Genomic DNA, 109,611 nt, shown 5'->3' on the forward strand with positions numbered 1-109,611 from the left:
CCGCGCTGCAGGTCGTAGCAGCCGCTCTTGAAGCCCTTCATCATGGACTCGTCGTAGGCCACCTTGACCTTGTCGTCCTTGCCGGCGGCGGACGCCTTCATGCGCCGCGCGATCACGCCGACGTAGTTGGCGTGGATGGTGGTGAAGTGGTAACCGTCGATGCCGTTCTCGGCCTGCATCTTCCAGTTGCCGCGGTACTGGTAGGTCGAGTAGCCCTTGATGACCTCCGCGCCCTCGGGCGACATGGCGTCCAGCATGTCCACGAACGGCCCGGCGTCGGCGAGATGCTCCCGCAGCGGCGGCACGTCGGGGTTCAGGCTGCCGAACACGAAGCCCTTGTAGCTTTCGAGCCGCGCGATGTGTTTGAGGTCATGGCTGTCGCGTTCGAACACCGGCGGGTAGGCGCCGGTCGCGCGGTCCTTGATCTCCACGTTGCGGCCGGCCGAGTCGTACACCCAGCCGTGGTAGGGGCAGGTCAGGAACTTGCTGTTGCTCTTGGCCGTGCGGCACAGCGTGGCGCCGCGGTGCGCGCAGGCATTTACGAAGCAGTGCAGCTTGCCGTCGCCATCGCGGCTCACGATCACCGGCTGGCGGCCAATGTGGGTGGCGAAGTGGTCGTGCGGCTTGGCAATCTGGCTTTCGTGGCACAGGTAGATCCAGGTGCCCTCGAAGATGTATTTCATCTCCAGATCGAACAGCTCCTGGTCCGTGAACAGCTTGCGGCTGACCTCGAACAGGCCGTCCTGCGGGCGGTCGATCAGCAGCGAGTTAAGGTCATTCGGGGTCATGGGGTGTCCTCCGACAAGGGGGATGGGCTGCCCGAAGCCGGGCGCACGGCGGGCGCCGATTGTGCCATGACCGCCAATCAGGCTTGACCGAACGGTCACTGCCGCGCCTGCGGCTAGAATCGCCGACCCTTCACGCCGGACCTGCCCGATGACCCTGCTGTGGATCGTGCTTTTCACGCTGCTCGGCGGCGCCACCAGCGCCGCCGCGGCCGGCACGCTGCTGCTGCTGCCGGATCGCCTGCGCGAGCGCCTGCTGCCGTCATTGGTGAGCTACGCCGTCGGCGCCATGCTGGCGGCGGCGTTCCTCGGCCTGCTGCCGGAGGCGTTCGAGTACCCGCAGACCGGCCCCCAGCAAATCACGGGCGTGCTGCTCGGCGGCATCCTGCTGTTCTTTGTGCTCGAAAAATTCGTGCTGTGGCGGCACTGCCACACCGACACCTGCGCCGCCCACGGCAGCCACGCGCCGCTTGCCACGGCGCGGCCGTGGCGCGCCACCGGCGCGCTGGTGCTGGTCGGCGACAGCGTGCACAACCTGATCGACGGCGTGCTGATCGCGGCGGCGTTCCTTACCGACACGCGCCTCGGCGTGCTGACGGCGCTCGCCATCGTGGCGCACGAGATTCCGCAGGAAATCGGCGACGTGGCGGTGCTGGTGCACAGCGGCTACTCGCGCGGAAAGGCGATGCTCTACAACCTGCTGACCAACCTGCCGACACTGCTCGGCGGCGTGGTCGCGTACTTCGCGCTTGAATCGGCGCAGGGCGTGCTGCCGTATGTGCTCACGCTGGCGGCGGCGAGCTTCATCTACATCGCCGTCGCCGACCTGATCCCGGACCTGCACCGCCGCCCCGAGCCCGCCGCCACCGCGGCGCAGGTGGCGCTGATCGGCGCCGGCATCGGCACCATCGTGCTCAGCCACTGGCTGCTCGGCCACGCCGCGCACTGAGGGCGCGGCGGAACGCGTCACTTCAGGCGTCGCGGACGCGGGCCAGCAGCGCCGCGGTTGACGGATCATGCTCGGTGCCGGGCACGGCCTCGCCGTTCAGCTCCCGCTCCAGCGTGCCGGCGAGGCGCTTGCCGAGTTCGACGCCGAACTGATCGAACGGGTTGATGCGCCACGCGACGCCGCTCGTGAACGTGCGGTGCTCGTGGCAGGCGAGCAGCGCACCCAGCAATTGCGGCGTCATGCCGGGCAGCAGGAACAGCGTGCTCGGCCGGTTGCCCGGGCAGCGGGCGTGCGGGTTGGCCGGCACGTCGACGCCGCCCAGCAAGGCCTCGGCCTGCGCCAGGCAGTGCGCGACGAGGCGCTGGCGATGGCCGGGCACTTCCGCCACCGGCGCCGTGCACACCAGAAACTCGGCCGGGATGGTGGCCGGCCCCTGGTGCAGCAGTTGGTAGAACGTGTGCTCGCCGTCGTTGCCGTTGCCGCCCCAGATGACCGGGCAGGTGGCGTAGGCGAGTGGTTGACCATCGCGGTCCACGCCCTTGCCGTCGCTTTCCATGGCGAGCTGCTGCACGTAGGTCGGCAGCAGGCGCAGGCCCTGGTCGTAGGGCAGCAGCGCGCGGCTGCCGAAGCCCCAGAAGCTCGCGTACCAGACGTCCAGCAACCCCAGCAGCAGCGGCAGGTTCTGCGCCGGTGCAGCGTCCTCGAAGTGCCGATCCATGGCCGCCGCGCCGGCCAGCAGCTGCTGGAAGCGCTCGGCGCCAAGGCCGATCGCCGCCGGCAGGCCGATGGCCGACCACAGCGAATAGCGCCCGCCGACCCATTCCGGAAAGGTGACGATGCTGTCCTCGGCAAAGCCGAGCGCGCGCGCCTTGTCGGCGCTGGCGGTGATGGCGATGAAGTGCCGGTCGGCGCCCTCCCCAAGCCGCGCGCGCATGTAGGCCCGCGCCGCGCGGTGGTTGTACAGCGTCTCGGCGGTGCCGAAGCTCTTGGACGACACCAGGAACAGCGTGCGCTCGGGGTCGCAGTGGTTCAGCAGGCGTTTGAGCGGCGCCGGATCGACCGTCGAGACGAAATCGATGCGGATGTCCGGCGCGGCGTAGGCGTGCAGGGCTTCGAGCGCCAGCGCCGGCCCCCAGTACGAACCGCCGATGCCAAGGTTCACGACCTGCGTGAAGCGCTGTCCAGTGGCGCCGGTGCGGGCGCCGCTGCGCACGGCCTCGGCGATGTCGGCGATCTGCCGGTGCATGGCGGCGACGCCGGGCGTCACGTCCTGCCCGTTCACGATGATGGGCGTCTGGCTCGTGTCGCGCAGCGCCGTGTGCAGCGCCGGGCGGTTCTCGGTGTGGTTGATCGGCTCGCCGGCGAACAGCGCGGCCCGCCAGCGCGGCAGCTCGGCGGCGTCGGCCAGCGCCAGCAGCGCGGCTAGCGCCGCATCGTCGAGCAGATGTTTCGAGAGATCCACGTGCAGGCCGGCCACGTCGCGCGTGTAGCGCGCCACGCGCGTCGGGTCGGCGGCGAACAGATCGGTCATGCGGCAGTCGGCAAGACGCGTGCGCTCGGCGGCGACGCGTGCCCAGGCGGCGGTGAAGTCGGTGCTTGTCATGGCGGGTCGGGGGTGTTGGAACACGATTCGGTTGATGGCGAGTGCGGCGCGTCAGGCCACAGCAACATCGATGCCGGCGCTCGCCACGCGCGCCATGAGCGCAATCTCGTCTTCGCTGATGACATACGGCGGCATGAAGTACACAACATTGCCGAGCGGGCGCAGCAGCACGCCTGCGGCGAGCGCGTGCTGGTAGACACGAAGGCCGCGCCGCTCCTGCCACGGGTAGGGCGTGCGGGTGACCTTATCCTGCACGAGCTCGATGGCGAGGATCATGCCCGTCTGTCGGACGTCGGCCACGTGCGGGTGGTCGGCAAGATGCGCCGTCTGCCGCGCCATGGCGGCGGCGAGCGTGCGGTTGCGCTCCAGCACCGGTTCGTCCGCAAAGATGCCGAGCGTCGCCAGCGCCGCCGCGCAGCCGAGCGGGTTGCCGCTGTAGCTGTGCGAGTGCAGGAACGCCCGCTGGCTTGCGTAGTCGGCGTAGAACGCGTCGTACACGGCGTCCGTCGTCAGCACCGCGGCGAGCGGCAGGTAGCCGCCCGTCAGGCCCTTCGACAGGCACAGAAAATCGGCCGCGATGCCGGCCTGCTCGCAGGCGAACAGCGTGCCCGTGCGCCCGAAGCCGACGGCGATCTCGTCCGCGATCAGGTGCACCTGATACCGGTCGCACAGCGCCCGAAGGCCGGTGAGGTAGCTCGGGTGGTGCATGCGCATGCCGCCCGCGCACTGCACCAGCGGCTCCACGATGACGGCGCATACCTCGTCGGCGTGCCGCTCCAGCAGCGCCTGCATGTCTGCAAGACGCCGCGCGGCGACGTCCGCCCAGCTCTCGCCGGGCTCGCGGTCGTAGGCGTCCGGCGAGGGCGCGGTGATCGGCGCGCGCAGCAGCTCGGCGTAGGCGTCGCGGTACAGGCCGACATCACCGACGCCGAGCGCACCGAGCGTCTCGCCGTGATACGCGCCGGTCAGGTTCACCACGCGCGACTTGCCGGTGATGCCGACGTTGCGCCAGTAGTGGTAGCTCATCTTGATGGCCACCTCGACCGCGCTCGACCCGTTGTCGGCCAGAAAACAGCGCGTGAGCGTGGACGGCGTGAGCGCGACCAGCCCCTCGGCCAGCAGCAGCGCGGGCTCGTGGGAGAAGCCGCCGAAGATGACGTGTTCGAGCTCAGCCGCCTGCGCCGCCACGGCGGCCGAGATGCGCGCGTTGGCGTGCCCGAACAGGTTCACCCACCAGGAGCTGACGGCGTCCAGATACCGGCGGCCGTCGAAGTCCTCCAGCCACACGCCGGCGCCGCGGCGGATCGGCACCAGCGGCAGCCACTCGTGGTCCTGCATCTGCGTGCAGGGGTGCCACAGCACGGCCAGATCGCGGGCGACGAAGTCGGCGTTGTTCATGCGCCGATTGTAGGAGCGCGGCGTGAACGCCGTGTTGCGGGCGGCGACTGGCATGGCGTCTGCTGCGGGAACCGGGGCATCCTCGGCGCGGTCTGTGGACAGAGGTGGCCGAACCTGGCCCGAACAAGGAGAACCTCATGCGGATGCGACAGTGGATGACAACTGGCCTGGCGCTGGCCGTGTGCGGCGCGGCGCAGGCCACCGCCACCCCGCCGGACGACGCCTACCTCGCCGGTTACGCCGCGGCAGTGCTGGAGCAGCGCCTCGGCTGGGCCGCCGGCAGCTATGAGCTCACCGTCACTGACGGCCGGGTGCGGCTCGATGCGCGCGAGCACGCCGACACCAGCGCCGCGCAGAACGCGCTTGAGGGCATCGACGGCGTGCGGCGGGTGCATCTCGCACAGCCGACGGACGCCGCCGAACCTGTCGAGGGACGCTGGTTTCCGACACCGGAGCTGTTCCGGCCGTCGCTCGCGGACCCGAAGGAGCCGCGCTTTTTCGTGTCGCCCCGCCACTACGACACGGGCCCCGAAACGCTGTGGCTGGCCGAGGTCGGCTACGGCGCCAACTTTCCCGTTTATGGCGAAATCGACGCCGCCGGCAACGGCTGGAACGTCGGCATTTCAGGCGGCCTGTTCGGCCTGTTCAACCTGGAGGCGGAATCCTTCGACCTGATCAACGCCGACTACACGGTCGGCATTCCGCTCACCTGGCGCGACGGCAACACCAGCGGCCGCCTGCGCCTGTACCACCAGAGCTCGCATCTCGGCGACGAGTTCCTGCTCAGCGCCGCGCCGGAGCGGGTCAACCTCAGCTTCGAGTCGCTGGAGGCGCTGCTGGCCTACGACTTTGCGCCGTTTCGGGTGTACGGCGGCGGTGAGGTGCTGTTGAATCGCGAGCCGGCGGACCTGGACCGGTTGATGGCGCACGCCGGCGTCGAATACTTCGGCGCCCAGCCGGCCACGCTGGCCCCTGGCCTGCGCGGGCGCCCGTTCGTGGGGGTCGATCTGAAGTCCTACCAGGAGCACGACTGGGACCTCGACAGCAGCCTCAAGGCCGGCATGCAGTTCGACGCGCCACGCTCGGACCACTACCTGCGCCTGTCGGTGGAGGGCTTCCACGGCAACTCGCCGCACGGACAGTTCTACGAGGACCGCATCTCCTACATCGGCCTTGGCGTGCTGTTCGGCATCTGACAGGCGGTTGAAGAAGGGCTTGCCTGCCAGGATTAGCGGGACGCGCTGCACAGTACGGCGCTTCCCTTGAAAACCGGCACCCGAACCCTACCTTCATCGGCGAAGCGGGGATTTCCGAAACCCGCAGCAACCGACAGGAGGTATGCGATGAGCATCGCAAGGCAACAGCCGTTTGGATTGTTGAACGACCTGCAGCGCGAGATGGAGCGCCTGATCAGCGCAAGTCCCCTGCGCGAGGATGGCGCGGCCAACCTTGGTGGCGGCGACTGGCTGCCGGCCGTCGACGTGCGCGAGGACGCCGACCGCTACGTGGTGACGGTGGACCTGCCCGGCGTGAAGCCGGACGCGGTCGACATCAACCTCGAACAGGGGGTGCTGACCATCCGCGGCGAGCGGCCGGCCATTCCGGCCGATCAAACCGCCGGCTACCGGCGCGTGGAGCGCGCCCGTGGGCGCTTTGTGCGCCGCTTCAGCGTGCCGGAATCGGTGGACGTGGAGCAGGTGGCGGCACGGGCCGAGGACGGCGTGCTGGAGGTGTCGATCCCCAAGCTCGCCAAGGTGATGGCGCGCCGCATTCCGATCAGCGCGGGCTGATCGAGGCCACTACACTGGGACCGCCCGCCGTCGGCCGATGCGCCAACGGCGGGCGGGTGCTTCAAACGTCCAGACGGCGATGGAATACAAGGACTACTACAAGACCCTCGGGGTGGCCCGCGACGCCAGCGCGGATGACATCAAGCGCGCCTACCGCAAGCTGGCGCGCAAGTACCACCCGGACGTGAGCAAGGAAGCGAACGCCGAGAACCGCTTCAAGGACGTGGCCGAGGCCTACGAGGTTCTCAAGGACGCCGACAAGCGCGCCGCCTACGACCAGCTCGGCAGCAACTGGCAGGCTGGCCAGGGTTTCACGCCGCCGCCGGGCTGGGGCAGCGGCTTCGAGTTTCGCAGTGGTGCCGGCGGCGGCGGTTTCAGCGATTTCTTCGACAGCCTGTTCGGGCGCGGCTTCGGCGATGAGCGCGGCCCACGACGCCCAGCCGGCCGCGAAGACCAACATGCGCAGATTCGCATCACGCTCGAAGACGCCTTCCACGGCAGTACCCGCACCGTGAACCTGAGTCAGGCGGACGGGCGCACGCGCACGCTCGAAGTGCGCATCCCCAAGGGCGTGCGCGCCGGTCAGCGCATACGTCTGGCCGGTCAGGGCGGCCACGGGGCGGATCTATATCTCGAAATCGACTTCGCGCCGCACCGGCTGTATCGCCTGGAGGGTGCCGATCTGTACCTCGACCTGCCGGTGACGCCGTGGGAAGCGGCGCTCGGCGCGACGGTGAAGGTGCCGACCCTGGGTGGCCCGGTGGAACTGACCATCCCCGCCGGATCGCAGAGCGGCGACAGGCTGCGCCTGCGTGGCCGCGGCCTGCCGGCCAAGCCCGCGCCGGGCGATCAGTACGTGGTGCTCAAGCTGGTGACGCCGCCCGCGCGCACCGAGGCGGCGCGCGAGCTGTATCGCCGACTGGCCGCCGAACTGCCGCTCGACCCGCGTCAGGATCTGTTCAAGGTCTGAGCGGGCGCCGTCGCGGCGCCCGCTCAGACGGACTCCCCGATAACCGCTAGCGCCCGAAGCTGCGCCGGAAGTTGGCGGCGAAGGTAAGGCAGTGATGCTCCATGTCGTCGCTGGTGGCGCCCCACATGGTCCCGACCAGGAAATCACCGGTCCAGTTCCGCCACCGGTAGCTCACGCCGGTGTTGACGATCTGCATGTCGCCGCTGACGGTGTAGGTGATGTTCTCGGCTTCTTCCGGAAAACCGCCCGTGGTTTCCTTGTAGTACCCGGCGCGCCAGGTCCACTCCGGGCTCAGGCGGTACTCGACGCCCATGCGGTAGGAGTCGGCTGGAAACCAGCCGGGGTCGTTGTTCACGGACCGCAGCAGCGCGCCTTGGCGGTCGTACTTCACCCGCCCTGGCGGCCAATAGAACTTGGTCCAGTCGACGCGGTTCCAGTCGAAGCTCAGTTGCAGCCGGTCGGTCGGCCGCCAGGCGAGCCCGAGCGCCCACGACGGCGGGAAGCGGAAGCGGTGGTACTGGTCGGACTCCTCGTCGAGATCGTTCAGAGGGTTGCCGTCCGGAAAGTACAGGCTGGCCTGCGTGTTGCCGTCGAGCTTGATCTTGGCGCCGGAGCGGTACACCGCGCCGATGTTCACCCGCGGGTGAACCTTGTACAGCACGCCGAACACGCCCTGCAGCCCGGCGCCGATGGCGTCCGAGTGCACGTCGAGCCGGTAGTCCGGCAGCGTCGGCTCGGCGGAGCCGAGGTAGTCCTTGTCGATTTCGGCGTTGATGTAGCCGACCAGCAGGTCGACCCCAAAACCCAGGTACAGCTGCTCGGTGACGCGGATGCCGATCGAGCTGTTGAAATCCACCAGCCCGAACAGCGAGTAGACGCTGCCCCCGACCGTGGCACCGCTGACCGGGTCAACGCCCTCGCCCTCGTAGTCCGAGTACGCGCCGCCCAGCGTGAAGGCGCCGAAGCCCAGCGTATAGCGGCCGCGGTTCCAGTGGCCGGTGAACTCCGGCGCCGTGGCGGCGCTCGGCCAGAACACCTTCGTGCGGTCGAGGTGGTGCGGCTCGGACGGGTACAGCTTGGCGAACACGTCGCCCATTTCCGGCGCGAAGTCGCTGCCGGCGTTGTGCGCGCCCATGCCGTTGCCGTGCTTCATCCACGTGCTCATCGAGTACAGGCCGAGGTTCACGCCGCGGCCCTCCAGCTGCGCGAGTCCGGCCGGGTTCCAGAACACGGCGGTCGAATCGTCCGCCACGGCGACGAATGCGCCACCCATGCCGAGCGCCCGCGCGCCGATACCCTCGGAGTAGATGCCGGACGCGCGCGTGCCCGGCGCTGCCGCGGCCAGGACCAGGCCTGCCGCGAGCGCTTTGCTCAGAACCTTCACTGAACCCTCCCTGGTGCCGCCGGTGGCGGTTGTCTGGTTATTGCCGCGTGGCCCGGGGGACGCGCCGGCACGTGCCGTCGATGCGGCAGCGGCCGACAGGATACCGTCGCCTGGGCGGTCCGGCTCAGGGCGCTGCGCGGGGTGTCGATGGTCGTCGGCGCTCGCCGAGCGAGGTGGCGGCTACGCTCGCCACAATCATGGCAAGGCCGGTGGCGTTGGCGGGCGTGATCGGCTCACCCAGCGTCAGCGCCGACAGCAGCAGGCCCAGCACCGGCACCGCCAGCAGGCCCATGGCGGCGGTGATGGACGGCAGCGCCCGGCTGATCACCACGTACGCCCACAGGCCAAGCGCGGTCGCCAGCGGCCCGTTATAGGCGACCACGGCGAGCAGTTCGCGATCCCAATCAATGCGCGCGCCGGGCTCGGCCCACAACGCCAGCGGCACCACCACCGCGCTGGCGACCGTGAACTGCCACGGCGCCAGCGCCAGCGGCGAGGCACCCCAGGTACGCCCGCGGATGTGCAGCATCACCAGACCGCCGATGGCGGCGCCGCCGAGAATCAGGCCGTTGCCCAGCAACACCCGCGGGTCGCCCCAATCGAACGAGGCCGGGTTGAACAGCACCAGCAGGCCGCCGATACCGAGCAGAAAGCCGGCCGCCTTCCAGGCGTCGAGGCGTTCGCCGAGCCACAGGATGGCGCCCGGCACCACCCACACCGGCATGGTGTAGGCGAGGATCGACGCGCGCCCGGCCGGCACGTACTGCATGCCGTAGGTCAGCATGGCGATGTAGACGCCCATCTGCAGCACGCCGGCGCTGGCGAGATACGGCCAGTCGCGCCGTGGCGGCCAGCGCAGTTCGCCGAGCGCCCCGGCCACCGCAAACATGGTGACCACGCAGGTGAGCATGCGCAGCGCGGCGAAGGTGAGCGGCGGTGCGTGCTCAAGGCCGAGCTTCATCACCGGCCAGTTGCCGCCCCACAACAGCACCAGCCCGCCCAGCAGCAGCCAGGCCTGGCGCGGCGAAACGGCCCGGCTCACGGCGCCCACCCCCGGCGCGTGGCGATGCGAGGAGTGGATGGTGGCGAGGCGGCAGGCATCCGGCGACTGTACCGCACCGCCGCGGTCCGACCGGGGCGGCGGCGAGCGGTTAAGCTGCGCCGCATCGGGAAGGAGACCGTCATGAGCGACACCGTCACGCCGTTCGAGATCCACATTGACGACACCGTCATCGCCGACCTGCACCGGCGCCTCGACCACACCCGCTGGCCGGAGCGCGAAACCGTCGCCGACTGGTCGCAGGGCGCGCCGCTGGCCTACGTGCAGGAGCTGTGCCGCACCTGGCGTCACGACTACGACTGGCGGGCGCGCGAGCGGCGCCTGAACCGCTTTGCCCAGTTCACGACCGAGTTCGACGGCCTCACGATCCACTTCATCCACCAGCGCTCGCCGCACCCAAAGGCGCAACCGCTGCTGATCACGCACGGCTGGCCGGGTTCGATCGTCGAGTTCCACAAGGTGATCGAGCCGCTGGTGGAACCGGTGGCCCACGGCGGGCGCGCCGAGGACGCGTTTCACGTGGTCTGCCCCGCCCTGCCCGGTTACGGCTTCTCCGGCAAGCCGACCGGCACCGGCTGGGGCGTCGAGAAGATCGCGCAGATCTGGGACCGGCTGATGCTGCGTCTGGGCTACGCGCAGTACTTCGCGCAGGGCGGCGACTGGGGGTCGGCGGTGACCACCGTCATCGGCCAGCAGAACCTCGGCCACTGCCGCGCCATCCACGTGAACATGCCGATCGTGGCGCCGGACCCGGCGACGCTGGACGCCCCGACGCCGCTCGAACAGCGTGCACTCGCCGCCATGCAGCACTACGCCGACCACGACAGCGGCTACTCCAAGCAGCAGAGCACGCGCCCGCAGACGCTCGGCTACGGCCTAACCGACTCGCCGGCCGGGCAGGCGGCGTGGATCGTCGAGAAGTTCCAGGCCTGGATGGACTGCGATGGCCATCCGGAGAACGCCATCGGCCGCGAGGAACTGCTCGACAACATCATGCTGTACTGGGGCACGGCGAGCGCGGCCTCATCAGCGCGCCTGTACTGGGAGAGCTTCAACAGCCTGCCACGCAGCACCGTCGAGTTGCCGACCGGCATCAGCCTGTACCCGAAGGAAATCTTCCTCGCCTCGCGGCGGTGGGCGCAGCGGCAGTACCCGCAGCTCATCCACTGGAACGAGCTCGAACGGGGCGGCCATTTCGCCGCGCTGGAGCAGCCGGTGGTGTTTGTGGACGAGCTGCGGAGCTGCTTTCGGTCCCTGCGCTGAGGCGCCAGTGACTCAGCCGGCAGACCCGTCGCCCGGGCAATCCGTCGGCAGCAGCTCCCAGCGGCCATCGCGGTAGGCGTGCAGCGGTCGGTAGCGGCTCTTGTAGGCCATCTTGTCGGACTCGGCGATCCAGTAGCCGAGGTACAGCCACGGCAGCTTGCGGTCGCGGCATTCCTCGACCTGCCGCAGCACGCCGTAGGTGCCGAGGCTGCGTTTGGCGATCTCCGCGTCGTCCGCCTCGTAGAACGTATACACGGCCGACAGGCCCTGCGGCAGCTGGTCGATCACGCTCACCATCACCAGCCGACCGTCCAGTCGGTATTCGAGGCTGCTGGTATTGATGAAGCGGCTGCGCAGGAATTCGAGCTGCTCGCGCGAGTCGCGCACCCCGCCGCGGCCCTCGTGGCGGGCGATCTGGTAGCGGTGGTAGAGGTCGAGGTGCTCCGGCCCGAAGTCAGTGCGCGCGATGGTGACGGCGAGGTCCTGATTGCGCTGCCAGGTGCGGCGCTGGGCGCGGCTCGGCACGAAATCCGCCACCGGGATGCGCACCGGCACGCAGGCCTGGCAGCCGCGGCAGTGCGGGCGGTAGACGTTGTCGCCGCTGCGGCGAAAGCCGTAGTCGATCAGGCGCGCGTAGGTCTCGGTGTCGATGACCTTGTTCGGGTCGGCGAACAGCATCACCGCCTCGCGATCGGGCAGGTAGCTGCACGCCTGCGGTTCGGTCGAGAAGAAGAACAGCCGCCCGAAGCGGGTGTTAAAGATCATCATCGCCGTGCCAGGGTCCGCGTGGATCGGGTGCTCGGGCGAGCGCGTCCACGCATGTTAAGAACTCGGCGCGCGGCATGTCCACGGCGCCGAGGCTCGCGAGATGGGCTGAGGCGACCTGACAGTCGATCAGCCGGCAGTCCTGACGCAGCAAGACCCGCACCAGATGCGCGAAGGCGACCTTCGACGCGTCCGTGCGCCGCGCGAACATCGACTCGCCGAAAAACACCTGCCCCAGCGCCACGCCGTACAGGCCGCCGACGAGTTCGCCGTCCTGCCAGGCCTCGACGCTGTGCGCGTAGCCGAGGCGGTGCAGCGCGCCGTAGGCGTCCAGCATGGCGGGCGTGATCCAGGTGCCGTTCGCGCCCGGCCGCGGCGCTGCGCAGGCGGCGACCACGGCGTCGAACGCGGTGTCGAAGCGCACTGCGAACTCGCGTCGGCGAAGGCGCTTGGCAAGACTGCGCGAGGGCACGAAATCCTGCGGCCACAGCACGGCGCGCGGCTCGGGGCACCACCACAGGATCGGGTCTTGCGGCCCGAACCACGGGAACAGGCCACGCCGGTAGGCGTCGATCAGCGTCGCGGGTTCGAGATCGCCACCGGCGGCGATGAGACCGTTCGGCTCGTCGAGTGCGAACTCGACCGGCGGCCAGCCGGTGCGCCAGCGGCGCTGCGCCACCCAGAACAGGCGCGGTGCGCTCAAGGCTGCTCGCGGCGAAACGGCGAGTGCTCCGCCAGCAGCTCGCGGTAGCGGTCGACTTCGCCCGTTTCCTGCGTCAGGTAGTCCGCGACGGCATCGGCGAAGCGCGGCTCGGCCAGCCAGTGCAGCGAGTGCGTCTCGACCGGCAGAAAGCCGCGGCTCAGCTTGTGCTCGCCCTGCGCGCCGGCCTCGAAGCGGGCGAATCCTGAGTCGATGCAGTACTCGATGGCGCGGTAGTAGCAGGTCTCGAAGTGCAGGCTGTGGTAGTCCGCGTGGCAGCCCCAGTAGCGGCCGTACAGCGCGTTGCCGCCCTGGAGATTCAGCGCCCCCGCCACGTAGCGCCCGCCGCGCTCGGCGAGCAGCAGCACCACCGCATCCGGCAGTGCCGCGCCCAGGCGCCGGAAGAACGCTTCGGTCAGATACGGAATCGCCCCGTGCCGCGCCACCGTGGCGCGGTAAAAGCCATACATGGCGTTCCACTCCGCCTCGCCGGCGTCGGTGCCCGACACCACGCGCAGCGCGATGCCGGCTTCGGCCACCTGCCGACGCTCGCGACGCACCTTCTTGCGCTTCTCGGCGGTGAGCGCGGCGAGGTAGTCGTCGAAGCTTTGGTAGCCGCGGTTCTCCCAATGGAACTGGTAGCCGCTGCGGCGCAGCCAGTGCGGGCCCTGCAGCGCGGCGGTCTGCCGATCCGGCGTGAACAGCCAGTGCACGGACGACGCGCGCAGTGCCCTGGCGCGCTCGATGAGCGCCCGGCCGGCGAGCGCGATCAGCCCCGCCTCGTCCGCGCCCGGCGCGATGAGCAGGCGCGGCCCGGTCACCGGCGTGAACGGCACCGCCACCACCAGCTTGGGGTAATAACGCAGCCCGGCCCGCTGGTAGGCGTTGGCCCAGGCCCAGTCGAACACGTACTCGCCGTAGGAGTGATCCTTCGCATACACGGGCGCCGCGGCCAGCAGACGGCCATCCTGTTCGATCAGCAGGTGCTGGCTCGCCCAGCCGGAGCGTCCACCGACGCAGCCGGTTTCTTCCAGCGCCAGCAGGAAGGCGTGCCGCAGGAACGGGTTGCCGTGCGCCTCAAGCGCATCCCAGGCCGCAGCCGGCACGGCGCTGAGACGGTCGACGAAGCGGTGGGTCGGGGCGGCGGGCACGGGCTCGGCGGGCGGCGGGCGGGATGGCGCCAAGGTTACCAGCGCGCTCTGAACCATCGGGCACTGGCTCCGCGTGCAGTGGCTGCTAGAATCGCCGCCACCTGAGGAGCGCTGCAACGGGATCAGCCCGCCAGGCTCAGGTCGTCCAACCGCGCTCGTTACCCCGTGACCCACGGCCGGTGCGAGCGTCGCCTTCCCGATACGCACCGGTTGCCCACACTCAAGGAGTGACCGCGTGAACGCCATTCAGCAACCGCACGACTTCCTGGTCGCCGACCTCGCGCTGGCCGACTGGGGCCGCAAGGAAATCGCCATCGCCGAGAGCGAAATGCCCGGCCTGATGGCGATCCGCGCCGAGCACGCCGCGAGCCGCCCGCTGGCCGGCGCGCGCATCGCCGGCTCGCTGCACATGACCATCCAGACCGCGGTGCTGATCGAGACCCTGCAGGCACTCGGCGCGCAGGTGCGCTGGGCGTCCTGCAACATCTTCTCGACCCAGGACCACGCCGCCGCGGCCATCGCCGCCGTCGGCACGCCGGTGTTCGCCGTCAAGGGCGAGACGCTCGCCGAGTACTGGGCCTACACGCACCGCATCTTCGATTTCGCCGACGGCGCCAACATGATTCTCGATGACGGCGGCGACGCGACGCTGCTGCTGATCCTGGGCGCGCGCGCCGAGCAGGACGCGTCCGTCATCGCCAAGCCCGAGAACGAGGAAGAGGTCGCGCTCTACGCGTCCATCCGCGAGCGCCTGGCGGTCGATGCGACCTGGTACAGCCGCCAGCTCGCCGGCATCCGCGGCGTCACGGAAGAGACCACCACCGGCGTCAAGCGCCTGTACCAGATGGCGGCGGAAGGCCGGCTGCCGTTCCCGGCCATCAACGTCAACGACTCGGTCACCAAGAGCAAGTTCGACAACCTGTACGGCTGCCGCGAGTCGCTGGTGGACGGCATCAAGCGCGCCACGGACGTGATGATCGCCGGCAAGATCGCCGTGGTCGCCGGCTACGGCGACGTCGGCAAGGGCTGCGCGCAGTCGCTGCGCGGACTCGGCGCCAGCGTGTGGATCACCGAGATCGACCCGATCTGCGCGCTGCAGGCGGCCATGGAAGGCTACCGCGTGGTGACCATGGACGAGGCGGCGCCGCTGGCCGACATCTTCGTCACCGCCACCGGCAACGTGGACGTGATCACCCACGACCACATGGCGGCCATGAAGACGCAGGCCATCGTGTGCAACATCGGGCACTTCGATTCCGAGATCGACGTTGCCTCGCTGCGGCGCTACACGTGGGAGAACATCAAGCCGCAGGTCGACCACATCATCTTCCCGGACGGCAAGCGCCTGATCCTGCTGGCCGAGGGCCGGCTGGTGAACCTCGGCTGCGCCACCGGCCACCCGAGCTTCGTGATGTCGAACAGCTTCACCAACCAGGTGCTGGCGCAGATCGAGCTGCACGTCCACGGCGAGCGCTACGACCGGCAGGTATACGTGCTGCCGAAGCACCTGGACGAGAAGGTCGCCTCGCTGCACCTGGGCCGCATCGGCGCCAAGGTGACGCGCCTCACGGACAAGCAGTCGGCCTACCTCGGTCTCTCGCAAGACGGGCCGTTCAAGCCCGATCACTACCGCTACTGAGGCCCGCCGTGAGCCGCGCCGGCAGTTTCAGCTTCGAGTTCTTCCCGCCGCGCAGCGACGATGCCGCCGCGCGCTTCGCGGAAGCCCGTGAGGCGCTGCTGGCGCTGCGGCCGGACTACGTGTCGGTCACCTTCGGCGCCGGCGGCAGCACGCGCGATCTCACGCTCGACACCGTCGCCGCCCTGCAACAGGGCGGCGAGGTGCCGGTGGCGCCGCACATCTCGTGCATCGGCGCCACCGCGGCGAGTCTGCGCGAGCTGCTGGAGGCGTACCGGGCGCTCGGCATCCGGCGCCTGGTGGCGCTGCGCGGCGACCTGCCGTCCGGCATGGGCGACACGCCGGGCGAGTTCCGCTACGCGAGCGATCTGGTCGCCTTCATTCGCCGCGAGACCGGCGACTGGTTTCATCTCGAAGTCGCGGCCTATCCCGAGGTGCACCCGCAGGCGCGCGGCGCGCGCGCCGATCTCGACGCCTTCGTGCGCAAGGTGCGCGCCGGGGCGGATGGCGCCATCACGCAGTACTTCTTCAACGCCGACGCGTATTTTCGTTTCTGCGAGGCGGCCACGGCGGCCGGCGTCGCGGTGCCGATCATCCCGGGCGTGATGCCGATCACCAACTACACGCAGCTGGCGCGTTTCTCGGCCGCCTGCGGGGCGGAGATTCCGCGCTGGCTGGCGCGCCGGCTGGAGGATTTCGACGACGACCTCGACGGCCTGCGCGCGTTCGGCGTCGACGTGACGCTCGCGCTGTGCCGGCGCCTGCTCGACGGCGGCGCGCCGGGGCTGCACTTCTACACCCTGAACCGTGCAGAGCCGACCGCCGCGCTGTGGCGGGCGCTCGGGCTCGCCGAGCGCTGAGCGCGGCACGGCGGCCGGCGTGGCGCCGCCCTGCGCACCGAGGGCGCGCCCTTGAGGGTGTATCTTTTAACCGCTACCGTTCACCGCCGAGGCAATGCGCGCCCGGCCAGACACAGCACACCCACCGGCTCTTCGCCTGAATTTCCCTTCCCCTCAGCACGGTCACGGCCTTGAGCATCATCCCCGTCATCCTGTCCGGCGGCGCCGGCACGCGCCTGTGGCCGCTGTCGCGCGAGCTTTATCCCAAACAGTTCCTGCCGCTGGCCGGCGAGCACAGCCTGTTGCAGCAAACCGTGCTGCGGCTGACAGGCCTGCCGGACCTCGCACCGCCGCTGGTGGTGTGCAACGAGGAGCACCGCTTTCTGGTCGCCGAGCAACTGCGCGCCGCCAACGTGCAGGGCGCCGAGATCCTGCTCGAACCTGCCGGCCGCAACACCGCGCCTGCGGTCGCACTGGCGGCGCTGCACGTGCAGGCCCGCCACGGCGACGATGCGCTGCTGCTGGTGTTGCCGTCCGACCACGTGATCGCCGACGACGCGGCCTTCCGCCGCGCGGTGCAGGCGGGCGTCGCGGCCGCGCAGGCCGGCGGACTGGTCACGTTCGGCGTGCAGCCGACACGGCCGGAAACCGGCTACGGCTATATCCGCACTGGCGCGGCGCTCGACGCCGGCGCCGCGCGGCAGGTGGCGGCCTTTGTCGAAAAACCGGACGCCGGGCGCGCCGCGCAGTACCTGGCCAGTGGCGAGTACCTGTGGAACGGCGGCATGTTCCTGCTGGGCGCCGGCAGCTACCTCGGCGAACTCAAGCGCCATGCGCCCGCCATCGCCACGGCCTGCCAGGCCGCTTTCGAAGAGGTGCGTGCGGACCTCGACTTCGTGCGCGTGGGTCGCGAGGCGTTCCTGGCGTCACCGAGCGACTCCATTGACTACGCGGTCATGGAACGCACGGATCGCGCCGCGGTGGTGGCGCTGGATGCCGGCTGGAGCGATATCGGCTCCTGGGACGCGCTGCTCGACGTGCAGCCGAGGGACGCCGCCGGCAATGTGATCTCGGGCGACGTGCTGGTCGACAAGGTCTCCGGCAGCCTCATCCGCAGCGAGGGGCGGCTGGTGGCGGCGCTCGGCGTGAAGGATCTGGTCATCGTCGAGACGGCTGATGCCGTGCTGGTCGCCGACCGTGCCCACGCGCAGGACGTGAAGCGCCTGGTCGAGCGCCTGAAGGCTCAGCGCCGCGACGAGCCGCTGGTGCACCGGCAGGTGTTCCGGCCGTGGGGTTCCTACGAGGGCCTGGTGCAGAGCGGGCGCTTTCAGGTCAAGCGCATCGTGGTGAAGCCGGGCGCGAGCCTGTCGCTGCAGATGCATCACCACCGCGCCGAGCACTGGGTGGTGGTCAAGGGCACGGCGCGCGTCACCTGCGGCGAGGACGTGCGCCTGCTGGCCGAAGACCAGTCGACGTACATCCCGATCGGCACCGCGCACCGCCTGGAGAACCCCGGCCGCATCGATCTTGAGATCATCGAGGTGCAGTCGGGCAGCTATCTCGGCGAGGACGACATCGTCCGCTTTCAGGACCACTACGGCCGCAGCGGGGCTTGATGCCGACCACCGGCGGACCGGTGCGCGTGCTGCACCTGTACCCCAACACGTCGTCTCTGCGCGAACTGTTCGTCCTGTACGCGCGGGCACTCGACGAGCCGCCGTTCGAGAGCCGCGCGGTCTTCCTGTGCGGCGCGCCCGACCCCGATCTGGCGCGGCAACTGGCCGGCCATGCGGTGTTTCTGAACCTGCCACCGAGTTCGCTGGAAGGCCTGCGCCTGCCGGCGCTGTGGCGCCTGTGGCGCTGGTGCCGCACGCAGCCGCGTTTCGACCTTGTGGTGGCACATCGCTTCAAGGCGCTCACGCTGGCGTTGGCACTGCACCGGTTGGGCATGACGCGGCACGTGTTTGGCGTGGTGCATGAGATCGGGCAGTTCGAAGGTCACCGGCGACGGACTATCGAGCGCGCTGTGCGGGCTCCATTGACCCTGATCGGCGTTTCTGATGCGGTCGGTGCCGACCTGTCGCGGCGCTTCCCGGCATTCGCGGGCCGACGCATCGAGGCGCTCCCGAATGCCGTATCCGACCCGCCGCCCGCCGATCGGGCGCAGGCCCTCGCGGCGCTCGATCTTGACCCACAGCGGTTCTGGCTCGGTTCGGTCGGGCGCCTGGTGCGGGTCAAGGGCTACGACGTGTTGCTGCGTGCCTTTGCCCCGTTGGCTCGCGAGATATCGCGCCTCGGCCTGGCGCTGATCGGCAGTGGGCCCGAGGAACAGAGCCTGCGAGCCCTGTCCCGTGAGCTTGGCGTCGAGGCACAGGTTGCGTTCTGCGGCTGGCGCCCGGATGCGCGCGCCATGCTGGTTGCGTTCGATGTTTGCGTGTTCCCGTCGCGAAACGAAGCGTTCGGGCTTGCCATCGCGGAGGCAATGGCTGCTGGCCGGCCGGTGATCGCCTCGGCCGTCGGTGGCATTCCGGAGGTCGTTGGCGACCAGGCGCTGCTGGTGCCGGCGGACGATGTCGGGGCGCTGGGCGACGCGATGCGCCGGATGGTCGAAGACGCCGACCTGCGCCAGACGATGGGGGCCGCGCTGCACGCCCGCTGGCAGTCGCAGTTTTCGGCGCAGCAGTTGGTGCAGCGCCTGCAGGCCCGGGTGCGCGCGGCAACCGGCACGTCGCCATGAACACTGTCGGCCGTTGGGCTGCGCTTCGAGCGCGCGGCCCACAGCAGCTTGCCGTCACCCTGGGGATGTTCCTGGCCGGCTTCTTTCTGATGCCGTCCAGCAAAGCGCTGAACAACGTCTACTACGCGCTGGTGCTGGCGCCGGCGCTGTTCCTGCTGCGCGGCGCCGACTGGCGCTGGCTGGCCGCAAGTCCCGTATGGCGCGCAGCGATGACCCTGCTTTGCTGGCTGACTGTGAGCGGGTTCTGGTCGGCCGATTTCACGCTGCGGGACTGGCTCGGCGAGGCCAAGAGCCTGCCTTATGTTGCCGTGTACCTCGCAGTGCTGGCCTGTGCCAGTGCACGACGGCCCGGGACTTTCGAGAAATGGCTGCGCGCCGCGGTGCTCGCCGCGGTGCTCGCCACCGTGTATTCCGCCGCGATGTTCTATGCGCATGCGCCGTGGCCCGCGCGACTGCAATTCGCCACCGCCGTCTACAACGCCAACGAAGCGGCCACGATGAACGGGACCGCGTTGCTGGCGCTGCTGTTTCACCTGCTGCCGGCCAGCCCGGAGCGCTGGCGGCGAGTCGCCTGGGTGGCGTGCGCCGGGGTGCTGCTCGGCGGCATCGCGCTGACCGGCAGTCGCACGCCCCTGGTTGCCACGCTGGTGTGCATCGGGCTCGGCCTGGTTCTGCGGCGGCAGTGGCGCCTGCTTGCCGTGTTCGGCGTCGGCATGGCTTTGATCGGCGGGCTGCTGGTTGACGGCGACGCCGCCCGTCAGGCGGTGGGCCGGGGTGATTCGTACCGCTTCGCCATCTGGCAAAACTATGCCGTGCGCATCGCCGAGGCCCCATGGCTCGGCGAAGGCCTGCTCACGGACGAGACCACGCGGGTCACGCCGGCGGGGCCGGCGGCGGAGTCGATAACCTTCCTGCACCCCCACAACGTGTATCTGGCCACGGGGCTGTACGGCGGCCTGCCGGCGCTCGCCATGCTGCTGGTGATGAGTGCTCTGGCGCTGCGTCAGGGCTGGCGCGGCGCGGCGCGCGGCGAGCCGGTGTGGCTGCTGGTGTTGCTGTTCGCCCTGCTGTGCATGCTGACCGACGGCGATCGGCTGCTGAACGCCCCGCGGGCGATCTGGTTCTATTTCTGGCTGCCCATCGGCGTGCTGATCGCACAGGAGGCCGCCGCCAGGCTTGGTCCCGCGACAGCGCATCGCACAGAATAGGTTTGCGTCAAGGCGGCATCGGCCGGCACCGGGCAAGGTGGTGCCTGCACTGCGTGACTTTCCCATGACGAGGCCCAGATGCGGGACAAGATCAGGATTGCGATCGTCGGCGTCGGGAATTGCGCCAGCTCCCTGCTGCAGGGCATCCGGTACTACCACGGGCGTGATCCCGAGGACGCCATCGGCCTGATGCACTGGGACATCGGCGGCTACGCGCCCGGCGACATCGAGGTCGTGGCGGCGTTCGACATCGACCGCCGCAAGGTGGGGCTCGACGTCGCCGACGCGATCTTCGCGCCGCCCAATTGCACCACCGTGTTCTGCCCGGACGTGCCGGCCACCGGCGTCAGCGTGCGCATGGGGCGCGTGCTGGACGGCTACGCCGAACACATGGCGGACTACCCGGACGCACGCACCTTCCTGCCGGCCGACGCGCCGCAGCCGGATCAGGCGCAGGTGGTGCGCGTGCTGCGGCAGGCGCGCGCCGAAATGGTTCTGAACTACCTGCCGGTCGGCTCCGAGCAGGCGACGCGTTTCTACGCCGAATGCGCGCTCGAAGCCGGTTGTGGCTTCGTCAACAACATGCCGGTGTTCATCGCGAGCGACCCCGCGTGGGCGCGGCGCTTCGAGGCGGCGGGCCTGCCGCTCATCGGCGACGACATCAAGGCACAGCTTGGCGCCACCATCACGCACCGGACGCTGACCGACCTGTGCCGCAAGCGCGGCGTGACCGTGGACCGCACCTACCAGCTCAACACCGGCGGCAATACCGATTTCCTGAACATGCTGAACAGGGCGCGCCTGAAATCCAAGAAACGCTCCAAGACCGAGGCCGTGCAGTCGGTCGCGGCGCAGCGCATCGCCGACGAGAACATCCACGTCGGCCCGTCCGACTACGTGCCGTGGCAGAACGACAACAAGGTGTGTTTCCTGCGCATCGAGGGGCGCATGTTCGGCGACGTGCCGTTCAACCTGGAGCTGCGGCTGTCGGTGGAGGACTCGCCGAACTCGGCCGGCGTCGCCATCGACATGATCCGCTGCTGCAAGCTGGCGCTGACCCGTGGCGAGGGCGGCGTGCTGTACGCGCCGTCGGCGTTCTTCTGCAAGCACCCGCCGGTGCAGCACACCGACGACGACGCCTGGCGGCTGACCGAGGCTTTCATCGACGGCACCTGCAAGGACAAGCACGCCGAACTGGCCGCCCAGCGCGGCGGCGGCAAGGCCGGGGCGTAGCCGCCGGCCGGCTGCTCAGGCGCCGTCGGCGATGATGGCGTCGGCCTCGATCTCGACCAGGATGTCCGGCTCGAACAGGGCATTCACCCCGATCAGGCTGCTGGCCGGCGGATGCTCGGCAAACGCCTCGCAGTGCGCGCGGGCCACCGCCTCCCACTCGCTCATGTCCACCACGAACACGCGCGTGCGGATCACGTCCGCGAGTCCGCCGCCGAGCGCGGCGAGCGCCGTTTGCAGGTTCTCGATGGCCTGCCGCGTCTGCGCGTACGCGCCGCCCGGCACGATGCGGCCGTCCACGTCACGTCCGGTGCTGCCGGAGACGGCCACGTGCGCACCGCGGCGCACCGCCTGACAGAACCCGAAGGCCTCCTCGCCGGCGCTGCCGATGGCGTAGCGACTCAGTTGCATGGCTTCCTCTTGCAGGTTTTGGTGGTCGGTTACCGGCCGGGCGCGTCATGGTAGCGCCGTCGACTCAGCCGCCCGAGGTGCGTCAGCAGCTCGTAGCCGATGGTGCCGGCGGCCGCCGCGAGTGCGTCCACGTCATACCCGGCGCCCAGCAACTCGACTGTGTCGCCCGGTTGTGGTGTGCCGGCCGGCAGCGCGCTCACGTCCAGCATCAACAGATCCATCGACAGGCGGCCGATCAGCGGCACGCGCTGACCGTCGACGACCGCCGCGGCGTGGTTGCTGGCGGCGCGCGGGTAGCCATCGGCATAACCGCAGGCGACGGTGGCGATACGGCCGGGCGCCGTCATGCGGTAGCTCGCGCCGTAACCGACGCTGGTGTCCTCGCGGATATCGCGCACCTGCAGCACCGGCGCCGTCAGCCGCACCACCGGGCGCAGGGGGTTCGGGCTGTGGGGTTGCGGGTTCAGGCCGTACAGGCCGGCGCCCGGGCGGATCAGGTCGAAGCGCCAGTCCGGGCCGAGCAGCGCGCCCGAGGAGTTGGCAAGACTCGCCCGCGGCCGGCCGAGCGCCTGCCAGGCACCGGCGAAGCGGTCCAGTTGTTGGCGATTGAGCGGGTGGGCGGGATCTTCCGCGCAGGCAAGGTGCGACAGCAGCAGCGCGATGGCGCCCGGCTGGCGCCAGCGCGCGCCGAGTGCCGACAGGTCGCCGATGTCGAGGCCAAGACGCGTCATGCCGCTGTCGATCTGCAGCGCCGCCGGCGCGCCCGGCGGAAAATCGGCCTCGAAGGTGGCCACCTGCGACGGATCGTTCAGCACCGGCACAAGATGCGCGGCGCGCAGGGTGGGCAGCTCCGGTGGCAGGTAGCCGTTAAGAACGTAGATCACGGCCTGCGGCAACACGGCGCGCAGTGCCGCGCCCTCGCCGACACTGGCGACGAAGAACTCGCGACATCCGGCCTGCCACAGCGTGCTCGCCACCGGCGTGAGGCCCAGGCCGTAGGCGTCCGCCTTGACGCAGGCGGCGCAGATCGCACCCTCGGCTGCGCGCACGAACCAGCGGTAATTGGCGGCCACGGCGCCGAGGTCGACATCGAGCGTCGCGGCGCGCAGGAGTGGTTCGGCGGGGAACGTAGAATCCATGGCGCAGGGCCGGCGGGGCGGTGGCGCATTTTGCCACCGCGGCCAGCCGGCCCGACGCCCGCTCACTGCCGATGAACGCCCCCACCGAGCCCGCACTTCGCATCGACTGGCTCACCGCCGACGACGGCGCGCGCCTGCGCCTTGGACACTGGCGGCCGCCGACGCCGCGCGGGCGCGTGCTGCTGCTGCAGGGGCTGTCGGAGTTTCTTGAGAAGTACACCGAAGTCGCCGCCGGCCTTGCCGCGCGCGGGTTCGAGGTGTGGAGCTTCGACTGGCGCGGCCAGGGGCACTCTTCGACCGGTGAAGAAGCCACTGCGGACGTTTTCGAGCGCCACCTCAACGATCTCGACGCGGTGTTCGCCGCCCTGCCGCGCGGCGAGCCACCGCGCCTGCTGGCGCATTCCATGGGCGCGCACCTGGCGCTGCGTTACCTGCACCGGCATCCACGGGCGGCGAACCGGGCGCTGCTGTGCGCGCCGATGATCGGCATCCGCACCGGGCGTTGGCCGTTGTGGCTGGCGCGCCGCCTGGCGCGGCTGATGATTGCCCTGGGTCACGGGCGCCGCTGGCTGCCGGGCCGGCGCCGCTACACGCCACTCACGATCCCGTTCGCCGTCAACCCGCTCACCTCCGACCGCGACCACTATGAGCGCCTGCGCCAGCGTATCGAGCAGGATCCCGGGCTCGCCTTCGGCCGCGTGGACTGGTACTGGCTGGCGGCCGCCTTTCGCTCGCTGGACCGCCTGCTTCTGCCCGGCGTGGCGGAGGCGATCGACACACCGATCCGCGTGCTGCTGGCCGGTCAGGACCGGATCGTGGACAGCCGCGCGGCGGTGGCCTTCGCACGGCGACTGCCGGCCGCAGACGTGAGTTGCATCGCCGGCGCCCGGCACGAGTTGCTGCAGGAGGCGCCCGCCATCCAGGCGCAGGTGTGGGACGCCATCGAGCAGGCATTGATCGGCCCGCGCTGAACGAGCAGCGCGCCGTGGCCGGGCGGGCGCCCGTCACGGGCCGCACAAAGGGGGTGCGATACTCTGCGGCCCTCAGCCGACCGATGGAGGAGCTCGGCATGCTGAAACGACTCGACCACGTCGAACTCATTCCCAGCGATTTCGAGCGCAGCCTCGACTTCTACACCCGCGTGCTCGGCGGAAGCCTCGCCCAGCGCTACGCCGTGGACGTCCCCGGCATCAGCGAAATCGCCTACATCAAGCTCGGCGACTCGGCCGTCGAGCTGATCCGCTCCCCGCAGGCGCAGGCACAGGCCCGCACCGGCGAGCGCATCGGCTACCGCCTGATGGCCTTCGAGGTCGGCGACATGCTGCAGACGCTGGCGGCGCTGTCCGCGCACGGCGTGACGCCAAGCTGGGGGCCGCTCGAAACGCCAGCCTTCATCCGCACCGAGATCAACGACCCGGACGGCAACGCCATCGAACTGCGCGAGTGGAGGCAGAGGCCATGAGCGACATGCCGCAGCTCGCGGTGCTCGGCGTCGGCCTTGGCCGCACCGGCACCGCCAGCCTCAAGCTGGCTCTGGAGCAGCTCGGCTTCGGGCCCTGCCACCACATGCTGGAGCTGTTCTCGCGGCCGGGCGATGCCGAGCGCTGGCAGGCCCGCGCGCGCGGCGAGCCGGTCGGCTGGGACGCGCTGCTGGGCGGCTTTCGGTCCACCGTGGACTGGCCGTCGGTGTGGTTCTGGCGCGAGCTGGTGCGGGATTTTCCGGACGCGAAAGTGATCCTCACCGTGCGCGATCCGGAGCGCTGGTACGACAGCATCAGCAACACCATCTTCAAGGCGCTGGAGCAACCGCTGCCGGAGAACGACCTCGCCGCCCGCGGCCAGCGCATCATGGCCAAGGACATCATCGTCGAGCGGCATTTCGACAACCGGCCGCACGACAAGGCGCACGTGCTCGCGCGCTATGCCGAGCACAATGCCGAGGTGCAGCGCAGCGTGCCGGCCGCCCGCCTGCTGACCTACGACGTGGCGGACGGCTGGGCGCCGCTGTGCGCGTTCCTCGGCGTGCCGGTGCCGGATGCGGCCTTCCCGACCGTCAACCGGCGTGACGATTTCCAGCATGGCCCGGGCCGCCAGCGCGACTGACGCATGACCCTGTACGGCATCCCGAACTGCGACACGGTGAAGAAATCCCGCGCCTGGTTCGCCGCGCGCGGCGTGGACATCGCCTTTCACGACCTGCGCCGCGACGGCGTCGACGCTGAGCGCCTGACCCGCTGGCTGCATGCCCTCGGCGCCGCGCGCTTGCTGAACCGCAGCGGCACCACCTGGCGCAAGCTCGACGCCGACCAGCAGCGCGCGGCGGACGACGAGGCAACGCTGATCCCGCTGCTCCTGGCGCAGCCGACGCTGATCCGCCGCCCGGTGGTGGAGATCGGCGGCGCGGTCACGGCCGGTTTCGTGCCAGACGTGTGGCAAACGCTGCTTGGGGATGCCGCATGAGCGCGGCGCTCGACCTTGCCCGCGCGCTGATCCGCCGGCCCTCGCTCACGCCGGACGACGCCGGCTGCCAGGCGCTGCTCGGCGAGCGACTGGCGGCACTCGGCTTTGCGCTGGAGCCGATGCGGTTTGGCGACGTGGACAACCTGTGGGCGCGGCGCGGCGCGGCCGGGCCGCTGTTCGTGTTCGCCGGGCACACGGACGTGGTGCCGATCGGCGACCGCAACGCCTGGAGCTGCGACCCGTTCGCCGCCGAAGTGCGCGATGGCCTGCTGATCGGCCGCGGCGCGGCGGACATGAAGGGCGCACTCGCCGCCATGGTGGTGGCGGTTGAGCGGTTTCTCGCCGCCTGCCCGGAGCCGGCCGGCTCGATCGGCTTTCTCGTCACCAGCGACGAGGAAGGCGACGCCGTGGACGGGACTGTGAAGGTCATGGATGCGCTCGGCGCGCGTAATGAACGCATCGACTGGTGCCTGGTCGGCGAGCCCTCCAGCGACCAGCGCCTGGGCGACGTGCTGCGCATCGGCCGGCGCGGCTCGCTCACGGCGCGCGTGCGGGTAGTTGGCGTTCAAGGCCATGTCGCCTACCCCGAGCGTGCTCTGAACCCCATCCACGCCTTCGCGCCCACACTCGCCGCGCTGTGTGCGCAGGACTGGGGCGGTGACGGGGCGACCTTCCCGGACGGGGCATTCCCGCCCGTGAGCTTCCAGATCTCCAACATCCACGGCGGCACCGGCGCCGGCAATGTCATTCCCGGCGAGCTCGTCATCGACTGCAACTTCCGCTTTCCGCCGCGGCCGGGTGCGGAGGCGCTGAAAGCGCGCTTCGAGGCCATCCTGGCCGCCGGTGGCGCGCGCTGCGAGGTGCAGTGGACGCTCGGCGCGCAGCCGTTTCTCACCCACGGCGGGCGCCTGGTGGACCAGGTCCGCGGCGCGCTCGGCGCGGTGCTGGGCGTGGAGCCCGCGCTGTCCACGGGCGGCGGCACGTCGGACGGGCGCTTCATCGCACCGACCGGCGCCGAGGTGGTGGAACTCGGCCTTCGCAACGCCAGCATCCACAAGATCGACGAGTGCACGCCGGCGGCCGAGATCGACCAGCTCGCCGACGTGTACGAGGCGCTGCTGCACCGCCTGCTGGGGCGTGGCGCGTGAAGGGGCTCGCCGCCTTCGCCCGTGCGTTCGGTCTTGGGCTGTTGCTGGTCACGCTCGCCGGCTGCGCCGGCTGGGGTCGCGAGCGCCCACGGCTCGCCCCGGCCCCGCCGCCGCCCGAGCCGTTTGCACTCAACACCTTCGAGCTGGGCAACGACACGGACGTGGTCGGCCGCCTGCGCTACACGACCATCCAGGGCGAGGAAACCCTGCTCGACATCGCCCGCGCCTACGACCTCGGCTACGACGAGATCCTGGCGGCCAATCCCGGCGTTGATCCGTGGACGCCGCCGGTCGGCCAGCGCGTGCTGCTGCCGATGGCGCACGTGCTGCCGGATGCACCGCGCGAGGGGCTGGTGATCAATCTCGCGGCAAGACGCCTTTACTACTTTCCACCCGCCGCGAATGACCAACCGCGTACGGTGGTGACGCACCCCATCGGCATCGGCCGCGAGGGCTGGGCGACGCCGCTCGGCGAAACGAAGGTGGCCAGGAAGCACGCCGCCCCGGCGTGGACTGTGCCCGCGTCCATCCGCCGCGAGCACGCCGCCAAGGGCGACCCGCTGCCGGCCGTGGTGCCGCCCGGGCCGGACAATCCGCTCGGCACGCACGCGCTGCGTCTGGGGTGGAGCAGCATCCTCATCCACGGCACCAGCAAGCCCGCCGGCATCGGCATGCGCGTGTCGCACGGCTGCATGCAGCTGTACCCGGAGGACATCGCGCCGCTGTTCGACGCCGTGCCGGTGGGCACGCCGGTGACGGTGGTCGATCAGCCCTACCTGGTGGGGCGCAGCCGCGAGGGACTGGTGCTCGAAGCACACACCGCCGTGAAGCCCCAGCCCGCCGCGCAGCAGGAACGCGCTGTCACCCGCGCCATCGAGGCCGCCATCGCCCGCCATCAATTGCAGGACGCCGCATTGGTCGATCTCGACCGCGCGCAGTCGGCGGCCGGCCAACACCGCGGCTACCCGCTGCCGATCGAAGCCGGTGCGCCGGCGCCGGACGCCTACCTCGCCGCGCTGCCGGCGGCACCGCTGTTGCCGAGCCCGCACGTGGCGCCGCAGGGCGCAGGCGACTGGTACGTGGATCTTGGCCACTTCAAGTCCGAGAACAACGCCCGCCGCCTGGTGGGCATGCTCACCCACCAGGGCCCGCCAATCCCGGCCCGGCGCATCGAACGCGACGGTCAGTATCAGGTGCTGGCGGGGCCGTACCCCTCGCGCGCCGCGGCGACCGCCACCGCCAGGCGAATCGCGAGCGATCTTGGCGAGGACGGCACCCCGGTACGCCTGCCCAAGACCGTGGCCAGCATCGAGGCACCGCCTGGCGTCGTGCGCTGAGCGCGGGCCGGCAGAATCACCAAAACACTGCGCAGGAGGAGACAACCATGAGCCACGCCATCGATTACCGCCACGCCGCGCCTGCTCCGGCGGGCACACCCGCTGCCTCCCGCGCGCTGTACCTGACCGAGCGCGACTTCATGGGCGCGGCGCTGCCGAAGCCCATCGAGAAGGTGCTGCCACCGGCCGTGATGGCGCCACAGGACGGGCCGATCGATCTTTCCGCCGAACTTGGCCTGCCGTACCCGGCGACGCTGCCGGCCATGCTGGCCGGCACGCACGCCGTGAAAGCCGGCGCCAGCGTGCCGGTCGGCGACGCCGCGGGCGGCGTCATCGTGCTGGTGCTGGAAGGCGCGGGCGAGTTCCGCGTCGGTGGCGAGACGGCGACGGTGGCGGCGGGCGACATCCTCGCCGTGCCGGGCAGCGTCGGCGCCACGGCCCACGGCGGCGCCGAGGGTCTGCGCTTTTACTACGTGGACGACAGCCCCATGGCGCGCTACATGGGCTGGCAGGTGCGGCCGACGCCGCGCATCGCCTTCACGCACTGGCCGGCGGCGCTGCTGGCGGCCAAGCTGGAAGAAACAAAGGCCCAGGGCATTACCGCCTCCGGCGTGTTCCTGGCGCACACCGGCATCGAGCGCGAGAAGCTCGCGACGCCGAACCTGTTCGCGCACCTGAACCGCCTCGCGCCCGGCGCCGCCAACACCGTGCACGGCCACGCCGCGGCGGCCATCACCTACGTGATCGAGGGCAACGAGGCGAGCTACTCGCTGCTCGGGCAGACGCTCCGGGACGGCGCCATCGTGGACCCGGTGCGCGTCGACTGGCGGCCGGGGCAGGTATCGCTGACGCCACCGAACCTCTGGCACGGCCACTTCAACGACGGCAAGACCGACATCCTGACGCTGGTGGTGCAGCTGTCCGGCCTGTACTACAACGACCGCACCATGAATTTCCGCTTCGCGGCCTGAGCGCCGCCCCGACCCGGAGGTCGCCATGAACGCACCGCTCACCCCGCCCGCCGTGGATCTCGTCTGGCCGACTGAAGGCTTCACCCGCGTGCCGTACCGCGTGTACCAGGATCCGGCCATCTACGCGCTGGAACAGGAGCGCATCTTCCGCGGCCGCACCTGGAACTACGTGGCACTGACCGCGGAACTGCCGAACGCCGGCGACTACAAGACCACCTTTGTCGGCGACACGCCGGTGATCGTGACGCGCGACGGCGACGGCGCCTTCCACGTGCTGGTGAACCGCTGCGCGCACCGCGGCGCGCTGGTGTGCCGCGACTTGCGCGGCAACGCGGACACGCTGACCTGCGTTTATCACCAGTGGGCGTACGACGCCAAGGGCGACCTGATTGGCGTGCCGTTCCGCAAGGGTCTTGGCGGCAAGGGCGGCTACCCGGCCGATTTCGACATGAAGCAGCACGGGCTGCGCAAGCTGAACGTCGAGGTGTTCGGCGACTGCATCTTCGCGAGCTTCGCCGACGACATGCCGTCGGTCGAGGACTACTTCGGCGCGCGCATGGCGGACTACCACCGGCGCATGTTCAACCGGCCGGTCGAGGTGCTGGGCTACCACCGCCAGTTCGTGCACAGCAACTGGAAGCTGTACGCCGACAACACGCACGACCCCTATCACGCGAGCCTGCTGCACCTGTTCCACGCCACCTTCGGCCTGTACCGGGCGTCACAAATCTGCGGCACCGAGATGGGCGGCTACGAGGGCATGCACAACTGCATCCACTCGCGCGCCGGCAGCGACGAGGGCCGCATCGAGGGCTACAAGAAGGAAGGCGGGCGCTCCTACCAGGAGAACTACGCGCTGGCCGACCCGAGCGTGCTCAAGGGCTGGCCGGAGTTCGCCGACGGCGACACGCTGTGCATCCACGTGATCTTCCCGAACCTGGTCGCGCAGCAGATCGCCAACACACTCGCCACGCGGCAGATCGTCACCCACGGCCCAAACGCCTTCGAACTGGTGTGGACCTACTTCGGCTACGTGGACGACACGCCCGCCGAGCGCGCCATGCGCGTGAAGCAGATCAACCTGATCGGCCCGGCCGGGTTGATCTCGATGGAAGACGGCGACGTGTGCGAGCTGGTGCAGAACGCCATCGTGCGCGACGGCGACGCGGCGTCGATCGTCGAGATGGGCGGGCGCGACATCGCCGACATCGACAGCACGCTGACCGAGGTCGGCATGCGCGGCTTCTGGAAGGGCTACCGCAAGATCATGGGGGTGTGACCGCCACCGGCCCCGCGGCGTGCGGGGCCAGTCAGCTACTCAGGCGCGCCGTGTACTCCAGCACCCGCTCGAAGGCGTAGGCCTGCTCGGCGCCGCTGTCCGGGTCCCACAGGCTGCGGCCGGGGCGGGCCATCAAGTCGCCACCGTACACGTGCAGGCCGCCGTTGAGGTCCCCGCGCGGGTTGGCCACGGCGTGGATCAGCTCCGGGTCCATGATGAACACGTCGCCGGCGCGCAGACTCTTCAGGCCATCGTCTGCGAGTCCGTCGGCGTCGCGCCGGTACAGGTGGTTGTCCTCCTGCCCGGCGTAGATGCCGATCACGCCCCACATGCGGTGGTTGTGGATCGGGCTGCGGCTGCCGGGGGCGCTGATCACGTGCGCCACGGTGAGCGCGTCCGACCGGTACAGCGGCACCACGCCCGGCTTGTCGGCGCCCGCGGCGAAGGCGTCCGCCAGCGCCTGCGGTTCACGCAGCGCGTCGGTCAGCAGGGCGGCGATAGTGGCGGCCGGGTTGGCGTCGTGCAACGCGTCCTGGCAGGCGGCGACAAAACGGTCGGGGTCGAACATGGTTGTTTCTCCTCGCAGTGACGGCCGGGCGGCGACCCGCGCCGGGACGTCCAAATCGGTCCGCGGGATAGACTAGTACGTTACGACCGCCGCCGCCCTCCCCCTTGCCGATGCCCCGAAAGCCGCGCTCCCGCCCGTCACGCCGCCGCTGGCTCGGCTGGCTGCTGCCGCTGGTGTTGATCGGTGTCGCGGGGCTGGCGCTGTACGCGGTGCACCTCGACCGGGTCATCCGCGACAAGTTCGAGGGCCAGCGCTGGGCGTTGCCGGCGCGCGTATTCGCCCGGCCGCTGGAGCTCTATACCGGCCTGCCGCTCGACCCGCCGCGGCTGGTCGAGGCACTCGACCGGTTGGGGTACCAACAGGGCGAGCCAACCGGCGTCGGCACCTACGCGGTGCGCGGGCCGCGTGTGCTGGTCTACACGCGCGGGTTTCAGTTCTGGGACGGCGCGGAGCCGCCGCGCAAGGTGGACGTCCGCTTCGATGGCCGGCAGGTGGCGGGCATCTACGGCGACGAGGGCGAGTTGCCGCTGCTGCGCCTGGAGCCGGAGTTCATCGGCGGTTTCTATCCCGCCAGCAACGAGGACCGCCTGCTGGTGCGCCTGCCGGAGGTGCCACCGGCGCTGATCCAGGCGCTGCTGACGCTGGAGGATCGCGATTTTTACAGCCACCACGGCGTGTCGGGGCGGGCCATCGCCCGCGCCCTGTGGGCAGACCTGCGCGCCGGGGCGGTGGTGCAGGGCGGCAGCACGCTCACGCAGCAGCTGGTCAAGAACTACTTCCTCACCGCCGACCGCACCGTGTGGCGCAAGCTCACGGAAGCCATCATGGCGGTGCTGCTGGAAACCCATTACAGCAAGGACGACATCCTGGAGTCGTACCTGAACGAGGTGTTCCTGGGGCAGGTCGGGGCGCGCGGCGTGCACGGCGTGGCGCAGGGCGCGATGCTGTACTTCGGCCGCCCCTTGAGCGAGCTCGATACCGGGCAACTGGCGCTGCTGGCGGGCATGGTGCAGGCGCCGTCGTACTACGACCCGCGGCGTCACCCCGAGCGCGCCACGGCGCGGCGCAACCTCGCCCTGCGCCTGCTCGGCGAGCAGGGGCATCTGACCCCCGAACAGGTGGCTGCCGAGCAGGCCAAGCCGCTGCGCGTGGCGCAGCGAAGCGCCCTCACCATGGCCCGCTACCCGGCCTTTCTGGACATGGTGCGCCGGCAATTGCAGCGCGATTACCCTGAGGACGTGCTGCGCAACGAGGGCCTGCGCATCTTCGCCACCATGGATCCGGCGGTGCAGGTAGCCGCCGAGGCGGCGGTGACCACGCAGGGCGACGCGCTCGCCAAACAGCGGCGGCTGCCGAAACTGCAAATGGCGGCCGTAGCAGCCGACGTCGCCACCGGCGAGGTGCTGGCCGTGGTCGGCGACCGCGACCCGCGCTTCGATGGCTACAACCGGGCGCTCGACGCGCGCCGACAGATCGGCTCACTGGCCAAGCCAGCCACGTATCTCGCCGCCCTGTCGCAGCCAGGGCGTTTCAACCTCGCAAGCCCGCTCGACGACCTGCGCATGTCGGTGCGCCTGCCGGCCGGCAACAGCTGGCAGCCGCGCAACGCCGGCAACGACTACGCCGGGCGCATTCCGCTGCTGCGGGGTCTCGCCGAGTCGCGCAACAGCGCCACCGTGGGGCTCGGCCTGCAGGTAGGCGTCAAGGACGTGGTCAAGACGCTCGGCGCGCTCGGCGTGACACGCGACCTGCCCGAGGTGCCGGCGGTGATGCTGGGCGCGGTCGAGCTCACGCCGTTCGAGGTCACGCGCATGTACCTCACGCTGGCCGCCAATGGCTTTCGCTTGCACCTTCGCAGCATCCACGCGGTCACCGACAAGGACGGCAAGCCGCTCGCGAGCTACCCGCTGTCGGTGGAGCAGAAGCTCGACCCGGCGGCGGTATTCCTGGTCAACACGGCCCTGCAGGAGGTGGTGCGAAACGGCACCGCGCGCGGCCTCGGGCGGGTGCTGCCGGGCCTTAACGTGGCCGGCAAGACCGGCACCACCAACGACAGCCGCGATTCCTGGTTCGCCGGTTTCACCGGAAACACGGTGGCCGCCGTGTGGGTGGGCATGGACGACAACAGCGAGACCGGCCTGTACGGCGCAAGTGGCGCCATGCGCGTGTGGGCCGACCTGATCGGCCGCCTGCCGGCAGTGCCGCTTACCCTGGCACAGCCGCCTGGTATCCACTGGGTGCAGGCGCCGGATGGCCCTTGGCTGCCGGCGGCACAGTGCCCTGGGGGTTTTGGCCTGCCGATTCTGGACGGCGGCGCGCCGCCCGGCGCGGTGCCCTGCGACGGCGCCCCGCTGCCCCAACCCGACCACACGGACGATGAACCATGGCGCTGGCTGCGCAGACTGTTCTGATTGACCGCAGGCCCGTGCGCTACCGGCTGGCGCTGACCGCGCTCGTGCTGGCCGGCTTGGCCGGCTGCGTCAGCGCCCCGCCGCCACGCCCGGAGCCGCCGGCACCCGAACCGCCGCCGGTGCGCCCGGCACCGCCGACGCCCGTGCCCCCGGCGCAGCCCTTGCCCCGGCCGGTGCCGCCGCCGGCGGTAATCCGTCCCGGCCCGCCGCCGTCCGCGCCGCCTGCGGCCGCCACGCCCGCGCCGCAGCCGCCGGCCACCGATTCGCTGCTGGCACTTGCCGACCGGCAGGCCGCCGCGGGCGACGTGGCGCAGGCCGCGGCGCAGCTCGAACGGGCGCTGCGCATCCGCCCGCAGGACCCGCTGCTGTGGCACAAGCTGGCTTGGCTGCGCCTTAAGAACGGCGAGTTCGAGCAGGCCGCGGCACTCGCCGCCCGCTCGGATTCTCTGGCCGGCAACAACGCCGCCCTGCGCGCTGAGAATCGCCGCATCGCGGACCTGGCACAGGCCCGCCAGCGGCCTTGAGCGGATTGCTCCAGGAACCGACACCGCCATGCAGCAGCCCGATGCCCCGCCGAGCGACGCACCCGCCAGTCTCGGCGAACCGCAGTTTCTGGAAACCCTGCGCCGGCAGATGCTGAACTTCGCCCGCCTGCAGCTGCGTGACGACGACCTGGCGCAGGACGTGGTGCAGGAATCGCTGCTGAGTGCGCTCAAGCACGCCAGTGCATTCCGCGGCCAGGCGGCGTTCAAGACCTGGCTGTTCGCCATCGTCAAGCACAAGATCGTCGACGCGCTGCGCGATCGGCGGCGCTGGGTACAGCCCGGCGACGCGCCGGAGACGGATGATGACGACAGCGAGTGGCTGGATCGTCTGTTCGACCAGAGCGGTCACTGGCGCGTCGAACGGCGACCTGCCGAGTGGGCCGATCCGCAGCGCAGTTTCGAGAACGAGCGCTTTTGGCAGGTGTTTACGGCGTGCCTGGACGCCCTGCCGGCGCGTCAGGGCCGGTTTTTCATGATGCGCGAGCATCTCGGCCTGGGCAGCGACGAGATTTGCGCGATCGCCGGCCTCACGCGGACCAATCTGCACGTCATCCTGCACCGCGCGCGCCTGCGCTTGCGCGAGTGCCTGCACAGCGGCTGGTTCGGGGGGAACCCGTGATGCTCAATTGCCGGGAAAGCACGGCGCTGATGTCCGAGGCGCGCGAGCGTGACCTCACGCTGGCCGAGCGTCTGGGGCTGCGGCTGCATTGGGCCATGTGCAGCGCCTGTCGGCGCTTTGACCGCCAGCTCGACGTGCTGCGCGCCGCCGCACGGCGCTACGCGGCCCGCGACGACCGCATCACCTCGGATCAGGACGACGCACCGCCGCGGTGAACGTCGCCCGTCAGCGGACGGGTCGCCGGCAGCGGGCCGCCAGCCAGTGGTCGATCGACAGCGCTCCCGGCCCTCTGGCGGCAAGATAAAGCAGCACCGTCGCCCACACGCCGTGGGTCGGGTAGGCGCCCGGGTACACGAACAGCTGAATCACCAGCGTCATCCCCAGCAACCCCAGCGCCGACAGGCGCGTGGCGAGACCCAGCAGGATCAGGACCGGCAGCACGTGCTCGGCCACGGCCGCGGCAGTGGCCGCCCACACCGGCGGGATCAGCGGCAGGGCGTATTCGTTTTCGAACAGGAACACGGCGCTGTCGGACAACCTCGGCCAGCCGAGCTGAAGCGTGCCCTGCACCAGGTCGACGGCGAACCCCTCGACCTTGGTCTGGCCGGACAGCCAGAACACGGCGGCGATGGAAAAGCGGCCGAGCAGCGCGATCAGGCTGTCCGGGATGCGCGACAGCAGCGTGTTGACGCAGGTGAGCGTGCGGATCGGCGCGGCGAGCGGCCGTGCAGTGATGTCATTCATTGGCAATCTCCGTAGCTTCGATGGCGACGAGCGCACCGCTGCGGATCAGTGCGGCCAGCGTGGCCGGCAGGTCGAGCGTGAGGCCCTCGGCGGCCACCAGGTCCAGCGCTGCCCCAAGGGGCTGGTCAGCGAGCAGTGCCGCGGAAAAGACGCCGGCCGCAGCCACGACCGGGATCACATGCACGTCAAGATCGCGGCGCAGCACCCAGGCGGTTTCAGGCGTGCGCGGGTCGATCGCTGCGAGCTCACCCGCGCCCTGGTGTGCCGCCCAGATCGACACCGCAGCGCAGTCCGCGCGCAGCACCGCGAACGAGGGGTGCAGCCGCAGCCGCCAGCGAGGCAAATCGGGCGCGGCGGCCAGGCGCGCGGCGATCTGCACAGCCGCCAACGGCGTCGCATCGGCAGCGTGCAGCGCCACCAGGCGCAGCCATTCGAGACGCGCCACGTCCGGCAGACAAGGCACGGCCTGAGCAGGATCGAAGTCGCGGATGAAGTCCGGAAAGCCCGCGCCGTACTCGGCCATCACGGGCCCGGTCGGCGGTTGCGCGCGTACGAAATCGCGGCCCATGGCGCGAAAGAACCCGTCGCCCACCAGCTCGCGCGTCACCGGAAACGTGTCCGCCAGCACGCCGAGCAGCGACATCACCACGTTGTTGCGATACACGGCGAGCCGCGCGGTCGGGTCCGACCCGTTGCAGGTGCGCAGATCCGCCGGCGCCGGCAGGTCCGGGTCGAGCAGCGCGCGGGCGAAGGCGGCCTGATCGTTCATGCCGGCAGCGTCCGAGTCCCGCGTCCGGCGGCGTGCAGGACGCGCTCGGCCTGGCGTGCCTCGGCCAGCAGCGCGTCGAAGCCGGGCACGTCGTGGTCGCGCTCGATCAGCGTCGGCACCGGGCCAGTGAGTCCTATCGCCTGCTCGTAAAGATTCCAGACGGCGCGCGCCACCGGCGCGCCGTGGGTGTCGATCAGCAGTGGGTCGCCAGCGGCATCAATGTCCACGGCGTGGCCCGCGAGGTGAATCTCGCCGACCGCGTGCAGTGGCAGGGCGGCGAGTTCGGCTAACGCATCGCGGCCGTGGTTGACACAGGACACGTACAGATTGTTCATGTCGAGCAGCAGCCCGCAGCCGGTGCGGCGCACCACCTTGGCGATGAACGTGGCTTCCGGCAGGGTCGAGGCGCGGCTTTCGAGATACGTGGCCGGGTTCTCCAGCAGCAGACGCCTCTGTAGTCGGTCCTGGACGCGATCCACGTGCGCACACACCCGCGCCAGCGTTCGCTCGTCGTAGACCACCGGCAGCAGGTCGTTCAGGCACACCGAGCCGTGGCGCGACCAGGCGAGGTGTTCCGAGAACCACTGCGGCTCGTAGCGCGCCAGCAGCGTTGCCAGGCGATCGAGGTGCGTGAGATTCAGCTGATCCCCGCCGATCGACAGGCCAACGCCATGCACCGACAGCGGATAGTGCTCCGCGATGCGCCCGAGGTAGTGATGAAACGGGCCGCCGGCGCCGAGGTAGTTCTCGGCGTGCACCTCGAAGAAGCCAAGCGCCGGGCGGGCGTCGAGGATGTCGCGGAAATGCTGGGGCTTGAGGCCGACACCCGCGCCGGGGGCCGACGGGCAGGCGGACGCCAGGCGCCTCGCCTTCATTGACAGTGACGCCGCCACGACGGCACCCGGCCCCGCCCGTCGATGCCGCCCGCCTATTTCTCGGCGAACTCGGCGAGCTGGCCGAAGCCGGTGGGCGAGCTCGGCGAGGCGGTCTTCTCGCACGTGCCCTTGGGCACCGCCTTCCAGGCATTGCCCTGATGATCGCGCACCGAGGTGCCGGCGCAGGTGGTGCCGGGGCCGGCGGCGCAGTCGTTCTTGCCCTTCAGCGCCACGCCGAAGCATTTCTCCTGCTCGGTCGCCGCCTCGGCCGGCGCCGTGGCGAGCGTGAGCGCCAGGCCGAACGCCGCGGCAAGGCCGGTGCCGGCCAGGGACAGGGTTGAATGGTTGCGTGCCATGGTTGCCTTACCTCTGTTGGGGGATCGCCAGCGGCCCGATGCCGCCGACGACGGGCGACACGGTGCGGTGGTCCGCACCGGTCGCCAGGCAATAGACGCGGCACGCGCGGATTTCTTACAGAGGTGCTTGCTGCCCGATCAGGCCGCGGCAAAACCCTTGCCGGCGGCGAACTGCGCGCACTGGTTGAGCGCCGCCAGCATCATGGCGTGGCTCGCTTGCCCCGTGCCGGCAATGTCGAAGGCGGTGCCGTGGCCGACCGTCATGAACAGGTACGGCATGCCGATGAAGCCGCCGCAGTTACCCTCGAAGCCCCAGGTCTTGAGCGCGATGTGGCCCTGGTCGTGGCACATGGCGACCACCACGTCGTAGCGGCCGTCGATGCAGTGCCGGAACACGGTGTCCGGCGAAATGGGACCCGCAACGTCGATGCCGTCCGCGCGCGCCTGCGCGACGCCGGGCGCGATGGCGGCGTCCTCCTCCGGGCCGTGGGCGTGCGGGTTCAGGCCCGCCACGCCGATGCGCGGGTTCGCCACGCCCCAGCCGCGCAGCGTGTCGTGCGTCAAGCGAATCGAGCGCCCCACGAGATCGGCCGTGAGGCCAGCGCACACGTCGCGCAGGTACACGTGATCGAAGATGTGCGTGATGCGCAGCGGCCCCGAGAACAGCGTCAGCAGGCGCTCGCCGGGCTTGGCGTTCATGAGCGCACCGAGCGCGCCGGCGGCGGCCATGGCCTCGGAATTGATCGGCCCCATCACGAGCCCAGCCACCTGGCCCGACGTGGCCAGCGCCTGCGCCTGGCCGATCCAACGCCCGACAGCGGCACCGCAGGCGGCGCGCTCCTGGCCGTAAACCATCTCGGCCGGGTCGAGCTCGCCGTCGTCCAGAATGCTGATCACGCGCGGATCGTCCCGCACCGCGTCCACCGAGGCGACCGGCTCGACTCTTAAATCCGCGCCGGCCACCTTGACGCCACGTCGCATGCTCTCGGCGCTGCCGATAAATGCAAGGCGCGCCAGCCGCTGCGGCTGGCCGGTCGCCACGGCCTTGGCGAGAATTTCCGGCCCCACGCCGCAGGGGTCGCCGATGGTGACGGCGAGGGTGGGTTTGCTCATGGTTTTCTCCTCCTGTCGTTGGCAGCTCTGCGGCCACCGGTGTGTGATCGCAAGCGTCCCACGGAGACACGCGCAGCGGCAATAAAAAACCCCGGGCGCCTTGTGGGCACCCGGGGTTTCGGACTGCAAGCGGACTGTCTATCCGCTTTACATCATGTCCATACCGCCCATGCCACCCATGCCGCCCATGCCACCCGGCATGCCGCCACCGGCCGCTTCCTTCTTCTCCGGGGCTTCCGCCACCGCACACTCGGTGGTGATCAGGAGACCCGCAATCGAGGCGGCGTTCTGCAGCGCCACGCGCGTCACCTTGGCCGGGTCCAGGATGCCCATGGCCACCATGTCGCCGTACTCGCCGGAGCCGGCGTTGTAGCCGAAGTTGGCCTCGCCGTTGGTGCGGACCTTGTCCAGCACCACCGACGGCTCCTCACCGGCGTTGGCGACGATCTGGCGCAGCGGCTCGTCCATGGCCCGCAGCGCGATGCGCACGCCGACGTTCTGGTCCTCGTTGATGCCCTTGACGTCGCGAATCTTGGCCGCCGCGCGCACCAGCGCCACGCCGCCGCCCGGCACCACGCCTTCTTCCACCGCCGCACGGGTGGCGTGCAGGGCGTCTTCCACGCGGGCCTTCTTTTCCTTCATCTCGACTTCGGTGGCGGCACCGACCTTGATCACCGCCACACCGCCGGACAGCTTGGCGGCGCGTTCCTGCAGCTTCTCCTTGTCGTAATCGGAGGAGGTGTCCTCGATCTGACGGTTGATCTGCTTGATGCGGGCCTGGATGTCGTCGGCCTTGCCGGCGCCGTCGATGAGGGTGGTGTTGTCCTTGTCCACCTGCACCTTCTTGGCCTGACCGAGGTCTTCCAGGGTGGCCTTCTCCAGCGTCATGCCGGTCTCTTCGGCGATCACGGTGCCGCCGGTCAGGATGGCCATGTCTTCCAGCATCGCCTTGCGACGGTCACCGAAGCCCGGCGCCTTCACGGCGCACACCTTCACGATGCCGCGGATGTTGTTGACCACCAGCGTGGCCAGCGCCTCGCCCTCGACGTCCTCGGCCACCACCAGCAGGCTGCGGCCGGACTTGGCGACCGCTTCCAGCACCGGCAGCATCTCGCGGATGTTCGAGATCTTTTTGTCGTAGAGCAGGATCAGCGGGTTGTCCAGCTCCACGTTCATGGACTGCTGGTTGTTGATGAAATACGGCGACAGATAGCCGCGGTCGAACTGCATGCCCTCGACCAGGTCGAGCTGGTTCTCCAGGCTCTGGCCTTCCTCGACCGTGATCACGCCCTGCTTGCCGACCTTGTCCATGGCGTCGGCGATGATCTCGCCGACCGAGGTGTCGGAGTTGGCGGAGATGGTGCCGACCTGCGCGATCGACTTGCGATCCGTGCAGGGCTTCGACAGCTTCTTGATTTCCTCGACGGCGGCGGCGACGGCCTTGTCCAGACCACGCTTCAGATCCATCGGGTTCATGCCGGCGGCGACCGCCTTCATGCCCTCGACGGCGATCGACTGCGCCAGCACGGTGGCGGTGGTGGTGCCGTCACCGGCCTCGTCGGAGGTGTGCGAGGCCACCTCTTTCACCATCTGCGCGCCCATGTTCTCGAGCTTGTCGGCCAGCTCGATTTCCTTGGCCACGGACACGCCGTCCTTGGTGATGGTCGGGGCGCCGAAGGACTTCTCCAGCACCGCGTTGCGGCCCTTGGGACCCAGCGTGACCTTGACCGCGTTGGCCAGAACGTTGACGCCCTTCATCATCGCGGTGCGGGCGTCGGACCCGAAATGCACCTGTTTGGCTGCCATTGCTGCAATTCCTCAGTGAATGTCTTGTGGGGAGCGCGCGCTCAGTTCTCGACGACGCCCATCAGGTCGTCCTCGCGCATGACCAGCACTTCCTGGTCGCCGAGCTTGACCTCGGTGCCCGAGTACTTGCCGAACAGCACGCGGTCGCCGACCTTGACCTGCAGGTGGCGCACTTCGCCGTTGTCCAGAATCTTGCCGGGACCAACCGCGAGCACCTCGCCCTGGACCGGTTTTTCGGTGGCGGAGTCGGGCAGTACAATGCCGCCCGGGCTCTTGCGTTCCTCTTCCATGCGCTTGATCACGACGCGGTCGTGAAGGGGACGAATGTTCATTTCAAGCCTCCAGTAATGGATTTGCGCGAACAAACCGGCCGGCACCAGACCGCCGAGGCGGCTGCCGGAATCGTTTAGCACTCTCGTGCGAAGAGTGCCAAATGATAGGCGCTGACCTTGTCGCGTCAAGGGGGCGCGTCAATGGCCTCGCCGACCGGGCAGGCGCAACATGGGGCCGCTAAGGACGCTTTCAAGGCCCGCTCCACCGACTCGCCTCATGACCACCGACACCCCGCCGTACCGCCTGCTGCTGTCGGCCTGCCCCGATGCCGCCACCGCCGAGCGCATCGCCACCGCGCTGGTCGAGGAGCGGCTCGCCGCCTGCGTCACCGCGCTGCCGGGTGCGCGCTCGGTGTACCGCTGGCAGGGCGCGATCGAACACGCCGACGAGTGCGTGCTGCTCATCAAGGCCCGCGCGGCCGACTACCCGGCGCTCGAACAGCGCCTGCTGGCGCTGCATCCCTACGACGTCCCGGAACTGTTGGCGCTGCCGGTGCTGGCCGGCAACCCGGCGTACCTCGCCTGGCTGGAGGCGCGCGGTGGGTAGGGCGTTGCGGGTGGCTCTGGCGGTGCTGGCTGGCCTGTCGTTGGCCCCCGGCGTGCGGGCCGACATCGCCGAACTGCTGGGCGGCTCGCCGCAGGTGTTAAGCCCGCAGCAGGCCTTCGCGCCCGAGCTTGTGGCCGGCACTGATGGCATGCTGGAGCTGCGGTTCACTATCGCCCCGGGCCATTACCTGTACCGCGACCGGCTGGCCGTGACGGGCGCCGACGGCGCCGCGCTCGCCCCGGCGCTACCGGCGGGAGAGCCGTACGACGATGCCGAGTTCGGCCGGGTCACCGTCCTGCGCGGCCCGCAGCGCATCGCGCTCGGCATCCCCGCCCGCCCGGGCGCCGGCATCGACCTGCGCTACCAGGGCTGCGCCGAGGGCCGCCTCTGCTACGCGCCGGTCCGCCTCCACCTGCAACTGCCCTGAGCCCCCGCATGAGTTTTCGCAAGCGATTCGGCATCGCCACCGTACTGCTGCTGGCGCTCGCGGCCGGCATGGCCGTGCGTACCTACCTGCTGCCCGGCCCCATGCTGGAGGCGGTCAGCGATGGAACCCAGGTCGAGGACTTTGCGCTGCCCGACCTCGACGGCCGGACGCGGCGGCTGTCGGAGTTCGCCGGCAAGACGGTGGTGCTCAATTTCTGGGCGAGCTGGTGCGGGCCGTGCCTCGAAGAGATTCCGGACTTCATCGCGCTGCAAAGCCGCTACGGCACACACGGCGTGCAGTTTCTCGGCGTGGCGGTGGAGGACGCCGCCGCGGCGCAGAAGATGGCCGCGCGCATGAACATGAACTACCCGAGCCTGGTCGGTGATCTCGACGCCATGGACATCGCCCGGCGCCTGGGCAACACCGTGGGCGCCCTGCCCTACACCGTCATCATCGGCCCTGATGGCAGGGAACGCGCGCGCCTGGCCGGTCGTGCCGATCCGGCCGACGTCGAAAGGTGGCTGAAGACGGCCCCCTGACGAAGCTCACTCGCCGCGCAGGCTCTGCGCGGGTGGCGTGGCCAGCACGCGCCGCGCCCCCAACCGGCCGGTGAGGGTGACCAGACCGGTGGCCAGCAGCACCGTCGCCAGCAGCGCCAGCGCATTCGGTCGGTAGGGAATGTCGAGATAGCGCAGGCAGGCAAACGCCCCGGCGGCCACTGCCGCCCCACAGCCGAGCAGCGCCGCGGCGCCGCCGAGCAGGGCGAAGCGCAGGTTGTAGACGGCGCCGAGCTGCCGGCGGCTGGCGCCGAGCGTGCGCAGCACGGCCGCTTCCGTGAGCAGGCGGCTGCGCTCGGCGAGCACCGCCGCCAGCAGTACGGCAAGCCCCGCCAGCAGCGTGAACACGGCCAGAAATCCCGTCGCGCGGGACAGTTGCGCCACCATGTCCTGCAACGTCGCGGTCATGGCTTCGAGGTCGATCACGGTCAGATTCGGAAACGGCTGCACCAGCGCGTGCAGCAGGGCGTCGGCGCGCGCCGGGTCGATACGGTAGGCGGTGACGTAGGTAGCCGGCGCCTCGCCCAGCGCGCCCGGCGCGAACACCACGAAGAAATTGCTGCGCAGACTCTCCCAGTTCACCTCGCGCAGCGAGGTGACGGTGCCGGTGACCGGCTGGCCGCCGATGTCGAACGTGAGCGTGTCGCCCAGCCCGACGCCGACCTCGGCGGCCCATTCCTGCTCCAGCGAGATCTGCGGTTCGGTGGCATCCGCCGTCCACCACCGCCCGGCCACCAGACGGTTGCCGGGTTCGGGCTCGGCGCGCCAGGTGAGGTTGTTCTCGCGCTCCAGAAAACGCCGTGCGCGTTCGGTCTTGGGTGGCGGCGGCGGCTGGCCGTCGACGGCGACCAGCCGCGCCCGCACCATCGGGCGCAGGTCCACGCCCTGGGCGCCGCCCGCGGCCAGCACCTGCGCCACCGCGTCGCGCTGGTCGGGCTGCACGTCGATCAGGAAGCGGTTCGGCGCGTCCGGCGGCACGCGCATCTGCCACTGCTTGAGCAGGTCGGCCTCGACCAGCGCTGGCGTGACGATGGCGAGCACGCCAAAGCCGAGCGCCGCCACCGCGAGCACGGTGTGCGCCGGCGCGCGGCCGAACGCCGCCGCCGCGTAACGCCAGGCGAACGGCCCCCGCACCGATGCGCGCCGCGCGGCGCGCGCCAGGAGGCGCGCACCGACGCCGAACAGCAGCGCCGCGCCGAGCAGCACGCCAAGACCGAGCAGCCCGCGCATGGCGCTGGCGCCAAGCCAGCCATACACGGCGCCGCACAGCAGCAGCGCGATGGCGAGACCTGCGGTTTCCGTGCGCGCGAAGCCGCGCTCGACCTCGCCCTCGCTCGGCGCGCGCAGCACGGCGGCGGGGGGTGTCGCGCCCAGGCGCAGCAGCGGCGGCGTGGCTACGGCGAGCGCCACCAGCAGCGCAAGACCCAGCGCCACCGGCAGCAGGCCGGCATCGGCGGGCGGCAGATCGGTCGGTACGAGACCGCGCAGCAGCACCGGCAGCAGGCGTTCGAGGCCGGTCCCGGCCGCCGCGCCGAGCAGCCCGCCCAGCAGCGCCACCGTCGCCACCAGGCCCGCGTAGGCGAGCAGCACGAGGCGCCGGCTGGCGCCGAGCGCCTTCAGCGCCGCGGCGGCGGACAGGCGCTTCTCGGTGAGGTTTGAGGCGGCGAGCACCACCGCGGCGGCGGCCAGCACCACGCCGGCGAGCGCGACCAGGCGCAGAAAGTCCGCCGCCTGACGGGTGAGGTTGCGCGTTTCGTCGAGGCCCTCGTCGGCGGTCTCGACCGTGAGCCCGTCCGGCAGGGCGCGCGCCAGTGCCTTGATCAGCTGGGCCGCCTCACCGGGCGGCGGCGCGTAGAGCAGGCGGCTGCGGATGCGGCTTTGCGGGGACACCAGGCGCGTGGCCGGCAGGTCGGCGAGGTTCAGCAGCACCCGCGGGCCGATGCTGAAGGCGCCGGCCACGCGGTCCGGCTCGTGCTCGATGACACCCGCCACGGTGAACGACGCATGGCCCAGGTCGAGCGCCTGCCCGACGGCGACGCCGAGCTGCGCGAGCAGCACCGGCTCCGCCCACACCGTGCCGGGAGCCGGCGCCTTCTGGACGCCGCGGTCCGCGATGCGCAGCTCGCCGAGCAGCGGGTAGGCGGCATCCACCGCCTTCAGTTCCACCAGCCGCAGCCGCTCGCCGACCGCTGCCATGGTGGGCAGCTCGACCAGCACCGCGGCGGGCTTGAGCGCCACCGGCAGGCTGTCCGCCACCGGGCGCAGGTCGCGCTGCGCGGCGACGCGCACGGAGCCACCCAGCAGCGTCGCGGCGCGGGCGTCGATGCCGGCCTGCACGCGTTGCGCAAACCCGCTCACGCTGGCGAGCGCCGCGACGCCTATCGCGACCGCCAGCAGCATGGCCCACAGCAGCGGGTCCGGGCGGCGCAGCTCGCCGTGCAACAGGCGGGCGGCGGTGCGCAGCTCAGTCATGGTCGGTGAGGCGCCCGGCGCGCAGCAGCAGGCGGCGGTCGACACGAGCGGCGAGCGCGTCGTCGTGCGTGACGACCACCAGCGTGGTGCCGGCGGCGCGGTTCAGCTCGAACATCAGCGCCAGCACCGCTTCGGCGCTCGCGCGGTCGAGGCTGCCGGTCGGCTCGTCGGCGAACAGCACCTGCGGGCGGCCGACGAAGGCGCGCGCCAGCGCCACGCGCTGCTGCTCGCCGCCGGACAGCGTCGGCGGGTAGTGGCGGGCGCGCTCGGCGAGCCCGACCCGCGCCAGCATCTCACGCGCCCGGGCGCGGGCGTCGGCGTCGCCGCGCAGTTCGAGCGGCAGCGCCACGTTGTCGAGCGCACTCAGGTTCCCGAGCAACTGAAAGTTCTGGAACACGAACCCGACCTGCTCGCGGCGCAGCGCCGCGCGGGCGTCCTCGTCGAGCGCGGTCAGCTCCTGCTCCGCCAGCCACAGGCGACCGGCCGACGGCACGTCAAGCCCCGCCAGCAGCGCCAGCAGCGTCGTCTTGCCGCTGCCCGAAGGGCCGACGATGGCGCAGCGCTCACCGGCCGCAATGGTGAGATCGACCGGCTGTAGGATGTCGAGCCTTCCCTGCGGCGAGGACACCCACTTGGCGACTCCCTGGGCACGTATCACTTGCGTGCTGCTCCTGTTGCTGGCTGGCGGCCTGCGGGCGGCCAGCGCGCCGCCGGCGGGTTCGATTCTGGTGATCGGCGACAGCCTGTCGGCGGGCTATGGATTGCCGAACGGTGCCGCCTGGCCGGCGTTGCTGGCCGGGCGCATGGCCGAGCGCGCGCCGGACTGGTCCGTGGTCAACGCGGCCATCAGCGGCGACACCAGCGCCGGTGGCCGGGCGCGCCTGCCGGCGCTGCTGCAACGCGAGCGCCCGGCGCTGGTACTGATCGAGCTTGGTGCCAACGACGCGCTGCGCGGTCAGCCGCTCGCCGCCACCGCCGACAACCTGCGCGCCATGATCGACGCCGCCGAACAGGCCGGCGCGCGGGTGGGCCTCATCGGCATGCAGATTCCGCCGAACTTTGGCCCCGTCTACACGCGCCAGTTCCGCGACATGTTCAGGAAAGTCGCCGCCGACGCTGGCGTGCCGCTGCTCGACTTCCTGCTGGAACCGATCGCGCACGCGCCGGACCTGTTCCAGGACGACGGCATCCACCCTACCGCCGCCGCGCAAGGCCCGATCGCCGATCACGTGGCGCTATGGCTGCACGCCGCGTTCGGCGTGCCGGCGCTGGCCGCCGGCGGCTGACGGCCCGCTCAGCCGCGGGCGCTGGCGGCCGGCTGGTCCGGCAGCGTGATGTTGAGTTCCAGGATGTCGCAGTCGCCCTGGTGGTCCACGTCCACCTTGACCGCGCTGTCCTCCACCGTCACGTAGCGGCGCACCACTTCCAGCAGATCGCGCTGCAAATTGGCGAAATAGGCCGGGCGCGACTGCTCGCGCCGCTGGTGGGCGACCACGATCTGCAGGCGCTCCTTGGCCGTGGAGGCGCTGCTTTTGCGGCTGCTGCGCAGGAATTCGATGATCCTCATGCGCGCGCTCCGAACAGCCGCCGCAGGATGCCGCGCTCCTCGGTGATGAAGCGCAGCGGCTTTTCCTCGCCAAGAAACCGCGCCACCGTGTCGCTGTACGCCTGCGCCGCGTCGCTGGCCTGCTCCAGAATCACAGGCGTGCCGGCGTTCGACGCCGCGAGCACGGTCGGCGATTCCGGAATCACGCCGAGCAGCGGAATGCCGAGGATGTCGCCGACGTCGTCGAGCGACAGCATCTCGCCCTTGCCGACGCGCTTTGGCGAGTAGCGCGTCACGATCAGGTGCTCGCGCACGCGGCCGCCTTGTTCCGCCGCCCGCGTCTTGCTGGACAGCAGTCCCAGGATGCGGTCCGAATCTCGCACCGACGAGACTTCCGGGTTGGTCACCACCAGCGCCTCGTCGGCGAAGTACATGGCCAGATGCGCGCCCTTTTCGATGCCGGCCGGCGAGTCGCACAGGATATAGTCGAACTCCTTGGCAAGATCGTCCAGCACGCGGCCGACGCCCTCCAGCGTGAGCGCGTCCTTGTCGCGCGTCTGGGACGCGGCGAGGATGGCCAGGCCCTCCACGCGCTTGTCGCGGATCAGCGCCTGATTCAGCTGCGCCTCGCCGTGGATGACATTCACGAAGTCGTACACCACGCGCCGCTCGACGCCCATGATGAGGTCGAGATTGCGCAGCCCGACGTCGAAGTCGATCAGCACGGTCTTGTGCCCGCGCAGCGCCAGGCCGGTGCCGAACGCGGCGCTGGTGGTGGTCTTGCCGACCCCGCCCTTGCCTGAGGTGGTGACGATGATGCGTGCCAAAAGAGTGCTCCTCGTATGCCCGGTGTAGCCGCCTACAGCGCGGCAGTCACCAGGTCTTCGCCGCTGAGATAAACCTGCGCCGGCCGGCCACGCAGCGCAGGGTCAATGTCGTCCGCCACCTGAAAACAGCCGGCCACGGCGACCAGTTCCGCATCAAGCGCGCGGCAGTAGATGCGCGCCGTGGTGTCGCCACGCAGCCCCGCCAGCGCCCGCCCGCGCAGCGGGCCGTAGACGTGGATGTGGCCTTCCGCCAGCAGCTCGGCACCCGGGCTGACCGGCGCCATGACGATCAGATCGCCGCGCGAGTACACCTGCTGGCCCGAGCGCACCGGCTGCGTCACGAGCCGCGTCGGCGCGGGCTCAGGCGGACTGCCGGGGGTCGCTTCCGCAATGTCTGCCGCGCTCAGCGGTGGCTCGTCCGGGGCCGGCGGCGGGGCGGGCTCGGCATCCACCGGCAGCCGCGCCTCGCCGAGCACGCCCAAGCCCAGCGCCGCGGCTTCGGTCGCCAACGCATCGCCGCCGCCTCGCACCGCCACCGGCACGAAGCCGAGGCCGGCGATCAGCGCGCGAAGGCCCGGCAGGTCGAGCGCCGCCGGGTCTGTGAGGTCGGCCAGATCGATCAGCAGCGGCGCCCGGTCGAACAAGGCCGGCGCCTGCGCCACCCGCGCCGCGAGACCGGCCTCGATTTCGGACAAATCGGTACTGAGCGGCTTCAGGATGGACAGCGTGACCAGGCTGCCCTTGAGCCGAAACGGGGGGCTCGCGGCCATTGGGAAAATCGTGTTGGAGGACGCCGCGCTTCGGCGGCGCCGGTACCTTAGCAGAGGGTGGGGTGGGCGCCTAGCCGCCCGGGATCAGCGAAACCCGCCGTAACCGCGACGCCGTCGCCCGCGCAGCAACGGCAACAGCAAACCCAACAGCAGGCCGCAGCCCAGCACCGCCGCGCCGTTGACGAACCACCGGCGCCGCTCGTCGGTGCGCAGGCCGGCGTTCTCCTCGCGCAGCCCGTCGAGCTGGGCCTGCACGTTCTGCAGCTGCTGATCGAGCTGCCGATTCTGGTCCGCCAGCGCGGCGGCTTTGGCAACCGACTCCTGCAGCGCTGGCTGCTGCGCCACGAGTGCGTCGTGTTCACGTTGCAGCGCGCGCAGCGCGCGGACCGGATCGACGTCGGCCGCAGCCGTTGTGCTCGCAGTCGCGGCGGGCTCGACGGCGGCGGCTCGTCCATTCAACAGCACTGCCAGGGCGAGCAGGAAGACACTGCGGTTGCGGGTCATGATGTCTGTCTCGGGCAGGTCGGCCCGGCATTCTAGTCCACCGCCGGCAAAGGGCTGGGACCGCCGCCGTGGCCGGTTCCGGGGCGGCACAGCGGCGGCCGGGTGCTAGACTTCGCGGGCGCGGTCCGTCGAATTCCATAGCTTTCCCCGTTCGTATCCGGGACAGAGCGATGCGGATGCGCATTCTCGAGGCGGCAAAGCACTGGTTGCGTGAACATGAAAAGGAAAACCGCTTCCGGCGCATCGTGTGCGGTAATGGATTCTCGACCAAACTCGCAAACCCTTCTCGCACTGTGCCGCTATTGTTTCTCAGTCGGGAACTATCAATCTGGTCAGCCATGCCCTATCTGATCGTCAAACAGACCAAGAAGACGCTTTCCAAAGGCAAGTTTCTGGATCGGGAAAGCGGCGAGATCTTCGAGCGTGAGCGGCTTACTACGGACCGCGAGTCGTACCTGAACAGCGCCGAGCCGGTGTGCTGGGTGCCGTGGATCGACATGGCGCTCACGTTCTCCAGCCGTGCCAAGGCCGAGGAAGTCCGTCGCAACCTGCCGCAGGATGGCATTTCGATCGAAGCCATCTAGGCGCTGCGCGCTGCAGCGATTGCAAGACTCACCGGCGCGCACGCGCCCGATCTCGGGAATCCATATTTAGGTCAGCGTCGCTGGACCTGTCGAGCGGTGACCAATGTACGAGCGCCTGCTGCCCATGATTCTGATCCTCGCCGTTGGTACGGCGTGGCGACATCTGCAACCGGGCGGCATCCCGATCGGTCAAGTGCGGCAAGTTCTGAACACGCTGGTGGTGAATCTGCTGGCCCCGGCGATGATTCTTGGCGTATTTCTCACCGCGCATCCGGACCGGACGCTGCTGCGCGTGCCGCTGGCGGGATTACTGGTGATCGCGGTGGGCCTCGGCGCGAGTCTTCTGGTATTCGGTGCCATGCTGCGGGCGGGCCGGCTGACGCGTCCGCAGGCCGGCGCGGCGATTCTGGCGGCGGCATTCGGCAATGGTCTTGGCGCCGCGCTGCCGGTGGTCGATTCGCTACTCGGGCCATCGGCCGCGCGTGTGCCGCTGCTGTACGACATGTTCGCGACGGTGGTGGTGTTCTGGTCGCTTGGCGTGGCGCTGGCGGCGTGGTTCGGTGGCGCGGCGGTCGGCTGGCGCAGTGCGCTCGTGGTGCTGCGCATGCCGCCGTTCTGGGCCACCGTGGCCGCGCTCGCGGTCAACACCAGCGGCATCGCACTGCCGCGCGGCCTGGTGCAGACCTTCGTGGTGCTGGGTCAGGCCACGGTGCCGATGCTGCTGTTCGTGGTTGGCAGCACGTTCACGCTGCGCGGGCTCACGCGCCTTGACGTGCTGGCGCCGGTGCTGGTGATTCGCCTCGGGCTCGGGCTTGCCGCGGGGCTGCTCGCCGTGCCTCTGGTCGGCCTGTCGGGCGAACTCGCCACCGCCACCATGCTGGTGGCCGTGGCGCCGTCGGTGGCGGTGGGCATCGCCATCAGCGAGCGTTTCAAGCTCGACTCTGAGCTGTTCACCGCGTCACTGACCGTGACGACGGTGCTCTACGTGCTGCTGGCGCCGGCGCTGTTGCCGCGCCTGTAAGGGCCGCCGGGGCCTTATTGAAGAATGCCCGCCGGCGACAGTCGCCGCCGACGGGCAATGGGCTCCGGCCTGCTCAGGCCGCGGCGCCGGCGACACCGGTCGGCTGATGCACCGCCGTGCGCGCCGTATTGCCGGAGCTAGTCTTACGTGCCGCGGCCGGGGCCCGGGCGGTCTGTTCACTCGCCGAGACCAGCGCCCACAGGGCACGGCTCAGCAAACTCACGGTCCCCAACAGCTGCAGCACGAAGGTACGTAGCTCGACCTGCGCGCCGGCGGCCGGCAGCGCCAGCGGCGCCAGCAGAACCACCACGGAGGCGGCGATCAGCAGCGTGCCCAGCACGCCGAGGGTGTTGAAATCACGGGGAGTCGTCATGGCATGGCCCTCCATGGGCGGGATGGAAAGCTGGCAGGCAAGCCAGCATGGGCGCCACTATGAATTTTGAATATTCGAAAGTAAATTCCAGATTCCGACAAAATCTATTTGCATAAATGCAATCTCCATGAACTGGGACGACGTGCGGATTTTTCTCGCCATCGCCGATCACGGCAGCCTCGCTGGCGCTGCTCGGCAGCTGCACGTGAATCACTCCACGGTGTTCCGGCGCCTGAACGCCATCGAGGACGACCTGAACGTCCGCCTGTTCGAGCGCCTGCCGCGCGGCTACGTGCTGACGGCGGCGGGCGAGGACATGCTGGAGTCGGCGCGGCGGGTGGAAGCCGACATCGCGGACATTGAGCGCCACATCGTCGGCCGCGAGGTGCAGCTGCGCGGCAGCGTGCGCGTGACCACCACCGAGGCGGTCGCGGACGCGTACCTCACACGCGCCATCGTCGATTTCTGCGAGCGCTACCCGGAGATCGTGGTCGAACTCGTGGTGGGCTATCAGGTCTACGACCTCAGCAAGCGCGAGGCGGACGTGGCCATCCGGCCGGGCCTGCGGCCGCCGGAACACCTGATCGCGCGCAAGCTCGCGCGGCTGCGTTGGGCGCTTTATGCGTCGGACGCCTACGCGCAGCGATACGGCGTGCCGGCATCGGTGACGCAGCTGCCCGGCCACCGCTTCATCGCGTTTTCGGACCAGGTGGTCGCCGGCCTGTCGTTCGGCTGGGCGCGGGAACTCGCCCGCGACGGCGAGATCGTGTTTCTCAGCAACAACCTGCTGGTGCAGCGCGAGGCGGCGTGCGCGGGGCTGGGTCTGGCGGCACTGCCCACCTACGTCGGCGACCAGAGCCCGCGGCTGCGGCGGCTGTTCAACCTCGGCGACGACATGGCGTTGGATCTGTGGCTGCTGACGCACCCCGACCTGCGCAACACGGCGCGCATCAAGGCGTTCAACGATTTCATCGTGCAGGCGGTGACGCGCGACCGGGCGGTACTCGAAGGCGCGCCATGACCGCCGCGCTGTCCGCTCTCATCGAGGAGGCAACCATGACCTTGCAGGAACCCCGCCTCGCCGCCGTGCTGGAGCGCCTGCATGAGGAAGCGGCGCACGATGCCGACCGCTGGACGGCGCGCCGCGCCGCGCAGGCCGCCGGCCGGCTGCCGAACGACGAGGGCCTGGTGCGCACGGGGGAGTTTTATCTGGCCGTGTCGCCGGACGAAGGCCGGCTGCTGTATCTGCTGGCGCGCGCCACGCGGGCACGGCAGCTGGTGGAGTTTGGCGCCTCGTATGGCGTGAGCACGCTGTATCTGGCGGCCGCCGCGCGCGACGGCGGCGGGCATCTCGTCACCACCGAGGCGCACCCGGACAAGTGCCGGGCGTTGCGCGCCAATCTCGCCGAAGCCGGCGTAGCCGAATGCGTGACGCTGCTGGAAGGCGACGCCCTGCACACGCTGGCCGACCTGCCGGGGCCGATCGACCTGCTGCTGCTCGACGGCTGGAAGAGCCTGTATCTGCCGCTGCTTCGCCTGCTCGAACCGTGCCTCGCCGACAATGCGCTGGTGCTGGCGGACAATGTGGACCACGCGGCAGCGCAGGATTATCTGGCCGCCATCCGCGCGCCGGGCTCAGGTTTCATGACGCACCTGATCGGCGATCTCGCGGTCAGCGTGAAACTTGCTGCCTGAGATGGCGCGGCACGACCGGGCCTAGCCGATCGGCCCGCCAGGGCGTCACTCCAGCACCGCCTCGACGCCCGCTTCGTCGGCGTCCTCGTCCTCGACCGGCAACGGCACGTAACCGCCCTCGACCGGGTGCAGTATGTAGCCGCCGGACTTGCTGTCGCGCTCAAGGGTCAGCCAGCCGCGCGCCGCGGCTTCCTCCAGCATCTCGTTGAAACCGCGGAAACCGTGAAAGCGCTCGTTGAAGCCCGGCCGGCGCCGGCGCAGCGTCTGCTTGACCATCGAGCCCCAGATTTTCTGTTCCTCGCCGCGGTCCTCGACCAGCGCGGCGATGGTTTCCATGATCAGCCGCAGACCCTTGTCGGCGCGGCCGATGGCCGGTTCGTCACCATCCGCGGCGGGCGATTCGGGCTCGGCCGGCGCGTCGGCCGCAAGGTCGGTGCCGGCATCGGGAGCGATCCCCGCTTCAAGCGTGCTCTCGCCGACCTCCGCCGCGGCTTCACCACGCTTGCGCCGCCCGCCGCGCGAGCGGGACTTGCGCTTCGGCTCCTCGGCCAGCGTGTCGGCGGTGGCTTCGGCGGCAATGGGCGCGGCCGGCTCTACCTTCGCTGCCTCGGGCTTGGCGGGCTCCGCCTTGGGCTTGGTGCTGCGTCGGCGCGCCGGTTTCTTGACCGGATCGGCGCGCACCAGGTCGTCGTAGTAGATGAACTCGTCGCAGTTGGCGATCAGCAGGTCGGACGTGGAACTCGCCACGCCGACGCCGATGACCTCCTTGTTGTTCTCGCGCAGCTTGGACACCAGCGGCGAGAAGTCCGAATCGCCTGACACGATCACGAAGGTGTTGACATGACTTTTGGTGTAGCACAGGTCGAGCGCGTCCACGACCAGGCGGATGTCGGCCGAGTTCTTGCCGGACATGCGCAGGTGCGGAATTTCGATCATCTCGAACGCCGCCTCGTGCATGGCCGGCTTGAATTTCTTGTAGCGCTCCCAGTCGCAGTAGGCCTTCTTGACCACGATCGGGCCTTTCAGCAGCAGGCGCTCCAGAACCCGGCGGATGTCGAACTGGTCATACTTGGCGTCGCGCACGCCGAGCGCCACGTTCTCGAAGTCGCAAAACACCGCCAGAATCGGCGTGCGATGGCTGCTTGCAGTGGTCACGAGATGTCCTGGTCGGCGACGAAGTGCGGCCATTATCGGGCCGTTGCCGGCATCCGGCTCAACAGCGCTTTCACGAACCCAACCGCGCGGAGCGGAACCCCATGACGCACCGCGTCGCCATCACCTACTGCACCCAGTGCCACTGGCTGCTGCGCGCCGCCTGGATGGCGCAGGAGCTGCTGTCGAGCTTCGAGGACGAGCTCGCCGAAGTTGCGCTGCGCCCCGGCCGCGGCGGCGTGTTCGACGTCGCGGTCGACAACCAGCTTGTCTGGTCGCGCGCCGCCGAGGGGCGCTTTCCGGACATCAAGGAACTCAAGCAACGCGTGCGCGACTGCGTGGCGCCCGGGCGCGACCTTGGCCATGTGGATCGCTGAGCGCAGCGTTCCTGTGGGAGCGCCGCCACCTGCGCGAATGCCCGCCCGCTTCGGCCCGTGGGCGGGCCTCCCACAACTCTCACCCGAGACCATGGTGATCGCGTGATCCGCCGACTCGTCCACGCCTGGCTTGCGCTGCTGGGCCTGCCACTGGGCCTGCTGCTGCCCGCGCTCGCGCCCGCCCAGGAGCCGCCGCACGCTCGCGTTGCGCTGCTGGCCGACATGCGCGGCGTGCTGCCGGGGCAGCCGTTTGCGCTCGGCGTGCGCTTCGAACTCGACCGCGGCTGGCACATCTACTGGCAGAACCCCGGCGATTCCGGCCAGGCACCGCGCATCGACTGGCAGTTGCCGGCCGGCTTTGCGGCGGGCGCCATCGAGTGGCCATATCCCAAGCAGGTGTCCGCACCGCCGGTGGTGACCTACGGCTACGAAGACGCCGTGCTGCTGCCGGTGACGGTGACACCGCCCGTGCACCCGTCCGGCACGGTCGGCCTGCGCGGCACGGTGCACTACCTCGTCTGCAAGGATCTGTGCCTGCCCGAGCAGGCGGAACTCGCGCTCGACCTGCCGGTGCTGGACCGGGCCGAGCCTGACCCCGCCGGGCAGCGCGCCATCGCCGCCGCCCGCGCGCGCCTGCCGCGTCAGCTACCTGTGCCGGTTAACGCGGCGCGGTTCGGAACCCACGTCTATCTCGACTGGCCGGCCGCGCGGGACAGCAGCGGGGCGCAGTTCTTCCCGGACCGCGAGGGCCAGTTCAAACACTCGGCCGGGCAGACGCTGGAGCGCGTCGGCGATCGGCTGCGCCTCACGCTCACGGCGGGCAAGGCACCCGTCGAGCGCCTGACCGGCGTGCTGGTCGACCCGCGCGGCTGGGACGCAGCGGGGCAGGTGCCGGCGCTCGCGGTCGACGTGCCGGTGCGGGTGCTCGACGCCGCCCCACCGACGGGGGAGCCCGTGTCGTCGCCGGGCAAGACCACGGCCGGCGTGGGCCTCGCGCTCGCCGCCGGCCTCGCCGTGCTCGGCGGGCTGATCCTTAACCTGATGCCGTGCGTGTTCCCGGTGCTGTCGGTGAAGGTGCTGAGCTTCATCCAGCTCGCGCACGGCGATCCCGGCCGCGTGCGGCGGCACGGGTTAGCGTTCCTTGCTGGCGTGCTCGCGAGTTTCTGGCTGCTGGCGGGGCTGCTGCTCGCGCTGCGCGCGGCCGGCGGCGGCGTCGGCTGGGGCTTTCAGTTGCAGTCGCCGGGCTTCGTCGCCGCCATGGCGCTGCTGCTGACGGCGGTGGGGCTGAACCTGATGGGCGCGTTCGAGGTGGGACTCGGGCTGTCGCGTCTCGCCGGCAGCGCGCCGCAGCCGGCCGGCTATCCGGGCTCGTTCCTGACCGGCGTGCTGGCGGTGCTGGTGGCGACGCCCTGCACGGCGCCGTTCATGGGCGCGGCGCTCGGCTTTGCGTTGGCCCGCCCGGCCGCCGAGGCGCTTGCCATCTTCACCGCGCTCGGGCTCGGCATGGCGGCGCCGTACCTGCTGCTGGCGCAGATGCCGGGCCTGCTGGCGCGCCTGCCGCGGCCGGGCGCGTGGATGGTGACGCTGCGCCAGGGGCTCGCGTTTCCACTGTTCGCGACGGCGGTGTGGCTCACATGGGTGCTCGGTCGGCAGTCGGGTGTGGACGCGGTCGGCCTGCTGCTGCTGGCGGCGCTTGGCGTCGGCTTTGCGGCCTGGGGAGCCGGGCACTTGCAGCGCGGGCCGCAGCGGCGCTGGCTGCCGGGCGCTGTGGTGCTGGTCGGGCTTGGCGTGGCGGCGGTGCTCGGCTTTGCCGCCGCCATGCGGCCAGCGGCGATGGCAGCGACGCCGGCCCGAGACGCAACGGCAACCGCGCGCATCGACTGGCAGCCCTGGTCGGCGCAGCGCGTGGATGAACTGCGCGCCGAAGGCCGGCCGGTGTTTGTCGACTTCACCGCCGCCTGGTGCATCAGCTGTCAGGTGAACAAGCAGGTGGCGCTCGACACGGACGCGGTCGCGGGGCGCTTTGCGGCGCTTGGCGTCGCCGCGCTTGAAGCCGACTGGACGCGCTACGACCCCGCCATCACGCAGGCACTGGCCGGCTTCGGCCGCAGCGGCGTGCCGCTGTACGTGTACTACCCGCCCGGCGGCACGCCGCGCCTGCTGCCAACGGTGCTGACGCCCGCCGCGGTGCTGGAAGCGCTGGCCGAGTGAGCGGCGGCGCGAGCCCGATCAGCCCTACGCCAGCCAGTCGGGCCAGCCGGCCAGCCGGTTGGCCGCACGCGCCAGGGCTTGCTCGGCGGCGTTGGCCTGGTGCAGATCCCAGTCACGCAGCCGCGGTTTTGCGATGTAACGCTCCCACAGTGGCGGCATGAACGCGGCCACAAAACACAGCGCGGCGCCCGGCATCTGCGGCGCGTTGGTGCGCGGCTCCAGGCGCGTGAACGTCACGTCGCTGTTCTGGTGATGTTGCGAGTGGGTGGTGATCTCCACCGCCACCGCACGCGTCACGGTCCACAGGTGATTCCAGGCGTGACGATCTTCCACCGGGGTGCCGGGGATGCGGATCAGGCCGTAGTGCTGGAGGTAATTGAGCCCCTCGGTAATGACCTTGGCCACCACCACGCCGGCCACGGCCAGCGCCAGCGCACCGAAGCCGCCAAGGGCCACGACCGGTAAGGCCGCGGCCGCAGCCATGAGCATTCCGCGCACCAGACGATGGCGCACCGACCACTGGCCGCGTTCGCTGCGCTCAAGGCGTGTCCGCTCGGCGGCGAGGGCTTCATGCAGCGCACCGGTCGTGGCGCGCCACACGAAGCGGTAGACCGTCTCGCCGCGCCGCGGCGTGTCGGTGTCGTCGGCGGTCGACACCTTGATGTGGTGGCCGAGGTTGTGGCTCACCCAGCGGCTCGGATCGCCAAAGAACACGGCCAGCAGATCGGCCAGAAACTGCGGAAGCGCTCCCTGCCGGTGGCCGAGCTCATGGGCCACCGGCACGTTCGGGATGGCGGACAACCAGCCTAGCGTCAGCATGCCGCCGGCGAGTATCGCGGCGAGGCCGACCGCGCTGTGCGCGCCCAGACCCTGCCCCACCCGCCAGGCCATGGCCAGATACAGGCCCACCGTCAGCGGCACATGCAGGTACAGCGGCAGGTCGGCCAGCGGCGAAGGCTCCCCTTCGCGCGGCCGCTGGTCGCGCCCGAGCAGCAGGTCGCCGAACAGGACCGCCAGGATGGTGGCGGCGCCAAGCCAGACGTAACCGCCGCCCAGCAAAAATCCGCCGATGCCGACCGCGGTCAGCACGTTTGCAAAGTAGTAGCGCAGGTAAATCATCGCGTCGCCCCCCAACAACATCCCCTGCCGAGCAGTGTACGGCGCAGGCAGCCCGCATAAGGTTTGAACCAGCCGACGGTCTAGCATGCGCATCGGCCGCAGCCGCTCGGCGCTGCGGGTCGCCATCAAACGGGAGGATCAACCATGCAGCTGCGCCGCTATCTGGGCTCTATGCGCGGGCATCTGACGCAACTGAACCGCCAGCCGCTCAGCCGCGCGGCGCTGCTCATCGTGCTGCTGCTCGATGCCTTCGTGCTGAGCTCGATCTTCGACGGGCTCGCCCGCCACACGGCGCAGCTCACGCAGCCCGAAGAGGCGGTGCCGATGCGCTGTCGCGACATCGTGCTCGACCGGCAATGGACGCCCGCCGGACGGCTCGAACAGCTCGGCGATGTGGTGGCCGCGCACGTGGCGCGGTCCACATGGCAGATGGCGGACTCCAGGGAGCTGCCACACCCCGTCTGCGCGCCCGTCGTGAACGCGCTCGACGTCGTGCTGGCGGACGCCGCGCTCGCCCAGCAGTTCGACGATGCGCGCGCGCTGCGCCGACAGGGCGCAGACCTTCGCACGCAGACCGAGCGTCTCAAGGGCAACTACGACACGGCGCTGCTGGAGAAGATTGCCAAGGAAGGCGCGCCGGCACAAACGGGTCAGCTGGGCCAGGACATCAAGGCCAAGACCGCCGCGCTCGACGAGGCCACCGGCCGCCTCACGCAGATCGAAGCCGGCATCGAACAGCAACCACGCGTGCAGGCGCTGTGGCAGCGCATCGACGCCGTGCAGCCGGCCGACCGCGAGCGCCTGCGCGCCGATCTGCGCGCGCTCGACACCTGGTACCCGGCGCGGCGTGTGGGCTGGGAGGCGCTGTTCCTGGCGCCACTGCTGGGCGTGTTCTGGTTCTGGAACGCCGCCAGCATCCGCCGCGCGCGGCCGGTGCAGACGCTGGTGTCGGCGCACCTGCTGGTGGTGGCGTTCATCCCGGCGCTGTGCCGGCTGCTGCAACTGGTGTACGACATCCTGCCGCGGCGTTTCCTGCGGCACCTGATCGCGCTGCTGGAGTCGCTGCACCTGGTCGCGCTGTGGAACTACCTCGCCATCGCGCTCGCCGTTGGCGGCAGCCTCGCGCTGATTTACGTGGTGCAGAACAAGCTGTTCGCGCGCGACAAGCTGCTCGCCCGGCGCATCGCCCGCGGCCAGTGTCAGGACTGTGGTCTTGCGCTGCCGCCGGGCAGCGCGTTCTGCCCGGCCTGCGGCTACGGGCAGTTCGCGCCGTGCGCGCACTGTGGCAAGGCCACGCACGTGCACGGGCGGTTCTGCCGGGAATGCGGGCAGGCCCAGGGGTGATCGGCGGTGGCCGTCAGCCGAGCACGTTCAGGAACACCGTGATCAGCAGCGCGTTCACGAAGTCGATGAAAAACGCGCCGACCAAGGGCACCACCAGAAACGCCCGCGGCGCCGGGCCGTAGCGGTCGGTCAGCGTCTGCATGTTGGCGACCGCGTTGGCCGTGGTGCCCATCATGAAGCCGTAAAAGCCGCCGGCCATCACGGCGGCGTCGAAATCACCGCCCATGAGCCGGAACACCAGCCGGCACAGCCCCACCAGCAGCAGCGCCTGCGCGGTCAGCAGCACCAGCAGCGGCAGGGCGAGATCGACCAGCTCCCACAGTTTCAGCGTCATCAGCGCCATGGCGATGAACAGCGACAGCGCCACGGCGCCGACGTCCTCCACCGCCTGGATCGGCACGTGCAGCAGAGGCTGGCGGTCGCCGAGATTGCGCAGCACCGCCGCCGCCAGCATGGCGCCGATGTAGGCCGGCAGCGTGACGCCGAGCGACGAGAAGCCGCGCGACAGGTAGCCGCCGAGCCACATGGCGAGCAGGATCAGGATCACCGCCCGCAGCAGCGCGGCGCCGGTGTCGGTGGCGTGCGCGGACCCGCCCGGCACCGGCGCCACCGCCGCACGCGCACCCGCCGAGCGCAAGCCGCGCCGGGCGATGATGCGTCCGGCCACGGGTCCGCCGAACAGCCCGCCCATGACGATGCCGGTCATGGCCGCCGATACGGCAATGACCGTCGCGCCGCTGACGCCGGCCTGCTCGAACAGCGGCGCGAACGCCAGCCCCGTGGCCGGCCCGCCGGTAAGCGTGACCGAACCGGCCAGCACGCCGAGCAGCGGCGGCAGACCCATGGCCGTGGCGAGGCCTGCGCCGAGCAGGTTCTGCGCCAGCGCGGCCACGGTGGCGATGCCGAGGAACCACGCCACCTGCACGCCGCCCACGCGCAGCAGGCGCAGGCTGGCGCCAAAGCCGACGGTGGTGAAGAACGCGATCATCAGCGGCGCCTGCAACGTGGTGTCGAAGCGCACCACATCCTGCCCGTCCCGCCGCAACAGGCTCACCGCGAGCGCCACCAGCAGCCCGCCCAGCACCGGCGCCGGCAGGTCGTAACGCGCCAGCACCGGCAGCGTGCGCCGCAGCCCCTGGCCTGCCGCCACCGCCAGCGCGGCGAGCGCCAGCGTTTCGGTCAGGCCAAGCGCCAGCACGCCTCAGGCGGCCTGCAGCTGCGCGCCGACGCGCGTGCTGCCGGCATCGCCGGCGCGCATCAGCACCCGGCCGTTGACCACCGTGGCGGCAATGCCGCGCGCGTCCGACACGAGGCGCCGCGCGCCGCCCGGCAGGTCGAACACCGCCCGCGCCAGGCGGTCCGAACCCACCGTCGCGGGATCGAACATGGCGATGTCGGCCTTGTAGCCCGCCGCCAGCCGGCCGCGCTCGGCGATACCGAACACCCGCGCCGGGTCGGCGGTGAGGCGCTGCACGGCGCGTTCGAGCGTCATCGCGCCGCGCTCCCGCACCCAGGTGCCGAGCAGCCAGGTGGCGTAGCCGACGTCGCAGATCTGGTCCACGTGCGCGCCGCCGTCCGACGCGCCGATCAGCGTGCGCGGGTCGTTGATGATCTTCGCGACGACATCGAGATCGATGTTGGAGATGGTGTACAGGAAGCGCGCCGCGAGCTTGTCGGCGAGCGCGATGTCGAGGAAGGTATCGAGCCCGTCCTGACCGCGCTCGGCGGCGATCTGGGCCACCGTGCGGCCGACCAGCGGGCGCAGCGCGGCATCCTCCACCTGCTGCACTTCGAGCCGCGTCCAGTCGCTCTGGAACGCGCCCGGTTGCAGCAGCTCCGCCCGCAGCGTGTCGCGAAACGCCCGGTCGCGGTAGGCGGCGGCGAGGCGCTCGGGCCCGGTGTTGAACAAGGGCCCGAAGGTCTTGCGGTCGGCAAAGATGAACGGATTGCCGAGTTCGAGCTGCGTCAGGAACGGCCGGCAGGACACCTGCGGCACCGCGCCCATCTGCGTCAGCCAGTCGGTTTCCTCCAGCGTCTGGAGCGCCCGCTCGGGATTGCCGACCGGCACCAGCAAAAAGGTCCAGGTCAGCGGGCGCTGGCTTTCCTCCAGCAAAAACCGCAGCAGGTCTTGTTGCTCGGCGTTGAGCGCGCCACCGACGCCGCCCATGGCGATCTGGATGGTGCCGCGGCCCAAGGCGCGCAGCACGTGGCACAGGGCCTTCAGTTCATCCCGGCTCGCCAGACGCGCCGCGAGCGGCTTGCCACCGTGGCCGATGTGCTGCGCCAGCACCGTGGTGCTGAAACCGAGCGCGCCGGCCTGCATGGCGTCCCGAAGGTGCGCCGCCATCTGCGCGATCTCGGCGGCATTGGCGCCGCGCGCGCCGGAGTCCTCGCCCATCACGTAGTGGCGCAGCGCCGCCAGCGGCAGCAGAAAGCCGACGTTGAGCCCGACCCCGCCGCCGCTCACCGCCGCCATGAACTCGCGAAACGTCTCCCACTGCCAGCGGATGCCGGCGCGCAGCACGTCGGCCGGCATGGCCTCGACGTTGACCAGATCCATCATGGCGATGTCGCGCGCCGCCGGCCGGCAGGGCGCAATGCCGACCCCGCAGTTGCCCATCACGACCGAGGTGACGCCGTGCCAGGCGCTGCTGCTGAGCAGCGGGTCCCAGCACCACTGCGCGTCGTAATGCGTGTGCGGGTCGATGAAGCCCGGCGACACCACAAGGCCGCTGGCGTCCAGCGTGTCGCGCGCCGCGCCGAGGTTGTCGCCGATGGCGGCGATGCGATCGCCCTGAATGGCCACGTCCGCGTGCCGCGCGGGGGCGCCGGTGCCGTCGACGACGCTGCCGCCGTGGATCAGTAAATCGTGCATGGGGGTTTCTCCTCGCCGGACTGCGTTTTTGATGAATGAATGGCGAGCCGGAGCATCCGTGTAGCGGCGGGCCTGCCCCCATCATTCCGCCCGCCGACCGGGCGGTCAAGGCGCTGTGCACGGGCTGTGCGCAGCTCGCCATTCGGCGCCCAAAGCGCGCTCGGGCGGCAATGACGTCAGCGTGGGTGCCGGGAGTCCGCCTGTGATGGCGCGGGGGGTTGTCCCACGTGTTCGAGCTGCCGGTCGTGCAGGCGCGACAGGCCGACGAGCGCACACGCCGCCCCCACCAGCGCGAAGGCCATGTCGGATTGCGTGTCCCACGGGTCGCCCTGGGTGCCGAGAAAGGCATCCGCGCCCTGCCCCAGCAGCACCGCCGCCAGCCATTCGATGAGTTCGTAGCTCGCGCTGATCGCCAGCACCACGCACAGCACAAGAAAGCCCAGCATCCTCCGCGTGCGAACGTAGTGCCCACGCAGCAGGATCTCGCGCGCCACCAGCGCCGGCACAAATCCCTGCGCGAAGTGGCCGATCTTGTCGTAGGGATTGCGGGCCAGCTCGAACAGGTCTTGGAGCCAGAACCCGAACGGCACGCGGGCGTAGGTGTACGCCGCGCCCGCCATGAGGATGGCCGCGTGCACGAACAGCAGCGCGTACAGCAACGAGGTCAGCGGAAAGCGGCGCCAGGTCGCCAGCAGCACCGGCAAGGCGATCAGGATGGGCGCGACCTCCATGAGCCAGGTGAGGCGGTCGTGAGGGTCGAGGCCGGACACCGTCAGCAGCACCAGCAGTACGCCGAGAACGGCGATCAGGCGAGTTTCACGACTCAACGGCGCCTCGCGACGATGTGATCCTGACCCGCGCGCGGACACGCCGGCGGATGGCTGGCGTGCCGACGGCCTCAACCCCGCCCCAACAACGCATCCGCGACGAATGGATTGCCGCGCCGTTCGGCGCCGAAGGTGGACATCGGCCCGTGGCCGGGCACGAAGCGCACGTCGTTGCCGAGCGGCCACAGCTGCTCGCGAATGGCGCGCAGCAGGTCCGCATGGTTGCCGCGCGGCAGGTCCGTTCGACCGATGGAGCCCGCGAACAGCACGTCGCCCACCAGCGCGAGGCGGCTCGGTTCGTGAAAGAACACCACGTGCCCCGGCGTGTGGCCGGGGCAGTGCCGCACGGCGAGTTCCACCGCGCCGAAGCGCACCGTGTCGCCGCCCGCGAGCCAGCGGTCCGGCGTGAAAGCCGGCAGCGGCGGAAAGCCGAACATCTGCGCCTGCATGGGCAGGCCGTCGATCCAGAACGCGTCATCCCGGTGTGGGCCTTCCACCGGCACGCCGTAGTGCTCCTTCAGCACCGGCGTACCGCCGACGTGGTCCAGATGCCCGTGGGTGAGAAAAATCTTTTCCACCCGCGCGCCGTGCCGGTCCACGGCGGCGACGATGTCCGCCACGTCGCCGCCCGGATCGACCAGCGCCGCGGCGCCGGTGGCCGTGCACATCAACAACGTGCAGTTCTGCTGCAGCGGCGTGACCGGAATGATCTCGAACGCGAGCGGCTCGGGCATGGGCGCGTCAGTCCGGCAGCTTGTGTTCGATGATGAGGTTTTCCTCGACCACGCGGCCGCCGACCAGGTGCTCCTGGATAATCGTCTCCAGCACCTGCGGCGAGCAGGAGTGGTACCAGGCGCCTTCCGGGTAGACCACCGCCACCGGCCCCTGCTCGCAGATGCGCAGGCACCCGGCCTTGCTGCGGTACACGCCGCCGTCGCCGGTGAGCTTGAGCTCGTTGAGGCGCTTTTTGAGGAAATTCCACGATTCGAGGCCGACCTCGCGGGCGCAGCACTTGGCCTCGCTGGCGTCGGCACACAGGAAAATGTGGCGGCGGATGCGGTCCACGCCGAGCGATTCGGCGGTCTCACGGATGGTGCTCATGGGTCTCCTCGTAGCGCGCTTGGCGGGGGCAGCGATCGGCATGATGGCGGCCCGCCAGCCGGGGCGTCAACGCGGCGCGTGGCGGTGCGTCGCGCTGTTCGGCGCGTGCATGCTGGCGGCCTGCGCGCGGCAGGAGACGCCACAGACTGTGTTGCGCGTGGGCCTGGCGCAGCCGGTGCTGGATGTCGATCCGCGCCGCGCCGCGGACGCCGCCTCCGCGCGCATCGGCCGGCTGTTGTATTCGCGCCTGGTGGAGCTCGACGCCGCCTACCGGCCGCAGCCGGCGGCGGCGGACTGGCGGCAGCTCGACGCGCTGCACTGGCGCTTCACGCTGCGCGCGCCGCGGCCGCGCTTTGCGGATGGCGCACCGCTGACGGCTGCCGATGTCGCGGCGACGTACCGCGCAGTGCTCGATGCCGGCGCCGCCTCGCCGCTGCGGGGTGAGCTTGGGCCCCTTGCAGCGGTGACGGCGGTCGATGACGGCACCGTCGATTTCACGCTCAGCGCCGCCGATCCGCTGTTCCCGGCGCGCCTCACGCAGGGCATCGTGCCCGCGCGCTGCGCCCGCCCGGCGTCGGATGAAGGGCGGCCATGTCATTACGACGGCAGCGGGCCCTTCGCGCTCGAATCGCTCGCCGCCGACCGGGTGGTACTCACGCGCCGTCGCGACGGCCTTGCGGTGGAATTCCTGCTGGTGCCGGACCCCACCACGCGGGTGCTGAAGCTGCTGCGTGGCGAGCTCGACCTGCTGCAGAACGACCTGCCGCCGGAACTGGTGGCATATCTCGAACAGCAATCCGCCGTGTCCGTGCTGCGCGCGCCCGGCAGCAGCTACCACTACCTCGGCTTCAACCTGGCCGATCCGCTGACGGGCGACCTGCGCCTGCGCCGCGCGGTGGCGCACGGCATCGATCGCGAAGCGCTGTTTCGGCACCTGCTGGGCGGCGCGGCGCGGCCGGCCGGCAGCGTACTGCCGCCGGGACATTACGCCGCCGCCGAGCTGCCCGAATACCGGCACGACCCGGACCTCGCGCGGCGGCTGCTTGCCGAGGCCGGCATCGAAAACCCGCGCCTCACCTACCGGACCTCCACCGACCCGCTGCGCGTGCGCATCGCCACGGCGCTGCAGGCGCAGCTCGCCGCGGTCGGCATCCGCGTGCGCGTGCAGAGCACCGAATGGGGCAGCTTTTTCGACGCCGTGCGCGGCGGGCGGTTCCAGATGTACTCGCTCGCCTGGGTGGGCGTGACGCAGCCGGACGTGCTGCGGCAGCTCTTCCACAGCGCATCCGTGCCGCCGGCCGGCGCCAACCGCGGGCGCTTTGCCGATCCCACGGTCGATGCGCTGCTCGACGCCGCGACAGGCGCCGTGCCCCCCCGGCAAACCGCGCTGTACCAGGACGCGCAGCGGCGCATCCACGCCAAGCTGCCCTATGTGCCGCTGTGGTACGAGGATAATGTCGCCGCCGTGCGTGCCGGCGTGCGCGGCTACGCGCTGCGCCCGGACGGCGCCTGGGACGCCCTGGACCGAACCGACCCGCCCGATGCCCGACATCCGCATTGACCTTGCCCGCCAGTGGCTGACGCTGCGCGACCACGGCCGCGTGCTGCTGGAAGCGCCCGTGTCCACGGGCGCGGCCGGCGTCGGCGAACAGATGGGCAGCTTTCAAACCCCGCGCGGCCTGCACCGCATCCGCGCCCGCATCGGCGCCGGGGCGCCGGTCGGCGCCGTATTCGTTGGCCGGCGCTGGACCGGCGAGGTGTACAGCCCGCAGCTCGCCGCCGCGCACCCGGGGCGCGACTGGATCCTGACGCGCATCCTGTGGCTGTGCGGCTGCGAGCCGGGGCGCAATCGCCTCGGCACGGTCGACACGCAGCGCCGTTACATCTACATCCACGGCACACCGGACAGCACCGAGCTTGGCGTGCCGGGCTCGAAGGGCTGCGTGCGCATGCGCAACGCCGACCTGCTACGCCTGTACGACCTCACGCCCGCCGGCACGCCGGTGGATCTGACGGAGTGAATCCGCTGCGGCGTCTGGCCACCACCGCAGGCACCGTGCTGGCGGTGCTGGTGACGGTGTTCCTGCTGGTGCGCGTGCTGCCCGGCGATCCGGTCGAGGTGCTGCTCGGCGAACGGGCGAGCGGCGCCGATCGCGCCGCGCTGCGTGCGAGTCTCGGCCTCGATCGGCCGCTGCCGGCGCAGCTTGGCGAGTACCTCGGCGCGCTGGTCAGGCTCGATCTTGGCGAATCACTGCGCCACCACGCGCCGGTGACGGACCTCATCGCCGCGCGCCTGCCGGCCACGCTGGAACTCACCGCCGCCGCACTCGCGCTGGCGGTGGCGCTGGCACTGCCGCTCGGCGTGCTGATGGCGGTGCGGCGGGACGCGCTGGGCGGGCGGCTCGCCGCTGCGCTCACGCTGCTGGCGCTGGCGCTGCCGGGTTTCTGGTTCGGGCCGCTGCTGGTGCTGCTGTTCGCGGTGCATCTGGGCTGGCTGCCGGTGGCCGGGCGGGCGGGGATTGACTCGCTGGCGCTGCCGGCGCTCACGCTGGCGCTCGGCCTTGCTGCCGGGCTCGCACGACAACTGGCCGCCAATCTCACCGAAACGCTCGCCGCCGAGCACGTGCGCACCGCCCGCGCCAAGGGCCTTACGCCTTCGCAGGTCTTGTGGAAGCACGGCGTGCGCAACGCGCTCCTGCCGGTGACGACGCTGTTCGGCCTGCAACTTGGCGCGCTGCTCGGTGGGGCGGTGATCGCCGAGACCGTGTTCGCCTGGCCCGGCGTCGGCGCGCTCACGGTCGAGGCAATCAACGCCCGCGACTACCCGCTGCTGCAGGGCTGCGTGCTGCTGATTGCCTTGATTTACGTGCTGGTGAACGGCCTCACCGATCTTGCCTACGGCTGGATCGACCCGCGCGTGCGCCGGCCGTGAAGGGCGCCGTGGCCGTGCTCGGCCTGTGGCTGGCGCTGTCGGTGCTCGCGCCGTGGCTGCCGCTGGCACCGGATGCGGTGCAGCTCGAACGCGTCCTGGCGCCACCCGCCCTGGCGCCCGGCGCGTGGCTGGGCTGCGACGAACTCGGCCGGCCGCTGCTCGATCGCCTGCTGGCCGGCGCGCGGGTGTCGCTCGAAGTGATGATGCTGGTGGTGGCGGGACAGGCGCTGCTCGGCGTCGGCGCCGGACTCGTCGGCGGCTATCTTGGCGGCGCGGCTGATCGCATGCTGCGCGCGGCGACGGATCTCACGCTGGCCTTCCCGGGCCTGCTGCTGGCGCTGCTGCTGGCAGGCTTGCTAGGGCCCGGCATCGACAATGTGGTGATCGCGCTCGTCGCCGTCGGCTGGGTGGGCTTCGCGCGCCTCACCCGCGCGCAGGTGCTGTCGCTGCGCCGCAGCGATCATGTGGCGGCCGCGATCGCACTCGGCTGCGGGCACGCGCGCATTCTCGGCCGGCATCTGCTGCCGCTGCTGGCGGCGCCGCTGCTGGTGGAGGCTGTATTGGCCGGCGCCGGCGCGATCACCGCCGAGGCGGGCCTGTCGTTTCTCGGGCTCGGTGTGCAGCCGCCGCAGGCGTCTTGGGGCGGTCTGATCCGCGAGGGCGCGCGCTACCTGCTGGTCGCGCCCCATTACCTGCTGCTGCCGGGCGCGGCGCTGGTGGCGGTCATTTACGCCATCAGTGTGCTGGGCGAGCATCTGCGCCGCCGGCTCGATCCAAAGGAAAACCCGTGACTTACACCTGGGCCGACGCGGTCGGCAATGTAGGCGTGCTGCTGGTACTGGGTGCGTATCTCGGTTTGCAGCTCGGCAGGCTCGACAGCCAGGGGCCGGCCTTCTCCGCCTGCAACGCCGTGGGCGCCGTGCTGCTGCTGGTGTCGCTGACCGTCAACTTCAACCTGTCGTCGGTCATCATCGAGATCTTCTGGCTCGCCATCAGCCTGCTCGGCCTGTGGCGCTACTGGCGGCAGCGGCGCCTCAAACGGGCCGGCGTGCGCTGATCAGGAATATCGGGTACGCGGCGTCGCCACCGGGCGCGGCCCTGTGCACCGTGTGGGCGGTGCCAGCGGCCACGTCGGCGAGCCCGAGAGTGCGCAGACGGTCCATCACCCACGCGCGCTCGAAGCCCAGGTGAAACACGCCCGGCATCGGCCCGCCGTGAAAGCCGCCGTCCTCGCGATCGAGATCGGCGAGCGCCAGCCAGCCACCCGGTTTGAGCAGGCCAGCCAGGCTTTGCAGTACGGCCGGCACGTCCTCGATGTGGTGCAGCGTCATGCTGCTGAAGATGATGTCGAAGCGCTCGGCCGGCAGCGGGTCCGCGGTGAGGTCGAGGCGGCGGGTCTCGATGTGCGCGAGACCCGCTGCGTGGCACTTGGCGTCGAGCACGTCCAGCATGGCCGCCGCCACATCGGCGGCCACGATGTGGCCAAGCCGCGGCGCCAGCAGCACACTCACCAGGCCCGTGCCGCAGCCGTATTCCAGCGCCTGCATGTCCGCACGCAGCGGCAGCGTGTCCGCGATCGCCGCCGCCACGGCGCGGGCGATGCCGGCGCGCATCGGGTTGTCGTCCCATTCGGCGGCCATGGCGTTGAAGCGGTCGAGGTTGGCCTGCGCGTCGGTCATAGCGGGTCCTGCGGTCGGTTTGCGGGCGAAAGGGGCGCCGATGGTGCATGGTAATCTGCGCGCCCCGCGGCGCCAGCGTGCCGCGCGGCCTGTTCATCTCGCTCCCGATGCGGGGCGTTCGTTATTCCGATCCGGAGGCCCTGTGCCCGACATTCGCCTGCCCGACGGCTCCATCCGCAGCTACCCGCAGCCGGTCAGCGTGGCGACGGTGGCGGGCGACATCGGCGCCGGACTCGCACGCGCGGCGCTGGCCGGCAAGGTGGACGGCCGGCTGGTCGATACGTCCCATGTGATCGACGCCGACGCCGAGCTCGCCATCGTCACCGAGCGCGACGCGGACGGCGTCGAAATCATCCGCCACTCGACCGCGCATCTGCTGGCCTACGCCGTGAAAGAGCTGTTCCCGCAGGCGCAGGTGACGATCGGTCCCGTCATCGACAACGGCTTCTACTACGACTTTGCCTACAGCCGGCCGTTCACGCCGGACGATCTCACCGCTATGGAAAAACGCATGGCGGAACTCGCCAAACGCGACATCCCGGTCAGCCGCGAGGTGTGGGCGCGCGACGAGGCGGTGCGGTTCTTCGAGAGCCAGGGCGAGAAGTACAAGGCCGAGCTGATCGCCGCCATTCCGCAGGGCGAGGACGTGTCGCTGTACCGCGAGGGCGATTTCATCGATCTGTGCCGCGGCCCGCACGTGCCGTCCACCGGCAAGCTCAAGGTGTTCAAGCTGATGCGCGTGGCGGGCGCCTACTGGCGTGGCGATTCGCGCAACGAGATGTTGCAGCGCATCTACGGCACCGCCTGGGCGAAGAAGGAAGACCTTGACGCCTACCTGCACCAGCTGGAGGAGGCCGAGAAGCGCGACCACCGCCGCATCGGCCGCCAACAGCACCTGTTCCACCAGCAGGACGAAGCCCCCGGCATGGTGTTCTGGCACCCCAAGGGCTGGGCGCTGTGGCAGACCGTGGAGCAGTACATGCGCGCGGTGTACCAGCGCTCCGGCTACCAGGAGGTGCGCTGCCCGCAGATTCTGGACGTGTCCCTGTGGAAGGCGTCGGGCCACTGGGACAACTACCAGGAGAACATGTTCTTCACCGAGTCGGAAAAGCGCGACTACGCGCTCAAACCGATGAACTGCCCGGGCCACGTGCAGATCTTCAAGTCCGGCCTGCACAGTTACCGCGAACTGCCGATCCGCTACGGCGAGTTCGGCGGCTGCCACCGCAACGAGCCGTCCGGGGCGCTGCACGGCATCATGCGTGTGCGCGCCTTCACGCAGGACGATGGGCACATCTTCTGCACGCCGGAGCAGATCGAAGTCGAGGTGACGGCGTTTCATCGCCAGGCGCTAGCCGTGTACGCCGACTTCGGTTTCACCGACATCGCGGTCAAGATCGCGCTGCGGCCGGAAAAGCGTCTTGGTGAAGACGCCGTGTGGGACAAGGCGGAAGCCGCCCTGCGCGCGGCGCTGTCCGCCTGCGGCGTGGCCTGGGAGGAATTGCCCGGCGAGGGCGCCTTCTACGGCCCGAAGATCGAGTACCACCTCAAGGACGCCATCGGCCGCGCCTGGCAGCTCGGCACCATGCAGGTGGACTTCATGATGCCCGAGCGCCTGGGTGCCGAGTACGTGGACGAGCACAGCCAGCGCCAGCACCCGGTGATGCTGCACCGCGCCATCGTGGGCTCGCTGGAGCGCTTCATCGGCATCCTGATCGAGCACTACTCCGGCACGCTACCGCTGTGGCTGGCGCCGACGCAGGCGGTGGTGCTCAACATCACCGACGCGCACGCCGATTACGCCACGCAGGTCGCCGACACGCTGCGCCAGCGCGGCCTTCGCGTGCAGGCCGACTTGAGGAACGAGAAGATCGGCTATAAAATCCGCGAGCATACCCTTCAGCGCGTTCCTTACTTGCTGGTCGTCGGCGAGAGGGAATGCGCTGATTTGTCTGTGGCCGTGCGTACGCGCTCGGGCGAGGACAAGGGCAGCCGGCCGCTGGCAGAGGTGGCGGATGCGCTTGCCGCCGAAGCCGCAAACCGCGGCCATTAGCGTTATGGAGTGCTGAGACATCGCGAAAGAGAAAAAACTCCGCGTCAACGGGGAAATTTCCGCCCCGTCGGTACGTCTGATCGGAGCCGAGGGCGAGCAGGTCGGCGTGGTCAGTCGCCTGCAGGCACTGCAAGCGGCCGACGAGGCAGGGCTCGACCTGGTGGAGATATCCCCTACCGCCGACCCGCCGGTGTGCCGCGTCATGGACTTCGGCAAGTTCCTGTACACGGAGAGCAAGAAGCAGCAGGTCGCCAAGCGGAATCAGAAGCAGATCCAGGTCAAGGAGGTCAAGTTCCGGCCCCAGACCGACGACGGCGACTACCAGGTCAAGTTGCGCAACCTGCTGCGGTTCTTCGAGGAAGGCGACAAGGCCAAGATCACGCTGCGCTTTCGCGGTCGCGAAATGGCGCACCAGGAGCTGGGCCGCGAGTTGTTGCAGCGCCTTGAGGACGACCTCAAGGGTGTGGCGGTGGTCGAGCAGTACCCGCGGCTCGAAGGCCGCCAGATGGTGATGGTGATGAGCCCGCGCAAGTAAGCGCGGCCGTTCGAGGGCAGCCTGGGTGCTGCCCACAGGCAGTATTCAGGAGTAATCAACCGTGCCCAAGCTGAAAACCAACCGCGGCGCCGCCAAGCGGTTCAAGAAAACCGGCTCGGGGGCGTTCAAGTGCAGCCACTCGCACCTGCGCCACATCCTCACCAAGAAGAGTTCCAAGCGTAAGCGCGGCCTGAATGGCACCACGCTGGTGTGCGCGTCCGACACGCCGGCCGTGCGCCAGATGCTGCCGCACGCCTGATCGCGCTGTTTTCACGAGTCCCGAGCCATGCCAAGAGTCAAACGCGGCGTCATCGCCCACGCCCGCCACAAGAAGGTCCTGAACCAGGCCAAGGGTTACTACGGTGCCCGCAGCCGCGTGTTCCGCGTCGCCAACCAGGCCGTCATCAAGGCCGGTCAGTACGCCTACCGCGACCGCCGTCAGCGCAAGCGCCAGTTCCGCGCGCTGTGGATCGTGCGCATCAACGCCGGCGCCCGCGAGTGCGGCCTGTCCTACAGCGTGTTCATGAACGGCCTGCACAAGGCCGGCATCGAGGTGGACCGCAAGATGCTGGCGGACCTGGCCATCCATGACGCCGCCGCCTTCGGCGCGCTGGCCGAGCAGGCACGCGCGGCGCTGGCGAGCTGACGCCCGCCTAGCGCTTCGTGCGCCGAACAAAGGGCAGCCTGGTCTGCCCTTTTTTTGTGTCGACGAGATCATGACCCAAGACCCGCAGCAGCTTGCCGAAGACGCCAGGCGTGCCATCGCGGCCTGTCACGACGAGGCCGCGCTGGAGCAGTTGCGCGTGGCGTATCTGGGCCAGAAGGGCGCCGTGACCGAGCTGCTGCGCGGCCTGCCGCAACTGCCGCCCGACGAGCGGCGCGAGTTCGGCAAGGCGGTGAACGTCGCGAAGCAGGCGCTCGAAGCCGCCGTCGAGTCGCGGCGCACGGTGCTGCGCGAGGCGGCGCTGATCGCGCGGCTGGAGACCGAGCGCGTCGACGTCACCCTGCCCGGCCGCGGCGAGCAGCCGGGCGGACTGCATCCGGTCACGCGCACGCTTGCGCGCATCGAGGCGCTGTTCCGCGGCATCGGTTTCGACGTCGAGGAAGGGCCGGAGATCGAGGACGATTTCCACAACTTCGGTGCCCTCAACATCCCGGCCGATCACCCGGCGCGGGCCATGCACGACACGTTCTACCTGCCGTCGGGCCTGTTGCTGCGCACGCACACCTCGCCGGTGCAGATCCGCACGCTGGAGCGCAGCCGCCCGCCGGTGCAGCTGATCGCGCCGGGCCGCGTCTACCGGCGCGACTCCGACCTCACCCACACGCCGATGTTCCATCAGGTGGAAGGGCTGATGGTGGACGAGGGCGTCAGCTTCGCGCACCTGAAGGGCATCCTGATCGAGTTCCTGCGCCAGTTCTTCGGGCGCGAGGACTTGCCGATCCGCTTCCGGCCGTCGTTCTTTCCGTTCACGGAGCCATCGGCGGAGGCCGACATCGGCTGCGTGATCTGCGACGGCGCCGGCTGCCGCGTGTGCAAGCACACCGGCTGGCTGGAGGTGCTCGGCTGCGGCATGGTGCACCCGAACGTGCTGCGCAACGTCGGCGTGGATGCGGAGCGCTACACCGGCTTTGCCTTCGGCATGGGCGTGGAGCGCCTGGCCATGCTGCAGTACCGCATCGGCGACCTGCGCCTGTTTTTCGACAACGACCTGCGCTTTCTGCGCCAGTTCAACTAGGCGGCCGTCTTATGCGAGTCAGCGAATCCTGGCTACGCGAGTGGTGCAACCCGCCGCTCGACACCGCCGGCATTGCCGAGCGCCTGACCATGGCCGGCATCGAGGTCGGTGCCATCGAGCCCGTGGCGGGGGCGTTCGATGATGTCGTGGTCGCGCGCATCGTCAGCACCCGCCCGCACCCGGACGCCGATCGCCTGCGCCTGTGCGAGGTCGAGGCCGCGATCGGCGAGCCGCTGATCGGCATCGTCTGCGGCGCGCCGAACGCGCGGCCGGACCTGTGCGTGCCGCTGGCGGGCGTCGGTGCCCGGCTGCCGGGCGGACTGCACATCAAGAAAAGCAAGATTCGCGGCGAGCCGTCCGAGGGGATGCTGTGTTCGTCGCAGGAGCTCGGTCTCGGCGAGGGGCAGGCCGGTCTGCTGGAGTTGCCGGACGACGCGCCGATCGGCACGCCGCTGCGGGATTACCTGCAACTCGACGACCAGGTCATCGAGGTCGAGCTCACGCCGAACCGCGGCGATTGCCTGGGTCTGTCCGGCCTCGCGCGCGAGCTTGCGGCGCTGACCGACACGCCGCTCACGGCGCCGGACACTCGGCCCGTGCCGGCGGCGAGCGACCGGCAGCTCGCCGTGCGTCTCGACGCGCCCGCTGCCTGCCCGCGTTACCTGTGCCGGGTGGTCGACAACGTCAACGTGCAGGCGCCAAGCCCGCTGTGGCTGCAGGAGCGCCTGCGCCGCGCCGGCCTGCGCAGCCTGGGGCCGGTGGTCGACATCACCAACCTCGTGCTGCTCGAACTCGGCCAGCCGCTGCACGCGTTCGATCTGGATCGCGTCGGCACCGAAATCGTCGTCCGACAGGCTAACGCCGGCGAAAAACTGCGCCTGCTGAACGGCCAGGACATCGAGGCCGATCCCGACCTGCTGCTGATCTGCGACGCCGCGCGGCCACTGGCGGCGGCCGGCATCATGGGCGGCGCCGAGTCCGCGGTGGGCGACGCCACGCGCAGCGTGCTGCTGGAAAGCGCGTTCTTCGCGCCGCGGGCGATGGCCGGGCGGGCGCGGCGACTCGGTTTGCAGACCGATGCCTCGCAGCGCTTCGAGCGCGGGGTCGACCCGCACGTGCAGCGCCTGGCGATCGAGCGCGCCACGCAGTTGCTGATCGATCTGTGCGGCGGCGTGCCGGGGCCGGTGGTCGAGGCGTGTTCCGAGGCGGACCTGCCCGCCGCGCCGGCCATCCGCCTGCGCGCGGCGCGCGTGGCGCAGGTGCTGGGCTGCGCGCTCGCCGACGATGAAATCGAATCGATCCTGAGCCGACTCGGTTGCGCGCTGACACAGGAGGCCGCTGGCATCTGGCAGGTCACCCCACCCAGCCGGCGTTTCGATCTCGCCATCGAGGAAGACCTCATCGAAGAACTCGCGCGCGTGCGCGGTTACGAGACGCTGCCGGCCGTGCGCCCGGCGCCGCGCGGCAACTTCCCGTCTGCGAGCGATGACCGCGTGTCGCGGCAGCGCCTGACGCTGGCGTTGGTCGATCGCGGCTACCAGGAGGCGATTACCTACAGTTTCGTCGAGCCGAAGTTGCAGGCTCTGGTAGACCCCGCCCGCAAGCCGCTGGCGCTCGCCAACCCGCTTTCAGCGGAACTGGCCGTGATGCGCACCAGCCTGTGGCCGGGCCTGTTGCAGGCCTACGCACACAACGCCAATCGTCAGGCGGCGCGGGTGCGGCTGTTCGAGGTCGGGCTGCGGTTCATCGAGACCGCCAGCGGGCTGGATCAGGCCGGTGCTGTCGCCGGCCTCATCGCCGGTCCGCGCAGTCCCGAGCAGTGGGGTGTTTCGGCGACGCTGGTCGACTTCTTCGACCTCAAGGCCGACGTCGAGGCCCTGCTGGCGAGCACCGGTTGCGCGGGCGACTTCACCGTCGAGCCCGCCGAGCACCCGGCGCTGCATCCGGGCCAGAGCGCTTGCCTGCGGCGGGGTGGCCAAGCCATTGGCTGGCTCGGGCGCCTGCACCCCCAGCTTGAAACCGAACTCGGTCTCGACGATTCGCCTCTGCTGTTCGAGATCGAACTTGCCGCGCTCAGTGCCGGCCGCGTCCCCGCCTATGCCGAGGTGTCGCGTTTTCCGTCCGTGCGGCGCGACATTGCGGTGGTGCTGCCGCAATCAGTGCAGGTGGCGGACATCCTCGCCACGGCCCGCAGCGCTTTTGCCGAAGCGCCCGTGCAGGACATCCTGGTTTTCGATGTGTATCAAGGCGCGGGGGTACCGGCGGGCTGCAAGAGCGTGGCGCTTGGCATTACCCTTGCGGCGACCGAACGCACACTCACCGATGCCGACGTGGATCCGCTGATCACCCGCGTGCTGCACGCGCTGGCCGAAGCCCACCAGGCACACCTGCGGGACTGACATGAGCCACACCCTGACCAAGGCCGAGATGGCCGAACGGCTGTGCAGCGAGCTTGGCGTGAACAAGCGCGAGGCGCGGCAGATCGTGGAGTCGTTTTTCGATCACATGCGCGCCGCGCTCGGCCGCGGCGAGGGCGTGAAGCTGTCCGGCTTCGGCAATTTCAACCTGCGCCAGAAGAGCCAGCGCCCCGGCCGCAACCCAAAGACCGGCCAGGAAATTCCTATCACCGCACGCCGTGTGGTAACGTTCAAGCCCGGTCAGCAGCTCAAGCGCCGCGTCGATACCTATGCTGGAACCGTCGCAGAATGACCAGCTGCCCGCCATTCCGGGCAAGCGCTATTTCAGCATCGGTGAGGTCAGCGAACTGTGCGCGGTGCGCCCGCACGTGCTGCGCTACTGGGAGCAGGAATTCCCGGAACTGACGCCGGCCAAGCGCACCGGCAACCGGCGTTATTACCAGCGGCAGGACGTGATTCTGATCCGGCAGATTCGCAGCCTGCTGTATGAACAGGGCTTCACCATCAGCGGCGCGCGACTGCGCCTGAGCGGTGAAACCGGCCGCCAGGACACGGACCGCACGGCGCAACTGGTGCGCCAGATGCGGCAGGAACTCGAAGAGGTTCTGGCGATTTTGAAGGTCTGATGCGCGGCACCGCATCGAACGGCTTTTTCGGGGCGTGGCGCAGCCTGGTAGCGCACTTGACTGGGGGTCAAGTGGTCGGAGGTTCAAATCCTCTCGTCCCGACCAATTCCACACGGGGCAAGCTCCACCGGGGGCTTGCCCCGTTTTGCTGCCAAGACCGCCGGTTTTCCCTGCAATGAGCCACTCGTTTAGCACCGACCCCGGTCGCCACGCCGCCGGCATCGGCATGACCTCGCAGCGCACGCGCGATCGGCTGGTCGAGACGCTGGAGCAGCTCGCGCCGCTCGACGCGCGCGTGCTGGACGTGATGCGCCAGGTGCCGCGGCACCTGTTCGTCGAGGAAGCGCTGGCGAGCCGCGCCTACGACAACGTGTCGCTGCCCATCGGCCACGGCCAGACCATCTCGCAGCCGCTCACCGTGGCGCAGATGACCACGGCGCTGCTGCAGGGCCCGCCGCTGCGCCGGGTGCTCGAAATCGGCACCGGATCCGGCTACCAGACCGCCGTGCTGGCGGCGCTGGTGCCGGAAGTCGTCAGCATCGAGCGCATCGCCGCACTCGCCGCCCGCACGCGCCGCATCCTGCGCGACATTGGCGTGCGCAACGTGGCGCTGGTGGTCGGCGACGGCGGCCAGGGCCTGCCGGACAAGGGGCCGTACGACGGCATTCTCGTCACCGCCGCCGCGGCCACGCTGTCGCCGAAGCTGTTCGAGCAACTGGCCGAGGGTGGGCGCCTGATCGCGCCGGTCGGCGCCCGCGAACAGGCGCTGCGGCGCTTCACGCGCACCGCGGACGGCCTGCACGAGGAACGCCTGGGGGATGCGCACTTCGTGCCCCTGCGCCGCGGGCGCAGCTGAGTCTCCTTCGTCCGCGCGACTGGTGTGGATCGGCCCGGCGGCGGCCGCGGCCGTCGCGCTCGGCCTCGCCCTCACGCTCGGCGGCTGCGCCGGGCGCCCCGCGCGCCCGACAGCGCCACCACCCGCGGGTGTGGCGTCAGACGCGGCGGTGCATCAGGTGCAGCGCGGCGAGACACTGGCCGCCATCGCCCGCCGCCATGGCACCGACTACGAGACCCTGGCGCGCCTCAACGGCATCCGGGCGCCGTACACGATCTACCCCGGCCAGAGCCTGCGCCTGCCCGGCAGCGGCGGCGGACAGACCGCCGGCCTTCCGGACGCGCCGCCGGGCGGCTGGGCATGGCCGACATCAGGCCGCACCGTGCGCGGTTATGACAACGCCCACGGCGGCAACAAGGGGCTCGACATTGCGGGTCAGCTTGGCCAACCAATCCGTGCCGCCGCCGCCGGCACGGTGGTCTACGCTGGTAACGGCCTGCGCCAATACGGCAACCTGCTCATCGTGAAGCACACGCCGGATTACCTTTCCGCCTACGGGCACCTGCAGCGCATCGATGTCGCCGAGGGCGCCGCCGTCACGCAGGGCCAGCCCATCGCCAGCATGGGCAGCCCCGGCGACGGCGGCGGCCTGCTGCACTTCGAGATTCGCCTGCGCGGCACGCCGATCGACCCGGCGCCCTTGCTGCCGCCGCCAACGGGGGGTTAACCGCAAGGCGCGCGTGTAAGCCGGGCCGGCGAAGTGTCTGCCGTGCATCCCTCAAACATTAAGGACAGCGCTCCCGCGCCAGCCGAAATCCGACGTGCGATGCCGACGTCTCCACGTCCTGCCACTGGCGGGCGTCGGGCCGCGCGCTGTTGCAGAAGCGCGCGTTGCACAGGAAGGAGCCGCCCTTGATCACGGCGCGTTGGCCGCTCGTGTCCACAGTGCGCGTGAGCTCCCACACGTTGCCGAGCATGTCGGCAAGACCCAGCGCATCGGGCGGGTAGGAGCCAACCGGCGCGGTGCCGGCGTGGCCGTCGGCGGCGCTGTCGTGCAGCGGGAACTCGCCCTGCCAGGTGTTGGCGACGTGCGTGTTGGCGCCGCGTTGGCCGACCTTGGCGGCGTACTCCCACTGCGCCTCGGTCGGCAGCGTGCCGCCGGCCCAGCGCGCGTAGGCGAGTGCGTCGGCGCGCGTCACGTGCACGACTGGGTGATCCGGGATGGCCGACCAGTCCGAGCCCGCGCCGCGCGGCTGGCGCCAGTTGGCGCTGGGCTCAAGCCGCCACCAGGTCGAATCGAGCGTGAGGCGCTCCAGTTGCCGGAACACGAACGAGCCGCGCGTTTGCGTGTCGGCGCCGGCCTGTTCGGCCGCCGTGACGTAGCCTGTGGCCTCGGCGAAGCGCGCGAATTCGCGGTTGCTCACTTCGTGCCGGCCGAGCCAGAAACCGCGCACGGCCACCGGCCGCGGCGCGGCGGCATCGGCGCTGGCCAACTCGCCGCCCATCGTGAACCGGCCGCCGGCCACCCAGACCATGTCGGACGGCGATGAGTCGGTGCAGATGGCGCCCGCCGCGCGCGCGACGACGCCGAACACGCACAGCGCGATGGCCAGCGCCCGCCGGTCAGTTGCCATAGCCGCCGGCACCGCCGGCGCGGATGTTGTTTTTCGCCACGTAGCGTTCCCACAGCGCCGCGAGTTCGGCCACGCGCTGCGGCTCGGCGGCGGCCAGATCGTTCGCCTCCGCAGGGTCCAGCGCGAGGTTGTAAAGCTGCCAGCGCCCGGCGCCCTTGGGCGGCTCGATCCACAGAATTTTCCAGTCGCCACGGCGCAGGGACCTTCGCCCGAACAGCTCGCGCGCCACCACCTTGTCGGCGTCGGCACGGGCGGGCTTGCCCAGGATCGGCTCGATCGGCGTGCCGGCCAGCGCCGCGATGGCGCGGCCGTCGCGCTCCGCGGGCCAGTGCTCGACACCACCGAGCGCCGCCAGCGTGGCGGTGAGGTCCGTGACGTTGAACACCTGCGCCACCGTGCCGGACCCGTCCGTGCCCGTCACCGGGCGGCGCACCAGCAGCGGCACGCGCATGCCGCCTTCGCTCGGAAAGCCTTTCAGCAACCGGTAGGGCGTGGCGCTCACGTGCGCCCACTCGGGGCCCAGCCACACGAACGAATCGAGCTTGCCGAGGTTCTCGTCGCGGCTGTCGAAACGCGCCGAGTCCACCCAGCCGCCGATGCCGCGCACGGCGCGCGGGTCGTTGCCCTCCGGCCCGTTGTCGGACAGGAACATGACGTAGGTGCTGCGGTCGAGGCCGGTGGCGCGCAGATGCTCCAGCACCCGGCCGACGTTGCGGTCGAGCCGCGTGACCATGGCGGCGTAGATTTCCATGAGCCGCGCCTCGCGCTCCTGCGTGGCGGGGTCCAGATCCGCCCAGCGCCGCCAGCCGGCCTCGTGGCCGTCGTCGATGCTGTCGCCGTCGATCAGGCCGAGGCGTTTCATGTTCTCCACGCGGCGGGCGCGGACCGCCTCCCAGCCGGCGTCGTACACGCCGCGGTAGGCGTCGATCTCGTCCTGCGGCGCTTGCAGCGGCCAGTGCGGCGCGGTAAACGCCAGCACGGCGAAGAACGGCGCGCGGGCCGCGTCGTGCTGCGACAGATACGACAGCAGCTTGTCGGCATAGAAATCCGAGCTGTACCTGAACTCGGCCGGCAGGTCGACCGCGCGCCCATCCTCGCAGTAACGCGCCGTCGGCACGTCCGACTTGATGCCGGCCTGATCGACATGCGAGGCGGCGCCGTCCAGCAGCGCAAAGCTGCGCTCGAAGCCGCGCGTGGCGGGGTTGTTGGCGTCGCTGTAGCCCAGATGCCACTTGCCGGACAGGTAGGTCCGGTAGCCCGCGCCGCGAAGCACGTCGGCAATGGTTACGACGTCGAAGTTGAGGTAGCCCTCGTAGCCTGGCGTGCCGGGTGGCACCGGCGAGGCGTAACGCAGCTCGTCCATGGTGCCGAGCCCGGCCAGGTGCGCATCGGCGCCGGTGAACAGCATGGCGCGCGTCGGCGAGCAGGTTGGCGCCACGTAGAAGCTGTTGAACACGAGCCCGCTGCGCGCCAGCGCGTCGAGGTGCGGCGTGCGTATCTCGCTGCCGAAGGCGGACAGGTCCGAGTAGCCGCCCAGATCGTCCGCGATGATGACCAGCAGGTTCGGCGCCGCCGCCACGGGCCGGCCCGCGAACGCGCACGCCAGTGCGGCGCACGCCACCACGTGTGTAACGCCCATGCGCAGCCTGCGGCCGGGAACCAGCGAACCACCCACGCCGGCGGCCCGGTCAGCGCTTGCCCATGAAGCGGTTCACGTCGGTCGGGTTGACGAGGTCACCCACCGTCCAGCCGTCGAGGTCGTACTCGCCCATGCAGCGCTCGGCGAACGCCATCAGCTCCTTGTCGAGCCCGCGCGCCTGGCCGATCCACAGGTTCTCCAGGCGGATGTTCTCGTGGTTGCCGGCGTAGTTGCGCTCGTACAGCTCGTGCCGGCTGCCGAACTCGGTGCCGATGGCGTCCCACAGCAGGCGCATGGTCTTCACACGGTCCTCGGCGTCGTGGCCGTAGGAGCCGCGGATGTACTTGTCGATGTAGCCGCGCAGCTCCGGCACCTTGAAGTCGATGGCGTGGGAGTTGAGGTAGATGAGCCCGCTGGCGACCGCGTTCTCGACCAGTTCCTTCAGGCGCGGGTAGGCCATGGTGGCGATCACCCGGTACGCGAGCGCGCCCTGCACGTTCGGCTGCACGGCGCCGTTCGGGCCCGGCTCCGGCATGCCGCACATGGCATCCGACAACGACCAGAACAGATGGCGCCAGGCGATGGCCTCGCCGATCGCCACCTGCACGCCGCGAAAGTCGCGGCTGCCGGTGAGCTCCACCGCCTTCATCAGCAGCCCGGTGATGAAGTCGAACTTCACCGCCAGACGCGTGCAGCCGTGAAAGGCGAAACGGTTGGCCCAGCCGGACGCCGGCAGGAACTGCGCCGCCTTGTCGCAGTCGCCGTAGATGAACAGGTCCTCCCAGGGGATCAGCACCTTGTCCAGCACCAGGATGGCGTCGTTCTCGTCCAGGCGGCTGGACAGCGGGTAGTCGAACGGGCTGCCCATCACCTCCGCCTGGTAGGCGTAGGACGGGCGGCAGAGCAGCTTCACGCCCGGCGCGTCCATCTTCACCATGCCGGAGATGGCGTAGCGCGGGTCGCCGGTCGGCGTCGGGCCGTACTGGCCGAGAAAGTTGTAGTGCGTGAGTGCCGAGCCGGTCGCCACCACCTTGGCGCCGGACACGATGATGCCCGCGTCGGTTTCCCGCTCGCAGTGCACGTACACGTCGGCGACTTCTTCCGGCGGGCGCTGGCGGTCGATGGGCGGATTGACGATGGCGTGGTTCAGGAACGGGCAGCGTTCCTGATTCATCCGGTACCAGCGGCGGGCGTTGTCCTGGTACGGCGCGTAGTAGTCCGGGTTGAACCCGAGCGTGACCATGAAGCTCGCCTTGTAGTCCGGCGAGCGGCCCATCCAGCCGTAGGTCAGACGTGCCCAGGCGACGATGGCGTCACGCGCGGCGATCAGTTCCTCGCGCGTGCGGGACACCTTGAAGAACGGGTGCGTGATGCCGCCGTTGCCGGTGTCGGTCGGCACGGCGATGTTCTGGGTGGGGTCGTTTAGCGCGTCGTAAAGCCGCGCCAGCATGCGCGCCGGGTTCCGAAACGCCGGGTGCGTGGTGACGTCCTTGACGCGCTCGCCGTAGATCCACACCTCGCGCCCGTCGCGCAGGCTGTCGAGGTATTCCGCGGCGGTGTAGGGCCGGTTCGGCTCGCTCATGGCTCGCTCCTCCTCCTGTCGTTCTTATTCGCCTGGCGCTCGGGGCGCCGGTACGTGCCGGCAAGGTACATTCACCGCCCGCCGCGACGCCAGCCCCCGCCATGCCGGACCAAGCCCCCACCACCAGCCGCCGCACGCTCGGCCACTACGACCGCCACGCGCAGGCCTTCTGGGACGGCACGCGTGACCACGACGTGAGCCAGAACCGCGAGGCGCTGCTGCGGCACATCGCGGGCGAGCCGCCGTTCACGCTGCTCGACTTCGGCTGCGGGCCGGGGCGCGATCTGATCGCGTTCACGGCGCTTGGGCACTGCGTCATCGGCCTCGACGGCTCCGCCGAGTTCTGCGCCATGGCGCGGACGCACTCGGGCTGCGAGGTGTGGCAGCAGGATTTCGTGGCGCTCGATTTACCTGACGCGCACTTCGACGGCGTGTTCGCCAATGCGTCGCTGTTCCACGTGCCGGCCCCGCATTTGCCGGCGGTGCTGCGCGCGCTGTACGCCACGCTCAAGCCTGGCGGCGTGCTGTTCGCCAGCAACCCGCGCGGCGAGGATGAGGCCGGCTGGCAGGGCGAGCGCTACGGCGTGTACCACTCGCTAGACGGCTGGCGGGCCTACGTCACCGCCGCCGGCTTTGTCGAGATCGAGCATTACTATCGGCCGGCCGGGCAGCCGCGCCATCGGCAACCGTGGCTGGCCACCGTCTGGCGCCGGGCAGGCCAAGGATGGCCTGCGCATCGATCAAGCACAGCTAGTGCTTGATCGATGGAGCGCGTCGCGGGCGGGTACCGCGACGCAGCGAGCCGAAAAATTCCACGGAAGGAATCTTGCGGCAACTCACAGAACACGAGGAGACACAACATGAAAATCGACTGCTTCACCCACGTCATGCCGCCGCGGTTCTTCACCGCGCTGAAGCAAAAAATGACCGGCCCGGATTACCTCGGCGGCCTGCTCGAATCCATGCCACAGCTCGCCGACTTGCCGGCGCGTTTGGCCGTGATGGACCGCCACGGCGTGGACGCGCAGGTGATCACGCTGTCCTCGCCGCCGCTCGAAATCGCCATCGGCGATCCCGCCACAGCGGCGGAACTCGCGTGCCTCGCCAATGACGAGATCGTCGCCATGGCGGCGCAGCACCCGGGGCGCTTCATCCCGGTCGGCATCGTCGCCATGAACAACCCGGCGCACATGGCGCGCGAGGCCGAGCGCTGCCTCACGCAGCTTGGCATGAAGGGCGTGCTGATCTACTCGTCCGCCGCCGGCGTGCCGCTCGACCGGCCGGAGTTCCGCGATTTCTTCGCCGTGATGGCGCAGCACGACTACCCCGTGTGGCTACACCCGGCGCGCGGCGGCAACCAGCCCGACTACCGCGGCGAGGATCACTCGAAGTACTGGATCTGGCAGGTGTTCGGATGGCCGTACGAGACCACGGCCGCCATGACGCGCCTGGTGTTCGACGGCCTGTTCGACCGCCACCCGGACATCAAGATCATCACCCACCACGCGGCGGCCATGGCGCCGGCCTTCTCGGCGCGCATCGACGCCATCTACGGCAAGCCGAACATGCCGGAAATCCGCGCCGCGGCCGAGAAACTGGCCCGCCCGGCCAACGAGTATTTCCGCCTGTTCTACGGCGACACGGCGCTGATGGGCGCGGTCGGCGGCCTCGCCGCGGCCTACGAATTCCTCGGCCCCGAGCGGTTGCTGTTCGGCACCGACGCGCCGTTTGACGGCACCGGCGGCGAGGATTTCACCCGCGACACGCTGTTCAGCATCGCGGCGCTGGCCGTGCCGCCGGCGCAGAAGCAGGCGATGCTGTCCGGCAACGCGCGGCGCGTGATGAAGCTGGATGGGTGACGGTTGCGCGCCGCTGCCGGCGGCGCTGCTGCCGGGCGCGGTGCCCTGCCGGCACTGGGACGAAGCCACCGTCCACCGGCGCCTCACCGCCGATCCGGCCGGCTACCTCGCGTTTGCGCGGGACTGTCTCGCCGACCTCGCCGCCGGCCGCGCGCAGGTGCAGATGCCGCCAAAACTCGTCCTGGACGATCCGCTGGATGACCAGCGGGATGACCGGGGCGGCGGCGATTTTCGCCTGATGCCCTGCGTGCGGCGCGGGCCGGGCGGCGTGCTCAAGACAGTCAAGATCGTCGGCACCAACCGCGCCCAGCGATTGCTGCCAGGGCAGATCACGGTCGGCGAGCTGCTGGTGCTGGACCCCGCCGAGCAGTGCGTGATCGAGCGCTTGGAGGCCTGTCTGCTGTCGTCGGCGCGCACGGGACTCGTGGCGGCGCTGGCGCTGGCAGCCCTGGCTCCGCAAGCGCGGCGCATCGCCATCGTCGGTGCCGGCCGGGTGGGCTACTACGCGGCGCTTTACTGCGCCGCCGCACTGCCGCTGACGCGGATCGACCTGATCGATATGGACACCGGCCGCGCGGTGGACACCGCAGCGGCGCTGCGCGACGCCGGCTTGCCATGTCGTGCGGCGCCGTCGGCCGACCCCGCCAGTGATGCCTGGCTGCTCGCCACCACCAGCGAACACGCCTTCTGCGCCCCGCCGCCGCACGCGCCGCCGCTGCTGCTGAGTCTGGGGGCGGATGCCGCCGGCCAGCGCGAACTCGCCGACGCCTGGGCCGGCCGCGCCACGCTGTGGGTGGATTCCGCCGACGCCGTGAACTACGGCGACCTGCGCGCCTGGCGCGAGCGCCGCCTGATTGCCGATACCGCGCCGCCCGACCTACTGGCGCTGCTCGCCCAGCCGCCGCGCGCCGCGATGGGCGAGTGGCGGCTGTTCATCAGCACCGGCTGCGCGCTGTACGACAACCTGACGGCGGCCTACCTGCTGAGCGGCGACTGACCCGCCCTACTCCCACTGCCGGCGCAGCACCTTCTTGTCGAACTTGCCGACCGACGTGCGCGGGATGGCGTCGATCAGGTGCACGTCTTCGGTGTACGGAATCTGCCACTTGGCGAAGTCGCCGTTGGCGGCCAGATAGTCCTGCACGGCCTGCGGCGTGAGCTCGCCCTCGCGGCCCGGCCGCGGCACCAGAAACGCCACCGGCCGCTCGTCCCACTTCGGGTCCGGGCGCGCCACCACGGCGGCTTCGGCCACCGCCGGGTGGGCCATGAGCGCGTTTTCCATGTCCACGCTCGAAATCCACTCGCCGCCGGACTTGATCAGATCTTTCACCCGATCCGCGATGCGCATGTAGCCGTCGGCGTCCAGCGCCGCCACGTCGCCGGTCTTGAACCAGCCGTCCGGCGTGAAGGACTTGCCGGAGCCCTCCATCTTGAAATAGTTGCTGATCACCCACGGCCCGCGCACCACGAGCTCGCCGATGCTCTCGCCGTCGCGCGGCAGGATTTCGCCGTTCGGCCCCTCGATGCGCATCTCGATGCCCGGCACCGGAATGCCGGCTTTCAGACGCGCCGGGTAGGTCTCCTCAACCGGGGCGTTACGCAGCCGCCGCTTGCTGCGCGACACGGTGCCGAGCGGCGACAGCTCGGTCATGCCCCACAGCTGCACGATGGGCACGCCGTAACGCTCGTCGAAGGTGCGCATCAGTGCCGACGGCACGGCCGAGCCACCGCAGGCAATGCGTTGCAACACGCCAAGACCCCCGCCGTGCTGCTGCAAATGCTGGTCGACCATCATCCAGATGGTCGGCACGCCGGCGGCAAACGTCACTTCCTCCCCGCGGATCAGGTCCACCACGTCCGCGGCCTGCGGGTTCCTGCCCGGGAACACCAGCTTGCCGCCGAACATCACGCCCGCGAACGGCAGCCCCCACGCATTGACGTGGAACATGGGCACGAACACCAGCGCGCTGTCCTGCTGCGAGAAGCCCATCACGTCCACCTGCCCCACGGCCATGCTGTGCAGGTACAGCGCCCGGTGCGTGTACAGCGCGCCCTTGGGGTTGCCGGTGGTGCCGGACGTGTAGCAGATGGCGCAGGCGGTGTTCTCGTCGAGCTCCGGCAGTTCCGTCACCGGCGTGCCGGTGGCGAGGAAATCCTCGTACTCCATCTCGCCGCGCAGGCCGAAGCTCTCGCTGCCGCCCTCGCGCATCACGACGAACCGCTCCACGCCCTTGCAGTGCTCCTGCAGCGGCGCGAGCTGCCCGGCCAGCGACTCGTCGACAAAGATGAACCGGTCCTCGGCGTGGTTCACCAGATACGTGAGCTGGTCGGTCGACAGGCGAATGTTCAGCGTGTGCAGCACCGCGCCCAGGCATGGCACGGCGAAGTACAGCTCAAGGTGCTGGTAGCGGTTCCAGGCGAAGGTCGCCACGCGGTCGCCGGGCTTCACGCCGGCGGCCTTCAGCGCCCCCATCAGGCGCAGCACGCGGTCGTAGAAATCGCCGTAGGTATAGCGGTGCACGCCGCCTGGCTCGCGCGTGGCGATCTCGCCGTCCGCGAACAGGTCCTTGGCCCGCCGCAGGATGGAGGTCAGCGTCAGCGGGTAGTTCATCATCAGGCCGTGCATCGTCGTCTCCTCGGGCGATCGTCTGGCGTTGGATTTCCGGCGAATGCCGGGGTGGCAAAGCTTAGCAGTCCGTTGCAAGAGGGCTTGCTGCCCCGTGGCAGCCCGCCGCGCGAGGCATCCCTGCCTCGCCGTCACCTACGTCGGCGTCAGTTGGCGGCTTTCCGCAGGCGTTCCAGATCCGCCACCACCTCGGCCGCGTGGGCCTTGGGGTCGACCTCGAGATAGCGCTGCGCGACGCGGCCCTTGGGATCGATGATGAAGGTCACGCGCTTGGCCATCTTCATCACCATCAGATCGCGCAGCGACCCGTAGGACGCCGCCACCGCGCCGCCCTCGTCCGCCAGCAGCGGGAACGGCAGGCTGTGCTTCTTGGCAAACGCGGCGTGCGAGGCCACGTCGTCCACGCTCACGCCGACGACTTCCGCGCCCAGCTTGCGGATGCGCGCGATGTCGTCGCGGAAGTTGCACGCCTCCGTAGTGCAGCCCGGCGTGTCGTCCTTGGGATAGAAATACAGCACCAGCCAGCGGCCGGCGTAGTCGGCCAGCGCGTGCGTCTTGCCGGCCTGGTCCGGCAGGCTGAAGGCCGGTGCCGCGGCGCCGATTTCCGGCGGCTCCGCGGCCGTCGCAAAGGCCGGTGCAATCAACAAGAACAGGGCGGTCAGCAGGCGTTTCATGGTGCCTCCGGTGGGGGTGTTGGCGCCGGTATGATGGCCGCGCACAGCATACCCATAGCGAAGGAGGAATCCGCCATGCGTTACGCCGCCCCCGGCACCGAGGGTGCCAAGGTCACGCTGAAGCCCCGCTACGCCAACTTCATCGGCGGGCAGTGGGTACCGCCCGCGTCCGGCGAGTACTTCGAGAACCTCACGCCCGTCACCGGCAAAACCTACTGCGAGATTCCGCGCTCGAACGCCGCCGACATCGAGCGCGCGCTCGACGCCGCCCACGCCGCCAAGACGGCCTGGGGCAAGACCGCCCCCGCCGAGCGCGCGGCGCTGCTGCTGAAGATCGCCGACCGCATGGAGCAGAACCTCGAAGCGCTCGCCGTGGCCGAGACCTGGGACAACGGCAAGCCCATCCGCGAGAGCCTGGCGGCCGACCTGCCGCTGGCGGTGGACCACTGGCGCTACTTCGCCGGCGTGCTGCGCGCGCAGGAAGGCGCGCTGTCGCAGATCGACGCCGACACCGTGGCCTACCACTTTCACGAGCCGCTCGGCGTGGTCGGGCAGATCATCCCGTGGAACTTCCCGCTGCTGATGGCCACGTGGAAGCTCGCCCCGGCACTCGCCGCCGGCAACTGCGTGGTGCTCAAGCCCGCCGAACAGACGCCGGTGTCGATCCTGGTGCTGATGGAACTGCTGCAGGACCTGCTGCCGCCGGGCGTGGTGAACGTGGTCAACGGCTTTGGCGTCGAGGCCGGCAAGCCGCTGGCGTCGAGCCCGCGCATCGCCAAGATCGCCTTTACCGGCGAGACCACCACCGGGCGGCTGATCATGCAGTACGCGTCCGCCAATCTGATCCCGGTGACGCTGGAGCTCGGCGGCAAGTCGCCCAACATTTTTTTCGACGACATCGGCGCCCGCGACGATGCCTTTTTCGACAAGGCGCTCGAAGGCTTCGCCATGTTCGCGCTCAACCAGGGCGAGGTCTGCACCTGCCCGTCGCGCGCGCTGATCCAGGAATCGCTCTACGACCGCTTCATGGAGCGGGCGCTCAAGCGCGTGGCCGCCATCCGCGGCGGCGACCCGCTCGACACCGACACCATGGTCGGCGCCCAGTCCTCGCCCGAGCAGCTCGAAAAAATCCTCTCCTACATCGCCATCGGCCGGCAGGAAGGCGCGCAGGTACTAACAGGCGGCGCGCAGCGCACGCTGGATGGGGAACTTTCCGGCGGCTATTACGTGGAGCCGACGGTCTTCAAGGGCCACAACCGCATGCGGATCTTTCAGGAGGAAATCTTCGGCCCCGTGGTCTCCGTCGCCACCTTCAAGGACGAGGAAGAAGCCCTCGCCATCGCCAACGACACGCTGTACGGCCTCGGCGCCGCCGTGTGGTCGCGCGAGCAGAACGTCTGCCACCGCATGGCGCGCGCCATCCAGTCCGGCCGCGTGTGGGTCAACGCCTACCACCTGTACCCGGCGCACGCGGCCTTCGGCGGCTACAAGCAGTCCGGCATCGGCCGCGAATGCCACAAGATGATGCTGGCCCACTACCAGCAGACCAAGAACGTCCTGGTCAGCTACAGCGAGCAGGCATTGGGATTTTTTTGATGCCGATTGAAACGGAAGCCCCCGCCCGCGTGGTGGCCACCGATGCGGCGCTCGCCCTCATCGAGCGCCTCAAGGCCCGCCACGGCGAGCTGATGTTTCATCAATCAGGCTGCTGCTGCGACGGTAGCTCGCCCATGTGCTACCCACGCGGCGACCTCATCATCGGCGCTCAGGACGTGTACCTCGGCGACATCGGCGGCCAACCGTTCTACATTGGCGCCGCCCAGTACGAATACTGGAAACACACCCAGATCATCATCGACGCCATCCCCGGCCGCGGCGGCATGTTCTCGCTGGAGGGGCCGGAGGGCATGCGGTTTCACAGCCGATCGAGGTTGTTCGATGACGCGGAGTGGGCGGCGTTGGAGGGGCAGACGTTGGCGCGAGGTGTTGTAGGGTGATCGGGACGCTCGGTCCGCAAGAATCTCTTGTTCGATCTGGCGACCGCGAACAGCGGATCGCGATCCGCCCTACGCCGGGGATGCCATCGCATGCTCCAATGAGCGCCCTCGTTTTGCATCGCCTGCACTGACAAAGCGGCGCGAGGCTCCTATATTAGTGTACATTTAAACATCAATAGTGAACGGAGGCATGGAAAAGAACATGGCGAACTCCCAGGACTTTTTCGACGGCGAGACGATGCAGCCGCCGAAGCAGCGCTCCGCGGCCCTTCGGTATCCAGGCAGCAAGTGGTCGCTCGCCCGGGAGATCGCGAACCTGTTCGGGAACCACTTTCACTATGTCGAGCCCTACTTCGGCTCCGGTGCCGTGTTCTTCTCCAAGCCGGTGAGCCCGCACGAGTTGATCAACGACATGAACAGTCTCGTGGTCAACTTCTTCCGCGTTCTGCGTGATCGGACCGACGATTTCCTTTTCGCCCTTGAGACCACACCGTGGAGCCGCGACGAGTACGACCAGAGTCACATCCAAACTGGCGATGCTTTAGAAGATGCGCGGCGTTTCGTCACTCGGATATGGCAAGCGCACGCATCGGACCTTGCCAAAAAGACCGGCTGGAAAAATCGCGGATCGAAGCAACCCGCGCGCGGCATGTCGGTACGCTGGCAGCGCGTGCCTTCCGATCTAGCCGAAATGGCAATACGGCTCAAGGACGCCGAAATTGAGAACCGGCCTGCCTTGGAAGTCATGCGTCGGTTCGCAACGAAAGATTCTCTGATCTATGCGGACCCGCCCTACCTCATGGAAACGCGGACTCAGAAGATGTACGCGCACGAAATGAGCGTGGACGAACACCTTGAAATGCTAGACGTCCTTAACTCCCATCCGGGGCCGGCGGTGCTATCGGGCTACGAGAACTCGGTCTACGACAAGCACCTCCACGACTGGAAGAAAATCATGATAAAGCCGCCGAAGGTCGAGAAGCAGGCCGAGCGCATGGAAGTGCTCTGGTTCAAAACGTGAGTTTTCCGTCCCTCGCGAGCGGGGTGCGACCTACGTGTGGCCGAACATGCGAACCGCTTTCTGATGCAATGACTCCTGCGCCGGCTTGATCAACTGGAACAAGTCCGAGCCGTATGTGCGGTCGTTGATCAATGGGTAATACTTGAATTGGCTTCCTGAAAGCGCGTACCACTCGTAGATAACGCCATGACCCTTGTCGAGACCCACCAGCGCCTTGCTTCGGAATTCCCATCGTGCCGGCGTCGGAAGGATGATCGGAAACGATGAAACGAGGTAGTCACGCTGGTAGTTCTTGTCCATCGGCGAGTACATCACTGACAGGAACACGCTCGCCTTGTCATCCACGACGCGAAGCGCGGAGTGCTTGCGGTGCTTCTCAAACTTTGCCACGGCGGCAGCGCGTTCTTCGGTCTGTCGCTGAAGAATTGCCTCACCGAACTTGGATGCATGTTTGTGCGCCCGGAAGTCATTTTCGGTAAGACCCATGTCATGGCAAAGCTTCCAGTCTTTGGCGTTCGCGTTCGCAATCTCCAAATACGCGCGAAGCGTCTTTCGCTTCTTCGGGTCACGGAAATCTCGAAGATTCCCGGCTTCCTTCGACTTCACCGAAGCGGCGCTGATCACCACACCTCCACCCTTGTTGATTTCGACCGCGAAGTCATAGTACGACTTGCTTTCTGGCGGCTTCACGCTGAACAGTTCTGCGAAGCACCGCTCGATCTGGCGTGAATCGGCTCGCGTGCTCTTATCGGGGTCGTTCTCGCTGATGTTACCGCTGCCATCGCGGTACGTGCTCAGGTACTTCACGAGTGCCCGCATCTGGTCAGTTGTCGGGTTTGCGCTTAAGAACGGCTGCGACATGAACTACCTTACTGATTGTGCTTTTTCCAAGCGAGCCGCAGCCCGCCGTAGGATGCGCTGAGGCACGAAGCGCATCGATCGAGGTTGGCCGCGACAGATGCGCCTCCTTCGTCGGCACATCCTACGACCATCCGCACAGCCCCCGGAAGGCGGATCGCGATCCGCCCTACAACGAGCTGCACACATCTTCGGCCAGGGCGGTCTTGATTTGCTGATCGGTTCTAGGGCTGACCTTGCCCTTGAACATGCCAGATACCTCGGCGAGTTCCGATGGCGCAAAGGGAGCCTTGGGCTTCAGAAGCAGCCCGTCGCCGGTGTCGATCACCATCAATTCGAGGCCGGGCTCCCAGTGGTGGAGGCTCCGGAATGCTTTCGGGATGACCACCTGACCTTTGCGGGAGAGCTTGATGCTTTTCATGCGGGCGATCCTCAAAGGTACAACGAGGGTGGCGCTATTTTGCTGGAAGCCGGTCTGTCAAGCCACGCCGCTGGTTGGCGCCGTTTCTGCTCCATCGTCGGGAGGCTGCCGATCCACCCCGCTCCGCTATAGTCCCGCCGGCTGAACAGTCGTTCGCTTCGGCGATACAACAACGCACGATAGGCAGGAGGACGCCATGCAAGGACGTTTCGAGGCACGCAGCGCGCTGGTCACCGGCGCCGCCAATGGCATCGGCCGGGCCACGGCGCTGCGCCTCGCGAGTGAGGGCGCCCGCGTGTGTCTGGCGGACGTGGACGAGGCCGGCAACGGGGAGACGCTGGCGCAGATCGAGGCCGCCGGCGGGCAAGCCTTTGCCTCCCGCTGCGACGTGACCGACGAGGCGAGCGTGCTCGCCACCGTCACCCGCGCCGAGCAGGCGCACGGCCCGCTGCGCATCCTGTTCAACAACGCCGGCACGGAAGGCCACGACGGCAACGTGGATGCGCTGAGCCTGGACGACTGGGAGCGCATCCAGGCGGTCAACACGCGCGGCGTGTTCCTGGTCGCCAAGCACGCCATCCACAGCATGTTGCGCGGCGGCGGCGGGGTGATCACCTGCACCGCATCGGTCGGCGGGCTGATCGGCGGGCCGGGCCTGCATTCGTACAGCGCCTCCAAGGGCGCGGTGATCTCGCTCACGCGCACGCTCGCCGTCACCTACGCGCAGCAGGGCATCCGCGCCAACGCGGTGTGCCCGGGCCTGGTGCTGACGCCGATGGTGGACCGCATCGGCGCGCAGTTCGTTGAGATGGCGACGGCGATGACGCCGCTCGGCCGCGGCGCGCAGCCGGTGGAGATCGCCAACCTGGTGGCGTTCCTGTCGTCCGACGAGGCGAGCTTCATCACCGGCGCGATCATTCCGGTGGACGGCGGCTTCACGGCGCACTAGCGGGGCGGACCCATGAGCATCAGTCTCGACATGTTCCGCCTGGATGGCCGCGTGGCGCTGGTGACCGGCGCCGGCGGCGGACTGGGGCGCGTGTTCGCGCAGGCGCTGGCGGCGGCCGGGGCGCGCGTGTGCTGCGCGGACGTGGAACTCGCCGCGGCGCAGGAGACGGCCGGCCTCATCACCGCGGCCGGCGGCGGCGCGGCGGCGCTGGCAGTGGACGTGAGCGACGAACAGTCGGTCGCGGCGCTGGCGCGCGAGTTGGAGGCCGAGGGCCGGCTCGACGTGCTGGTCAACAACGCCGGCATCGCCACGCGCACGGCGCGCATTCACGAGCTGCCGGTGGCGGACTGGGACCGCCTGCACGCCATCAACACGCGCGGCGTGTTTCTGGTGACGCGCGCCTGCCTGCCGCTGATGCTGCGCACCGGGCGCGGCTCGGTCATCAACCTCGCGTCCGTGGCGGCGCTGGTGGGCGTGAGCGCCGAGCTGCCCGCCGTGGCGGCGAACTACTCCGCTTCGAAGGGGGCGGTGGTCGGCTTTACCCGCCAGGCGGCGGTGGAGTACGCGGCGGACGGCATTCGCTTCAACGCCATCGCGCCCGGCTGGCATCTGGGCACCGGGCTTGGGCGCAAATCGGTCGGCGCCTGGTCGCCGCAGGCGCTCGAAGCATTTCTCGGCGGCATCGTCGCCCGCACGCCGATGCGCCGCACCGGCGAACCGGCGGAGCTGGCCGGCCTGTGCGTATTCCTGGCGAGCGAGGCGTCGTCGTTCATGACCGGCGAGATCATCACCAGCGACGGCGGCTGGACGGCCTGGTAATTCCGCGCCGGGGCGCGGCGGAACCGCTGGCTGGCGCCCACCCCAGCGCCAAGGGCAGATCGGGCGATCAGCAGAGGACCACGCGGCGAGTGAAGAGCAAGCTGCACCGGATTACAGTACATTTCGGATAATCTTTTGGGCTTCGGTTTCCAGAATCGGCAGTCTTGAATTTAGAAGATCGACGTAAGCGGGATCCGAACGGTCAAGCATCACTGCCGGCAAGTCAAGGTAATCGCAGTACCTCTTGAGTTCCTCGTTTTCCACATTGCCCGCATGGGTGACCAGATGCCTCAGGAACTTGCATTCCGTGAGAGGGTCGGGTGGTTGTTTGGCCGTTGCGTATCGTGGGAATACGGGTTGTGAAAGTTCAATAATCTGATACAGAAGAATAATCTTTGAGAGTGGGTCCAGTACCTCACTGGCAAGCGCCCAAAGTCGTAGCTGTAACCCCAGCTCGTAGGTCCATGTTTGGCGCTCGGTACCGGCCGGAATTGGCCCGTGGATAGACCATCCAGTCCGTACGGCCGAGGTCTTCATACGCGTGCAAATTTCCGCTTCAATGCGGACGCTCGTTAGAAAAAACAGGCGATCAAGCTCACGGGTTACCATGAATTTGGCGCGTTCGTCTTCCTCGATTTCGGTCTGGACCTCCAGATAGTCCGTATCCTTTTTTCTCTCAAATTTCATTGATTCCGGCAGCATGCGCTGAAATGCATCCGTATCCCTAATCAGACGCTTCCCAGCGGGTAGTAATCGGAACGTTGTCGTGGGCATGACGCGCTTTATCTACTCCACATGCGCAATCGTGCGCGGCCTTGATCGACAAGGCGCCCGGTACGTGCACGCTGCCGCAAATGAAGGCTTACTACGCGGAATCCTTCGCCCCAAGCGCCTGCTGGTGCACACGGTGTCTCACCAGCTGTTGCGCAGCTCCCGCAGGCGCAGGAACACGTCCTTCGGCGACGGCTGCTCGGGCAGGTCCGGGAAGGACTCGCGCAGGCGAGCGATGACGGTCGGGTTGGTGAGGCGAAAGAACGCGTTGACGTCCTTTTCCTCGCCGAGCGTGGTCAGGCGCGCGTGGTGCGGGTCCTGGTTGTCGATCTGCGTGAGCAGCGCGCCCGCCTTGGCGTTGCCGGGCTCGCGGTCCAGCGTGAAGCGCAGGTTGTTGGCGATGTAGTCGTGGCCGGGGTACAGCACGGTGGCGTCCGGCAGTCTGGAAAGCTGCTCGGCGAAGGTGTTGTAAAGGTGCTCCGGGTGGCCGCCGCCGTGGCAGTTGCCGGCGCCGGCGTTGAACAGCGTGTCGCCGCTGATCAGGCCCGGCCGGTCGCCGCGGCAGAACAGGCACACGTGGCTCATGGTGTGGCCGGGGGTGTCGAGCACTTCGAGCTCGCCGGTCTTGCCGATCGGGATCACGTCGCCGGCCTTGAGGCCCCGGTCGATTCCCGGGATGCGTCCCTTGGCGCCGGCGTGGGCCAGTAGCCTGGCGCCGGTGGCGGCGATGATCTTCTCGTTGCCGCCGATGTGGTCCGGGTGCTCGTGGGTGTTCAGCACCTGAGTGATGCGCCAGCCCCGCTCGGCGGCGCGGGCGAGGACCAGATCGACCTCCAGCGGATCGACGGCCAGCGCCTCGCCGGTGTCCGGGCAGCCGATCAGGTAGTGAAAGTTGCGGTACGGGTTGTCGGAGTAGATTTGCTCGATGACCATGACGTGGACTCCCGATGCGTTCGCAGACGCGCTGCGCGAGGCGGAAGCTTACCTTGCGACTGCGGACCCACCGTTCGCCGCGCTGCTCGCGCAGCACGGCCCGCTGGCGCCGGAACGCTACCGGCGCGAGCCCTTCACGGCGCTGCTGCGGGCCCTGATCGGCCAGCAGCTTTCCGCGCGCGCCGCGGCCAGCATCGCGCAGCGCCTATATGCGCTGACCGGCGAGCCGCCGACGGCACGGGCGCTGCTGGCGCTCGATGCCGACACGCTGCGCGGCTGCGGACTGTCCGCCGCCAAGGTCCGCGCGGCGCATGCCGTGGCGCGGGCCGTGCACGAGGGTGGCCTTGATCTGGCGGCGCTCGCGGCCGCCGAGGAGGCAGCCGTCATCGGTGCGCTGACCGTCCTGCCCGGCGTTGGGCCGTGGACGGCGCACATGTTTCTGATGTTTGGCCTCGGCCGGCTCGACGTGTTCGCGCCGGGTGACCTTGGCCTGCGACGCGGCATCCAGCGCCTCGATGACCTGCCCGAACTGCCGTCGCCGGCCGCCGCGCTCGAACGCGCCGAGCGCTGGCGGCCGTACCGCACGGTGGCGGCCTGGCAGTTGTGGCGCGCGTTCTGAACCGGCTCAGTGTTTACCCGACAACACCTGGCGCTCCTGCGCCACGCAGTCGGCAAAGCTCGGCCGCGCCAGCGTGCGGGTGACGAACGCGGCGAGCTTGGGGAAGGCATTGCCGTCGATCTGCTCGCCGCCGTGCTGCAGGTTCACGAACTGCGTGGCGATGGCAATGTCCGCCAGCGTGAATGTGCTGCCGCCGAAGCGGCCCGCGGCGAGCTGCTGTTCGAGGTAGCCGCAGACCGTCGGCAGCTCCTTGAGCGCCGCGGCCACCTTGGCCTCATCCGCCGGCGCGCTGCGCATGGCCTTGACGATGCGCTCGAAGAACACGCCCTCGGTGCAGACGTGAAACAGCTTGCTGTCGGCGTATTCCTCGAACCACAGCACGGTCGCGTAGGCGGCCGGATCGGCCGGCAGCAGTGCCGGGCTCGGGTAGCGCTTTTCAAGGTAGGCGCAGATGACGCTGGAGTCGGCGAGACCGACCCGATCATCCTTGAACGCCGGAATCTTGCCGAGCGGACTGAGTGCCCGGAACTCGGGCTCGTCGCTGCCCGGGAACACCGGCTTGAGGTCGTAGGGCAGATTCTTCTCGGCGAGCGCGACGCGCACCTTGCGCACGAACGGCGACAGCGGGGCTCCGAGTACGGTGGTCATGGGTTTCTCCTTTGGGTGACTGACATCGGCCGGCCGGCGACGGGGCTCAATCGTAGGTGAGTCGCCGGTGCCGCAGGTACGCGTAGGTGCCGGCGAGCGGCACCAGTATCAGGCAGCCGCTGACGACGAAGGCGCCGCGCAGGCCGAGCGCGTGCACCAGGCCACCCAGCAACACCGGCACGGCGAAATAGCCCAGACGATTGAACAGCGTGCGAAGGCCGATGACGAGGCCGCGCTGGCCGGGCGCCGTCTGCCGGCCGATGGCGGACAGCAGTGTCGGGAGGCTCAAGCCAAGGCCAAGACCATGCAGAGCGCTCAGCAGCCCCACAGCCAGAGGTGACACCACAAACGGCACCGCGCTGATGGCCACGATGGACAGCGCGATCGACCCGAACAGCAGCCGCGTGACCGAGCTGCGCCGGATCACCGCCGCCGCGCCGAGCGAGCCGACCGAGATGGCGCCATTGATGCACGCGAACATGAGGCCGATGCCAGCCGGCGAGAACCCGGCCTGATCGAGGTGCACCGGGTAGAACGACGCGTTGATGGCCGCCGCCGACAGCCGCAGCAGCGTCAGCAGCATCACGATCATCAGCGACGCCTGCGCCAGCAGCGGCAGCGCCTGCCGGTAGGCCCCGCCGGTCACCTGCCACAGCGTGCCCTCGGCCGCGCCGTCGCGCCGATCCGGCAGCGGCAACGCCACTGCCGCCAACAGCCCACCCCAAACGGCCATCAGCAAAAAACCCGCCGTGAGGCCGAGCCAGTCCACCAGCGCGCCCGCCGCCAGGGGCGCCAGCAACATGCCGACGCTGCCGGCGAACGAGAAGCGGCCCATGAAGGTGTTGCGCTCGCCGGGCGGCGTGGCGCGGATGGCGTAGGACTGCGCCGACAGCCAGCTCATGCTGCGCGCGAGCCCGCCCAGCAGTTGCAGGCCGCAGGCGGCGAGAAAACCACCGGCCAGCGGATACAGCGCCGCCGTCACGCCGGCACCGAGCCCCGCCCACAGCATCACCTGCCGGTCGCCATAGCGGTCGCACAGCGCGCCCGCCGGCACCGCGAGCAGCAGGGGACTCAGCGACGCCAGCGCCACCGCGATGCCGAGCTGCGCCGGCGGCAGCCCGCGCGCCAGCGCCCACAGCGGCAGCAGCATGCCGATCAGGGATTCCGTGGTGATGCCGAAGAACGCGCTGGCGTAGACGAGCCCGCGCTGCGATGACGTGAGCGGGCCTGCGCTCACGCGCGCTGGCGCTCGCGCGTCGCCTGTCCCTGGCGCTTGAGCAGTGGCGCCAGAAAGCGCCCGGTGTGGGAACGCGCTTCCAGCGCGAGTTCTTCTGGCGTGCCGCAGGCGATGATCTCGCCACCGCCGCTGCCGCCCTCGGGGCCCAGATCAATCACCCAGTCGGCGGTCTTGATCACGTCGAGGTTGTGCTCGATCACCACCAGCGTGTTGCCATCGTCGCGCAGGCGCGTCAGCACGCCGAGCAGCAGCTCGATGTCCTGGAAGTGCAGGCCGGTGGTGGGTTCATCCAGGATGTACAGCGTGCGGCCGGTGTCTCGCTTGGACAGCTCGCGCGACAGTTTCACGCGCTGCGCCTCGCCACCGGACAGCGTGGTGGCGGCCTGGCCCAGGCGGATGTAGCCGAGACCGACGGCGTCCAGCGTGTCGAGCTTGCGCTTGACCATCGGCACCGCGCTGAAGAACTCGCCCGCCTGCTCGACCGTCATGTCCAGGATCTGGTGGATGTTTCGACCCTTGTAGTGAATCTCCAGCGTCTCGCGGTTGTAGCGCTGGCCGTGACAGACGTCACACGGCACGTAGATATCGGCCAGAAAGTGCATTTCCACCTTCAGCATGCCGTCGCCCTGGCAGGCCTCGCAGCGCCCGCCGGCCACGTTGAAGCTGAAGCGCCCCGGCCCGTAGGCGCGCGCGCGGGCTTCCGGCGTGCCGGCCAGCAGCTCGCGGATGGGCGTGAAAAGGCCGGTGTAGGTGGCGGGGTTCGAGCGCGGCGTGCGGCCGATCGGGCTCTGGTCGATGTTGACGATCTTGTCGATCTGGTCGAGCCCGTGCAGCGCCCGGTACGGCGCGGGCTCGTCGCGCGCCTGGTTGAGTTTCTGCGACACGGCCTTCGACAGCGTTTCGTTGATCAGCGTGGACTTGCCGGACCCGGAGACGCCGGTGACGCAGGTGAACAGCCCCAGCGGGATGTCGACCGTCACGTCCCGGAGGTTGTTGCCGCTGGCGCCCTCGATGCGCAGCACGCGCTCGGGGTCCACCGGCGTGCGCGTTGATGGCAGGGCGATGGTGCGCTTGCCGGCGAGGTACTGGCCGGTCACCGACTCCGGATTCGCAGCCACCTGCTCCGGTGTGCCCTCGGCGATCACATACCCGCCGTGCTCGCCGGCGCCGGGGCCGATGTCGACCAGATGGTCGGCAAGCCGCATGGCGTCCTCGTCGTGCTCGATCACGATCACCGTGTTGCCGAGATCGCGCAAATACGTGAGCGTCGACAGCAGGCGCTGGTTGTCGCGCTGGTGCAGGCCGATGGAGGGCTCGTCCAGCACGTACAGCACGCCGACCAGACCCGCGCCGATCTGGCTCGCCAGCCGGATGCGCTGCGCTTCGCCGCCGGACAGCGTGTCCGCCGAGCGCGACAGCGTGAGGTAATCGAGGCCGACGTTGACCAGAAAGCCGAGCCGCGCCTCGATCTCGCGCAGGATCTTCTGGGCGATGGTGCCGCGCGCGCCCGGCAGGTCGAGCCCGGCGAAGAACGCCTGCGCCTGCCCGACCGGCAGCTCGACCAGGTCCGGTACGTTGCGGCCGGCCACGAACACGTGCCGTGCTTCGCGCCGCAGGCGGCTGCCGCCGCAGGCCGTGCACGGCCGGTTGCCGAGAAAACGCGACAGGTGCTCGCGCACGGCGTTCGAGTCGGTTTCCCGATAACGGCGGGCGAAGTTGTTGACCACGCCCTCGAACGGGTGGCGCTTGCGCCGGCCGCGGCCATCCGCGCCGCCGTAGGTGAAGGTGATCGCCTCCTCGCCGCTGCCGTACAGCAGCACCTGCTGGTGCATCTCGGCAAGGTCCTCGAACGGCGTTTCCACGTCGAAGCCGTAGTGCCGGGCAAGGCCCTCCAGGATGTGCATGTAGTAGGCGTTGCGCCGGTCCCAGCCGGGAATGGCGCCGGCGGCGAGGCTCTGGCGCGGGTGGGCGACGATGCGCAGCGGGTCGAAGAACTGCGCGACGCCGAGCCCGTCGCACTCCGGGCAGGCGCCGGCCGGGTTGTTGAACGAGAACAGGCGCGGTTCGAGCTCCGCCACCGAATAGCCGCAGTGCGGGCAGGCGAAGCGCGCCGAGAACAGCAGCTCGTCGCGGGGTTCGTCCAGAAACGCCACCCGCAGCAGGCCGTCGCCAAGACCGAGCGCGGCTTCCACCGAATCGGCGAGCCGGCTTTGCGCGTCCGGCCGTACGCGCAGGCGGTCCACCACCACCTCGATGTCGTGCTTGCGCTTGCCGTCCAGCGCGGGTGCGGCGTCGAGCTCCGTGAGCGTGCCGTCGATGCGCGCGCGCACGTAGCCGCGCCCGCGCAGGCCCTCCAGCAACTGCGCGTGCTCGCCCTTGCGCGCTGCGACCACAGGCGCCAGCAGCATCACGCGCGTGTCCTCGGGCAGCGCCAGCAGCGCGTCGACCATCTGGCTCACGGTCTGCGCGCGCAGCACCACGCCGTGCTCCGGGCACTGCGGCTCGCCCACGCGGGCGAACAGCAGGCGCAGGTAGTCGTAAATCTCGGTGATGGTGCCGACCGTCGAGCGCGGGTTGTGGGAGGTCGACTTCTGCTCGATGGAGATGGCCGGCGACAGGCCCTCGATGTGGTCGACGTCCGGCTTTTCCATCACCGACAGGAACTGCCGCGCGTACGCCGAGAGCGATTCCACGTACCGCCGCTGGCCCTCGGCGTACAGCGTGTCGAAGGCCAGCGAGGACTTGCCGGAGCCGGACGGGCCGGTGATCACCGTCAGCCGGTCGCGCGGCAGATCGAGGTCGATGTTCTTCAGGTTGTGCGTGCGCGCGCCGCGGATGCGGATGGCGGCGTGGCCGTCGGGACTGCTGCTCATGGACCCTGCACTGCGGTGGCGGGCAAACGTGCCATGGTACGGGCCGGCTCGGGGCCGGCGCAAAGGCGGTCCGGGCCTGTCCTTGTGAGGGTGGCGGGCGGGGCCGGATAATGCCGGCCCGGCCACTCGGCCAACCCGCTTCCATTCCCGCCTGCATGACCCCCAGCGAACGGCGCGTTACCGGCACCCTGTCGGCCATCTACATCCTGCGCATGCTGGGCCTGTTCCTGCTGCTGCCGGTGCTGGCGCTGTACGCGGAGACGCTGCCCGGCGCCACGCCGGCCATGATTGGCCTCGCGCTCGGCATGTATGGCCTCACGCAGGCGCTGTTCGGCATCCCCTTCGGCAGCGCGTCGGACCGCTTCGGGCGCAAACCGGTCATCACGTTTGGCCTGTTGCTGTTTGCCGGCGGCAGCCTGCTGGCGGCGGCCGCGCACAGCGTGGCGGTGATCATCGCCGGGCGCGCCTTGCAGGGCGCGGGCGCCGTGGCGGCGCCGATCATGGCGCTGCTGGCGGATCTGCTGCGCCCGGAACAGCGCAGCAAGGGCATGGCGGCGATCGGCATCAGCATTGGCGGCGCGTATCTGGTGTCGCTGCCGCTGGGGCCGGTGCTGGCGACCTGGCTCAGCGTGCCGGGCATCTTTCTGATGATCGCCGTGCTGGCGCTGGTGATGATCGGCCTGCTGTGGTGGCAGGTGCCGACGCCGGTGGTGTCGCGCAGTGCCGGCCGGCCGCGCGGCGAGCTGCGCCGGGCGCTCGCCGACCCGCATTTGCTGCGGCTCGATTTCAGCATTCTGGCGCTGCACATGCTGATGACCGGCACCTTCGTGGTGCTGCCGCCGCTGCTGCGCGATCAGCTCCATCTGCCGCCGGCGCAGCACCTGTGGCTGTACCTGCCGACGGTGGTGCTGTCCATCGTCGCCATGGTGCCGCTGATCGTGCACGCCGAGCGGCGGGCGCGGCTGAAGCCGGTGTTCGTCGCCATGGTGGCGCTGCTCGGCGTCGGGATTGCGGTACTGCTCGCCGGCAGCCACGCGCTGATTGGCGTCGCGGCCGGGCTGCTCGCGTTCCTGATCGCCTTCAACGTGCTCGAAGCCACGCTGCCGTCCATGATGTCGCGCCTGGCGCCGATGGCCGGCCGCGGCGCGGCCATGGGCGTGTACTCGACGGCGCAGTTTCTGGGCGCCTTCATCGGCGGCGCCGGCGCCGGCTGGCTGCGCGGCCAGCACGGCACGCAGGGCGTGCTGCTGGCCGGTCTTGTGCTGTGCGTCGTGTGGTTCGCGCTGTCGGTCGGCCTGCGTGCGCCGGCGCATCTGCAAACGCGGGTAATCGACGTGGCCGGCATCGGCCCCGAGCGCGCCCGCACGCTGACGGACGAGCTCTCGGCGCTGGCCGGAGTAGCCGAGGCGGTGGTGATTCCGGATGAAGGTGTGGCCTACTTGCGGGTGGACGGGCAGCGCTTCGATCCCGCGTGCCTGCAGCGCGTGGCCGGGGTAAGGGCTTGATGGTTTTGACGTTACGGAGGCGGTCATGGCGCGCGGCATCAACAAGGTAATTCTGATCGGCAACCTCGGGCGCGATCCCGAGGTGCGCTACACGGCGGGCGGCTCGGCCGTGGCCAATCTGCGCATCGCGACCACCGAGTCGTGGCGCGACAAGCAGACCGGCGAGAAGAAAGAGGCGACCGAGTGGCACAGCGTGGTGCTGTTCGGCAAGACCGCCGAAATTGCCGGCGAGTACCTCAAGAAGGGCCGCACGGTGTACATCGAGGGCCGCCTGCAAACCCGCAAGTACCAGGACAAGGACGGCCAGGAGCGCTACAGCACCGAGGTCGTCGCATCGGACATGCAGATGCTGGGCGGTGGTGAGGGCCGCGGCGAGGGCGGCGGTTTCGGTGGCGGCCGGCAGGCTGCCGCGGAAGAGCCCGCCTGGGGCGGCGGCGCGCCGGCTGGACGCCCGGGCGGCGGCAAGCCGCCGGCGGACGACTTCGGGGGCGACTTCGAGGACGACATTCCGTTCTAGCGGACTGTTGCAGTAACCGGAACCTCGCCTGGAGCGCCCTGTCATGCATTTCGAGCTCACCCGCCTGCCCGCCGCTTCCCAGCCCGGCGGCTGCGTGGCGGTCGGCGTGTTCGCGTCGCACGCCCTGACGCCTTCCGCCAAGCTGCTCGACAAGGCCAGCGGCGGCGCCATCACCGCCGCCGTGAAGGCGGGCGACATGCCCGGCAAACCGGGCGACACGCTGCTGCTGCGCGGCCTGCCGGGCGTGAAGGCCGAGCGGGTGCTGCTGGTCGGCTGCGGCAAGGCCGGTGAGCTGCACGAGGGCGCCTACCAGCGCATCGTGGCGACCGCCGCCGCCGCGGTCGGCAAGCTGCACGCGGCTGACGCGGCGTTGTACCTGACGGAACTCGCCGTCGCTGGCCACGACGAGGCCTGGCGCGTGCGCGCCGCGGTAGCGGCGGCCGACCACGCGCTTTACCGCTTCAACGAGTACAAGCGCGAGCCCGGCAAGCGGCACCTGAAAACCCTCGCCTTCGGCTGCGGCGGGAAGTCCACGAAGGCGCTCGACGCTGCGCTGCGGCAGGGTATGGCCATCGCCGCCGGGGTGACGCTGACGCGGGATCTCGGCAACCATCCGGCCAATATCTGCACGCCGACGTATCTGGCCGATCAGGCGCAGGCGCTCGCCAAGGCGCACAAGCTCGACATCGAGGTGCTGGACGAGCCACAGATGCGCGCGCTCGGCATGGGCGCGCTGCTGGCGGTGGCGCAAGGCACGCGCGAGCCGCCGAAGCTGATCGTCGTGAAACACCTGCGCGGCAAGGCAAAGGCGCCGCCGGTGGTGCTGGTCGGCAAGGGCGTCACCTTCGACTCGGGCGGCATCTCCATCAAGCCCGGCGCCGGCATGGACGAGATGAAGTTCGACATGTGCGGCGCCGCGTCCGTGCTCGGCACGCTCAAGGCCGCCGCCGAACTCGACCTGCCGATCAACCTCATCGGCGTGATCCCGGCGAGCGAGAACCTGCCGGATGGCAAGGCCGTGAAGCCCGGCGACATCGTCAAGACCATGGCCGGCAAGACGGTCGAGATTCTGAATACCGACGCCGAAGGCCGGCTGCTGCTGTGCGACGCGCTCACCTACGCCGAGCGCTTCAAGCCGGACGTGATCGTCGACATCGCCACGCTCACCGGCGCCTGCGTGGTCGCGCTCGGCGGCCACGCGCACGGCCTGCTCGGCAACGACCAGAAGCTGATCGACGCGCTGCTCGCCGCCGGCCGCACGGCGCACGACCGCGCCTGGCAGCTGCCGCTGTGGGACGACTACAAGGAGCAGCTCAAGAGCCCGTTCGCGGACCTGCCGAATGTGGCCGGGCGCGAAGCCGGCACCATTACCGCGGCGGCGTTCCTGTCCGCCTTCACGGAAAAGCTGCGCTGGGCGCATCTGGACATCGCCGGCACGGCCTGGAAGTCCGGCAAGGACAAGTCGGCCACCGGCCGGCCGGTGGGCCTGCTGGTGCAGTACCTGCTGGACCGCGTCGGCGCCTGATGGCGGAGATCGACTTCTACGTGCTGGACGGCGCCGCGCCGCCCGATGCGGCGCTGTTCACCTGCCGGCTGCTGGAGACGGTGGTGCGACGCGGCGCGGAAGTGCACGTGCACGTGGCGGACGAAGCCGCGGCGCGCGCGCTCGACGAGCGCCTGTGGTCGTTCAGCGCCGGCTCCTTCGTGCCGCACCGGCTGGTCGGCAGCGCCGGCCGCGCGCCGGTGTGGATCGGCTGGCAGCCGCCCGCGCAACCCGGCGAGGTGCTGCTCACGCTCACCGACGAGGTGCCGCATTTCTTCAGCGGCTTCCGGCGCGTGCTGGAACTGGTGCCGGCCGAGGAGCCCGCCCGCGAGCGGGCGCGGGCACGCTACCGCTTTTACCGTGAGCGCGGCTACAAGCTCCGTCAACACACGCTCGGAGGCTCAGCATGAGCGATGACATCCGCGAGCCGGAACCGGCCGACGACGACATCCCGGTGCTGACCGATATCGTGGTGCCGGGGCGCTTGCGGTCCGCCAACCCGACGACGACCGATGCGACGTCCGTCGGCAGGGACTTTGTGTTCGACATCGATTTCGAGGACCGCAACCGCGGCGTCGAGTTCCCTTCCCCGCCCGCAGCGCCGCCCTCCCCCGCCGCGCCCACGTCCCCGGCGCCGGATTCGGAACCCGAAGAAGGCGCCGATCTCGACCTGCCGCTGCCCTGGGCCGAGTCCACGCCGCAGTCCACGACGGTACCCGAGCCAGTCGCCCGGCCCGGGAGAACGGAACCGCTGATCACCGCGGCAGTCGCCAAGGCGGCCGCGGCGGTGATCGAGCCGCCCGACGCCGACGCGCAAGCGCTGCTGCGCGAGTTGCTGGCGGAGATCGGCGCCGGCCTTGAACAGCGCCTGGCACTGGAGCTGGCGGCCACCGAACAGCGCCTGCGCGCGGCGCTGCGCGAAGAACTCGACACGCGTCTCAGCGAACTGCTGGCGGGCGCAATCCCCAAGCCCTGACCCTGCGCCGCCCGCCGGCGCCGCCCCATGGACAAGACCTACGACCCCAAGGCCATCGAGCAGCGCTGGTACCAGCACTGGGAAAGCGCCGGCCATTTCAAGCCAAGCGGCCAGGGCGAGCCGTACTGCATCGTGATCCCGCCGCCGAACGTGACCGGCAGCCTGCACATGGGGCATGCCTTCAACAACACGGTGATGGACCTGCTGATCCGCCACGCGCGCATGAGCGGCCGGGACACGCTGTGGCAGGTGGGCACCGACCACGCCGGCATCGCCACGCAAATGGTGGTCGAGCGCCAGCTCGCCGCCCAGGGCCAGCCCCGCCACGACCTCGGCCGCGAGGCGTTTCTGGACCGCGTGTGGCAGTGGAAGGCCGAGTCCGGCGGCACCATCACCCGCCAGCTGCGGCGACTCGGTGCCTCCTGCGACTGGTCGCGCGAGCGCTTCACCATGGACGCGGGTCTCTCCGCCGCGGTGACGGAAACCTTCGTGCGCCTGCACGAGCAGGGCCTCATTTACCGCGGCAAGCGCCTCGTCAACTGGGACCCGGTGCTGCAAACCGCTATCTCGGACCTGGAGGTGGTAAGCGAGGAGGAACGCGGCCACCTGTGGCACATCCGCTACCCGCTCGCGGACGGCAGCGGGCATCTCACGGTTGCCACCACGCGCCCGGAAACGCTGCTGGGTGACAGCGCCGTCGCCGTGCACCCGGACGACGCGCGCTACCGGCACCTGATCGGCAACACCGTGCGCCTGCCGCTGTGCGATCGGGAGATTTCGGTCATCGCGGACGAGTACGTCGACCCGAGCTTCGGCACCGGCTGCGTCAAGATCACCCCGGCGCACGACTTCAACGACTTCGCCGTCGGCGAGCGCCACGGCCTGCCCAAGATCAACGTGATGACGCCCGACGCGCGCATCAACGACGAGGCGCCGGCCGCCTACCGCGGCCTCGACCGTTACGAAGCCCGCAAGCGCATCGTCGCCGACCTCGAAGCCGCCGACCTGCTGGACTCGGTCAAGGACCACACGCTGGTGGTGCCGCGCGGGGATCGCACCGGCGCCGTGGTCGAGCCGTATCTGACCGACCAGTGGTACGTGGATCTCACGCGCGAGGTGCAGCCGGACGGCCGCCCCGGCGGCATGGCCGCCATCACCCGCCCGGCGCTAGACGCCGTGCGCTCGGGCCGCATTCGTCTCATCCCGGACAACTGGGAGAAGACTTACGCGCAGTGGCTGGAGAACATCCAGGACTGGTGCATCAGCCGGCAGATCTGGTGGGGGCACCGCATTCCGGCGTGGTACGACGCGGCGGGCCGCGCGTGGGTCGCGAGTACCTTCGAGGAAGCACAAACAAGGGCCCGCGCCGCCGGCAGCGACATCGCGCCGGACAGCCAGGACACGGACGTGCTCGACACCTGGTTCAGCTCCGCGCTGTGGCCGTTCTCGACGCTCGGCTGGCCGGAACAGACGCCGGAACTCGCGCGCTACTACCCCACCGACGTGCTGGTGACGGGCTTCGACATCATCTTCTTCTGGGTGGCGCGCATGGTCATGATGGGCCTGCCGTTCGCCGGCGACGTGCCGTTTCGCACCGTGTACGTGCACGGCCTGGTGCGCGACCACGAAGGCCAGAAGATGAGCAAGTCCAAGGGCAACGTGCTGGACCCGCTCGACATCATCGACGGCGTGGACGTCGAGACCCTGGTCGGGAAGCGCACCGCGGGTCTCATGCAGCCGCAGATGGCCAAAAAGATCGAACAGGCCACGCGCAAGCAGTTCCCGCAGGGCATCCCGGCCTACGGCACGGACGCGCTGCGCTTCACGTTTGCCTCGCAGGCCACGCTGGGGCGGGACATCAAGTTCGATCTCGCCCGCTGCGAGGGCTACCGGAACTTCTGCACCAAGCTGTGGAACGCCGCCCGCTTCGTGCTGATGAACACCGACGGCGTGTCGTTGGATGGCGAGCGGCGCGTCGGCCCCGCCGAACGCTGGATCGAGGCGCGTCTGGCCGCCACCGTGGCCGACATCGACCAGGCCATCGCCGACTATCGGCTCGACTACGTCGCAAGCGCGCTGTACCAGTTCGTGTGGGAGGACTACTGCGACTGGTACATCGAGCTCGCCAAGCCGGTGCTGAACGACGCCGCGGCCGATCCGGCGCTCGCCCGCGGCGTGCGCCACACGCTGCTGCGCGTGCTGGAAACGCTGCTGCGCGTGGCGCACCCGCTAATCCCGTTCATCACCGAAGAAATCTGGCAGCAGGTGGCGCCGCGCGCCGGCGTCAAGGGCGACACCGTGATGCACGCCGCCTGGCCCAAGGCAGGCGAGTTCACCGTCGATGCCCAGGCGGTGGCCGATATCGAGTGGCTGAAGGACATCATCCGCGCCGTGCGCAACCTGCGGGCGGAACTGAACCTGCCGCCCGGCCAGCCGGTGCCGCTGCTGCTGAGTGGCGATGCCGCGGCGCGCGCACGGCTCGCGCCGCACGAGGGCCTGCTGCAGCGCCTGGCGCGCCTGGCAAGTCTCGGCTGGGTGGACGCGGCCGACGCGCCGCAAGCCGCCGTGGCGCTGGTCGGCGAGCTTGCCGTGCGCCTGCCGCTCGCGGGCCTCGTCGATGCCGCGGCGGAAGTCGAGCGCCTGGGCAAGGAAATCGCCAAGCTCGAACAGCTCATCACGCGCGCCGAGGCGAAGCTCGCCAACCCGGCCTTCGTCGACAAGGCGCCCGCCGACGTGGTCGCCACCGAGCGGGCTCGCCTGGCGGAATTCGCCGATCAGCTCGGCACGCTTCGCGCGCAGCGCGAGCGCATGGCGGCGCTGGCGGGCTGAGCCATGCCGCGGCGCGCGAACGCCCTGTGAGCCATGCGCCTGATCCGTCGTCTGATCGGTATCGCGGTTGGCGCGCTGCCGATTGCACTGGTGGCGACGCTGCTGGCTTGGCCGCTGTGGGGCCGATTCGAGGCCGCGACCGGCATTGAGTCGCTCGGTCATTCCGGGCCCGCGGAATGGTGTTTCGCGGCGGTCTACGGACTGTGCGTTGCGGTTGGCGTGAGCGTGTTCGCTCGCCGCTGATTCGATGGCGCCGTGCGTCCACGGCTGCCGCGCGCCTTGGAGGGCACATGACTATGCAGTGGCACCACGCCGCCCGGTCGGGGGATGCCGACGCCCTGCGCGCCCTGCTGGCGCAGGGGGCCGTGGTGGATCGACTCGACCGGCACGGGCAGTCGGCTCTGATGCTGGCCGCCCGGCACGGTCATCTGGCCGCGGTGCAGGCGCTGGTCGCGGCCGGCGCCGCGCTCGACATTACCGCCAAGTACGGCCTGTCGGCCTTGATGCTGGCGGTGGTCAACGGCCACGACGCGGTGGCCAGGGCGCTCACCTCGGCGGGCGCAAATCGATGCCTCCGCGGAACCGGAGCGCCCGGCTTTGCGGGTCGGACGGCGGCCGAGCTGGCGGCGCTGCAGGGGCTGACCGATCTTGCCCATTGCCTGGCCGGCGATCCGGCATGAAGCCGGCGACTCGTCTTTGGGTGGCGATCCGCTATCTGCGCTGGGCGGGCGTGGTCCCGGCGGCGGTGCTCGCCTGGCAGGCGGTGTTCGTGCTGGGCCTGTTGCTGCTGTCGACGCTCGATAGCTTCTGTCCACCGGCGCTTGTGGTGTCCGGACACTGCACGGCTGACTGGCACCCCGCCGCCACGCGTGCCGTGTTCGTGCTCTGCGCCGGCCTTGCGGCGTTCTCGGTGGTGCTCGGTGCGGCCTTGGTGGCGCCCGCGCACCGACGGCTGGTCGCCGCTACCGCGTTCGGCATCGGCCTGGTCGTAGCGGCTTGCATGGCGGTACCGATCGGGGCAGGACTGGAACTGCTCGCCGCCACCGCCGCCGGCTGGGCGGGGATCTACATCGCGGCCGGTTTCGCCCCCCCGCCCGCGTCGGCCGATGGCGCCGGGCCGCGCGCACCGGGCGGCGTGTGATGGGGCTTCGCTCGGTCTTGTGGGCATTGCCGGCTTGGCTGGTGGTGAGCTCGATCGGCACCGCTGCCCCGACGTCCATCGTTCACGATCCGGTCGCGACCGTGGTCGCGGCGGCGCTTGCTGAGGCCGAATCGCTGCTGCGCATCGAGCGGGATTTCGACTACGACGGCCGTGCCGACCTCGCGCTCGCCACCTCGGATAGCTGCGGCAACAAGCTGTGTAGCCTGGAGCTGTTTCTCTCCCGCCGAGATGGCGGTTACACAGCGGTGGGCACGGTTGATATGTTGCCGTTCGGCTATGGGCTGACGCGGCATCGGCAGGGTGTCGGCCAACTCGTCACCTGCCACGCCCGTGGCGAGCAGGTGACGCGCGTGACGCACTTCGTATCGCAGCGCGGACTGCACGCGATAGATTCCGACCCAACCGGGTCGTGTCCGCCGGATGCGCACTACGCCTGGCATGAATGCCGGCTCGATGCAGCGCGTCGGCGGGGCCGCTGCGACTGGCGGCCGGCCTCGTGGCCCTGACCGGATTTGCCCGGCGCGCCAGTTACCATGTGCGCCCCGCGCGCACCCGCCGCGGGTCAGCAAAGCCAGGGAGTGAGCTTGTGGTTCGACGTGGGTCTCGGGCGCCTTCAGGCTCACCCGCGCGAAGGCCGACCGCGCCAGGAAAATCACCCACCGCCGATCGCGCCGCGCGGCTCGATCTTTACCGCACCATGCGCCGCATCCGCAGCGCCGAGCAGCGCCTGTCGGAGCTGTTCGCGGCCGGCGAAGTGCCGGGGTTCATTCACCTCAGCATCGGTCAGGAGGCGGTCGCGGCCGGCGTGATGGCCGCACTGCAACCGGCCGACACCATCGCCTCCAATCACCGCGGCCATGGGCATTGTCTGGCGCGCGGCGTGGATCTTGCGGGTCTGTTCGCGGAGATCATGGGCCGCGACACGGGCCTGTGCCGTGGCCGCGGCGGCTCCATGCACGTGGCGGACATGCGGATCGGCATGCTGGGCGCGAACGGCATCGTCGGCGCCGGCATTCCGCTCGCCGTTGGCAGCGCGCTCGCGCACCAGGTGCGCGGCACGGGCGGCGTGGCGGTGGCGTTTTTTGGTGACGGCGCGCTTGCCGAGGGCGTGCTGCACGAGTCGCTCAACATCGCCGCGCTGTGGCGGCTGCCGCTGCTGTTCGTGTGCGAGAACAACGGCTGGTCGGAGTTCTCGCCGGCCGAGCGGCAGTTCGCCGCCAAGCCGCTCGATCTTGCGGCCACGTTCGGCATCGGCGGCGAGCAGGTGGACGGCAACGACGTGCTGGGGGTGCTGGACGCCGCCACGCGCCTGCGGTCGCAGACAGCCGGCGACGGCCCGCGCATGCTGGAGTGCATCACCGACCGCGTGCGCGGCCACTACGAAGGCGACCCGCAGCGCTACCGCGCCGGCACGCGGGAACTCACCGACCCGCTCGACGCCGGCCGGCAGCGCCTGCGCGCGGCGCGCGTGACGGCCGCGGCCATCGACGCGATCGACGCCGAGGTCGAGCAGGAACTTGCCGCCGCCGTCGAGACTGCGCGCAGCGGCGCGCATCCGCAGTTCGCCGCCGCAGCGGCCGACGTTTATACCCAGGGCGCCTGACGATGCCTGAACTGCGCTACGGCAAGGCCATCGGCCAGGCCCTGAACGACGCCATGACCGCCGACCCGAACGTGGTGGTGTTCGGTGAGGACATCGCCATCGCCGGCGGCAGCTTTGGCGTCACACGCGGCCTGCTGGACGCCTTCGGCCCACTTCGCGTGCGCGACACGCCGATCAGCGAGGCGACGCTGCTGTCGGCGGCGGTCGGCGCGGCCATGGGGGGCCTGAAGCCCGTGGTCGAGATCATGTTCATGGACTTCATCACGCTCGGCATGGACGCGCTGGTGAACCAGGCGGCCAAGGCGCGCTTCATGTTCGGCGGGCAGACCAGCGTGCCGATGGTGCTGCGCACGCCGCACGGCGGCGGGCTGGCGGCCGGGCCGCAGCACTCGCAGTGCCTGGAGGGCTGGCTGGCGCACGTGCCGGGGCTGAAAGTGGTCTGCCCGGCCACGGTGGCCGATGCCTATGGCCTGCTGCGCAGCGCCATCGACGACCCCGACCCGGTGATCTTCATCGAGCACAAGGCGCTGTACGCACGCAGCGGCGAGATCGCCGCGCCGCCGGCGGCGGTGCCGATCGGCCGCGCGGCCGTGGCCCGGCCGGGGCGGGACTTGACCATCGTCACCTGGGGCGCGGCGCTGCACGAGGCGCTCACCGCCGCGCAGCAACTCGCCGAGCGCGGTATCGAGGCCGAGGTGATCGACCTGCGCTCGCTCCAGCCCTGGGACGAGGCCGCGGTGCTGGCGTCGCTCGCCCGCACGCATCGCCTGGTGGTGTTCCACGAGGCGGTCACGGCCTACGGCCCGGGGGCGGAGATCGC

The 109,611-nt window shown here is 69.9% G+C and carries 114 protein-coding genes, 1 tRNA gene, 1 pseudogene and 1 riboswitch (1 of these 117 cut by a window edge); of the genes and pseudogenes, 71 read left to right on the forward strand and 45 right to left on the reverse strand.

Annotated elements, in window-relative coordinates; genetic code table 11:
• Positions 1 to 788, reverse strand: a 788-nt coding sequence (locus tag AB7F93_RS02585; protein ID WP_428301320.1) for a Rieske 2Fe-2S domain-containing protein, incomplete at its 3' end; no start/stop codon positions are given.
• 148 nt (positions 789 to 936) lie between these two features.
• On the opposite strand from AB7F93_RS02585, the gene AB7F93_RS02590 reads away from it, so the two are divergent.
• Complete coding sequence (locus AB7F93_RS02590) at positions 937 to 1,734, forward strand: ZIP family metal transporter (RefSeq protein ID WP_428301321.1); 798 nt, start codon at positions 937 to 939, stop codon at positions 1,732 to 1,734.
• Positions 1,735 to 1,756: 22 nt separating this feature from the next.
• Here the strand turns inward: AB7F93_RS02590 and pgi are convergent, their stop codons facing one another.
• Positions 1,757 to 3,337 (reverse strand): glucose-6-phosphate isomerase, encoded by a 1,581-nt coding sequence (pgi, locus tag AB7F93_RS02595; RefSeq protein ID WP_428301322.1) that lies wholly within the window; start codon positions 3,335 to 3,337, stop codon positions 1,757 to 1,759.
• Positions 3,338 to 3,388: 51 nt separating this feature from the next.
• Complete coding sequence (locus tag AB7F93_RS02600; RefSeq protein WP_428301323.1) at positions 3,389 to 4,735, reverse strand: adenosylmethionine--8-amino-7-oxononanoate transaminase; 1,347 nt, start codon at positions 4,733 to 4,735, stop codon at positions 3,389 to 3,391.
• A 137-nt stretch (positions 4,736 to 4,872) separates the two neighbouring features.
• On the opposite strand from AB7F93_RS02600, the gene AB7F93_RS02605 reads away from it, so the two are divergent.
• From AB7F93_RS02605 to AB7F93_RS02615, 3 genes are all read left to right on the forward strand, one after another.
• Complete coding sequence (locus AB7F93_RS02605) at positions 4,873 to 5,931, forward strand: DUF1207 domain-containing protein (RefSeq protein WP_428301324.1); 1,059 nt, start codon at positions 4,873 to 4,875, stop codon at positions 5,929 to 5,931.
• A 147-nt stretch (positions 5,932 to 6,078) separates the two neighbouring features.
• The gene (locus AB7F93_RS02610) at positions 6,079 to 6,525 is read left to right on the forward strand and encodes an Hsp20/alpha crystallin family protein (RefSeq protein ID WP_428301325.1); all 447 of its coding nucleotides are present in this window, start codon (positions 6,079 to 6,081) and stop codon (positions 6,523 to 6,525) included.
• 79 nt (positions 6,526 to 6,604) lie between these two features.
• Complete coding sequence (locus AB7F93_RS02615) at positions 6,605 to 7,495, forward strand: DnaJ C-terminal domain-containing protein (RefSeq protein WP_428301326.1); 891 nt, start codon at positions 6,605 to 6,607, stop codon at positions 7,493 to 7,495.
• A gap of 46 nt (positions 7,496 to 7,541) precedes the next feature.
• Here AB7F93_RS02615 and AB7F93_RS02620 read toward each other — a convergent pair whose 3' ends face one another.
• Together AB7F93_RS02620 and AB7F93_RS02625 are read right to left on the reverse strand one after the other, a co-directional pair.
• The gene (locus tag AB7F93_RS02620; RefSeq protein ID WP_428301327.1) at positions 7,542 to 8,879 is read right to left on the reverse strand and encodes an OmpP1/FadL family transporter; all 1,338 of its coding nucleotides are present in this window, start codon (positions 8,877 to 8,879) and stop codon (positions 7,542 to 7,544) included.
• A 124-nt stretch (positions 8,880 to 9,003) separates the two neighbouring features.
• Positions 9,004 to 9,921 carry a DMT family transporter gene (locus AB7F93_RS02625; RefSeq protein WP_428301328.1) on the reverse strand — a complete coding sequence of 306 codons (918 nt, stop codon included), beginning with the start codon at positions 9,919 to 9,921 and terminating at the stop codon, positions 9,004 to 9,006.
• A 141-nt stretch (positions 9,922 to 10,062) separates the two neighbouring features.
• Here AB7F93_RS02625 and AB7F93_RS02630 point away from each other — a divergent pair, with 141 nt between their 5' ends.
• On the forward strand, positions 10,063 to 11,202 hold the full coding sequence (locus tag AB7F93_RS02630; RefSeq protein ID WP_428301329.1) for an epoxide hydrolase family protein: 1,140 nt from the start codon (positions 10,063 to 10,065) through the stop codon (positions 11,200 to 11,202).
• A gap of 12 nt (positions 11,203 to 11,214) precedes the next feature.
• On the opposite strand, the gene AB7F93_RS02635 is transcribed toward AB7F93_RS02630, so the two are convergent.
• Genes AB7F93_RS02635 through AB7F93_RS02645 form a run of 3 tightly spaced genes read right to left on the reverse strand, consistent with a single transcriptional unit; the run spans position 11,215 to position 13,818 of the window.
• Positions 11,215 to 11,967, reverse strand: coding sequence for an arginyltransferase (locus AB7F93_RS02635; RefSeq protein WP_428301330.1), 753 nt, complete (start codon positions 11,965 to 11,967; stop codon positions 11,215 to 11,217).
• Positions 11,957 to 12,670, reverse strand: a complete 714-nt coding sequence (aat, locus tag AB7F93_RS02640) for a leucyl/phenylalanyl-tRNA--protein transferase (protein ID WP_428301331.1) — start codon at positions 12,668 to 12,670, stop codon at positions 11,957 to 11,959. The genes AB7F93_RS02635 and aat overlap by 11 nt, the downstream gene beginning before the upstream one ends.
• Positions 12,667 to 13,818 carry a GNAT family N-acetyltransferase gene (locus tag AB7F93_RS02645; protein WP_428301332.1) on the reverse strand — a complete coding sequence of 384 codons (1,152 nt, stop codon included), beginning with the start codon at positions 13,816 to 13,818 and terminating at the stop codon, positions 12,667 to 12,669. Before AB7F93_RS02645 ends, aat begins: the two co-directional genes overlap by 4 nt.
• A 97-nt stretch (positions 13,819 to 13,915) precedes the next feature.
• Positions 13,916 to 13,982: riboswitch (S-adenosyl-L-homocysteine riboswitch) on the forward strand.
• Between the two features lie 71 nt (positions 13,983 to 14,053).
• Between AB7F93_RS02645 and ahcY the strand changes: the two genes are divergently transcribed.
• The 6 genes from ahcY (at position 14,054) to AB7F93_RS02675 (ending at position 21,471) form a co-directional block, all read left to right on the forward strand.
• A complete protein-coding gene (gene ahcY / locus AB7F93_RS02650) occupies positions 14,054 to 15,457 on the forward strand; it encodes an adenosylhomocysteinase (RefSeq protein WP_428301333.1) in 1,404 nt (467 codons plus the stop codon).
• Between the two features lie 8 nt (positions 15,458 to 15,465).
• Complete coding sequence (metF, locus tag AB7F93_RS02655; protein WP_428301334.1) at positions 15,466 to 16,314, forward strand: methylenetetrahydrofolate reductase [NAD(P)H]; 849 nt, start codon at positions 15,466 to 15,468, stop codon at positions 16,312 to 16,314.
• 170 nt (positions 16,315 to 16,484) lie between these two features.
• Positions 16,485 to 17,909: a mannose-1-phosphate guanylyltransferase/mannose-6-phosphate isomerase gene (locus AB7F93_RS02660; RefSeq protein ID WP_428301335.1), complete on the forward strand. Its 1,425-nt coding sequence runs from the start codon at positions 16,485 to 16,487 to the stop codon at positions 17,907 to 17,909.
• Between the two features lie 26 nt (positions 17,910 to 17,935).
• On the forward strand, positions 17,936 to 19,030 hold the full coding sequence (locus AB7F93_RS02665; RefSeq protein ID WP_428301336.1) for a glycosyltransferase family 4 protein: 1,095 nt from the start codon (positions 17,936 to 17,938) through the stop codon (positions 19,028 to 19,030).
• An 89-nt stretch (positions 19,031 to 19,119) separates the two neighbouring features.
• Positions 19,120 to 20,238 carry an O-antigen ligase family protein gene (locus tag AB7F93_RS02670; RefSeq protein WP_428301337.1) on the forward strand — a complete coding sequence of 373 codons (1,119 nt, stop codon included), beginning with the start codon at positions 19,120 to 19,122 and terminating at the stop codon, positions 20,236 to 20,238.
• 78 nt (positions 20,239 to 20,316) lie between these two features.
• The gene (locus tag AB7F93_RS02675) at positions 20,317 to 21,471 is read left to right on the forward strand and encodes an inositol-3-phosphate synthase (protein ID WP_428301338.1); all 1,155 of its coding nucleotides are present in this window, start codon (positions 20,317 to 20,319) and stop codon (positions 21,469 to 21,471) included.
• Between the two features lie 15 nt (positions 21,472 to 21,486).
• Here AB7F93_RS02675 and AB7F93_RS02680 read toward each other — a convergent pair whose 3' ends face one another.
• Together AB7F93_RS02680 and alr are read right to left on the reverse strand one after the other, a co-directional pair.
• Positions 21,487 to 21,879, reverse strand: a complete 393-nt coding sequence (locus AB7F93_RS02680) for a Rid family hydrolase (protein ID WP_428301339.1) — start codon at positions 21,877 to 21,879, stop codon at positions 21,487 to 21,489.
• 29 nt (positions 21,880 to 21,908) lie between these two features.
• On the reverse strand, positions 21,909 to 23,018 hold the full coding sequence (alr, locus tag AB7F93_RS02685; RefSeq protein ID WP_428301340.1) for an alanine racemase: 1,110 nt from the start codon (positions 23,016 to 23,018) through the stop codon (positions 21,909 to 21,911).
• A gap of 71 nt (positions 23,019 to 23,089) precedes the next feature.
• On the opposite strand from alr, the gene AB7F93_RS02690 reads away from it, so the two are divergent.
• The 8 genes from AB7F93_RS02690 (at position 23,090) to AB7F93_RS02725 (ending at position 30,213) form a co-directional block, all read left to right on the forward strand.
• Positions 23,090 to 23,989, forward strand: coding sequence for an alpha/beta fold hydrolase (locus tag AB7F93_RS02690; RefSeq protein ID WP_428301341.1), 900 nt, complete (start codon positions 23,090 to 23,092; stop codon positions 23,987 to 23,989).
• Positions 23,990 to 24,087: 98 nt separating this feature from the next.
• A complete protein-coding gene (locus AB7F93_RS02695; protein WP_428301342.1) occupies positions 24,088 to 24,480 on the forward strand; it encodes a VOC family protein in 393 nt (130 codons plus the stop codon).
• Positions 24,477 to 25,121 (forward strand): sulfotransferase family protein, encoded by a 645-nt coding sequence (locus AB7F93_RS02700; protein WP_428301343.1) that lies wholly within the window; start codon positions 24,477 to 24,479, stop codon positions 25,119 to 25,121. Before AB7F93_RS02695 ends, AB7F93_RS02700 begins: the two co-directional genes overlap by 4 nt.
• Positions 25,122 to 25,124: 3 nt before the next feature.
• Positions 25,125 to 25,478 (forward strand): arsenate reductase, encoded by a 354-nt coding sequence (locus AB7F93_RS02705; RefSeq protein WP_428301344.1) that lies wholly within the window; start codon positions 25,125 to 25,127, stop codon positions 25,476 to 25,478.
• Complete coding sequence (gene dapE, locus AB7F93_RS02710) at positions 25,475 to 26,626, forward strand: succinyl-diaminopimelate desuccinylase (RefSeq protein ID WP_428301345.1); 1,152 nt, start codon at positions 25,475 to 25,477, stop codon at positions 26,624 to 26,626. Before AB7F93_RS02705 ends, dapE begins: the two co-directional genes overlap by 4 nt.
• Positions 26,623 to 27,963 carry a L,D-transpeptidase family protein gene (locus AB7F93_RS02715; RefSeq protein WP_428301346.1) on the forward strand — a complete coding sequence of 447 codons (1,341 nt, stop codon included), beginning with the start codon at positions 26,623 to 26,625 and terminating at the stop codon, positions 27,961 to 27,963. Before dapE ends, AB7F93_RS02715 begins: the two co-directional genes overlap by 4 nt.
• A 47-nt stretch (positions 27,964 to 28,010) precedes the next feature.
• Entirely contained in the window at positions 28,011 to 28,934 is a 924-nt protein-coding gene (locus tag AB7F93_RS02720; protein WP_428301347.1) for a cupin domain-containing protein, read from the forward strand.
• 25 nt (positions 28,935 to 28,959) lie between these two features.
• Complete coding sequence (locus AB7F93_RS02725; RefSeq protein WP_428301348.1) at positions 28,960 to 30,213, forward strand: aromatic ring-hydroxylating dioxygenase subunit alpha; 1,254 nt, start codon at positions 28,960 to 28,962, stop codon at positions 30,211 to 30,213.
• Between the two features lie 31 nt (positions 30,214 to 30,244).
• Here AB7F93_RS02725 and AB7F93_RS02730 read toward each other — a convergent pair whose 3' ends face one another.
• Positions 30,245 to 30,781 carry a hypothetical protein gene (locus tag AB7F93_RS02730; RefSeq protein WP_428301349.1) on the reverse strand — a complete coding sequence of 179 codons (537 nt, stop codon included), beginning with the start codon at positions 30,779 to 30,781 and terminating at the stop codon, positions 30,245 to 30,247.
• A gap of 110 nt (positions 30,782 to 30,891) precedes the next feature.
• On the opposite strand from AB7F93_RS02730, the gene mrcB reads away from it, so the two are divergent.
• Genes mrcB through AB7F93_RS02750 form a run of 4 tightly spaced genes read left to right on the forward strand, consistent with a single transcriptional unit; the run spans position 30,892 to position 34,571 of the window.
• Positions 30,892 to 33,192 (forward strand): penicillin-binding protein 1B, encoded by a 2,301-nt coding sequence (gene mrcB, locus AB7F93_RS02735; RefSeq protein ID WP_428301350.1) that lies wholly within the window; start codon positions 30,892 to 30,894, stop codon positions 33,190 to 33,192.
• 14 nt (positions 33,193 to 33,206) lie between these two features.
• A complete protein-coding gene (locus tag AB7F93_RS02740; RefSeq protein ID WP_428301351.1) occupies positions 33,207 to 33,716 on the forward strand; it encodes a tetratricopeptide repeat protein in 510 nt (169 codons plus the stop codon).
• 28 nt (positions 33,717 to 33,744) lie between these two features.
• Complete coding sequence (locus AB7F93_RS02745; RefSeq protein ID WP_428301352.1) at positions 33,745 to 34,356, forward strand: sigma-70 family RNA polymerase sigma factor; 612 nt, start codon at positions 33,745 to 33,747, stop codon at positions 34,354 to 34,356.
• Positions 34,356 to 34,571: a zf-HC2 domain-containing protein gene (locus AB7F93_RS02750; RefSeq protein ID WP_428301353.1), complete on the forward strand. Its 216-nt coding sequence runs from the start codon at positions 34,356 to 34,358 to the stop codon at positions 34,569 to 34,571. Before AB7F93_RS02745 ends, AB7F93_RS02750 begins: the two co-directional genes overlap by 1 nt.
• A gap of 10 nt (positions 34,572 to 34,581) precedes the next feature.
• Here AB7F93_RS02750 and AB7F93_RS02755 read toward each other — a convergent pair whose 3' ends face one another.
• The 7 genes from AB7F93_RS02755 to AB7F93_RS02785 form a co-directional block, all read right to left on the reverse strand.
• Positions 34,582 to 35,100, reverse strand: a complete 519-nt coding sequence (locus AB7F93_RS02755; RefSeq protein ID WP_428301354.1) for a DoxX family protein — start codon at positions 35,098 to 35,100, stop codon at positions 34,582 to 34,584.
• Positions 35,093 to 35,869: a DNA-binding domain-containing protein gene (locus AB7F93_RS02760; protein WP_428301355.1), complete on the reverse strand. Its 777-nt coding sequence runs from the start codon at positions 35,867 to 35,869 to the stop codon at positions 35,093 to 35,095. The genes AB7F93_RS02755 and AB7F93_RS02760 overlap by 8 nt, the downstream gene beginning before the upstream one ends.
• The gene (locus AB7F93_RS02765; protein WP_428301356.1) at positions 35,866 to 36,744 is read right to left on the reverse strand and encodes a DUF692 domain-containing protein; all 879 of its coding nucleotides are present in this window, start codon (positions 36,742 to 36,744) and stop codon (positions 35,866 to 35,868) included. The genes AB7F93_RS02760 and AB7F93_RS02765 overlap by 4 nt, the downstream gene beginning before the upstream one ends.
• 53 nt (positions 36,745 to 36,797) lie before the next feature.
• Complete coding sequence (locus tag AB7F93_RS02770; protein WP_428301357.1) at positions 36,798 to 37,100, reverse strand: DUF2282 domain-containing protein; 303 nt, start codon at positions 37,098 to 37,100, stop codon at positions 36,798 to 36,800.
• A gap of 138 nt (positions 37,101 to 37,238) precedes the next feature.
• Positions 37,239 to 38,213 carry a PdxA family dehydrogenase gene (locus tag AB7F93_RS02775; protein WP_428301358.1) on the reverse strand — a complete coding sequence of 325 codons (975 nt, stop codon included), beginning with the start codon at positions 38,211 to 38,213 and terminating at the stop codon, positions 37,239 to 37,241.
• A gap of 147 nt (positions 38,214 to 38,360) precedes the next feature.
• A complete protein-coding gene (gene groL, locus AB7F93_RS02780; RefSeq protein WP_428301359.1) occupies positions 38,361 to 40,019 on the reverse strand; it encodes a chaperonin GroEL in 1,659 nt (552 codons plus the stop codon).
• Positions 40,020 to 40,060: 41 nt separating this feature from the next.
• Positions 40,061 to 40,351, reverse strand: a complete 291-nt coding sequence (locus tag AB7F93_RS02785; protein WP_428301360.1) for a co-chaperone GroES — start codon at positions 40,349 to 40,351, stop codon at positions 40,061 to 40,063.
• 217 nt (positions 40,352 to 40,568) lie between these two features.
• Between AB7F93_RS02785 and cutA the strand changes: the two genes are divergently transcribed.
• The 3 genes from cutA to AB7F93_RS02800 are packed head-to-tail and all read left to right on the forward strand — an operon-like array spanning position 40,569 to position 41,864.
• Complete coding sequence (gene cutA, locus AB7F93_RS02790; protein ID WP_428301361.1) at positions 40,569 to 40,898, forward strand: divalent-cation tolerance protein CutA; 330 nt, start codon at positions 40,569 to 40,571, stop codon at positions 40,896 to 40,898.
• Positions 40,891 to 41,325 carry a protein-disulfide reductase DsbD domain-containing protein gene (locus AB7F93_RS02795; protein WP_428301362.1) on the forward strand — a complete coding sequence of 145 codons (435 nt, stop codon included), beginning with the start codon at positions 40,891 to 40,893 and terminating at the stop codon, positions 41,323 to 41,325. The genes cutA and AB7F93_RS02795 overlap by 8 nt, the downstream gene beginning before the upstream one ends.
• 8 nt (positions 41,326 to 41,333) lie before the next feature.
• Positions 41,334 to 41,864 carry a TlpA family protein disulfide reductase gene (locus AB7F93_RS02800; RefSeq protein WP_428301363.1) on the forward strand — a complete coding sequence of 177 codons (531 nt, stop codon included), beginning with the start codon at positions 41,334 to 41,336 and terminating at the stop codon, positions 41,862 to 41,864.
• Positions 41,865 to 41,870: 6 nt separating this feature from the next.
• On the opposite strand, the gene AB7F93_RS02805 is transcribed toward AB7F93_RS02800, so the two are convergent.
• The gene (locus tag AB7F93_RS02805; protein WP_428301364.1) at positions 41,871 to 44,354 is read right to left on the reverse strand and encodes an ABC transporter permease; all 2,484 of its coding nucleotides are present in this window, start codon (positions 44,352 to 44,354) and stop codon (positions 41,871 to 41,873) included.
• Positions 44,347 to 44,982, reverse strand: coding sequence for an ABC transporter ATP-binding protein (locus AB7F93_RS02810; protein WP_428301365.1), 636 nt, complete (start codon positions 44,980 to 44,982; stop codon positions 44,347 to 44,349). Before AB7F93_RS02810 ends, AB7F93_RS02805 begins: the two co-directional genes overlap by 8 nt.
• A gap of 34 nt (positions 44,983 to 45,016) precedes the next feature.
• Here AB7F93_RS02810 and AB7F93_RS02815 point away from each other — a divergent pair, with 34 nt between their 5' ends.
• A complete protein-coding gene (locus AB7F93_RS02815) occupies positions 45,017 to 45,640 on the forward strand; it encodes an arylesterase (protein WP_428301366.1) in 624 nt (207 codons plus the stop codon).
• Between the two features lie 8 nt (positions 45,641 to 45,648).
• On the opposite strand, the gene minE is transcribed toward AB7F93_RS02815, so the two are convergent.
• The 4 genes from minE to AB7F93_RS02835 form a co-directional block, all read right to left on the reverse strand.
• Positions 45,649 to 45,921: a cell division topological specificity factor MinE gene (minE, locus tag AB7F93_RS02820; protein ID WP_428301367.1), complete on the reverse strand. Its 273-nt coding sequence runs from the start codon at positions 45,919 to 45,921 to the stop codon at positions 45,649 to 45,651.
• Positions 45,918 to 46,727, reverse strand: coding sequence for a septum site-determining protein MinD (gene minD, locus AB7F93_RS02825; protein ID WP_428301368.1), 810 nt, complete (start codon positions 46,725 to 46,727; stop codon positions 45,918 to 45,920). Before minD ends, minE begins: the two co-directional genes overlap by 4 nt.
• A gap of 32 nt (positions 46,728 to 46,759) precedes the next feature.
• On the reverse strand, positions 46,760 to 47,497 hold the full coding sequence (gene minC, locus AB7F93_RS02830) for a septum site-determining protein MinC (RefSeq protein ID WP_428301369.1): 738 nt from the start codon (positions 47,495 to 47,497) through the stop codon (positions 46,760 to 46,762).
• An 84-nt stretch (positions 47,498 to 47,581) separates the two neighbouring features.
• Entirely contained in the window at positions 47,582 to 48,001 is a 420-nt protein-coding gene (locus AB7F93_RS02835) for a TIGR04211 family SH3 domain-containing protein (RefSeq protein ID WP_428301370.1), read from the reverse strand.
• Positions 48,002 to 48,177: 176 nt separating this feature from the next.
• Here AB7F93_RS02835 and AB7F93_RS02840 point away from each other — a divergent pair, with 176 nt between their 5' ends.
• Together AB7F93_RS02840 and AB7F93_RS02845 are read left to right on the forward strand one after the other, a co-directional pair.
• Positions 48,178 to 48,585, forward strand: coding sequence for a hypothetical protein (locus AB7F93_RS02840; RefSeq protein ID WP_428301371.1), 408 nt, complete (start codon positions 48,178 to 48,180; stop codon positions 48,583 to 48,585).
• Positions 48,586 to 48,688: 103 nt separating this feature from the next.
• Positions 48,689 to 49,606 carry an AEC family transporter gene (locus tag AB7F93_RS02845; RefSeq protein ID WP_428301372.1) on the forward strand — a complete coding sequence of 306 codons (918 nt, stop codon included), beginning with the start codon at positions 48,689 to 48,691 and terminating at the stop codon, positions 49,604 to 49,606.
• 73 nt (positions 49,607 to 49,679) lie between these two features.
• On the opposite strand, the gene AB7F93_RS02850 is transcribed toward AB7F93_RS02845, so the two are convergent.
• Positions 49,680 to 49,979: a hypothetical protein gene (locus AB7F93_RS02850; protein ID WP_428301373.1), complete on the reverse strand. Its 300-nt coding sequence runs from the start codon at positions 49,977 to 49,979 to the stop codon at positions 49,680 to 49,682.
• A gap of 127 nt (positions 49,980 to 50,106) precedes the next feature.
• Between AB7F93_RS02850 and AB7F93_RS02855 the strand changes: the two genes are divergently transcribed.
• Both AB7F93_RS02855 and AB7F93_RS02860 read left to right on the forward strand, forming a co-directional pair.
• A complete protein-coding gene (locus tag AB7F93_RS02855) occupies positions 50,107 to 51,000 on the forward strand; it encodes a LysR family transcriptional regulator (protein WP_428301374.1) in 894 nt (297 codons plus the stop codon).
• A gap of 35 nt (positions 51,001 to 51,035) precedes the next feature.
• Positions 51,036 to 51,674, forward strand: coding sequence for an O-methyltransferase (locus AB7F93_RS02860; RefSeq protein ID WP_428301375.1), 639 nt, complete (start codon positions 51,036 to 51,038; stop codon positions 51,672 to 51,674).
• A 675-nt stretch (positions 51,675 to 52,349) separates the two neighbouring features.
• On the opposite strand, the pseudogene AB7F93_RS02865 reads toward AB7F93_RS02860, so the two are convergent.
• Positions 52,350 to 52,862 (reverse strand): annotated as a pseudogene (locus AB7F93_RS02865) (NYN domain-containing protein); the annotation flags it as partial.
• Positions 52,863 to 52,930: 68 nt separating this feature from the next.
• On the opposite strand from AB7F93_RS02865, the gene AB7F93_RS02870 reads away from it, so the two are divergent.
• Together AB7F93_RS02870 and AB7F93_RS02875 are read left to right on the forward strand one after the other, a co-directional pair.
• Positions 52,931 to 53,203 carry a SelT/SelW/SelH family protein gene (locus AB7F93_RS02870; RefSeq protein WP_428301376.1) on the forward strand — a complete coding sequence of 91 codons (273 nt, stop codon included), beginning with the start codon at positions 52,931 to 52,933 and terminating at the stop codon, positions 53,201 to 53,203.
• A 102-nt stretch (positions 53,204 to 53,305) separates the two neighbouring features.
• Positions 53,306 to 55,414: a protein-disulfide reductase DsbD family protein gene (locus tag AB7F93_RS02875; protein ID WP_428301377.1), complete on the forward strand. Its 2,109-nt coding sequence runs from the start codon at positions 53,306 to 53,308 to the stop codon at positions 55,412 to 55,414.
• A 24-nt stretch (positions 55,415 to 55,438) separates the two neighbouring features.
• Here AB7F93_RS02875 and AB7F93_RS02880 read toward each other — a convergent pair whose 3' ends face one another.
• Positions 55,439 to 56,533: a fatty acid desaturase gene (locus AB7F93_RS02880; protein WP_428301378.1), complete on the reverse strand. Its 1,095-nt coding sequence runs from the start codon at positions 56,531 to 56,533 to the stop codon at positions 55,439 to 55,441.
• 144 nt (positions 56,534 to 56,677) lie between these two features.
• Between AB7F93_RS02880 and AB7F93_RS02885 the strand changes: the two genes are divergently transcribed.
• Positions 56,678 to 57,877 (forward strand): double zinc ribbon domain-containing protein, encoded by a 1,200-nt coding sequence (locus AB7F93_RS02885; protein WP_428301379.1) that lies wholly within the window; start codon positions 56,678 to 56,680, stop codon positions 57,875 to 57,877.
• Between the two features lie 13 nt (positions 57,878 to 57,890).
• Here AB7F93_RS02885 and gltS read toward each other — a convergent pair whose 3' ends face one another.
• The 5 genes from gltS to AB7F93_RS02910 form a co-directional block, all read right to left on the reverse strand.
• Complete coding sequence (gene gltS / locus AB7F93_RS02890) at positions 57,891 to 59,075, reverse strand: sodium/glutamate symporter (RefSeq protein ID WP_428301380.1); 1,185 nt, start codon at positions 59,073 to 59,075, stop codon at positions 57,891 to 57,893.
• 3 nt (positions 59,076 to 59,078) lie between these two features.
• Positions 59,079 to 60,752 carry an N-acyl-D-amino-acid deacylase family protein gene (locus AB7F93_RS02895; protein WP_428301381.1) on the reverse strand — a complete coding sequence of 558 codons (1,674 nt, stop codon included), beginning with the start codon at positions 60,750 to 60,752 and terminating at the stop codon, positions 59,079 to 59,081.
• 176 nt (positions 60,753 to 60,928) lie between these two features.
• Complete coding sequence (locus AB7F93_RS02900) at positions 60,929 to 61,579, reverse strand: DUF2238 domain-containing protein (RefSeq protein ID WP_428301382.1); 651 nt, start codon at positions 61,577 to 61,579, stop codon at positions 60,929 to 60,931.
• A 71-nt stretch (positions 61,580 to 61,650) separates the two neighbouring features.
• On the reverse strand, positions 61,651 to 62,313 hold the full coding sequence (locus AB7F93_RS02905) for an MBL fold metallo-hydrolase (protein ID WP_428301383.1): 663 nt from the start codon (positions 62,311 to 62,313) through the stop codon (positions 61,651 to 61,653).
• A 7-nt stretch (positions 62,314 to 62,320) separates the two neighbouring features.
• The gene (locus tag AB7F93_RS02910) at positions 62,321 to 62,680 is read right to left on the reverse strand and encodes a (2Fe-2S) ferredoxin domain-containing protein (RefSeq protein WP_428301384.1); all 360 of its coding nucleotides are present in this window, start codon (positions 62,678 to 62,680) and stop codon (positions 62,321 to 62,323) included.
• On the opposite strand from AB7F93_RS02910, the gene AB7F93_RS02915 reads away from it, so the two are divergent.
• Genes AB7F93_RS02915 through AB7F93_RS02935 form a run of 5 tightly spaced genes read left to right on the forward strand, consistent with a single transcriptional unit; the run spans position 62,679 to position 66,669 of the window.
• Positions 62,679 to 64,241: an ABC transporter substrate-binding protein gene (locus AB7F93_RS02915; RefSeq protein WP_428301385.1), complete on the forward strand. Its 1,563-nt coding sequence runs from the start codon at positions 62,679 to 62,681 to the stop codon at positions 64,239 to 64,241. The genes AB7F93_RS02910 and AB7F93_RS02915 overlap by 2 nt on opposite strands.
• Complete coding sequence (locus AB7F93_RS02920) at positions 64,222 to 64,701, forward strand: L,D-transpeptidase family protein (RefSeq protein ID WP_428301386.1); 480 nt, start codon at positions 64,222 to 64,224, stop codon at positions 64,699 to 64,701. The genes AB7F93_RS02915 and AB7F93_RS02920 overlap by 20 nt, the downstream gene beginning before the upstream one ends.
• Entirely contained in the window at positions 64,698 to 65,612 is a 915-nt protein-coding gene (locus AB7F93_RS02925; RefSeq protein WP_428301387.1) for an ABC transporter permease, read from the forward strand. The genes AB7F93_RS02920 and AB7F93_RS02925 overlap by 4 nt, the downstream gene beginning before the upstream one ends.
• Positions 65,609 to 66,403, forward strand: a complete 795-nt coding sequence (locus tag AB7F93_RS02930; RefSeq protein ID WP_428301388.1) for an ABC transporter permease — start codon at positions 65,609 to 65,611, stop codon at positions 66,401 to 66,403. The genes AB7F93_RS02925 and AB7F93_RS02930 overlap by 4 nt, the downstream gene beginning before the upstream one ends.
• Entirely contained in the window at positions 66,400 to 66,669 is a 270-nt protein-coding gene (locus AB7F93_RS02935) for a CBU_0592 family membrane protein (RefSeq protein ID WP_428301389.1), read from the forward strand. Before AB7F93_RS02930 ends, AB7F93_RS02935 begins: the two co-directional genes overlap by 4 nt.
• Here the strand turns inward: AB7F93_RS02935 and AB7F93_RS02940 are convergent.
• Complete coding sequence (locus AB7F93_RS02940; RefSeq protein WP_428301390.1) at positions 66,647 to 67,291, reverse strand: class I SAM-dependent methyltransferase; 645 nt, start codon at positions 67,289 to 67,291, stop codon at positions 66,647 to 66,649. The genes AB7F93_RS02935 and AB7F93_RS02940 overlap by 23 nt on opposite strands.
• Before the next feature lie 142 nt (positions 67,292 to 67,433).
• On the opposite strand from AB7F93_RS02940, the gene thrS reads away from it, so the two are divergent.
• The 11 genes from thrS (at position 67,434) to AB7F93_RS02995 (ending at position 76,223) form a co-directional block, all read left to right on the forward strand.
• Entirely contained in the window at positions 67,434 to 69,344 is a 1,911-nt protein-coding gene (thrS, locus tag AB7F93_RS02945; protein ID WP_428301391.1) for a threonine--tRNA ligase, read from the forward strand.
• 19 nt (positions 69,345 to 69,363) lie between these two features.
• Positions 69,364 to 69,879, forward strand: a complete 516-nt coding sequence (gene infC / locus AB7F93_RS02950) for a translation initiation factor IF-3 (protein WP_428301468.1) — start codon at positions 69,364 to 69,366, stop codon at positions 69,877 to 69,879.
• A gap of 61 nt (positions 69,880 to 69,940) precedes the next feature.
• Positions 69,941 to 70,138: a 50S ribosomal protein L35 gene (rpmI, locus tag AB7F93_RS02955; protein WP_428301392.1), complete on the forward strand. Its 198-nt coding sequence runs from the start codon at positions 69,941 to 69,943 to the stop codon at positions 70,136 to 70,138.
• A gap of 27 nt (positions 70,139 to 70,165) precedes the next feature.
• On the forward strand, positions 70,166 to 70,525 hold the full coding sequence (rplT, locus tag AB7F93_RS02960; protein ID WP_428301393.1) for a 50S ribosomal protein L20: 360 nt from the start codon (positions 70,166 to 70,168) through the stop codon (positions 70,523 to 70,525).
• A gap of 70 nt (positions 70,526 to 70,595) precedes the next feature.
• Positions 70,596 to 71,618, forward strand: coding sequence for a phenylalanine--tRNA ligase subunit alpha (pheS, locus tag AB7F93_RS02965; RefSeq protein ID WP_428301394.1), 1,023 nt, complete (start codon positions 70,596 to 70,598; stop codon positions 71,616 to 71,618).
• 11 nt (positions 71,619 to 71,629) lie between these two features.
• Positions 71,630 to 74,017, forward strand: coding sequence for a phenylalanine--tRNA ligase subunit beta (pheT, locus tag AB7F93_RS02970; RefSeq protein WP_428301395.1), 2,388 nt, complete (start codon positions 71,630 to 71,632; stop codon positions 74,015 to 74,017).
• A 1-nt stretch (position 74,018) separates the two neighbouring features.
• Positions 74,019 to 74,327 (forward strand): integration host factor subunit alpha, encoded by a 309-nt coding sequence (locus tag AB7F93_RS02975; protein WP_428301396.1) that lies wholly within the window; start codon positions 74,019 to 74,021, stop codon positions 74,325 to 74,327.
• Positions 74,305 to 74,661 carry a MerR family transcriptional regulator gene (locus AB7F93_RS02980; RefSeq protein ID WP_428301397.1) on the forward strand — a complete coding sequence of 119 codons (357 nt, stop codon included), beginning with the start codon at positions 74,305 to 74,307 and terminating at the stop codon, positions 74,659 to 74,661. Before AB7F93_RS02975 ends, AB7F93_RS02980 begins: the two co-directional genes overlap by 23 nt.
• Positions 74,662 to 74,689: 28 nt before the next feature.
• A tRNA-Pro gene (locus AB7F93_RS02985) sits at positions 74,690 to 74,766 on the forward strand.
• Between the two features lie 70 nt (positions 74,767 to 74,836).
• A complete protein-coding gene (locus AB7F93_RS02990; RefSeq protein WP_428301398.1) occupies positions 74,837 to 75,517 on the forward strand; it encodes a protein-L-isoaspartate(D-aspartate) O-methyltransferase in 681 nt (226 codons plus the stop codon).
• Positions 75,518 to 75,539: 22 nt separating this feature from the next.
• A complete protein-coding gene (locus AB7F93_RS02995; protein WP_428301399.1) occupies positions 75,540 to 76,223 on the forward strand; it encodes a peptidoglycan DD-metalloendopeptidase family protein in 684 nt (227 codons plus the stop codon).
• A gap of 58 nt (positions 76,224 to 76,281) precedes the next feature.
• Here AB7F93_RS02995 and AB7F93_RS03000 read toward each other — a convergent pair whose 3' ends face one another.
• Genes AB7F93_RS03000 through AB7F93_RS03010 form a run of 3 tightly spaced genes read right to left on the reverse strand, consistent with a single transcriptional unit; the run spans position 76,282 to position 80,351 of the window.
• Complete coding sequence (locus tag AB7F93_RS03000; RefSeq protein ID WP_428301400.1) at positions 76,282 to 77,130, reverse strand: SUMF1/EgtB/PvdO family nonheme iron enzyme; 849 nt, start codon at positions 77,128 to 77,130, stop codon at positions 76,282 to 76,284.
• Positions 77,120 to 78,769 (reverse strand): arylsulfatase, encoded by a 1,650-nt coding sequence (locus AB7F93_RS03005; protein ID WP_428301401.1) that lies wholly within the window; start codon positions 78,767 to 78,769, stop codon positions 77,120 to 77,122. The genes AB7F93_RS03000 and AB7F93_RS03005 overlap by 11 nt, the downstream gene beginning before the upstream one ends.
• Before the next feature lie 49 nt (positions 78,770 to 78,818).
• Positions 78,819 to 80,351 (reverse strand): 4-hydroxyphenylacetate 3-hydroxylase N-terminal domain-containing protein, encoded by a 1,533-nt coding sequence (locus AB7F93_RS03010; protein ID WP_428301402.1) that lies wholly within the window; start codon positions 80,349 to 80,351, stop codon positions 78,819 to 78,821.
• 101 nt (positions 80,352 to 80,452) lie between these two features.
• On the opposite strand from AB7F93_RS03010, the gene AB7F93_RS03015 reads away from it, so the two are divergent.
• From AB7F93_RS03015 to AB7F93_RS03025, 3 genes are all read left to right on the forward strand, one after another.
• Positions 80,453 to 81,112 (forward strand): class I SAM-dependent DNA methyltransferase, encoded by a 660-nt coding sequence (locus AB7F93_RS03015; RefSeq protein WP_428301403.1) that lies wholly within the window; start codon positions 80,453 to 80,455, stop codon positions 81,110 to 81,112.
• 99 nt (positions 81,113 to 81,211) lie between these two features.
• Positions 81,212 to 82,210, forward strand: a complete 999-nt coding sequence (locus tag AB7F93_RS03020; RefSeq protein WP_428301404.1) for an amidohydrolase family protein — start codon at positions 81,212 to 81,214, stop codon at positions 82,208 to 82,210.
• Positions 82,203 to 83,207 (forward strand): hypothetical protein, encoded by a 1,005-nt coding sequence (locus tag AB7F93_RS03025; RefSeq protein WP_428301405.1) that lies wholly within the window; start codon positions 82,203 to 82,205, stop codon positions 83,205 to 83,207. The genes AB7F93_RS03020 and AB7F93_RS03025 overlap by 8 nt, the downstream gene beginning before the upstream one ends.
• A 6-nt stretch (positions 83,208 to 83,213) precedes the next feature.
• Here AB7F93_RS03025 and AB7F93_RS03030 read toward each other — a convergent pair whose 3' ends face one another.
• A complete protein-coding gene (locus AB7F93_RS03030; RefSeq protein ID WP_428301406.1) occupies positions 83,214 to 84,836 on the reverse strand; it encodes a long-chain fatty acid--CoA ligase in 1,623 nt (540 codons plus the stop codon).
• 146 nt (positions 84,837 to 84,982) lie between these two features.
• Positions 84,983 to 85,510: a peroxiredoxin gene (locus AB7F93_RS03035; protein ID WP_428301407.1), complete on the reverse strand. Its 528-nt coding sequence runs from the start codon at positions 85,508 to 85,510 to the stop codon at positions 84,983 to 84,985.
• Between the two features lie 75 nt (positions 85,511 to 85,585).
• On the opposite strand from AB7F93_RS03035, the gene adh reads away from it, so the two are divergent.
• From adh to AB7F93_RS03050, 3 genes are all read left to right on the forward strand, one after another.
• Complete coding sequence (adh, locus tag AB7F93_RS03040; protein WP_428301408.1) at positions 85,586 to 87,106, forward strand: aldehyde dehydrogenase; 1,521 nt, start codon at positions 85,586 to 85,588, stop codon at positions 87,104 to 87,106.
• Entirely contained in the window at positions 87,106 to 87,507 is a 402-nt protein-coding gene (locus AB7F93_RS03045) for a DUF779 domain-containing protein (protein ID WP_428301409.1), read from the forward strand. The genes adh and AB7F93_RS03045 overlap by 1 nt, the downstream gene beginning before the upstream one ends.
• 190 nt (positions 87,508 to 87,697) lie before the next feature.
• The gene (locus AB7F93_RS03050; protein WP_428301410.1) at positions 87,698 to 88,528 is read left to right on the forward strand and encodes a DNA adenine methylase; all 831 of its coding nucleotides are present in this window, start codon (positions 87,698 to 87,700) and stop codon (positions 88,526 to 88,528) included.
• A 30-nt stretch (positions 88,529 to 88,558) separates the two neighbouring features.
• Here the strand turns inward: AB7F93_RS03050 and AB7F93_RS03055 are convergent, their stop codons facing one another.
• On the reverse strand, positions 88,559 to 89,389 hold the full coding sequence (locus AB7F93_RS03055) for a hypothetical protein (protein ID WP_428301411.1): 831 nt from the start codon (positions 89,387 to 89,389) through the stop codon (positions 88,559 to 88,561).
• Positions 89,390 to 89,555: 166 nt separating this feature from the next.
• Positions 89,556 to 89,807 (reverse strand): AbrB/MazE/SpoVT family DNA-binding domain-containing protein, encoded by a 252-nt coding sequence (locus tag AB7F93_RS03060; RefSeq protein WP_428301412.1) that lies wholly within the window; start codon positions 89,805 to 89,807, stop codon positions 89,556 to 89,558.
• A 196-nt stretch (positions 89,808 to 90,003) separates the two neighbouring features.
• On the opposite strand from AB7F93_RS03060, the gene AB7F93_RS03065 reads away from it, so the two are divergent.
• Both AB7F93_RS03065 and AB7F93_RS03070 read left to right on the forward strand, forming a co-directional pair.
• Positions 90,004 to 90,756, forward strand: coding sequence for an SDR family NAD(P)-dependent oxidoreductase (locus AB7F93_RS03065; RefSeq protein WP_428301413.1), 753 nt, complete (start codon positions 90,004 to 90,006; stop codon positions 90,754 to 90,756).
• 12 nt (positions 90,757 to 90,768) lie between these two features.
• The gene (locus AB7F93_RS03070) at positions 90,769 to 91,575 is read left to right on the forward strand and encodes an SDR family NAD(P)-dependent oxidoreductase (RefSeq protein WP_428301414.1); all 807 of its coding nucleotides are present in this window, start codon (positions 90,769 to 90,771) and stop codon (positions 91,573 to 91,575) included.
• A gap of 111 nt (positions 91,576 to 91,686) precedes the next feature.
• Here AB7F93_RS03070 and AB7F93_RS03075 read toward each other — a convergent pair whose 3' ends face one another.
• Together AB7F93_RS03075 and AB7F93_RS03080 are read right to left on the reverse strand one after the other, a co-directional pair.
• Entirely contained in the window at positions 91,687 to 92,349 is a 663-nt protein-coding gene (locus AB7F93_RS03075) for a hypothetical protein (RefSeq protein ID WP_428301415.1), read from the reverse strand.
• 138 nt (positions 92,350 to 92,487) lie between these two features.
• Complete coding sequence (locus AB7F93_RS03080) at positions 92,488 to 93,279, reverse strand: hydroxyacylglutathione hydrolase (RefSeq protein WP_428301416.1); 792 nt, start codon at positions 93,277 to 93,279, stop codon at positions 92,488 to 92,490.
• Here AB7F93_RS03080 and AB7F93_RS03085 point away from each other — a divergent pair.
• Positions 93,272 to 93,898 (forward strand): DNA-3-methyladenine glycosylase family protein, encoded by a 627-nt coding sequence (locus AB7F93_RS03085; RefSeq protein WP_428301417.1) that lies wholly within the window; start codon positions 93,272 to 93,274, stop codon positions 93,896 to 93,898. The genes AB7F93_RS03080 and AB7F93_RS03085 overlap by 8 nt on opposite strands.
• A 6-nt stretch (positions 93,899 to 93,904) precedes the next feature.
• Here AB7F93_RS03085 and AB7F93_RS03090 read toward each other — a convergent pair whose 3' ends face one another.
• From AB7F93_RS03090 to uvrA, 3 genes are read right to left on the reverse strand one after another with little or no spacing between them, the layout of a single operon-like run.
• Positions 93,905 to 94,546, reverse strand: coding sequence for a glutathione S-transferase family protein (locus AB7F93_RS03090; RefSeq protein WP_428301418.1), 642 nt, complete (start codon positions 94,544 to 94,546; stop codon positions 93,905 to 93,907).
• Between the two features lie 46 nt (positions 94,547 to 94,592).
• A complete protein-coding gene (locus AB7F93_RS03095) occupies positions 94,593 to 95,783 on the reverse strand; it encodes an MFS transporter (protein ID WP_428301419.1) in 1,191 nt (396 codons plus the stop codon).
• Complete coding sequence (gene uvrA, locus AB7F93_RS03100) at positions 95,780 to 98,656, reverse strand: excinuclease ABC subunit UvrA (RefSeq protein ID WP_428301420.1); 2,877 nt, start codon at positions 98,654 to 98,656, stop codon at positions 95,780 to 95,782. The genes AB7F93_RS03095 and uvrA overlap by 4 nt, the downstream gene beginning before the upstream one ends.
• A 155-nt stretch (positions 98,657 to 98,811) precedes the next feature.
• Here uvrA and AB7F93_RS03105 point away from each other — a divergent pair, with 155 nt between their 5' ends.
• The 12 genes from AB7F93_RS03105 to AB7F93_RS03160 form a co-directional block, all read left to right on the forward strand.
• Positions 98,812 to 100,161 (forward strand): MFS transporter, encoded by a 1,350-nt coding sequence (locus AB7F93_RS03105; protein ID WP_428301421.1) that lies wholly within the window; start codon positions 98,812 to 98,814, stop codon positions 100,159 to 100,161.
• Positions 100,162 to 100,186: 25 nt separating this feature from the next.
• Positions 100,187 to 100,678: a single-stranded DNA-binding protein gene (gene ssb, locus AB7F93_RS03110; RefSeq protein ID WP_428301422.1), complete on the forward strand. Its 492-nt coding sequence runs from the start codon at positions 100,187 to 100,189 to the stop codon at positions 100,676 to 100,678.
• 43 nt (positions 100,679 to 100,721) lie between these two features.
• A complete protein-coding gene (locus AB7F93_RS03115; RefSeq protein WP_428301423.1) occupies positions 100,722 to 102,203 on the forward strand; it encodes a leucyl aminopeptidase in 1,482 nt (493 codons plus the stop codon).
• Positions 102,203 to 102,631 (forward strand): DNA polymerase III subunit chi, encoded by a 429-nt coding sequence (locus AB7F93_RS03120; protein ID WP_428301424.1) that lies wholly within the window; start codon positions 102,203 to 102,205, stop codon positions 102,629 to 102,631. The genes AB7F93_RS03115 and AB7F93_RS03120 overlap by 1 nt, the downstream gene beginning before the upstream one ends.
• Entirely contained in the window at positions 102,628 to 103,197 is a 570-nt protein-coding gene (locus AB7F93_RS03125; protein ID WP_428301425.1) for a hypothetical protein, read from the forward strand. Before AB7F93_RS03120 ends, AB7F93_RS03125 begins: the two co-directional genes overlap by 4 nt.
• 27 nt (positions 103,198 to 103,224) lie before the next feature.
• Positions 103,225 to 106,026 (forward strand): valine--tRNA ligase, encoded by a 2,802-nt coding sequence (locus tag AB7F93_RS03130; protein WP_428301426.1) that lies wholly within the window; start codon positions 103,225 to 103,227, stop codon positions 106,024 to 106,026.
• Positions 106,027 to 106,059: 33 nt separating this feature from the next.
• Positions 106,060 to 106,269 carry a hypothetical protein gene (locus tag AB7F93_RS03135; RefSeq protein ID WP_428301427.1) on the forward strand — a complete coding sequence of 70 codons (210 nt, stop codon included), beginning with the start codon at positions 106,060 to 106,062 and terminating at the stop codon, positions 106,267 to 106,269.
• A 53-nt stretch (positions 106,270 to 106,322) separates the two neighbouring features.
• Positions 106,323 to 106,706, forward strand: a complete 384-nt coding sequence (locus AB7F93_RS03140) for an ankyrin repeat domain-containing protein (protein WP_428301428.1) — start codon at positions 106,323 to 106,325, stop codon at positions 106,704 to 106,706.
• Entirely contained in the window at positions 106,703 to 107,167 is a 465-nt protein-coding gene (locus AB7F93_RS03145) for a hypothetical protein (protein WP_428301429.1), read from the forward strand. The genes AB7F93_RS03140 and AB7F93_RS03145 overlap by 4 nt, the downstream gene beginning before the upstream one ends.
• Positions 107,168 to 107,211: 44 nt before the next feature.
• Positions 107,212 to 107,694 (forward strand): hypothetical protein, encoded by a 483-nt coding sequence (locus tag AB7F93_RS03150; RefSeq protein ID WP_428301430.1) that lies wholly within the window; start codon positions 107,212 to 107,214, stop codon positions 107,692 to 107,694.
• A 191-nt stretch (positions 107,695 to 107,885) separates the two neighbouring features.
• Positions 107,886 to 108,791 (forward strand): thiamine pyrophosphate-dependent dehydrogenase E1 component subunit alpha, encoded by a 906-nt coding sequence (locus AB7F93_RS03155; protein WP_428301431.1) that lies wholly within the window; start codon positions 107,886 to 107,888, stop codon positions 108,789 to 108,791.
• Between the two features lie 2 nt (positions 108,792 to 108,793).
• Positions 108,794 to 109,611: the 5' portion of an alpha-ketoacid dehydrogenase subunit beta gene (locus tag AB7F93_RS03160; protein ID WP_428301432.1), read on the forward strand. 157 nt of this gene lie beyond the right edge of the window; 818 of the gene's 975 nt are visible here — the first part of the coding sequence; it begins with the start codon at positions 108,794 to 108,796; its stop codon lies off the right edge, out of view.

The organism is Immundisolibacter sp. (genome assembly GCF_050250495.1).
Taxonomy (GTDB): domain Bacteria; phylum Pseudomonadota; class Gammaproteobacteria; order Immundisolibacterales; family Immundisolibacteraceae; genus Immundisolibacter.

Coding starts and splice junctions, on each gene's coding strand:
- minC (WP_428301369.1), bottom strand. CDS start 47,497: ATGGCCGCGAGCCCCCCGTTTCGGCTCAAGGGCAGCCTGGTCACGCTG.
- AB7F93_RS02670 (WP_428301337.1), top strand. CDS start 19,120: ATGCCGTCCAGCAAAGCGCTGAACAACGTCTACTACGCGCTGGTGCTG.
- minE (WP_428301367.1), bottom strand. CDS start 45,921: ATGAGGATCATCGAATTCCTGCGCAGCAGCCGCAAAAGCAGCGCCTCC.
- AB7F93_RS02880 (WP_428301378.1), bottom strand. CDS start 56,533: ATGATTTACCTGCGCTACTACTTTGCAAACGTGCTGACCGCGGTCGGC.
- mrcB (WP_428301350.1), top strand. CDS start 30,892: ATGCCCCGAAAGCCGCGCTCCCGCCCGTCACGCCGCCGCTGGCTCGGC.
- AB7F93_RS02910 (WP_428301384.1), bottom strand. CDS start 62,680: ATGAGCACCATCCGTGAGACCGCCGAATCGCTCGGCGTGGACCGCATC.
- AB7F93_RS02805 (WP_428301364.1), bottom strand. CDS start 44,354: ATGACTGAGCTGCGCACCGCCGCCCGCCTGTTGCACGGCGAGCTGCGC.
- AB7F93_RS02840 (WP_428301371.1), top strand. CDS start 48,178: ATGCGCATTCTCGAGGCGGCAAAGCACTGGTTGCGTGAACATGAAAAG.
- AB7F93_RS03115 (WP_428301423.1), top strand. CDS start 100,722: ATGCATTTCGAGCTCACCCGCCTGCCCGCCGCTTCCCAGCCCGGCGGC.
- AB7F93_RS03120 (WP_428301424.1), top strand. CDS start 102,203: ATGGCGGAGATCGACTTCTACGTGCTGGACGGCGCCGCGCCGCCCGAT.
- AB7F93_RS03060 (WP_428301412.1), bottom strand. CDS start 89,807: ATGAAAAGCATCAAGCTCTCCCGCAAAGGTCAGGTGGTCATCCCGAAA.
- ssb (WP_428301422.1), top strand. CDS start 100,187: ATGGCGCGCGGCATCAACAAGGTAATTCTGATCGGCAACCTCGGGCGC.
- AB7F93_RS03125 (WP_428301425.1), top strand. CDS start 102,628: ATGAGCGATGACATCCGCGAGCCGGAACCGGCCGACGACGACATCCCG.
- AB7F93_RS03105 (WP_428301421.1), top strand. CDS start 98,812: ATGACCCCCAGCGAACGGCGCGTTACCGGCACCCTGTCGGCCATCTAC.
- AB7F93_RS03045 (WP_428301409.1), top strand. CDS start 87,106: ATGCCGATTGAAACGGAAGCCCCCGCCCGCGTGGTGGCCACCGATGCG.
- AB7F93_RS03025 (WP_428301405.1), top strand. CDS start 82,203: ATGGGTGACGGTTGCGCGCCGCTGCCGGCGGCGCTGCTGCCGGGCGCG.
- AB7F93_RS03015 (WP_428301403.1), top strand. CDS start 80,453: ATGCCGGACCAAGCCCCCACCACCAGCCGCCGCACGCTCGGCCACTAC.
- AB7F93_RS02975 (WP_428301396.1), top strand. CDS start 74,019: ATGAGCCACACCCTGACCAAGGCCGAGATGGCCGAACGGCTGTGCAGC.
- AB7F93_RS02690 (WP_428301341.1), top strand. CDS start 23,090: ATGAACGCCCCCACCGAGCCCGCACTTCGCATCGACTGGCTCACCGCC.
- groL (WP_428301359.1), bottom strand. CDS start 40,019: ATGGCAGCCAAACAGGTGCATTTCGGGTCCGACGCCCGCACCGCGATG.
- AB7F93_RS02980 (WP_428301397.1), top strand. CDS start 74,305: ATGCTGGAACCGTCGCAGAATGACCAGCTGCCCGCCATTCCGGGCAAG.
- AB7F93_RS03080 (WP_428301416.1), bottom strand. CDS start 93,279: ATGGTCATCGAGCAAATCTACTCCGACAACCCGTACCGCAACTTTCAC.
- AB7F93_RS02675 (WP_428301338.1), top strand. CDS start 20,317: ATGCGGGACAAGATCAGGATTGCGATCGTCGGCGTCGGGAATTGCGCC.
- AB7F93_RS02705 (WP_428301344.1), top strand. CDS start 25,125: ATGACCCTGTACGGCATCCCGAACTGCGACACGGTGAAGAAATCCCGC.
- AB7F93_RS03155 (WP_428301431.1), top strand. CDS start 107,886: ATGCGCCGCATCCGCAGCGCCGAGCAGCGCCTGTCGGAGCTGTTCGCG.
- AB7F93_RS03020 (WP_428301404.1), top strand. CDS start 81,212: ATGAAAATCGACTGCTTCACCCACGTCATGCCGCCGCGGTTCTTCACC.
- AB7F93_RS02775 (WP_428301358.1), bottom strand. CDS start 38,213: ATGAGCAAACCCACCCTCGCCGTCACCATCGGCGACCCCTGCGGCGTG.
- AB7F93_RS02610 (WP_428301325.1), top strand. CDS start 6,079: ATGAGCATCGCAAGGCAACAGCCGTTTGGATTGTTGAACGACCTGCAG.
- AB7F93_RS02850 (WP_428301373.1), bottom strand. CDS start 49,979: ATGACGACTCCCCGTGATTTCAACACCCTCGGCGTGCTGGGCACGCTG.
- AB7F93_RS02915 (WP_428301385.1), top strand. CDS start 62,679: ATGGGTCTCCTCGTAGCGCGCTTGGCGGGGGCAGCGATCGGCATGATG.
- AB7F93_RS02870 (WP_428301376.1), top strand. CDS start 52,931: ATGACGCACCGCGTCGCCATCACCTACTGCACCCAGTGCCACTGGCTG.
- dapE (WP_428301345.1), top strand. CDS start 25,475: ATGAGCGCGGCGCTCGACCTTGCCCGCGCGCTGATCCGCCGGCCCTCG.
- AB7F93_RS02590 (WP_428301321.1), top strand. CDS start 937: ATGACCCTGCTGTGGATCGTGCTTTTCACGCTGCTCGGCGGCGCCACC.
- AB7F93_RS02855 (WP_428301374.1), top strand. CDS start 50,107: ATGAACTGGGACGACGTGCGGATTTTTCTCGCCATCGCCGATCACGGC.
- AB7F93_RS03145 (WP_428301429.1), top strand. CDS start 106,703: ATGAAGCCGGCGACTCGTCTTTGGGTGGCGATCCGCTATCTGCGCTGG.
- alr (WP_428301340.1), bottom strand. CDS start 23,018: ATGGATTCTACGTTCCCCGCCGAACCACTCCTGCGCGCCGCGACGCTC.
- AB7F93_RS02800 (WP_428301363.1), top strand. CDS start 41,334: ATGAGTTTTCGCAAGCGATTCGGCATCGCCACCGTACTGCTGCTGGCG.
- AB7F93_RS03075 (WP_428301415.1), bottom strand. CDS start 92,349: ATGCCCACGACAACGTTCCGATTACTACCCGCTGGGAAGCGTCTGATT.
- AB7F93_RS03035 (WP_428301407.1), bottom strand. CDS start 85,510: ATGAAACGCCTGCTGACCGCCCTGTTCTTGTTGATTGCACCGGCCTTT.
- pheS (WP_428301394.1), top strand. CDS start 70,596: ATGACCCAAGACCCGCAGCAGCTTGCCGAAGACGCCAGGCGTGCCATC.
- AB7F93_RS02695 (WP_428301342.1), top strand. CDS start 24,088: ATGCTGAAACGACTCGACCACGTCGAACTCATTCCCAGCGATTTCGAG.
- AB7F93_RS02720 (WP_428301347.1), top strand. CDS start 28,011: ATGAGCCACGCCATCGATTACCGCCACGCCGCGCCTGCTCCGGCGGGC.
- pgi (WP_428301322.1), bottom strand. CDS start 3,337: ATGACAAGCACCGACTTCACCGCCGCCTGGGCACGCGTCGCCGCCGAG.
- AB7F93_RS03005 (WP_428301401.1), bottom strand. CDS start 78,769: ATGGGCGTTACACACGTGGTGGCGTGCGCCGCACTGGCGTGCGCGTTC.
- AB7F93_RS03030 (WP_428301406.1), bottom strand. CDS start 84,836: ATGCACGGCCTGATGATGAACTACCCGCTGACGCTGACCTCCATCCTG.
- AB7F93_RS03055 (WP_428301411.1), bottom strand. CDS start 89,389: ATGTCGCAGCCGTTCTTAAGCGCAAACCCGACAACTGACCAGATGCGG.
- AB7F93_RS02680 (WP_428301339.1), bottom strand. CDS start 21,879: ATGCAACTGAGTCGCTACGCCATCGGCAGCGCCGGCGAGGAGGCCTTC.
- uvrA (WP_428301420.1), bottom strand. CDS start 98,656: ATGAGCAGCAGTCCCGACGGCCACGCCGCCATCCGCATCCGCGGCGCG.
- AB7F93_RS02760 (WP_428301355.1), bottom strand. CDS start 35,869: ATGAACGATCAGGCCGCCTTCGCCCGCGCGCTGCTCGACCCGGACCTG.
- AB7F93_RS02755 (WP_428301354.1), bottom strand. CDS start 35,100: ATGAATGACATCACTGCACGGCCGCTCGCCGCGCCGATCCGCACGCTC.
- AB7F93_RS03000 (WP_428301400.1), bottom strand. CDS start 77,130: ATGGCAACTGACCGGCGGGCGCTGGCCATCGCGCTGTGCGTGTTCGGC.
- cutA (WP_428301361.1), top strand. CDS start 40,569: ATGACCACCGACACCCCGCCGTACCGCCTGCTGCTGTCGGCCTGCCCC.
- AB7F93_RS02990 (WP_428301398.1), top strand. CDS start 74,837: ATGAGCCACTCGTTTAGCACCGACCCCGGTCGCCACGCCGCCGGCATC.
- AB7F93_RS02835 (WP_428301370.1), bottom strand. CDS start 48,001: ATGACCCGCAACCGCAGTGTCTTCCTGCTCGCCCTGGCAGTGCTGTTG.
- AB7F93_RS02605 (WP_428301324.1), top strand. CDS start 4,873: ATGCGGATGCGACAGTGGATGACAACTGGCCTGGCGCTGGCCGTGTGC.
- AB7F93_RS02940 (WP_428301390.1), bottom strand. CDS start 67,291: ATGACCGACGCGCAGGCCAACCTCGACCGCTTCAACGCCATGGCCGCC.
- AB7F93_RS03050 (WP_428301410.1), top strand. CDS start 87,698: ATGGAAAAGAACATGGCGAACTCCCAGGACTTTTTCGACGGCGAGACG.
- AB7F93_RS03140 (WP_428301428.1), top strand. CDS start 106,323: ATGCAGTGGCACCACGCCGCCCGGTCGGGGGATGCCGACGCCCTGCGC.
- AB7F93_RS03085 (WP_428301417.1), top strand. CDS start 93,272: ATGACCATGACGTGGACTCCCGATGCGTTCGCAGACGCGCTGCGCGAG.
- AB7F93_RS02635 (WP_428301330.1), bottom strand. CDS start 11,967: ATGATCTTTAACACCCGCTTCGGGCGGCTGTTCTTCTTCTCGACCGAA.
- AB7F93_RS03010 (WP_428301402.1), bottom strand. CDS start 80,351: ATGAGCGAGCCGAACCGGCCCTACACCGCCGCGGAATACCTCGACAGC.
- AB7F93_RS02750 (WP_428301353.1), top strand. CDS start 34,356: ATGCTCAATTGCCGGGAAAGCACGGCGCTGATGTCCGAGGCGCGCGAG.
- AB7F93_RS02730 (WP_428301349.1), bottom strand. CDS start 30,781: ATGTTCGACCCCGACCGTTTTGTCGCCGCCTGCCAGGACGCGTTGCAC.
- AB7F93_RS02630 (WP_428301329.1), top strand. CDS start 10,063: ATGAGCGACACCGTCACGCCGTTCGAGATCCACATTGACGACACCGTC.
- AB7F93_RS02895 (WP_428301381.1), bottom strand. CDS start 60,752: ATGCACGATTTACTGATCCACGGCGGCAGCGTCGTCGACGGCACCGGC.
- AB7F93_RS02615 (WP_428301326.1), top strand. CDS start 6,605: ATGGAATACAAGGACTACTACAAGACCCTCGGGGTGGCCCGCGACGCC.
- AB7F93_RS03070 (WP_428301414.1), top strand. CDS start 90,769: ATGAGCATCAGTCTCGACATGTTCCGCCTGGATGGCCGCGTGGCGCTG.
- AB7F93_RS02845 (WP_428301372.1), top strand. CDS start 48,689: ATGTACGAGCGCCTGCTGCCCATGATTCTGATCCTCGCCGTTGGTACG.
- AB7F93_RS03090 (WP_428301418.1), bottom strand. CDS start 94,546: ATGACCACCGTACTCGGAGCCCCGCTGTCGCCGTTCGTGCGCAAGGTG.
- AB7F93_RS02765 (WP_428301356.1), bottom strand. CDS start 36,744: ATGAAGGCGAGGCGCCTGGCGTCCGCCTGCCCGTCGGCCCCCGGCGCG.
- adh (WP_428301408.1), top strand. CDS start 85,586: ATGCGTTACGCCGCCCCCGGCACCGAGGGTGCCAAGGTCACGCTGAAG.
- AB7F93_RS02600 (WP_428301323.1), bottom strand. CDS start 4,735: ATGAACAACGCCGACTTCGTCGCCCGCGATCTGGCCGTGCTGTGGCAC.
- AB7F93_RS02770 (WP_428301357.1), bottom strand. CDS start 37,100: ATGGCACGCAACCATTCAACCCTGTCCCTGGCCGGCACCGGCCTTGCC.
- AB7F93_RS02860 (WP_428301375.1), top strand. CDS start 51,036: ATGACCTTGCAGGAACCCCGCCTCGCCGCCGTGCTGGAGCGCCTGCAT.
- AB7F93_RS02885 (WP_428301379.1), top strand. CDS start 56,678: ATGCAGCTGCGCCGCTATCTGGGCTCTATGCGCGGGCATCTGACGCAA.
- pheT (WP_428301395.1), top strand. CDS start 71,630: ATGCGAGTCAGCGAATCCTGGCTACGCGAGTGGTGCAACCCGCCGCTC.
- AB7F93_RS02920 (WP_428301386.1), top strand. CDS start 64,222: ATGCCCGACATCCGCATTGACCTTGCCCGCCAGTGGCTGACGCTGCGC.
- AB7F93_RS02725 (WP_428301348.1), top strand. CDS start 28,960: ATGAACGCACCGCTCACCCCGCCCGCCGTGGATCTCGTCTGGCCGACT.
- AB7F93_RS02905 (WP_428301383.1), bottom strand. CDS start 62,313: ATGCCCGAGCCGCTCGCGTTCGAGATCATTCCGGTCACGCCGCTGCAG.
- AB7F93_RS02700 (WP_428301343.1), top strand. CDS start 24,477: ATGAGCGACATGCCGCAGCTCGCGGTGCTCGGCGTCGGCCTTGGCCGC.
- AB7F93_RS03130 (WP_428301426.1), top strand. CDS start 103,225: ATGGACAAGACCTACGACCCCAAGGCCATCGAGCAGCGCTGGTACCAG.
- AB7F93_RS02785 (WP_428301360.1), bottom strand. CDS start 40,351: ATGAACATTCGTCCCCTTCACGACCGCGTCGTGATCAAGCGCATGGAA.
- AB7F93_RS02745 (WP_428301352.1), top strand. CDS start 33,745: ATGCAGCAGCCCGATGCCCCGCCGAGCGACGCACCCGCCAGTCTCGGC.
- rplT (WP_428301393.1), top strand. CDS start 70,166: ATGCCAAGAGTCAAACGCGGCGTCATCGCCCACGCCCGCCACAAGAAG.
- AB7F93_RS03065 (WP_428301413.1), top strand. CDS start 90,004: ATGCAAGGACGTTTCGAGGCACGCAGCGCGCTGGTCACCGGCGCCGCC.
- AB7F93_RS03135 (WP_428301427.1), top strand. CDS start 106,060: ATGCGCCTGATCCGTCGTCTGATCGGTATCGCGGTTGGCGCGCTGCCG.